The 108991-nt window shown below is 71.9% G+C and carries 115 protein-coding genes, 1 pseudogene and 1 riboswitch; of the genes and pseudogenes, 48 read left to right on the plus strand and 68 right to left on the minus strand.

Annotated elements, in window-relative coordinates; all coding sequences use genetic code 11:
- Positions 1 to 500: 500 nt before the first annotated feature.
- Positions 501 to 836, plus strand: coding sequence for a hypothetical protein (locus ABEB28_RS22275; protein ID WP_345730106.1), 336 nt, complete (start codon positions 501 to 503; stop codon positions 834 to 836).
- 254 nt (positions 837 to 1090) lie between these two features.
- Here ABEB28_RS22275 and ABEB28_RS22280 read toward each other — a convergent pair whose 3' ends face one another.
- A complete protein-coding gene (locus tag ABEB28_RS22280; RefSeq protein WP_345730107.1) occupies positions 1091 to 2203 on the minus strand; it encodes a hypothetical protein in 1113 nt (370 codons plus the stop codon).
- Between the two features lie 2 nt (positions 2204 to 2205).
- Entirely contained in the window at positions 2206 to 2730 is a 525-nt protein-coding gene (locus ABEB28_RS22285) for a SigE family RNA polymerase sigma factor (protein WP_345730108.1), read from the minus strand.
- Positions 2731 to 3045: 315 nt separating this feature from the next.
- Here ABEB28_RS22285 and ABEB28_RS22290 point away from each other — a divergent pair, with 315 nt between their 5' ends.
- Positions 3046 to 3819, plus strand: coding sequence for a hypothetical protein (locus tag ABEB28_RS22290; protein WP_345730109.1), 774 nt, complete (start codon positions 3046 to 3048; stop codon positions 3817 to 3819).
- Positions 3820 to 3850: 31 nt separating this feature from the next.
- On the opposite strand, the gene ABEB28_RS22295 is transcribed toward ABEB28_RS22290, so the two are convergent.
- The gene (locus tag ABEB28_RS22295) at positions 3851 to 4615 is read right to left on the minus strand and encodes an alpha/beta fold hydrolase (RefSeq protein ID WP_345730110.1); all 765 of its coding nucleotides are present in this window, start codon (positions 4613 to 4615) and stop codon (positions 3851 to 3853) included.
- 29 nt (positions 4616 to 4644) lie between these two features.
- On the opposite strand from ABEB28_RS22295, the gene ABEB28_RS22300 reads away from it, so the two are divergent.
- A complete protein-coding gene (locus ABEB28_RS22300; protein ID WP_345730111.1) occupies positions 4645 to 5259 on the plus strand; it encodes a TetR/AcrR family transcriptional regulator in 615 nt (204 codons plus the stop codon).
- Positions 5260 to 5368: 109 nt separating this feature from the next.
- On the opposite strand, the gene ABEB28_RS22305 is transcribed toward ABEB28_RS22300, so the two are convergent.
- Entirely contained in the window at positions 5369 to 5914 is a 546-nt protein-coding gene (locus ABEB28_RS22305; RefSeq protein WP_345730112.1) for a MazG-like family protein, read from the minus strand.
- Positions 5915 to 6027: 113 nt separating this feature from the next.
- Here ABEB28_RS22305 and ABEB28_RS22310 point away from each other — a divergent pair, with 113 nt between their 5' ends.
- On the plus strand, positions 6028 to 9783 hold the full coding sequence (locus ABEB28_RS22310; protein ID WP_345730113.1) for a protein kinase domain-containing protein: 3756 nt from the start codon (positions 6028 to 6030) through the stop codon (positions 9781 to 9783).
- Between the two features lie 63 nt (positions 9784 to 9846).
- Here ABEB28_RS22310 and ABEB28_RS22315 read toward each other — a convergent pair whose 3' ends face one another.
- From ABEB28_RS22315 to ABEB28_RS22325, 3 genes are all read right to left on the minus strand, one after another.
- Positions 9847 to 10221, minus strand: a complete 375-nt coding sequence (locus tag ABEB28_RS22315) for a group I truncated hemoglobin (RefSeq protein ID WP_345730114.1) — start codon at positions 10219 to 10221, stop codon at positions 9847 to 9849.
- Between the two features lie 118 nt (positions 10222 to 10339).
- Entirely contained in the window at positions 10340 to 10867 is a 528-nt protein-coding gene (locus ABEB28_RS22320; protein WP_345730115.1) for a GNAT family N-acetyltransferase, read from the minus strand.
- A 75-nt stretch (positions 10868 to 10942) separates the two neighbouring features.
- Positions 10943 to 11389, minus strand: coding sequence for a hypothetical protein (locus ABEB28_RS22325; RefSeq protein ID WP_345730116.1), 447 nt, complete (start codon positions 11387 to 11389; stop codon positions 10943 to 10945).
- Between the two features lie 45 nt (positions 11390 to 11434).
- Here ABEB28_RS22325 and ABEB28_RS22330 point away from each other — a divergent pair, with 45 nt between their 5' ends.
- On the plus strand, positions 11435 to 11992 hold the full coding sequence (locus ABEB28_RS22330; protein ID WP_345730117.1) for a hypothetical protein: 558 nt from the start codon (positions 11435 to 11437) through the stop codon (positions 11990 to 11992).
- A gap of 16 nt (positions 11993 to 12008) precedes the next feature.
- On the opposite strand, the gene ABEB28_RS22335 is transcribed toward ABEB28_RS22330, so the two are convergent.
- The 5 genes and pseudogenes from ABEB28_RS22335 to ABEB28_RS22355 form a co-directional block, all read right to left on the minus strand.
- Positions 12009 to 12461 (minus strand): hypothetical protein, encoded by a 453-nt coding sequence (locus ABEB28_RS22335; RefSeq protein WP_345730118.1) that lies wholly within the window; start codon positions 12459 to 12461, stop codon positions 12009 to 12011.
- A gap of 152 nt (positions 12462 to 12613) precedes the next feature.
- Positions 12614 to 13255, minus strand: a complete 642-nt coding sequence (locus ABEB28_RS22340; protein ID WP_345730119.1) for a TetR/AcrR family transcriptional regulator — start codon at positions 13253 to 13255, stop codon at positions 12614 to 12616.
- Positions 13256 to 13338: 83 nt separating this feature from the next.
- Complete coding sequence (locus ABEB28_RS22345) at positions 13339 to 13950, minus strand: TetR/AcrR family transcriptional regulator (protein WP_345730120.1); 612 nt, start codon at positions 13948 to 13950, stop codon at positions 13339 to 13341.
- A 54-nt stretch (positions 13951 to 14004) separates the two neighbouring features.
- Positions 14005 to 14829: an SDR family NAD(P)-dependent oxidoreductase gene (locus ABEB28_RS22350; RefSeq protein ID WP_345730121.1), complete on the minus strand. Its 825-nt coding sequence runs from the start codon at positions 14827 to 14829 to the stop codon at positions 14005 to 14007.
- A gap of 81 nt (positions 14830 to 14910) precedes the next feature.
- Positions 14911 to 15207 (minus strand): annotated as a pseudogene (locus ABEB28_RS22355) (response regulator transcription factor); the annotation flags it as partial.
- 428 nt (positions 15208 to 15635) lie between these two features.
- Between ABEB28_RS22355 and ABEB28_RS22360 the strand changes: the two are divergent.
- Entirely contained in the window at positions 15636 to 15851 is a 216-nt protein-coding gene (locus ABEB28_RS22360; RefSeq protein ID WP_345730122.1) for a hypothetical protein, read from the plus strand.
- A gap of 74 nt (positions 15852 to 15925) precedes the next feature.
- Positions 15926 to 16426 (plus strand): hypothetical protein, encoded by a 501-nt coding sequence (locus tag ABEB28_RS22365; RefSeq protein WP_345730123.1) that lies wholly within the window; start codon positions 15926 to 15928, stop codon positions 16424 to 16426.
- 15 nt (positions 16427 to 16441) lie between these two features.
- Here the strand turns inward: ABEB28_RS22365 and ABEB28_RS22370 are convergent, their stop codons facing one another.
- Complete coding sequence (locus ABEB28_RS22370; RefSeq protein WP_345730124.1) at positions 16442 to 17338, minus strand: DMT family transporter; 897 nt, start codon at positions 17336 to 17338, stop codon at positions 16442 to 16444.
- On the opposite strand from ABEB28_RS22370, the gene ABEB28_RS22375 reads away from it, so the two are divergent.
- The 4 genes from ABEB28_RS22375 (at position 17337) to ABEB28_RS22390 (ending at position 22421) form a co-directional block, all read left to right on the plus strand.
- On the plus strand, positions 17337 to 18755 hold the full coding sequence (locus ABEB28_RS22375) for an aminotransferase-like domain-containing protein (protein ID WP_345730125.1): 1419 nt from the start codon (positions 17337 to 17339) through the stop codon (positions 18753 to 18755). The genes ABEB28_RS22370 and ABEB28_RS22375 overlap by 2 nt on opposite strands.
- A gap of 8 nt (positions 18756 to 18763) precedes the next feature.
- On the plus strand, positions 18764 to 19402 hold the full coding sequence (locus ABEB28_RS22380; RefSeq protein ID WP_345730126.1) for a hypothetical protein: 639 nt from the start codon (positions 18764 to 18766) through the stop codon (positions 19400 to 19402).
- A 99-nt stretch (positions 19403 to 19501) separates the two neighbouring features.
- Complete coding sequence (locus ABEB28_RS22385) at positions 19502 to 21232, plus strand: PAS domain-containing sensor histidine kinase (RefSeq protein WP_345730127.1); 1731 nt, start codon at positions 19502 to 19504, stop codon at positions 21230 to 21232.
- Positions 21233 to 21275: 43 nt separating this feature from the next.
- Positions 21276 to 22421 carry a hypothetical protein gene (locus tag ABEB28_RS22390; protein WP_345730128.1) on the plus strand — a complete coding sequence of 382 codons (1146 nt, stop codon included), beginning with the start codon at positions 21276 to 21278 and terminating at the stop codon, positions 22419 to 22421.
- A 61-nt stretch (positions 22422 to 22482) separates the two neighbouring features.
- On the opposite strand, the gene ABEB28_RS22395 is transcribed toward ABEB28_RS22390, so the two are convergent.
- Entirely contained in the window at positions 22483 to 23337 is an 855-nt protein-coding gene (locus ABEB28_RS22395) for a mycofactocin-coupled SDR family oxidoreductase (RefSeq protein ID WP_345730129.1), read from the minus strand.
- An 88-nt stretch (positions 23338 to 23425) separates the two neighbouring features.
- Here ABEB28_RS22395 and ABEB28_RS22400 point away from each other — a divergent pair, with 88 nt between their 5' ends.
- Positions 23426 to 24358: a LacI family DNA-binding transcriptional regulator gene (locus tag ABEB28_RS22400; protein ID WP_345730130.1), complete on the plus strand. Its 933-nt coding sequence runs from the start codon at positions 23426 to 23428 to the stop codon at positions 24356 to 24358.
- Between the two features lie 15 nt (positions 24359 to 24373).
- Here ABEB28_RS22400 and ABEB28_RS22405 read toward each other — a convergent pair whose 3' ends face one another.
- The 3 genes from ABEB28_RS22405 to ABEB28_RS22415 all read right to left on the minus strand — a co-directional run bounded on the left by ABEB28_RS22405 (position 24374) and on the right by ABEB28_RS22415 (position 26544).
- Positions 24374 to 24748: a VOC family protein gene (locus ABEB28_RS22405; protein WP_345730131.1), complete on the minus strand. Its 375-nt coding sequence runs from the start codon at positions 24746 to 24748 to the stop codon at positions 24374 to 24376.
- A 52-nt stretch (positions 24749 to 24800) separates the two neighbouring features.
- A complete protein-coding gene (locus ABEB28_RS22410) occupies positions 24801 to 25997 on the minus strand; it encodes a cytochrome P450 (RefSeq protein ID WP_345730132.1) in 1197 nt (398 codons plus the stop codon).
- Positions 25998 to 26100: 103 nt separating this feature from the next.
- On the minus strand, positions 26101 to 26544 hold the full coding sequence (locus tag ABEB28_RS22415) for a DUF3592 domain-containing protein (RefSeq protein ID WP_345730133.1): 444 nt from the start codon (positions 26542 to 26544) through the stop codon (positions 26101 to 26103).
- Between the two features lie 108 nt (positions 26545 to 26652).
- Here ABEB28_RS22415 and ABEB28_RS22420 point away from each other — a divergent pair, with 108 nt between their 5' ends.
- From ABEB28_RS22420 to ABEB28_RS22460, 9 genes are all read left to right on the plus strand, one after another.
- Positions 26653 to 27027: a GntR family transcriptional regulator gene (locus ABEB28_RS22420; protein WP_345730134.1), complete on the plus strand. Its 375-nt coding sequence runs from the start codon at positions 26653 to 26655 to the stop codon at positions 27025 to 27027.
- Positions 27024 to 27908 (plus strand): ATP-binding cassette domain-containing protein, encoded by an 885-nt coding sequence (locus ABEB28_RS22425; RefSeq protein ID WP_345730135.1) that lies wholly within the window; start codon positions 27024 to 27026, stop codon positions 27906 to 27908. The genes ABEB28_RS22420 and ABEB28_RS22425 overlap by 4 nt, the downstream gene beginning before the upstream one ends.
- The gene (locus ABEB28_RS22430) at positions 27905 to 28624 is read left to right on the plus strand and encodes a hypothetical protein (protein ID WP_345730136.1); all 720 of its coding nucleotides are present in this window, start codon (positions 27905 to 27907) and stop codon (positions 28622 to 28624) included. Before ABEB28_RS22425 ends, ABEB28_RS22430 begins: the two co-directional genes overlap by 4 nt.
- Positions 28625 to 28695: 71 nt before the next feature.
- Positions 28696 to 29655 (plus strand): ABC transporter substrate-binding protein, encoded by a 960-nt coding sequence (locus ABEB28_RS22435; protein ID WP_345730137.1) that lies wholly within the window; start codon positions 28696 to 28698, stop codon positions 29653 to 29655.
- On the plus strand, positions 29652 to 30416 hold the full coding sequence (locus tag ABEB28_RS22440; protein WP_345730138.1) for a class I SAM-dependent methyltransferase: 765 nt from the start codon (positions 29652 to 29654) through the stop codon (positions 30414 to 30416). Before ABEB28_RS22435 ends, ABEB28_RS22440 begins: the two co-directional genes overlap by 4 nt.
- Positions 30413 to 31444: a FecCD family ABC transporter permease gene (locus tag ABEB28_RS22445; protein ID WP_345730139.1), complete on the plus strand. Its 1032-nt coding sequence runs from the start codon at positions 30413 to 30415 to the stop codon at positions 31442 to 31444. The genes ABEB28_RS22440 and ABEB28_RS22445 overlap by 4 nt, the downstream gene beginning before the upstream one ends.
- Entirely contained in the window at positions 31441 to 32223 is a 783-nt protein-coding gene (locus ABEB28_RS22450; RefSeq protein WP_345730140.1) for an ABC transporter ATP-binding protein, read from the plus strand. The genes ABEB28_RS22445 and ABEB28_RS22450 overlap by 4 nt, the downstream gene beginning before the upstream one ends.
- A 57-nt stretch (positions 32224 to 32280) precedes the next feature.
- Entirely contained in the window at positions 32281 to 33564 is a 1284-nt protein-coding gene (locus tag ABEB28_RS22455) for an alpha-hydroxy-acid oxidizing protein (protein ID WP_345730141.1), read from the plus strand.
- A 38-nt stretch (positions 33565 to 33602) separates the two neighbouring features.
- The gene (locus ABEB28_RS22460) at positions 33603 to 34502 is read left to right on the plus strand and encodes a DUF6910 family protein (protein ID WP_345730142.1); all 900 of its coding nucleotides are present in this window, start codon (positions 33603 to 33605) and stop codon (positions 34500 to 34502) included.
- Positions 34503 to 34506: 4 nt separating this feature from the next.
- On the opposite strand, the gene ABEB28_RS22465 is transcribed toward ABEB28_RS22460, so the two are convergent.
- Positions 34507 to 34857: a hypothetical protein gene (locus ABEB28_RS22465; RefSeq protein ID WP_345730143.1), complete on the minus strand. Its 351-nt coding sequence runs from the start codon at positions 34855 to 34857 to the stop codon at positions 34507 to 34509.
- Positions 34858 to 35161: 304 nt separating this feature from the next.
- Here ABEB28_RS22465 and ABEB28_RS22470 point away from each other — a divergent pair, with 304 nt between their 5' ends.
- Positions 35162 to 36040: a crotonase/enoyl-CoA hydratase family protein gene (locus ABEB28_RS22470; RefSeq protein WP_345730144.1), complete on the plus strand. Its 879-nt coding sequence runs from the start codon at positions 35162 to 35164 to the stop codon at positions 36038 to 36040.
- 39 nt (positions 36041 to 36079) lie between these two features.
- Here the strand turns inward: ABEB28_RS22470 and ABEB28_RS22475 are convergent, their stop codons facing one another.
- The 6 genes from ABEB28_RS22475 to ABEB28_RS22500 all read right to left on the minus strand — a co-directional run bounded on the left by ABEB28_RS22475 (position 36080) and on the right by ABEB28_RS22500 (position 39573).
- Positions 36080 to 36250 (minus strand): hypothetical protein, encoded by a 171-nt coding sequence (locus ABEB28_RS22475; protein ID WP_345730145.1) that lies wholly within the window; start codon positions 36248 to 36250, stop codon positions 36080 to 36082.
- Positions 36251 to 36367: 117 nt separating this feature from the next.
- On the minus strand, positions 36368 to 36586 hold the full coding sequence (locus tag ABEB28_RS22480; RefSeq protein WP_345730146.1) for a hypothetical protein: 219 nt from the start codon (positions 36584 to 36586) through the stop codon (positions 36368 to 36370).
- 136 nt (positions 36587 to 36722) lie between these two features.
- The gene (locus ABEB28_RS22485) at positions 36723 to 37178 is read right to left on the minus strand and encodes a GNAT family N-acetyltransferase (RefSeq protein ID WP_345730147.1); all 456 of its coding nucleotides are present in this window, start codon (positions 37176 to 37178) and stop codon (positions 36723 to 36725) included.
- A 27-nt stretch (positions 37179 to 37205) separates the two neighbouring features.
- A complete protein-coding gene (locus ABEB28_RS22490; RefSeq protein WP_345730148.1) occupies positions 37206 to 37979 on the minus strand; it encodes an SDR family NAD(P)-dependent oxidoreductase in 774 nt (257 codons plus the stop codon).
- Positions 37976 to 38977: a fumarylacetoacetate hydrolase family protein gene (locus ABEB28_RS22495; RefSeq protein WP_345730149.1), complete on the minus strand. Its 1002-nt coding sequence runs from the start codon at positions 38975 to 38977 to the stop codon at positions 37976 to 37978. Before ABEB28_RS22495 ends, ABEB28_RS22490 begins: the two co-directional genes overlap by 4 nt.
- A gap of 161 nt (positions 38978 to 39138) precedes the next feature.
- Positions 39139 to 39573: an ATP-binding protein gene (locus ABEB28_RS22500; protein WP_345730150.1), complete on the minus strand. Its 435-nt coding sequence runs from the start codon at positions 39571 to 39573 to the stop codon at positions 39139 to 39141.
- Between the two features lie 208 nt (positions 39574 to 39781).
- On the opposite strand from ABEB28_RS22500, the gene ABEB28_RS22505 reads away from it, so the two are divergent.
- Complete coding sequence (locus tag ABEB28_RS22505) at positions 39782 to 40738, plus strand: helix-turn-helix domain-containing protein (RefSeq protein ID WP_345730151.1); 957 nt, start codon at positions 39782 to 39784, stop codon at positions 40736 to 40738.
- On the opposite strand, the gene ABEB28_RS22510 is transcribed toward ABEB28_RS22505, so the two are convergent.
- Together ABEB28_RS22510 and ABEB28_RS22515 are read right to left on the minus strand one after the other, a co-directional pair.
- A complete protein-coding gene (locus ABEB28_RS22510) occupies positions 40710 to 41879 on the minus strand; it encodes an MFS transporter (RefSeq protein ID WP_345730152.1) in 1170 nt (389 codons plus the stop codon). The two genes, ABEB28_RS22505 and ABEB28_RS22510, sit on opposite strands and share 29 nt — an antisense overlap.
- A 159-nt stretch (positions 41880 to 42038) precedes the next feature.
- The gene (locus tag ABEB28_RS22515; RefSeq protein ID WP_345730153.1) at positions 42039 to 43304 is read right to left on the minus strand and encodes an amidohydrolase family protein; all 1266 of its coding nucleotides are present in this window, start codon (positions 43302 to 43304) and stop codon (positions 42039 to 42041) included.
- Between the two features lie 90 nt (positions 43305 to 43394).
- Here ABEB28_RS22515 and ABEB28_RS22520 point away from each other — a divergent pair, with 90 nt between their 5' ends.
- The 3 genes from ABEB28_RS22520 to ABEB28_RS22530 all read left to right on the plus strand — a co-directional run bounded on the left by ABEB28_RS22520 (position 43395) and on the right by ABEB28_RS22530 (position 45630).
- A complete protein-coding gene (locus ABEB28_RS22520) occupies positions 43395 to 44225 on the plus strand; it encodes a helix-turn-helix transcriptional regulator (protein ID WP_345730154.1) in 831 nt (276 codons plus the stop codon).
- A 4-nt stretch (positions 44226 to 44229) separates the two neighbouring features.
- The gene (locus ABEB28_RS22525) at positions 44230 to 44658 is read left to right on the plus strand and encodes an SAM-dependent methyltransferase (protein ID WP_345730155.1); all 429 of its coding nucleotides are present in this window, start codon (positions 44230 to 44232) and stop codon (positions 44656 to 44658) included.
- Between the two features lie 87 nt (positions 44659 to 44745).
- On the plus strand, positions 44746 to 45630 hold the full coding sequence (locus ABEB28_RS22530; protein ID WP_345730156.1) for an intradiol ring-cleavage dioxygenase: 885 nt from the start codon (positions 44746 to 44748) through the stop codon (positions 45628 to 45630).
- 51 nt (positions 45631 to 45681) lie between these two features.
- Here the strand turns inward: ABEB28_RS22530 and ABEB28_RS22535 are convergent, their stop codons facing one another.
- Positions 45682 to 46890: a lipase family protein gene (locus ABEB28_RS22535; protein WP_345730157.1), complete on the minus strand. Its 1209-nt coding sequence runs from the start codon at positions 46888 to 46890 to the stop codon at positions 45682 to 45684.
- A 154-nt stretch (positions 46891 to 47044) separates the two neighbouring features.
- Here ABEB28_RS22535 and ABEB28_RS22540 point away from each other — a divergent pair, with 154 nt between their 5' ends.
- A complete protein-coding gene (locus ABEB28_RS22540; RefSeq protein WP_345730158.1) occupies positions 47045 to 48553 on the plus strand; it encodes an alpha/beta hydrolase in 1509 nt (502 codons plus the stop codon).
- A 39-nt stretch (positions 48554 to 48592) separates the two neighbouring features.
- Here ABEB28_RS22540 and ABEB28_RS22545 read toward each other — a convergent pair whose 3' ends face one another.
- The 3 genes from ABEB28_RS22545 to ABEB28_RS22555 form a co-directional block, all read right to left on the minus strand.
- Positions 48593 to 49513, minus strand: coding sequence for an MBL fold metallo-hydrolase (locus tag ABEB28_RS22545; protein WP_345730159.1), 921 nt, complete (start codon positions 49511 to 49513; stop codon positions 48593 to 48595).
- A gap of 49 nt (positions 49514 to 49562) precedes the next feature.
- Positions 49563 to 49946, minus strand: coding sequence for a DUF805 domain-containing protein (locus ABEB28_RS22550; protein WP_345730160.1), 384 nt, complete (start codon positions 49944 to 49946; stop codon positions 49563 to 49565).
- 81 nt (positions 49947 to 50027) lie between these two features.
- The gene (locus tag ABEB28_RS22555) at positions 50028 to 51182 is read right to left on the minus strand and encodes a winged helix DNA-binding domain-containing protein (protein WP_345730161.1); all 1155 of its coding nucleotides are present in this window, start codon (positions 51180 to 51182) and stop codon (positions 50028 to 50030) included.
- A 106-nt stretch (positions 51183 to 51288) separates the two neighbouring features.
- Here ABEB28_RS22555 and ABEB28_RS22560 point away from each other — a divergent pair, with 106 nt between their 5' ends.
- Complete coding sequence (locus ABEB28_RS22560; RefSeq protein ID WP_345730162.1) at positions 51289 to 52152, plus strand: alpha/beta fold hydrolase; 864 nt, start codon at positions 51289 to 51291, stop codon at positions 52150 to 52152.
- Between the two features lie 499 nt (positions 52153 to 52651).
- On the opposite strand, the gene ABEB28_RS22565 is transcribed toward ABEB28_RS22560, so the two are convergent.
- The 5 genes from ABEB28_RS22565 to ABEB28_RS22585 form a co-directional block, all read right to left on the minus strand.
- Positions 52652 to 53884 (minus strand): ABC transporter substrate-binding protein, encoded by a 1233-nt coding sequence (locus ABEB28_RS22565; protein WP_345730163.1) that lies wholly within the window; start codon positions 53882 to 53884, stop codon positions 52652 to 52654.
- A 107-nt stretch (positions 53885 to 53991) separates the two neighbouring features.
- Entirely contained in the window at positions 53992 to 55176 is a 1185-nt protein-coding gene (locus tag ABEB28_RS22570; protein ID WP_376980499.1) for a branched-chain amino acid ABC transporter permease, read from the minus strand.
- Complete coding sequence (locus ABEB28_RS22575; protein ID WP_345730164.1) at positions 55169 to 56059, minus strand: branched-chain amino acid ABC transporter permease; 891 nt, start codon at positions 56057 to 56059, stop codon at positions 55169 to 55171. Before ABEB28_RS22575 ends, ABEB28_RS22570 begins: the two co-directional genes overlap by 8 nt.
- The gene (locus ABEB28_RS22580) at positions 56056 to 56916 is read right to left on the minus strand and encodes an ABC transporter ATP-binding protein (protein WP_345730165.1); all 861 of its coding nucleotides are present in this window, start codon (positions 56914 to 56916) and stop codon (positions 56056 to 56058) included. The genes ABEB28_RS22575 and ABEB28_RS22580 overlap by 4 nt, the downstream gene beginning before the upstream one ends.
- A complete protein-coding gene (locus ABEB28_RS22585) occupies positions 56913 to 57698 on the minus strand; it encodes an ABC transporter ATP-binding protein (RefSeq protein ID WP_345730166.1) in 786 nt (261 codons plus the stop codon). Before ABEB28_RS22585 ends, ABEB28_RS22580 begins: the two co-directional genes overlap by 4 nt.
- A 278-nt stretch (positions 57699 to 57976) precedes the next feature.
- Here ABEB28_RS22585 and ABEB28_RS22590 point away from each other — a divergent pair, with 278 nt between their 5' ends.
- The gene (locus ABEB28_RS22590; protein ID WP_345730167.1) at positions 57977 to 59248 is read left to right on the plus strand and encodes a PucR family transcriptional regulator; all 1272 of its coding nucleotides are present in this window, start codon (positions 57977 to 57979) and stop codon (positions 59246 to 59248) included.
- Between the two features lie 196 nt (positions 59249 to 59444).
- Positions 59445 to 60191 (plus strand): DUF7662 domain-containing protein, encoded by a 747-nt coding sequence (locus ABEB28_RS22595; RefSeq protein ID WP_345730168.1) that lies wholly within the window; start codon positions 59445 to 59447, stop codon positions 60189 to 60191.
- Positions 60192 to 60399: 208 nt separating this feature from the next.
- On the opposite strand, the gene ABEB28_RS22600 is transcribed toward ABEB28_RS22595, so the two are convergent.
- The 5 genes from ABEB28_RS22600 to ABEB28_RS22620 form a co-directional block, all read right to left on the minus strand.
- Positions 60400 to 60795, minus strand: a complete 396-nt coding sequence (locus ABEB28_RS22600) for a DoxX family protein (RefSeq protein WP_345730169.1) — start codon at positions 60793 to 60795, stop codon at positions 60400 to 60402.
- Positions 60796 to 60922: 127 nt separating this feature from the next.
- Entirely contained in the window at positions 60923 to 61858 is a 936-nt protein-coding gene (locus ABEB28_RS22605) for an aldo/keto reductase (protein ID WP_345730170.1), read from the minus strand.
- Complete coding sequence (locus tag ABEB28_RS22610) at positions 61855 to 62934, minus strand: MBL fold metallo-hydrolase (RefSeq protein WP_345730171.1); 1080 nt, start codon at positions 62932 to 62934, stop codon at positions 61855 to 61857. Before ABEB28_RS22610 ends, ABEB28_RS22605 begins: the two co-directional genes overlap by 4 nt.
- A 54-nt stretch (positions 62935 to 62988) precedes the next feature.
- Positions 62989 to 64995: a sigma-70 family RNA polymerase sigma factor gene (locus tag ABEB28_RS22615; RefSeq protein WP_345730172.1), complete on the minus strand. Its 2007-nt coding sequence runs from the start codon at positions 64993 to 64995 to the stop codon at positions 62989 to 62991.
- A 70-nt stretch (positions 64996 to 65065) separates the two neighbouring features.
- Positions 65066 to 65389, minus strand: a complete 324-nt coding sequence (locus ABEB28_RS22620; RefSeq protein ID WP_345730173.1) for a YciI family protein — start codon at positions 65387 to 65389, stop codon at positions 65066 to 65068.
- Between the two features lie 131 nt (positions 65390 to 65520).
- Between ABEB28_RS22620 and ABEB28_RS22625 the strand changes: the two genes are divergently transcribed.
- On the plus strand, positions 65521 to 66177 hold the full coding sequence (locus ABEB28_RS22625; protein ID WP_345730174.1) for a DUF998 domain-containing protein: 657 nt from the start codon (positions 65521 to 65523) through the stop codon (positions 66175 to 66177).
- A 53-nt stretch (positions 66178 to 66230) separates the two neighbouring features.
- On the opposite strand, the gene ABEB28_RS22630 is transcribed toward ABEB28_RS22625, so the two are convergent.
- The 5 genes from ABEB28_RS22630 to ABEB28_RS22650 all read right to left on the minus strand — a co-directional run bounded on the left by ABEB28_RS22630 (position 66231) and on the right by ABEB28_RS22650 (position 69851).
- Positions 66231 to 66815 carry a hypothetical protein gene (locus tag ABEB28_RS22630; protein ID WP_345730175.1) on the minus strand — a complete coding sequence of 195 codons (585 nt, stop codon included), beginning with the start codon at positions 66813 to 66815 and terminating at the stop codon, positions 66231 to 66233.
- A 95-nt stretch (positions 66816 to 66910) separates the two neighbouring features.
- Positions 66911 to 68014 (minus strand): hypothetical protein, encoded by a 1104-nt coding sequence (locus ABEB28_RS22635; protein ID WP_345730176.1) that lies wholly within the window; start codon positions 68012 to 68014, stop codon positions 66911 to 66913.
- A gap of 11 nt (positions 68015 to 68025) precedes the next feature.
- The gene (locus ABEB28_RS22640) at positions 68026 to 68529 is read right to left on the minus strand and encodes a SigE family RNA polymerase sigma factor (protein ID WP_345730177.1); all 504 of its coding nucleotides are present in this window, start codon (positions 68527 to 68529) and stop codon (positions 68026 to 68028) included.
- Between the two features lie 63 nt (positions 68530 to 68592).
- Positions 68593 to 69276, minus strand: a complete 684-nt coding sequence (locus ABEB28_RS22645) for a maleylpyruvate isomerase family mycothiol-dependent enzyme (RefSeq protein WP_345730178.1) — start codon at positions 69274 to 69276, stop codon at positions 68593 to 68595.
- The gene (locus ABEB28_RS22650) at positions 69273 to 69851 is read right to left on the minus strand and encodes a TetR/AcrR family transcriptional regulator (RefSeq protein ID WP_345730179.1); all 579 of its coding nucleotides are present in this window, start codon (positions 69849 to 69851) and stop codon (positions 69273 to 69275) included. The genes ABEB28_RS22645 and ABEB28_RS22650 overlap by 4 nt, the downstream gene beginning before the upstream one ends.
- 166 nt (positions 69852 to 70017) lie before the next feature.
- Between ABEB28_RS22650 and ABEB28_RS22655 the strand changes: the two genes are divergently transcribed.
- From ABEB28_RS22655 to ABEB28_RS22665, 3 genes are read left to right on the plus strand one after another with little or no spacing between them, the layout of a single operon-like run.
- A complete protein-coding gene (locus tag ABEB28_RS22655; protein ID WP_345730180.1) occupies positions 70018 to 71814 on the plus strand; it encodes a putative bifunctional diguanylate cyclase/phosphodiesterase in 1797 nt (598 codons plus the stop codon).
- Positions 71811 to 73412: a GGDEF domain-containing protein gene (locus tag ABEB28_RS22660; RefSeq protein WP_345730181.1), complete on the plus strand. Its 1602-nt coding sequence runs from the start codon at positions 71811 to 71813 to the stop codon at positions 73410 to 73412. Before ABEB28_RS22655 ends, ABEB28_RS22660 begins: the two co-directional genes overlap by 4 nt.
- 37 nt (positions 73413 to 73449) lie before the next feature.
- Positions 73450 to 74007: a maltokinase N-terminal cap-like domain-containing protein gene (locus ABEB28_RS22665; protein WP_345730182.1), complete on the plus strand. Its 558-nt coding sequence runs from the start codon at positions 73450 to 73452 to the stop codon at positions 74005 to 74007.
- A gap of 31 nt (positions 74008 to 74038) precedes the next feature.
- Here the strand turns inward: ABEB28_RS22665 and ABEB28_RS22670 are convergent, their stop codons facing one another.
- Complete coding sequence (locus ABEB28_RS22670; RefSeq protein WP_345730282.1) at positions 74039 to 74845, minus strand: SAM-dependent methyltransferase; 807 nt, start codon at positions 74843 to 74845, stop codon at positions 74039 to 74041.
- Between the two features lie 166 nt (positions 74846 to 75011).
- On the opposite strand from ABEB28_RS22670, the gene ABEB28_RS22675 reads away from it, so the two are divergent.
- Positions 75012 to 75866, plus strand: a complete 855-nt coding sequence (locus tag ABEB28_RS22675) for a helix-turn-helix domain-containing protein (RefSeq protein ID WP_345730183.1) — start codon at positions 75012 to 75014, stop codon at positions 75864 to 75866.
- Positions 75867 to 75871: 5 nt separating this feature from the next.
- Here the strand turns inward: ABEB28_RS22675 and ABEB28_RS22680 are convergent, their stop codons facing one another.
- The 4 genes from ABEB28_RS22680 to ABEB28_RS22695 form a co-directional block, all read right to left on the minus strand.
- Positions 75872 to 76540: a CE1759 family FMN reductase gene (locus tag ABEB28_RS22680; RefSeq protein ID WP_345730184.1), complete on the minus strand. Its 669-nt coding sequence runs from the start codon at positions 76538 to 76540 to the stop codon at positions 75872 to 75874.
- Entirely contained in the window at positions 76537 to 76959 is a 423-nt protein-coding gene (locus tag ABEB28_RS22685; protein WP_345730185.1) for a MarR family winged helix-turn-helix transcriptional regulator, read from the minus strand. Before ABEB28_RS22685 ends, ABEB28_RS22680 begins: the two co-directional genes overlap by 4 nt.
- Positions 76959 to 78131 (minus strand): LLM class flavin-dependent oxidoreductase, encoded by a 1173-nt coding sequence (locus ABEB28_RS22690; RefSeq protein WP_345730186.1) that lies wholly within the window; start codon positions 78129 to 78131, stop codon positions 76959 to 76961. Before ABEB28_RS22690 ends, ABEB28_RS22685 begins: the two co-directional genes overlap by 1 nt.
- A gap of 180 nt (positions 78132 to 78311) precedes the next feature.
- Positions 78312 to 79163: an alpha/beta hydrolase gene (locus ABEB28_RS22695; protein ID WP_345730187.1), complete on the minus strand. Its 852-nt coding sequence runs from the start codon at positions 79161 to 79163 to the stop codon at positions 78312 to 78314.
- Positions 79164 to 79400: 237 nt separating this feature from the next.
- Here ABEB28_RS22695 and ABEB28_RS22700 point away from each other — a divergent pair, with 237 nt between their 5' ends.
- Together ABEB28_RS22700 and ABEB28_RS22705 are read left to right on the plus strand one after the other, a co-directional pair.
- Positions 79401 to 79778: a hypothetical protein gene (locus tag ABEB28_RS22700; protein WP_345730188.1), complete on the plus strand. Its 378-nt coding sequence runs from the start codon at positions 79401 to 79403 to the stop codon at positions 79776 to 79778.
- 136 nt (positions 79779 to 79914) lie between these two features.
- Positions 79915 to 80529, plus strand: coding sequence for a cadmium resistance transporter (locus ABEB28_RS22705; protein ID WP_345730189.1), 615 nt, complete (start codon positions 79915 to 79917; stop codon positions 80527 to 80529).
- A 43-nt stretch (positions 80530 to 80572) separates the two neighbouring features.
- On the opposite strand, the gene ABEB28_RS22710 is transcribed toward ABEB28_RS22705, so the two are convergent.
- The 5 genes from ABEB28_RS22710 to ABEB28_RS22730 form a co-directional block, all read right to left on the minus strand.
- Positions 80573 to 80887 (minus strand): DMT family transporter, encoded by a 315-nt coding sequence (locus tag ABEB28_RS22710; RefSeq protein WP_345730190.1) that lies wholly within the window; start codon positions 80885 to 80887, stop codon positions 80573 to 80575.
- A 15-nt stretch (positions 80888 to 80902) separates the two neighbouring features.
- Positions 80903 to 80971: riboswitch (guanidine-III (ykkC-III) riboswitch) on the minus strand.
- A gap of 13 nt (positions 80972 to 80984) precedes the next feature.
- On the minus strand, positions 80985 to 81647 hold the full coding sequence (locus ABEB28_RS22715; RefSeq protein ID WP_345730191.1) for a TetR/AcrR family transcriptional regulator: 663 nt from the start codon (positions 81645 to 81647) through the stop codon (positions 80985 to 80987).
- Between the two features lie 100 nt (positions 81648 to 81747).
- Positions 81748 to 81942 (minus strand): ferredoxin, encoded by a 195-nt coding sequence (locus tag ABEB28_RS22720; protein ID WP_345730192.1) that lies wholly within the window; start codon positions 81940 to 81942, stop codon positions 81748 to 81750.
- Positions 81943 to 81953: 11 nt separating this feature from the next.
- Positions 81954 to 83150: a cytochrome P450 gene (locus ABEB28_RS22725; protein WP_345730193.1), complete on the minus strand. Its 1197-nt coding sequence runs from the start codon at positions 83148 to 83150 to the stop codon at positions 81954 to 81956.
- A gap of 199 nt (positions 83151 to 83349) precedes the next feature.
- On the minus strand, positions 83350 to 83739 hold the full coding sequence (locus tag ABEB28_RS22730; RefSeq protein ID WP_345730194.1) for a hypothetical protein: 390 nt from the start codon (positions 83737 to 83739) through the stop codon (positions 83350 to 83352).
- Positions 83740 to 83897: 158 nt separating this feature from the next.
- On the opposite strand from ABEB28_RS22730, the gene ABEB28_RS22735 reads away from it, so the two are divergent.
- The 7 genes from ABEB28_RS22735 to ABEB28_RS22765 all read left to right on the plus strand — a co-directional run bounded on the left by ABEB28_RS22735 (position 83898) and on the right by ABEB28_RS22765 (position 90546).
- Positions 83898 to 84551: a response regulator gene (locus tag ABEB28_RS22735; protein ID WP_345730195.1), complete on the plus strand. Its 654-nt coding sequence runs from the start codon at positions 83898 to 83900 to the stop codon at positions 84549 to 84551.
- Positions 84548 to 86341: a sensor histidine kinase gene (locus ABEB28_RS22740; protein ID WP_345730196.1), complete on the plus strand. Its 1794-nt coding sequence runs from the start codon at positions 84548 to 84550 to the stop codon at positions 86339 to 86341. The genes ABEB28_RS22735 and ABEB28_RS22740 overlap by 4 nt, the downstream gene beginning before the upstream one ends.
- 86 nt (positions 86342 to 86427) lie before the next feature.
- On the plus strand, positions 86428 to 87255 hold the full coding sequence (locus ABEB28_RS22745; protein WP_345730197.1) for an IclR family transcriptional regulator domain-containing protein: 828 nt from the start codon (positions 86428 to 86430) through the stop codon (positions 87253 to 87255).
- A 122-nt stretch (positions 87256 to 87377) separates the two neighbouring features.
- Entirely contained in the window at positions 87378 to 88517 is a 1140-nt protein-coding gene (locus ABEB28_RS22750) for a CaiB/BaiF CoA transferase family protein (RefSeq protein WP_345730198.1), read from the plus strand.
- Entirely contained in the window at positions 88510 to 89301 is a 792-nt protein-coding gene (locus tag ABEB28_RS22755) for a citryl-CoA lyase (protein ID WP_345730199.1), read from the plus strand. Before ABEB28_RS22750 ends, ABEB28_RS22755 begins: the two co-directional genes overlap by 8 nt.
- Before the next feature lie 25 nt (positions 89302 to 89326).
- A complete protein-coding gene (locus ABEB28_RS22760) occupies positions 89327 to 90190 on the plus strand; it encodes a DODA-type extradiol aromatic ring-opening family dioxygenase (RefSeq protein WP_345730200.1) in 864 nt (287 codons plus the stop codon).
- Positions 90187 to 90546 carry a hypothetical protein gene (locus tag ABEB28_RS22765; protein ID WP_345730201.1) on the plus strand — a complete coding sequence of 120 codons (360 nt, stop codon included), beginning with the start codon at positions 90187 to 90189 and terminating at the stop codon, positions 90544 to 90546. Before ABEB28_RS22760 ends, ABEB28_RS22765 begins: the two co-directional genes overlap by 4 nt.
- A 34-nt stretch (positions 90547 to 90580) precedes the next feature.
- On the opposite strand, the gene ABEB28_RS22770 is transcribed toward ABEB28_RS22765, so the two are convergent.
- The 3 genes from ABEB28_RS22770 to ABEB28_RS22780 form a co-directional block, all read right to left on the minus strand.
- Complete coding sequence (locus ABEB28_RS22770) at positions 90581 to 92689, minus strand: iron ABC transporter permease (protein ID WP_345730202.1); 2109 nt, start codon at positions 92687 to 92689, stop codon at positions 90581 to 90583.
- A 14-nt stretch (positions 92690 to 92703) separates the two neighbouring features.
- Positions 92704 to 93723 (minus strand): ABC transporter substrate-binding protein, encoded by a 1020-nt coding sequence (locus tag ABEB28_RS22775; RefSeq protein ID WP_345730203.1) that lies wholly within the window; start codon positions 93721 to 93723, stop codon positions 92704 to 92706.
- A 76-nt stretch (positions 93724 to 93799) separates the two neighbouring features.
- Positions 93800 to 94648, minus strand: a complete 849-nt coding sequence (locus ABEB28_RS22780) for an ABC transporter ATP-binding protein (protein WP_345730204.1) — start codon at positions 94646 to 94648, stop codon at positions 93800 to 93802.
- 202 nt (positions 94649 to 94850) lie between these two features.
- Between ABEB28_RS22780 and ABEB28_RS22785 the strand changes: the two genes are divergently transcribed.
- Positions 94851 to 96698 (plus strand): putative bifunctional diguanylate cyclase/phosphodiesterase, encoded by a 1848-nt coding sequence (locus ABEB28_RS22785; RefSeq protein ID WP_345730205.1) that lies wholly within the window; start codon positions 94851 to 94853, stop codon positions 96696 to 96698.
- A 61-nt stretch (positions 96699 to 96759) separates the two neighbouring features.
- Here ABEB28_RS22785 and pntB read toward each other — a convergent pair whose 3' ends face one another.
- The 6 genes from pntB to ABEB28_RS22815 form a co-directional block, all read right to left on the minus strand.
- Positions 96760 to 98199 carry a Re/Si-specific NAD(P)(+) transhydrogenase subunit beta gene (pntB, locus tag ABEB28_RS22790; protein ID WP_345730206.1) on the minus strand — a complete coding sequence of 480 codons (1440 nt, stop codon included), beginning with the start codon at positions 98197 to 98199 and terminating at the stop codon, positions 96760 to 96762.
- A 3-nt stretch (positions 98200 to 98202) separates the two neighbouring features.
- Entirely contained in the window at positions 98203 to 99759 is a 1557-nt protein-coding gene (locus tag ABEB28_RS22795; protein WP_345730207.1) for a Re/Si-specific NAD(P)(+) transhydrogenase subunit alpha, read from the minus strand.
- 226 nt (positions 99760 to 99985) lie between these two features.
- Entirely contained in the window at positions 99986 to 100210 is a 225-nt protein-coding gene (locus tag ABEB28_RS22800) for a hypothetical protein (protein ID WP_345730208.1), read from the minus strand.
- Between the two features lie 64 nt (positions 100211 to 100274).
- The gene (locus ABEB28_RS22805) at positions 100275 to 100937 is read right to left on the minus strand and encodes a dienelactone hydrolase family protein (RefSeq protein WP_345730209.1); all 663 of its coding nucleotides are present in this window, start codon (positions 100935 to 100937) and stop codon (positions 100275 to 100277) included.
- Positions 100938 to 101092: 155 nt separating this feature from the next.
- Complete coding sequence (locus ABEB28_RS22810; RefSeq protein WP_345730210.1) at positions 101093 to 101581, minus strand: winged helix-turn-helix domain-containing protein; 489 nt, start codon at positions 101579 to 101581, stop codon at positions 101093 to 101095.
- Positions 101582 to 101815: 234 nt separating this feature from the next.
- Positions 101816 to 103426: an alkaline phosphatase D family protein gene (locus ABEB28_RS22815; RefSeq protein ID WP_345730211.1), complete on the minus strand. Its 1611-nt coding sequence runs from the start codon at positions 103424 to 103426 to the stop codon at positions 101816 to 101818.
- 190 nt (positions 103427 to 103616) lie between these two features.
- Between ABEB28_RS22815 and ABEB28_RS22820 the strand changes: the two genes are divergently transcribed.
- Together ABEB28_RS22820 and ABEB28_RS22825 are read left to right on the plus strand one after the other, a co-directional pair.
- Positions 103617 to 104348, plus strand: coding sequence for a DUF5995 family protein (locus tag ABEB28_RS22820; RefSeq protein ID WP_345730212.1), 732 nt, complete (start codon positions 103617 to 103619; stop codon positions 104346 to 104348).
- Between the two features lie 113 nt (positions 104349 to 104461).
- Positions 104462 to 104656: a ferredoxin gene (locus ABEB28_RS22825; protein ID WP_345730213.1), complete on the plus strand. Its 195-nt coding sequence runs from the start codon at positions 104462 to 104464 to the stop codon at positions 104654 to 104656.
- 96 nt (positions 104657 to 104752) lie between these two features.
- On the opposite strand, the gene ABEB28_RS22830 is transcribed toward ABEB28_RS22825, so the two are convergent.
- The 4 genes from ABEB28_RS22830 to ABEB28_RS22845 form a co-directional block, all read right to left on the minus strand.
- Positions 104753 to 105481: a DUF3618 domain-containing protein gene (locus ABEB28_RS22830; protein ID WP_345730214.1), complete on the minus strand. Its 729-nt coding sequence runs from the start codon at positions 105479 to 105481 to the stop codon at positions 104753 to 104755.
- Complete coding sequence (locus ABEB28_RS22835) at positions 105457 to 105873, minus strand: phage holin family protein (RefSeq protein WP_345730215.1); 417 nt, start codon at positions 105871 to 105873, stop codon at positions 105457 to 105459. The genes ABEB28_RS22830 and ABEB28_RS22835 overlap by 25 nt, the downstream gene beginning before the upstream one ends.
- On the minus strand, positions 105870 to 106766 hold the full coding sequence (locus tag ABEB28_RS22840) for a hypothetical protein (RefSeq protein ID WP_345730216.1): 897 nt from the start codon (positions 106764 to 106766) through the stop codon (positions 105870 to 105872). Before ABEB28_RS22840 ends, ABEB28_RS22835 begins: the two co-directional genes overlap by 4 nt.
- Positions 106767 to 106928: 162 nt before the next feature.
- Complete coding sequence (locus ABEB28_RS22845) at positions 106929 to 107435, minus strand: TspO/MBR family protein (RefSeq protein WP_345730217.1); 507 nt, start codon at positions 107433 to 107435, stop codon at positions 106929 to 106931.
- A gap of 145 nt (positions 107436 to 107580) precedes the next feature.
- On the opposite strand from ABEB28_RS22845, the gene ABEB28_RS22850 reads away from it, so the two are divergent.
- On the plus strand, positions 107581 to 108861 hold the full coding sequence (locus tag ABEB28_RS22850; protein WP_345730218.1) for an FAD-binding protein: 1281 nt from the start codon (positions 107581 to 107583) through the stop codon (positions 108859 to 108861).
- Positions 108862 to 108991 lie beyond the last annotated feature (130 nt).

Raw genomic sequence — 108991 nt, forward strand, 5'->3', positions numbered from 1 at the left:
GCTTGCTCACTCGGCTGTCCTCCCTCATCCGGCACCGCTCCTGGAGCCCCGCAAGTCTCCGATCCAGTTGGATCGCAGACTCGAACACCTCGGTACCGGAGTGAGGCGCCCTCAACTCGCCAGCCTCCGTCGCCGCACACCGACCCGGTAGGCCGGTTCTGCTGTTGACCTCATAACGTGCGCTTATGGGCTGGTCGTCCGTTGACCTGCCGCGACTACGCGCACTGGGCCTCCCACCTGGGAGTGACCTTCAGGCAGGGACCTCTCCGGAGAGATGTCCTGATACGCGGCATCCCGCGATGCGACGTGTCCCCGAACGCCAAGCGGTCCACGGTCGGTCCCGCAACACCTCTGTCGCGGAGATGCGCGATCGCTGCGTTCAACTGCTCCTGGGATTCGGTCACGGCTCGTCGCTGGGTTGACCTCAAGAACCGGACAGCTCCGAGTCACGACCAGCGGTGGTATTGAGCTGCCGCAGCCGTGGCAGCAGCATTCGTGGCATGTCCTTCCGACTCGACGTGCGTCGCCTCGCCGCCATCGACATGTGGGGATCGGCGGGTGTCCGCTGGCGACGGTGGGTCATCCTGGCCGAGTTCCTGCTCGGTGTCGTCGGCGCCGGCGCGCTCGGCGTCGTCGCGAACTCCTCCGGCGGCCAGCGGGCGGTGTTGGGCTACTGGCTGATCGGCCTGGCCGCCAACTACGTACCGCTGTCCGCGCACGCGGTCTCGCTGATCCGTCCGGGTGCGCTCGAGTCGGAGCTCCGGGCGTGGACATTCCAAGCGAACTACACCACTACACGACCGCGCAATTGTGGGTCGTCGTGCCGCTGCTCATGATCGTGCTGGCCGTCGATCAATGGCGGCGTGACCTGCCGTAGCGGGTTGGCCGTAGGCACATCCTCCGCTCGGGTGAGCAATGTGGCCGACCGCGTCGATCGGCCCGGAGATGCGCCGACGCTCCGGTTGGGAGACCTGGGCCGTTGAACTGATGAACGTCGCTGTCACCGTCCGGCTGAGATACCGAACGACCGATCAGACAACCCTCGACCTCGTCGTCGTTCAGCCACGTCCGGGATCCCGTTGCTACAACGTCAGCGCGGATTGAACACCGGCCAGCTCGACGCGTTCTCGAAGTTGCCGACCCGCTGTGTGCTCGCGGTCGTGGACAGGCACAGCTCCTTGAACTCCTCGGCGGTGACGTCCGGATTCGGGTTGTAGTTGCACGTGCCGGTCACCTTGAGGTCGTCGGCGGCCATGACCATCGTGCTGAAGGTGCCGCCCTGGCCGTTTCCGGAGCGCTCGTGTTTGATGCGGGCCGGCCGGTCCTCGTACACGGAGTCCGCCTTGCCGATGCCGGTACCCAGAGGATTCGTGTTCACGCTGATGAATCCCGACCCAGGGCCGGCGTAGGTGGCGGTGGCGGACGGCTTGCGTCTCTTGCCGCTCAGGTCGATGGTGGCCTGGAACTCACTCAGCAGCCCGCCGGTCGGTGCTCGCAGCGTGAACGGGAGCCGGGCGTGGCCGGTCAGGTTGACCCGCACGGCCGTGGCTACCTTCGCGGCCAGCTTCTCCGGCTCCGGAAACCCTCGCACGCTAACCCTTGCCTGCGCGTCGGGCGCCCAGTTCCAGCGCAGCTCCCAGCCCCAATCCTGGCCCCAGAAGTTCAGCGTCGACGGGTAGCCGTTGATGCTCGGGCCCGCGATCGTTTTCTCGATCTTGTTTCCTAGCTCGCCCGTCAGCTTGGCACCTCGCGAGCCCACGGCGATGCTGACGTCCTTGTTGCCCGCGGAGGCGTAGAAACCCAGACTGGTGAAGCGGACCCAGGTACCGCGTTCGCTGAGTTCGTCCGGAACCTCACCGACCAAAAGCTCGCTGCGCAGCAGGTCGAACCGGGTCGGAACGGTGCCCGGCAGCGGGAGGCTACCGTGCGGTTTCTCCGCCGGGAGTTTCTCGATCTTCAACCTCTGCTCCTGACCGGGACCCGCCGGTGACGCGGCTCGATCGGTGCCGGTGCCCAGCATCAGCGACGTCACCGCCACGGTTACGACCAGCACCAACGCGGCCGCGGTGGTGATGACCCAGCGCGTACGAGCACGCTCGCGTGCCTGCGCCATCTCGATGACACGGCGGACGTCGACCGGCGCAGGTGGAGGCGCGGTGTCCACCACTCCGGTCAGCAGCGCCCGAGTCCGGGATTCGTCCATGGTCAACTCCTCGTCCGGGTCGTCGGGGCGTCGTCGTGGTCGCTATCGGGTAGCGCTCGGCGGAGTGCGGCCAGTCCTCTCGCGGTCTGGCTCTTGACCGTCCCGGCCGAGCACCCCAGCGTTTCCGCAGTTTCTTCAACCGAGAGGTCGGAGTAGTAACGGAGCGCGATCACTGCGCGCTGACGCGGTGGTATTCCCGCCAAGGCTCTGCGGACCGCGACGATGGACGCGGTGTCCGGATCGGTGGAGGCCGCCTCATCCGGTACATGGTCGACCAGCACCATCCGGCGCGCCCAGTTGGTGCGGCGTTCACTGACGAACGTCCGGACCAACGTCGTACGCGCATAGGCGTGCAGGTGGGTGGCGGCGCGTGCACGATCCCACTTCATGTACAGCTTGACCAAAGAGTCCTGAACCAGGTCGTCGGCGTGATGCCGATCCTGGCAGAGCAGATAGGCCAAGCGTTGGAGCGCGGGTAAGCGCTCTTGCACGTACTTCCGAAACTCCTCGTCCGGCTGGTCGCTCACGCCGTCCCCTCCGGTTGTCCCCGTGGTGCCACCTCTTAGAGGGCTGCTGCGCGGCCGGCGTTGCCTCGCTTCCCGAACTATTTTCGGATCCGGTGATTTTTGGTTGTGCGCAGTCAGGGCTCCCGAGCGACGGCCCCGTCGGCGGATACCGCGAGCCGGTTCTTCGACCGGGCCACCCCGCCACCCGTGGGCGCGGCCGATGTCCCGGCGGAGGCGATCGTCCCGCCGACCCGACCAGCATGGCCGTAGGTAGCGCGCATGTCCGAAGCGCCCAAACCGGACTAACTCGTTGGCCGATCATGTCACCCTCGGGGTGTGGGCGTCCGTCACTCATCCCCGTCTCAGCTGCGATGGTTCGCCTGGCCGTGGGACCGTGACGCCGCCACCCAGTACGACCGACATATCGAGGCCGGGCCTCTCGGCCGTGCGGTGCTCGCTGCGCTCGGTGTGGCGCTGGTGGCGCTCGGCATGTACTCCGCCGCCGACCTGTACGACACAACAGCGGCGTATCGGCGAGCGACGAACTGCGCCGCTGGCGGCGAAGAGTGTCTGCCGGTCGAACGCGGTCGCGTTCTCGCAGCGGACGTACGTCGTCACGAAGGCTTCGGCGACGATCCTGACAGCACCAGCTACACCGTTGACGTGCGCCGCGTGGACAACACCGTGGAGACGCACACCGTTGGCAAGTCGTTCTACCGAGCAGTGGAAGTCGGCAGCGAAGTCGAGTTGCGGGTGTGGCAGGGCCAGATCATCAGGCTGCGGGCCGGCGATGAGGTGGAGTCGTTCACACCGAAGGTCATGGGCCTCCTCGTGCCGCGCTGGTACACAGCCTGGCTGGGGCTGGGCTTAGCCCTATGGGCGACGGTCACGCCTGCCCCTACCGTTCGCTTCGCCTGGGTGTTTGGCCGCTTGTTCCTCTGGACGTGGATCGGCCTGGCGCCATTCATTGCCGCCTGGGGCACAGTCCTCAACGGCACAGTACCGAGCACCCCAATGGGGTGGATCGCCTCCGTTGCCCTGTTTGCTCTGCTCTTCGTCGTGCCGGGCATCGTGGGGCTGCGCATGCTGCATCGCCGGGCGAATGCGTGACGCCGTCGCCGCTGATCAGCATCGCCGATCCTCAGGGCTCCCGTAGGAACTCGGCCAGGACGGGCGCCAGTACGGGGGCCGCCACGGTGTGCCACTCCCCGGGAAGGCTCAGAGGCTTCGCGTTCGGAAGCAGCCGGGCCGCGGCCGCCGCCATGCCGGCGAGGTCGTCGCTGCTCCCGGCGCTGTCGAGTATCAGCGTGGGCGTCAGCACTCGGCTGAGCGTCGTCGCGTTGGTGGCCTCGCTCAACACGCTGTCGTAGACCAGTGTGTGCGCGACCGACACCATGGCCTCCCAGTCCGGCGTGCCGCGCATCTCCACCAGCACATCGGCGGGTACGCCGATGCTCGTCAGGAAGAACTCGACCGCGTCCACGCCGGACAGCTCGCGCAGTTTCGCGGTGAACGCCTGCTGCTCAGCGGAGTCGTCGGTGAGGTCGAGCGGAGGCTCCAACAGGGCCAGTCGACGGATGTCGAGCCCGGTCGCCGCGGCGTGCAGCCCGACCAGGCAGCCGGAGGAGAAGCCATAGAAGCAGATGGGCGTGCCGATCTCGGCGATCAGCGCGCTGAGGTCCTCGACCTCCCGGGCGGGGGTGTACGGCGGGGTGTCGGTGCTCTCGCCACGGCCCCGCCGGTCGTAGTGGTAGACGGCGAAGTCTTCGGCGAGCAGCTCGGCCAGCTCGCCGAACGGACTGTTCGCGCGGTAGTGCCCTGCGGCGTCCACGAGGACGAGCGGCGGTCCGGTGCCGACCTGCTCGTAGGCGATGCGCGTGCCGTCCCGCGAGGTGACCCAGCTCATGAACTGAACGGTATAGTACAGTTGTTGTCATGGGAAGGGACGAGAAGCGCCGCGCGATCGTCGACGCGGCCCTGGCCGAGTTCCTCGCCGCGGGCTACACCGGCGCAGGCATGGACCGGGTGGCGGCGGCGGCCGGGGTCTCGAAGGTCACCGTGTACGCGCACTTCCACGACAAGCGGACGCTCTTCGAAGCGGTCTTCACGTCGGCCGTCGCCGACGCGGAGACGGCGGGCGCGCCGATCGTCGAAGCGCTGGCCGAGTCCGACGATCTGCCGCGCGACCTGCGCACGTTCGCCCGTGAGCACGTTGCGACGGTGACCCAGCCGCACTTGATCCGCTTGCGTCGCATGCTCATCGGGGAGGCCGAGCGGTTTCCCGAGCTGGCCCGGGCCTGGCACCGCGCCGCCCCCGAGCGCGGCCACGCGGTGCTGGCCGCCGCCATCGAGCGGCTCACCGCCCGTGGGGTGTTGAGCGCGGCGGACCCGCTGCTCGCCGCGCAGCACTTGAACTACCTGATCTTGTCGATTCCGCTCAACGAGGCGATGTTCGCCGTCCGCGAGACCTTCGACGAGGCGGAGCTGCAGCGGTGGGCAGACGAGGCAGTCCACGTCTTCCTAGCCGCCTACGGGAGCCCGGACGCCTAGACACGACGACGCCCCCGTCCCGAAGGCAGGGGCCCGTGGTGCTGCTCGCAGCCGCCGGTGTCGCGAAGCCAGTCACGCTCGCCCTTGTAGCCGATGAACACGCGAAGGCTCACGGCGTCGCGTCCTGCTGCCCGGCGATGCGGGCGGACACCCGGTGGGCCTTTTCGGTGAGCACCTGCGCGGGGTCAAGACCGAGCGACCTGATTGCGTCGACCGAGTGGAACACCGTCTCGGCCAGCGCGCGCCTCAGGCCGGCAACCGTGCGGTCACCGCCCAACCGTCCGGCCGCCACGTTCCCCACGTCGCAGGTCAGGTGCAGCATCCGGGCTGACGTGCTCTTCGGGCTGATGTCCTGCAGCCACGCGAACGCCTTGGTGATGACCGTCCCGGCGTCCCCGTCGATCGACTGCAAGACCGTGAGGGCGGCGAGGACCACATCGGCCAGTTCGTCGGCGACGTCGCGCTTCGTGTGGGTGACGCCCTTCCGCGGGTTCTGGCCGACGACGCCGATCCACGCCGCCCACGCTTCGCCGAGTTCCTCTGCGACCTTCCCGACGCGCCAGGTGATCTCCTGCTCGTCGCGGCCATTCGCGGCGTCGAGCCACTCCACGGAGCGGGTGACGGCGTCGACGACGGGCGTGAGGTCGGTGGTCATCAGAACTGCACCTCCTGGTGCATGAGTCCGAGGTGAATCACTGCGAAGGGTTCCCTGGTCCGTAGGTCTCCGCGACGCTCACCGGAGGTGGGGGTCCTCTAAGGTTTCCGCGTATGTATTGGACGGTCGGTGACACGATCGCGGGGACCTACCGTGTCCTGCGGGTACATGGCAACGGTGGCATGGGCCTCGTGTATCAGGTCCGGCACCTGCAGTGGGACGTCGACCTCGCGGTCAAGAGTCCTCGGACCGAGATGTTCCGCACCGCCGCCGACCGGGAGCGGTTCATCGCGGAGGCGCAGGCATGGGTGTCGCTCGGTCTGCACCCGCACGTCTGCGCGTGTCACTACGTGCGGGTGCTGGACGGTGTACCGCTGGTGTTCGCGGAGTACCTCGCCGGCGGGAGCGTCCGCGAGTGGATCGACGATCGGCGGCTGTACGACGGCACCACCGATGAGGTCCTGGCCCGGATCGTGGACATCGCGATCCAGGTCGCCTGGGGCCTGGGGCACGCGCACGAGCACGGTCTGGTGCACCAGGACGTCAAGCCGGCCAACGTGCTGCTGGACGCCGACGGCACCGCGAAGGTCACCGACTTCGGGATCGCGAAGGCGCGGGCGAGCGTGTCGGAGCACCGGCAGGCACCGACCGATCCGACGCTCAGCGTGCTGGTCTCACGTGGCGGACTGACCCCGGCCTACGCGTCACCGGAGCAGGTCGACGGCGGACGGCTCGGCAGGCGCACCGACGTGTGGAGCCTCGCCGTGTCGGTCCTGGAGCTGTTCACCGGCGGAATTTCCTGGTCCATGGGCGCGGCCGCGCCGTACGCCCTCGCCGACCATCGGCAGCACGGTCCGCCGGAGCCCCATCTGCCGCCCATGCCCGCGCCCCTGCACGACCTGCTGACTCGGTGTCTGCGCATCGATCCGGCCGATCGGCCACCCACAATGATGGCGGTCGCCGAGGCGCTCGTAGAAATCTACGAGCGGATGCTCGGCCGACGCTACCCCCGGCTGGCGCCGCGGCCGGCAGAGCTTCGTGCCGACGAACTCACCAACCGCGCGCTGTCCCTGCTCGACCTCGGCCGCCCGGATGAGGCCGATCGGGCGTTGGCCGAGGCGCTACGCGTCGACCCTCGCCATCCGCATGCCGTGTACAACAACGGTCTGCTGCGCTGGCGGCGCGCCGAGATCTCCGACACCGAGGTCGTCGCGCGGATCGAGGAAGCGCGTGTGGCTGGTGCCGGCGCGGTTGTCGACGATCTGTTGACCCAGATCCACCTCGAGCGCGGTGACCCCGACCCTGTCGCTGGCGGCACGGTCGGTAGGCACGACGGCGCCGGCAGCTTCGAGCCGTCGCCCTCGGCTGCCGTCATCCGGCCCAGTGCCGGCGGTGACTACGTCATCGGCAGCAGGCCGCCGGGAGGGGGTTTGGACAGCCCGTACACGGTCTTGGTGTGGGACGTCGAGCGCAACACAGCACGGTGTGAGCTGCGCGGGCATCCCTCGCGAGTGAACGCCGCGGACATCACTGCCGACGGCCAGCTGGCGATTTCGGGCGGCGGAGGGCTCATGTTCGGCGCGAGGTCTGGGCTCGACGCCGAGCATTTCGCCGTCCGCGTCTGGGATCTCGTCCGGGGAACATGCCGACATGTCCTGACCGGACACACTGGGCCGGTACGGTCGGTGCGCGTCAGTGCCGACGGCCGCGTCGCGGTGACCGGCTCCGAAGACCGGACCGTCCGGGTGTGGGACCTCACGACCGGCTCGACCGGACGGGTCCTCGCCGGCCACACCGACCGCGTCGCCGACGTGGACGTCAGCGCGGATGGCCGCCTCGCGGTATCCGGCGGCAACGACGGCACCGTCCGGATCTGGGACCTGGTTTCCGCTAGGACGTTGCGGGCGCACCACCATGGCCACAGCGTGTCGGCCGTAGCGCTGAGTGCGGACGGTCACCGGGTCGCGTTCGGCGACCGGGAGGGCTGGCTGCACGTCGGGGATGCGAGCACCGGCTCGTACCGCCGGATCCGCGCGGACCCCACCGCGGTACTCACCCTGGATCTCAACCGGGACGGCAGCCTCGCCGTGACCGGCGGCAACGACGATTCCATCCGGATCTGGTCCACGGCCAACGGGCGCTGCCTGAGGACCTGCGCTGGCCATCGCGACCACAACTCGCCGTCGAGCTACCCCGTCGATATGAGCGCCACCTTCACCGCCGACGGCCGGTCGGTGCTCTCGGCGGGTCGGCACTCCGTGCGGCGTTGGGGACTGCCGACCGGGCACAGCGCGCCGCTCATGCCGTGCCGCCCGCGCTCGCAACCCGAACTCGTCCAGACCGAGGTGCAGGTCCGCGCGCTGCTGACCGACGCCGACCGGGCCCTGGACGAGCAGCAGTACCCCGCCGCGCTCACCGTGCTCCGCCGTGCCCGGGCCACACCCGGCCACGAACGGTCCCGTCCCGTGCTCGACGCGTGGCGACGCCTTACCGACCGATCGGTCCGGGTCGGCCTGCGCTCGGTGTGGGAGGCAGCACCGTTGACCGGCCACGCGGGAAGGGTCAACGCGATCGCGGTCAGTGAGGAGCCCGACCGGGCGATCTCCGCCGGCGCGGACGGCACGGTACGCCTCTGGGACCTCGACTCCGGGCAGTGCCTGCGGAGCGTGGCCGGACGAGACGAGACTCATCAGGTCGCCGTCAGCCGGGACGGGCGACGGGTGCTCTTCATCCGGGGCGCCGCGCTGTATCTGTGGACCGGGGTGTCCGTGGAGAAGGTGGCCGACGACGTCCTCGGGCCGATCCAAGCCGAGGAGCAGATCGGTGGCCCGCTCGCGGTCAGCGCCGACGGCCGCTACGCGATCACCAACAGCCCGCAACCGGGCATCATCCTGTGGGACGTGACCGACGGCACCCGCCGGATCGCCCTGCCCGAGCAGCAGTTCGAGTCGTTGTCACTGTTGCTCAGCGCGGACGCGCGCTTCGCCGTCGACTACACCCTCGGTGACGGAACCCGCCTGTGGGATCTGGAGCACGGCCGGCAGTTGGGTGTGCTGCGGCCCGGGCACGACTATTTCCCGGTAGCCCTCGGCCCGGACGGCCGCTTGCTGCTGAGCGACGGGTGGCGGCTCCACCTGGTGGACCCGTTCAGCGGGGTTGCCGCGGCGGTTCTGGAGGAGCGCCCCGGAGGGTTCAACCATGCCCAGCTCGGCCCGGACGGGCGCTTCGCCGTTTCCGCCGGCAACGATCACACGGTGCGGATCTGGGATCTGACGACGGCCACCTGCCTGCGGGTACTGCAGACGGATGCGCGACTCGGTTCGGTGCAGTTCAGCGCCGACGCGAGGTTCGTGCTGGCCGGCACCGACGATGGTGCGATCCTGGTATGGGAACTCGACTGGGAACTGCGTGCACCCAACGCCGCGGACTGGCACGAGGACGCCCGTCCTCTGCTGAGCAACTTTCTCGACCTGCACACGGGCGATCACTCGACGTGGCGACCGCAGGACGTCGACGGGCTGCTCGGTCGGCTGGCCCGAGCCGGGCTGGGATGGGTACGGCCCGAGGGAGTTCGGGCCGAACTGCTCCGCATGGCCGAGGTATGGCCGGGGCCACCGGTGCTGCGCATGCTGCCGGCGCCAGGTCCGGACGCCGACAGCGGCGACCCGCCGTCCGCTCGGAGCGCCCGGACCGCGGCCGAGGCCCGACGCGACGTCCAACACAGCCCTTGCCCCCGATGCGGGGCCACCCCGCAGAGGGCGGGCGAGCCCATCGAGACCACTCCGTTCGGACGGCGCTGGGTTCGTATTCCCGGGCACTGCCCTGCCTGCTCCGCACAGTTCGAACACTGGTTCGACCTTCCCCGCTGACCTTCGGTCGGCGGCGTGCCGAGCGGCGGGGAGATTGCCGGCACTGATCGGGCTGGCCACCGGTCAGGCCGTAATGATCTCCGGCGCCAGCGGGGCGAGTGCGTCCACGGCCTGGTAGATCATCTCGTCGTCGGCGCCCGCGTCGGCCAACGCAGCCCCAAGATGGCCGATGACGGCAGCGAACGCCGCGGGGGTGATACCGAGCCCGGCGTGCGCGACGTTCATGGCGCGGCCGGTGTAGGGAGGCCCAGCGCCGAGCGCCTGGCCGACGAAGAGCCGCTGGTGCTCCTTCAGCCGCTCCAGGTCGACGCCCTCGAAGTACGGCGCGAGTAACGGATCTGCGAGGACCTCCTCGTAGAACACGTCGACGACCGCGGCGACGGCCGGTGCGCCACCGATTCGGTCGAAGTTGGTGTCGGGGGCTGCCTCGGTGCCCATCCGCGTCCTCCTGGCTGCATGGTGACCCGGCAAGATAGGCCGGTGGGGCCACCACGGTCCCACCGGTCGAGCCACTCGTCGACCGATGTCCGAAGATCCCTCTGCGCTGCACTGACCGTCAGGCGTACCTGATCGAGCGGGCGAACGTCGGTAGATCCAGCCGCCAGTCGTTGCTGCGCATGAACCGGCCCGGCGGGTACTCGAAGTCGCACTCACGGACCAGTTCGAACCCGACACGACGACACACTGCATTGGACGCCGGGTTGTCGACCGACGGAAAGGCATGCAGCCATCGCAACCGACTGGTTCCGGCGGCATGGGCCGCAGCCGCTGCTGCGGCCTGGCCCGCGATGCCCCGGCCTTGGAACTCCGGCAGGACGTTCCAGCCCATCTCGAAGACGGCGTCGTCCTGCCAGGTCCGCTCCGCATAGCCGACGCTGCCGACCGGGTCGCCGGTGGCTCGCAGTCGGACGCTGAACATGCACCCTTTTCCCTCGGCAGAGAAGCCCAGGTAGCGACCGTGTCGTACCAGGATCTGCGGCTCGGTCTCCGGGCCGCCGAGATGTTCTTTCATCGCGGGGGTGTTGATGCGCCGGAGCAAGCCGAGGTCCGCCTCGGTCCACGGCTGGATCGTCACCAGCGACACAGCAGCTCCTGACGCTCGACTTCTTCGCGCGGTTGTCATCGCGAAGGCCGCCAGCCGGCGTTCAGTGCGGCCACGTCAGCGACGTAGACCTTCGCGGCGGGTCCGCGCTGACAACCGGCTGAGGGACTTCGCGACGGCACGGGTGACGGCACTGATCAGCGTCGAGCCGATGGCCATCACCACGAAGACGAGGGGTGCCCCTCCGAGCCACAGCCCGAAGCCGTAGTCGGTGGAGGCGACCCACCAGGTCCAGCCGGCCGTGAACGTCACGGTCAGCGCGATCGGCGGGATCCACGGCGGCAGCATCAGCGCACCGACGACCGTGATCGCGATCAGGCATAACACACAGCCGATCACCTGCCACGCCACGAACGGTCCGGTGACTTCTCCGGTGGGCCAGAAGACTTGAATCTCCCGATCCCAACCCAGCCAGGCGCCCCAGGTCACCGCGGTCGCCACTGCGACAGCGAGCGCGCCCAGCAGCTCGCCGCGGTACTCCCTGCTCCACTCCGGAGTCCTCATGCACCGATCCTGTCGACTCGCCGACGAGTGGGGAAGAGTGGTGTGGTGACCGATGACTCGTGGATGGAGTTGGACCAAGCAGCCGCCTGGCTGGTCGGTCAGTTTCGCCCGCTGCTGACCGAGCTGACCGGCGCTGCGGGTCAGGACGTAAGGCTGCCACCTGGACCGGCGTTCGCCCCCTGGGACGAATCACTGTGGTTCTGCGACGACGTGAGTGCCGACGATCGCGTCGCCCTGCTGCGGAACGTCGACCTGGTCGAGCGGGTGTGGAGCACGCTCGCGTCAGCGGGGTGGACCGTGCGAGTCCGGTGTCCGGAGTGCGGCGAAGCGCTGATCGCGCTGACCACCACCCGGCGGAGCGGTCGGGAGTTGTGGTGGGAATGCGGAGCGTGCGGTTGGCTCGGTGTCCAGTACCCGGAAGATCAGCAGCTCCGACGGATGCGGCGGCTGGAAGGCGCGGAGTCGGACTGCGTCTTCTGCGGCGAGGACGGGACCAACGCCGCCAGCTGCGAGACCTACGAATACCGCGGGGAACGCGCGGACTGGTTGGTGTGCCTGTACTGCGGGAGGAGCCACACCCGCCTGGCATCGCCGGAATCCTAGCTCGCGCCCCGGGATGTCATCCCACGACGAGACGGAACTCGAGATCGCCCCGCGGTGCCAGGGTGAGCCGGGCGTCGCTCAGCGTCGGGCTTCCCTCCGTTCGAATCGGGATCGTGCAGTCGGTCGGCGTCGTGCACTCCGCCGATTCCGGGTCCCCGACGGACACCACGTTCGGAATCGCCCGGAGCCATTGTCGAACTTGACCGCCGTGCAGGGAGATTGCGTCGGCACGGCAGGTGTTCGGGCAGGCCACATACGTGACTCGCACTCGATCGGAATCCAGTTTCACCTCGGCCGTACGGGTGAAGCCAGGAGGAACACCGAGGCGGCGAGCCGCATCCAGGTTGTCCTCGTACGAATTCGGCCTGGTCTGGAACAGATACCCGATCGCCGCGGAATTCGCGGCGCACGCGCAGACGACGATCACACCGAGGGAACCCAGCACAGCAAATAACAGGCGCTTGTTCACGGTCGGATTCCTCATCGCGGTAGCGCGTGGCCGCTCCGGCTGACGCGCGCGAGTCGTGATTGGACTGTTGTTTTCCCGACCACGATAGCGTCTACGAACGCCCGTGTACACAAAGCTTCGGCGTCGCGACGAACGCCACATCCGACCGTGGGTCAGTCCTGCTCCGGGCCGTCCAACAGCGCGGCGATCAGCCCCAGGAGCTGCTCGCGCAGCTCCGGCAAGTCTCCGCCCTTTCCCGCGTCCACCTCCGCGGTCACCAGCGCGCTCACCGCTCCGATCACCGCCCGGCCGATGAAACGAGGATCCAATCCGCCGCGCCAACGCTGCCCCTGCGTGACCACGTCGGCGACCGCGAGAGCGAACTGCTCCTGCACCGCCAGACGCCGCGCCACGGCAGCAGGTCCGGCACCGTAGACCTCGATCAAGAAGACGCGAGCCGACGTCGGCGCCTCCGACAGTGCGCCGAGATACGTCGAGAACACGCGGTCCAGCCGGCTGAGCACGGCCTCCTCCGGCGAACCGAGCGCGTTCACCATCGCGTCGATCAACAGATTCGACGCTTCGTCGAACGCCGCCAGGAAGCAGTCCTGCTTGTCCGCGAAGTGCTGATAGAAGGTCTCTCGGGAGATGCGCGCCCGCTTGAGCACCATCCCCACGGTCGTAGCGGCGTATCCCTCCTCCGCCACGGCGTCCACCATGGCCGCCAGAAGGCGAGCGCGTTGCGCCGCGCGGACTTCCTCGCGGCTGAGATGGTGGTGTCCGCGGGGCAGCGTAGGAACATCACCGGTACCCATCCGCGGGAATCTACCGAGGGCTGCCCCGATGCGACCAGCTTCGGCGTCCGCAGCCGCCGGGCACGCGCATCCACGACGCGTCGTCAGGGAGTCGGCGGGCCTCCGTCGCCGCTCAACAGCTTCTCGAACTCCGGTGAGAACCGCAGACTGGGCTCCCTCAGCACAGTGGTGCGCAGAGTCGTCAAGAGCACGCTCGACGCGATTTCGACGACGTCCTCAACAGAAATTTGGCGGCTCTCGATCCGGCTGAGAATCAGCTCGTCGAACAGTACGACCCAGGAACGCATCGCGGCGCTGAGCAAGGGCGACGGGTCACCGTCGAAGCCAGCTCCTTGCAGGATCTTTTTCGCCCCGTCCCATCGCAGATCGTCGATCAGCTCTTGAATGTCGGGGTCGGATCCGAGGCCGCCCCGCATCAGCGTGCGGAAGCCGTCCCGGCGGCGGTCGACGTATTCGACGTGACGGCGCAGCGCGTTTCGGAGAAGGTCCGGGAGGCTTCCCCCGTCCAGCGGAGCATCGTGTGTTTCGGCCAGCTCGGTGCGGATTTCCGCCATCACGGCGACGTACAAGCCGCGCTTGTTGCCGAAGTGGTGAGCGATCAACCCATAAGCGACGCCGGCCTCCCGCGCGATCTCCGTCGTGGTCACGGCCTCGTACGGATGGGCGCCGAAGAGTCGGCGGGCCGCCTCCAGCAACAGGCGGCGACGGTTCGGCTCGGTCGAGGGGACTGCCATGTCGGCTCGGGCCCGTCAGTCGATCGCGGGGAGCGCCGACACGGAATCGATCCGACGACCGCCGACCCGAGCCAGGAGACGGCCCAGGGCCGGCACCTCGAGGGGCGCGAGGACGTAGGACGGGTAGGCGAGCCGCTTCCTACCGCGCCGGAGCGCCCGCACGATCGCCGCGGCGACCTTCTCCGCCGAGGTAGGACGAATCATCCTGGGCGGCGATCCCTTCCACGGCAGGCTGTCCACGTCCCGCAGCGCCGTGTCCGTCCCGCCGGGGATCACTTCCAGCACGCGGACATCCGTATCGGCGAGTTCCTCCCGCAGGGATCGCGTCGCTTGGGCCAGAGCGGCCTTGGAGGACGCGTAGTAGCCGAGGAGCGGCAGCGGGACCGACTGGATCGTCGAGGTGACGTTGACGATCGTGCCGTGTCGCTGCGATCTCATGGACGGGATCACGGCGGCCCCGAGCGCCAACGGCGACCACAGATTGGTCCCGAAGATCGCCCGAGCCGCTTCGGAGTCGGAGTGCCGGCTCAGCGCCCCCGTCAGACTGGCTCCGGCGTTGTTGACGAGGATGTCGACGCCGCCGAGCTCATCCATCGCGCGGTGAGCGACCTCCACGGCGACGCCGGCCCGGGAGAGGTCCGCCGTGAGGACGAGCGGCTTCGGATGCCCGTCGGCGGTTACCTCTTTCGCGAGTTCCTCGAGGAGGTCGGTCCGTCTGGCCACGAGCGCGATCCGCGCGCCAGTGGCGGCGAGCTGCTTCGCCAGCACTCGCCCGATGCCGCTCGACGCCCCGGTCAGCACGACACGTTGCCCACGAAGGTCCAGTCCGGCAGCCACCATGCGCCTTCCTTCCGACCTCGTCACCCGAGCCCGACTCGATGGTGCACCCTTGATTGATAATCAGTCAATCCTCGCGCTGTGTCAGGTGGTGAGGCCCGCGTCGCGAGCGAGTAGGGCCGCTCGGACGCGGTTGGTGACGTCGAGGGCGGTCAGGACGCGGCTCACGTGCGCTTTGACGGTGCTCGCCCGCATGTGGAGGCCGGCGGCGATGTCGGCGTTGGTGTCGCCCCGCGCCAGCAGGGTCAGCACGTCGCGTTCACGGGCGGTGAGTCGGTCGATGCGGGCGCGGGCCGCGGCGGCCCGCGGCTGGTTGGTGCGGTGGTACAGGTCGATCAGGCGCCGGGCGGCGCTGGGGTGCAGCATCGCCGACGAGCAGGACGGACTCAGCCAGCACCGCGGTGGCGAGGATCAGGTAGGCAGTAGCGGCGGGCACGTCGGCGAGGGCGGCAGAGACGGTGTTCATCGATCGGACACCACCAGGTCCTGGCCGACGGGCCCGGGCCAGTGCTTGACCGCTGGGTGCTACCGCGCTGACGGTGCCCAGGCCGCGGAGGGCCTCGGTGCGGAACGCCCAGCCGTCGGGGCGGTGGCGGGACAGGAAGCGGGCGAACGGCGGCGTCGAGTGGTTCATGCATTCGACGCTAGGAAGCGGCCCCCCGGGGATCCGCCGATGTGCGACCGCCTACCCCCGACGAAAGTCGGTCACGCCCGCCGAGACCCACGCCACGGAATTCCAGCAGTGTGGTTCCGCCCACCCGGCCGTCTCGTCGGTTACACCGGAACCCTCACGTTCCGGGGAGACCACCATGCTGCTGCGCTCCGACGGCTGGACCGTCGAGATCTACCAACGCCAGGTCGCACCTGATTCGCTGCCCGAGCAGCGGGTGCGGGTCAAGAACCTGGGGTTCGTCGCCTACGACGGGACGGACCTCACCCGCGCCCGGCTGATGCTCGAGGACGCCGGCATCGACTGGGCCGACCTGGAGTACGTCGAGGACGGCGGGGCAGCGGCTGCCGGCTGAGGCACATCGCTCCGGCGGTGGCGCCGCGTCCCGTCTCCGGACCAGGCGCGACGCGGTCCGGGTAGCCTGCGCCGGTGGGACACAGCATCACCGCGCTCCTGGTGCCCGAGCCGTACGACGAGCGCGCGGCCCGTGCGTGGGACGTCGTGGGCGTGCCGCTCCCGGCGGGCCTCCGGCTGGTCCACCTCGACCACTACTACTCCGCTTACTGGCAGGCGCGCCGGGGCGTGACCGCACGGCTCGACGTGCCACCGGACTTCCCGGGCACGTTCCCGCGCGAGGGGGTGGTCGCCGAACTGGCCGCCGCCGTCGCCGGGACCACACCGAGCGACGAGCTGACGTTCGCGCTGCTGATGACCGACTACTTCGGCGGCATCGGTGAGCAGTGGGCCTGCGCTTTCGCGGCCGGGAACCGCGTTCCGTCGGTCCGGGACATCAACGGTGTTCTCCGCGTGCTGGGTGTGCGGGCCGTGGCCGGCTCCGACGAGTTCGACACGGTCGGCCTCGGACAGCACCGCACCTCCCCGGCCTATCTGGAGCGCTACCCGGATCTCTGCGACGAACTGGGCGTCTAGGACCCTGCTCGTCGGTCAGGTCCGGGTGCGTTGGGTCACCGCGATGCAGCCCACCACGACCAGTGCGGTGACCGGAGCGAGCGGCGAGAGGTGCTCGCCCATCAGCAGGACCGCCCACACCAGCGTGAGCAGCGGCTGGGCGAGTTGCAGTTGGCTCGCCTTGGGCACCCCGATCAGCGCCATGCCCCGGTACCAGACGACGAACCCGCCGAACTGCGACACGGCCGCGAGGTACGTCATCCCGACGATCGTCGTCGCGGTCAGGTGCACCGGCTCGGCGACGAGCGCGAGCACGGTGACGAGGGTGCTGATCGGGAGTGCGGCGATCACGCCCCAGGCGATCACTTGCCAGCCCGGCAGGTACGCCGTGAGGCGGCCGCCCTGGGCGTACCCGGCGGCGCACAGCAGGAGCGCGCCGAGCAGGTAGACGTCGCCGAGCGTCGGAAGCCCGTGGCTCTGCTGCAGTGCGAACCCGACGACGGCGAGGGCGCCGAGGCCGGCGGCGGCCCAGAACGTGCCGGAGAGCCGTCGCCCGGTCAGCGCGGACGACAGTGCCGCGGTGGCCAGGGGGAGTACCCCGATGATGACGGCCGAGTGCGCGGTGGTGGACGTCTGCAGCGCGAGCGTCGTCAGTAGCGGGAAACCGAGCACGCAGCCGACGGCCACCGTGAGCAGGGCCGGCCAATGGTCCCGGGCAGGCACCGGCACCCGGGCGCCCGCCAGGCAGGCCGCCGCGAGGAGGCCGGCGAGCAGACCGCGGACGCCGGTCGTGGTCCACGGTCCGAGGCCGTCCAGCGCCCAGACGGTGGCCGGAAAGCTGAACGAGAACGCCGCGACGGCGAGTGCGGCGAGGAGGGTGCCGCTCCGGACCGCTACCGCCGCCGGCCGGGTAGCGCTATCTTGTGCTGTCATGAAGGACGGTAGCAGTTTCGGCCAGCTGCTCGCTGGGCTGCGCACGGAGCTGAGCCGCTACTCGGAGGGCGAGAAGCTGCCGTCGAGCCGGGTGCTGGTCCGGCAGTACCAGGTCAGTCCGGTCACGGTGTCCCGAGCCATCGCGGTTCTCGCGGCCGAAGGGCTCGTCACGTCCCGGCCCGGCGCTGGCGTCTTCAAGGCCTCCGCTCGGCGCGACCGCGGCGCCCTCGGTGACGTCTCCTGGCAGGAGGTGGCGCTCAGCGCGGACGCGGGCGCCCGGGGAGCGGACGCAGCCAGCGTCCTGGCGACGCTGACCACCCCGCCGCCGGAGGTCATCGACCTCAACGGCGGGTACCTGCACGCGTCGCTCCAGCCGGAGCGTGCGCTCGCCGCCGCGCTGGCCCGCGCCGGCCGTCGACCCGGCGCCTGGTCACGGCCACCGGTCGAGGGCCTGACCGAGCTGCGGGCCTGGTTCGCCCGCGACGTGGGGGGACCGGCTGGGCCGCTCGGCGTCCCGGACGTCCTGGTCACCGCGGGAGGGCAGACCGCGCTCACCACCGCGCTCCGGGCGCTCGCGGTTCCGGGCGCACCGGTGCTGGTCGAATCCCCCACCTACCCGGGCCTGCTCTCGGTGGCCCGCGCTGCCGGGCTGCGCCCGGTACCGGTGCCGGTCGACGCCGACGGCGTGCGCACCGATCTGCTCGCGGAGGCGTTCGCCGCCAGCCGGGCCCGGGTGTTCGTCTGCCAGCCGCTGTTCTCCAACCCCAGCGGCACGGTGCTGTCCCCGACCCGGCGCACCGAGGTGCTGACCATCGCCCGGGAGGCGGGCGCTTTCGTCGTCGAGGACGACTTCGCGCGTCGCCTCGTGCACGCCGACTCCCCGCCGCTTCCCCGTCCGCTCGCCGCCGACGATCCGGACGGCGTCGTCGTCCACGTGCGGTCGCTGACCAAGGCGGCGTCACCCAGCCTGCGCATCGGGGCGTTGACCGCGCGCGGACCAGCGTTGGAGCGCCTCCGGGCGATTCAAGTCGTCGACAGCCTCTTCGTTCCCCGGCCACTGCAGGAGGTGGCACTCGAGCTCGTCGGCTCACCGGCCTGGGCGAGCCACCTCCGGACGCTCGCGGCTGCACTGCGCGACCGCCGCACGGCGCTGGTCGACGCGCTCGCCGAGCTCCGGCCGGATCGGACGCCACGCGGCGGCTACCACCTGTGGATCCGGCTGCCGGACGGCACCGACGAGCGGGCGGTCGCCGCGACCGCGCTCCGGGCCGGTGTGGCGGTCACCCCGGGCGGCCCGTACTTCGCCGCCGAAGCGCCCGCCCCGTATCTGCGGCTCAGCTACGTCAGCACACCCGGAACCGCGCAGCTGGAGGAGGGTGCCGGCCGCCTGCGCGTGGCCTTGCGGCCGTACGGTTGAGTGCTCGCATGAGGACGGTTGGACGGATAGCGGTGGCCGGATGCTCGGTCGTCGGAGTGGGTCTCGTGCTGGTCGGGCTGCAGGGGCTGCCCGGAGTACTGACCGGCGGCGATTACCTGCTCAATCCCGGCGAGTACGCGGTACTCAACCGCGTGTTCGAGCATCCGTTCCTGCTGGCGACCGGCGGCGTCGTGCTGCTGCTGGTGGCGATGGCGATCGGCGTCCGGCGTCGTTTCGTACGGTTCGGGGCGCTCGGCGTCGCGGGCCTGCTGGTGGCGTTCGGGCTCTGGCTCGGCTTCCCCCTCTCGTCGGAGCCCGGTCTGCCGACCGCCGGTCGGCAGACCGTCGAACACCGGTCGCCGGACGGGCGCTACACCGCCGCCGTCACCCGCTGGGGGAAGCTGCAGGGGCCGGCCTGGCTCGTCGTCGTCCGGTCGAACGACGGCCTGTGGAGCCGCGAGCACCTGGTCGGGTGCGTCGACGGCAACGGCGGGCTGGGCCTCGACCGTGTGGCGTGGGTGGATCCGACGACGCTCCGGCTCTACCGGAGCGACGAGGAGGAGTACGACTTCCGTCTCGACGCGACGACCGGCGCGCCCGACCACGAGCTGTACGGCGGCGACGTGGACGCCTGTTACCAGCTCTAACCTGGTCCGCCGCGCCGACGTCCTCCGGCACAAGTGAATCATTACGACATACCGCCCGATAACATCCACTGAGACGATCACGGGCGCAGGGGGGAAGTGATGGGCGGCAACGCTGGGCGGGTGGCAGCAAAGCCGGAAACCGGGAGTGTTGTCGCGCCGTCGCCGGCCGAACTCGCGCGCCGCCTCGCTCACCCGTCGATCCGGGCTCCGTTGGCGGTCGCCCTCACCAACGCGGAGGGCTACATCGAATGGGTCAATCCGGCGTTCTCTCGACAGACCGGCTACGCGGCCGGCGAGGTGATCGGACGCGATCGTCTTGATCTTTTTCGCGGTGCCGTGCTGAGAACGGGGGAGTTGGACCGAATTCGGCAGGCAATGGCGAGCGGCCAACTGATCGAGGCGGAGTTCCAAACTCTCACCCGGACCGGACAGCCGTACTGGGTTTCCTGTGTTGTCGCGCCGTCGGAGGAAGACGGTGAGGCGCGGTCCTTTGTCTTCGCCGAGGAAGACATCACCCAGCGGCGGCGGAGTGACGATGCCGCGCGCGCGGCGATCCAACGCGCGGAAGCGTTGGCCGATACGCTGAGCGCGGAACGCGAGTTGTTGGTGAGCGTGCTCTCGACGATTCCGCACGTCGTATTCTGGAAAGACGCGGAGAACCGGTATCTGGGATGCAACGAAGCATTTCTCCGATTGCGCGGAATCGCGTCGGAGAAGGCGCTCGTCGGACACACCGAAGCGGAGCTCCCGGACGGCGACGACTTCGTCGACACGATCCGCAGACTGGAGAAGAAGGTCGTATCGGCCGGGGAGCCGGTCGTCGACCACTCGATCGTGGTCACCGATCCCGACGGCAGGCAGCGCACCATGCTGCTCAGCATTCTTCCGCGCTACGGACAGCATTCCGGCATGGACGGTGTGATCGGCGTCTGCGCCGACGTGACCCAGGCGAGCGAACTCGAACGGCAGTTGGCGCAGGCGACGCGCTTGGAGGCCGTCGGTCAGCTGGCTGCCGGGTTGGCACACGAGATCAATACGCCGGTGCAGTACGTCTCGGACAACGTGCTGTTCCTCGCCGACTCGGTGGGGGACATGCTCAACCTGGTGCAGTCGGTGGCGACCGCGGTGGGCGCCGCGGACGACGGCGCCGCGGAGGCGGATTACGAGGAACGGTGTCGAACGATCCGGTCGCTGGTCGGGAGCGTCGACCTGGAATTTCTGAAAGGCGAGATACCGGGCGCGCTGGAGCAGACGCTGGAAGGCGTCGGCCGGGTCGGTGAGATCGTCCGGGCGATGAAAGAATTCTCTCATCCGGGCCAGGGGCGGTCCGACACCGATCTCAATCGCGCGGTCGAGACCACGGTCCAGGTGAGTCGGAACGAATGGAAATACATCGCGGAGCTCGACCTGGACCTCGACCCGGCGGTGGGAATGGTTCCTTGCTACGAGGGCGAGCTGAAGCAGGTGATTCTCAACCTCATCGTGAATGCCGCGCACGCGGTGGAAGCCGCCCGGCCCGGCGAGATGGGGCGCATCGAGGTGGCCACGCGACGCGCCGAGAACGAGGTCCTGGTCTCCGTGGGTGACAACGGAACCGGCATGGACGAGGCGACCCGCGCCCGGATCTTCGACCCGTTCTTCACCACCAAAGGGGTGGGGAAAGGAACCGGGCAGGGATTGTCGATGGCGCACAACTGCATCGTCGGCAAGCACGGTGGTGCGATCGAGGTGACGTCGGAGGTCGGCCGGGGATCGACGTTCACGATCCGGCTGCCCCTCGTCGCGCCGGATGCGGAGCCACCGGGGGTCGACAGCGACGACATCTTCTGAGGCCGTCCTTCCCGGCGGGTGCCGGAGCTGCGAGGCTGACCCGGTGCCGGACACCGAACCGTCGACCTCCGGCGTTCCCCCGGTAGACGCCGACGCGCTGAACACCGCCGCTGCGGAGGCACTGCGGGCACGGTTCGGGCCGCTCACGCTCACCGAACTGACGCCGTTGGCGGGCAGTACGAGGGCGCGGGTGTTCCGGGCCCGTCTCGTCGGCCGCGCGGGCGTACCCACATCGGTGATCGTCAAGGCCCCGGTCGCGGTGGCGCCGCCGCGCGAACGGGTCGCGCTCGACGTCCTCACCCGCGCCGGTGTACCGGGGGTTCCGGAGCTGCTGGCCGCCGCGGACGTGCCCGAGTTGCTCGTCCTGGCAGATGCCGGGACCGGCTCCTCGCTCGCCGATCGTCTCATCGGCTCCGATCCGGACGCCGCCGGCCGGGCCGTGCTGGTCTGGGCGGAGGCGATGGCGAGGTTCCAGGCCGCGACGGTCGCGCTCGGGCCGACGTTCACCGACGCGCTGGCGGCGCTGACGCCGCTCGGACCGCCGCCCACCGAGCTCACCCGCGAGCTGTTGTCCTCCGCCGCGGCCGGTCTCGTCGAGTATCTGCCACGCTTGGGCGTAATCCCACGCCCGGCCGCGCTGGACGCGCTCCGGCAGCTGGCCGACGGACTCGACCCGGACGCGTACACCCTCGACCCCGGGGACGCGTGCCCGGACAACAACGTCGAGACCGCCGAGGGGCTGGTCCTCATCGACTTCGAGTTCGCCGAGTACCGCCACGCCGGGTGGCAGGCGGCCTACCTGCGGGTGCCGTGGCCCAGCTGCTGGTGCAGCTGGCGGCTGCCGGCGGCGGTCGCCGACCGCGCTCTCGACACCTGGCGCCGGACGCTCGCCCCAGCGCTGCCGGCGATCGCGTCCGACCGGTTCGACCGAGAACTGGAGCTGATCGTGGCGGGCTGGATCCTGCTCTCGGTGAGCTGGTTCCTGCCGGCGGCACTGGACGGCGACGCGTCGACGACCAGCACGGGCCGTCCCCGACCGACCCGGCGCCAGCTGATCCAGCACCGTCTCGGGCAGCTCGCACGGGCGGAGGAGCCCGGTGAGCTGGTCGCGCTCGCCGCCGAGGCGCACGCGGCCACGGAACGCGCGTGGGGAAGGGTGCCGCTCCCGCTGGCTCCCGCCTGGCGCTGATCGCACGAACCGGGCCGGGACACTCCCCGCCACGGGGGAGTGTCCCGGCCTGGGTGGCGGGTCAGCGGTTGGTGCGGCCCAGGTCCACCGGTAGCTGAACGCCGGTGACGTGACGCGCTTCGTCGGACGCGATCCAGGCGACCGCCGCCGCGATGTCGTCGGCCTCGCTGATCTGCGTCGGCAGGCTGCCCATGTACAGCAGGCCGTGCTGCGGCATGGTGGGGAGCAGGGTGGAGATCTCGGTCATCTGCAGACCGGTGTTCACGCCGAACGGGTGCACGGAGTTGACCCGGATCCGGTACTCCGCGAGCTCGTTGGCGAGCGTCTTCGCCAGGCCGGTGACGCCGTGCTTCGCCGCGACGTAGTCGGCGAGCAGCGGCAGCCCCACCAGACCGGCGACCGAGCTGGTGAACGTGATCGACCCGCCGGTGCCCTGCTCGATCATGATCGGGATCGCCGCCTTGGCGGTGTGGAACGCGCCGGTGAGGTTGATGTCGATCGTCGTCTTCCAATGCTCGGCGTCGATCTCCCACGCCCGGGCGGCGCTCGTCATGCCGGCGTTGGCGATCACCACGTCGAGGCGGCCGAGCTCGGCGACCCCCGCTTCGACCGCGGCCTTGACGCCGTCGAAGTCGCGGATGTCGGTCTGGCTGGTCACGATGCGCCGGTCCAGCTTCTCGACCAGGCGGACGGTCTCGGCGAGGTCCTCCGGCGTCGACCCTGCGTAGGTCGTCGTCGGTAAGTCCGCGCAGATGTCCAGCGCGATGATGTCGGCGCCCTCGGCGGCCAGGCGGATGGCCTCGGCCCGGCCCTGTCCGCGGGCGGCGCCGGTCACGAACGCGACCTTGCCCTCGAAGCGCCGCGCGATCGGGGTGTTCGGGACCGGCGGTTCCGGAACCGGGTTCGGGGTGGTCATGGGGGTCGTCTCCTTCTGTCGCCGACCTACACTAAATCGCTTTAGCTGACGGTACGGTACGGGGGGACGCGAGAGGAAGGGGTGAGTTGTGCCGCGATCGAGGGTCACGCTGGCCGACGTGGCCCGGCGCAGCGGGGTCTCCCCGGCGACGGTGAGCTTCGTGCTGAACCGGGTGACCGGGCAGACCATCCCGGCAGCCACGCAGGAGCGGGTCCGCCGCGCCGCCGAGGAACTCGGGTACGTCCCGCACGGCATCGCGCGGGCGCTCCGGGAAGGCACCTCGCGGCTGGTGCTGCTCAACGTCGGGCAGCTGCCGCGGCGCACCAGCCTGGAGGGGTTCGTCGACGGGCTGGACGAGGAGCTCACCCGGCTCGGCCACGCGCTCCTCGTCCGCTACGGCGACCGTCCCGGCGACTCGCTGCGCCGCGTCGTCGAGGCGACCTCACCGCGCGCAGTGCTCGACCTCGCGCGGCTCTACGCGTCCGATGATCCGGACGCCCACGACGGCGGGTGGCTCACCGGGCTCGCGGCGCACACGCTGACCCAGATCGGCTACCTCGTCCGGCGCGGGCACACCGCGCTCGGGTTCGTGCTGCCGGCGGACCCACGGGTCGCGCGCCTGGCGCAGCTGCGCTGGGAGCAGGCCCGGACGGCGGCCGGCGCGCTCGGGCTGCCGGAGCCCGTCGCGTTCACCGTCGCGGCGGACCGCGCGGAGACGCGGGAACGGCTGCGGGACTTCCGGCGCGCGCATCCCGCGGTGAGCGCGGTCGCCGCCTGCGACGACGACGTCGCGATCCGGACGCTGGTCGCGCTGGCGGACCTCGGCCTCTCCGCACCCGCCGATCTGGCGGTCATCGGGTTCGACGACACGGAGTACGCGGCCCTCTGGACCCCCGCGCTGACCACCGTCCGGATCGAGGCGGTGGCGTACGGGCGATGCGCGGCGCGGCACGCGCTCGGCCTCGATCCGGGGCCGTTGCCGCCGGACCCGGCGACCGTGGTCGAGCGCGAGTCGGCGTAGCGCCCGTGTGGTGGGCTACGCCTCCGCCCACACCCCCAGCTCGTTGCCGGTCGGGTCGGTGAAGTGGAAGCGGCGCCCACCGGGGAAGTCGTAGGGGCCGTTCACGACGGTGCCACCGGCGTTGCGCACCGCCTCGACGGACCGGTCGAGGTCGGTGGAGAACAGCAGCACCAGCGGGCCGCCGCCCGCGTGGACCTCCGCCTCCGCACGCAAGCCGCCGACCTCTGCGGACCCGCCCTCGGGGCTCTGGATGCCGGCGTACCCCGGCCCGTAATCGTTGAACTGCCACCCGAACGCGTCGGCGTAGAACCGCTTCGCCGCGGCGAGGTCGGTGACCGGGAGCTCGATGTAGTCGATGGCGTGGTGCCGGTGTGCGGCCGTCTCGGACATGAACCCGATTCTGCGCGCCCGGTACGACACTTCCGCCGCGCCGCGCGTGTTCCTAACGGCCGCGGGGCGCGGTCGGCGTGAACGAGACCGGCAGCGTCTCGTACCCGCTGACGAACATCGCCGGGCGCAGGGCGGGCTCGCCCGGCCCGGTCAGGTGCAGGTCGGGGAACCGGTCGAGCAGCGCCGTGAAGACCGACTCCAGCTCCAGGCGCGCGAGCGAGGCCCCGAGGCAGAAGTGGGGACCGATGCCGAACGCCAGGTGATTGTTGGGGCTGCGAGCCGGATCGAACCGGAACGGGTCCGGGAACACCGCCTCGTCACGGTTGGCCGACGGGTAGAGCAACAGGACCTTCTGCCCCTGCCGCAGCTCGCGACCGTGGAGCGTGACGTCGCGGGTCACCGTCCGGGCCATGTTCCGGATCGGGGTGACCCAGCGGAGCATCTCCTCGATCGCCGAGGGCAGGAGGCTGCGATCGGCGCGCAGCCGTTCCCAGTGGTCGCGCTCGGCAAGCAGCTGGTAGAGGCCGCCGGAGATGACGTGCCTGGTGGTCTCGTCGCCGCCGATCAGCAGCAGTAACGAGTCGAAGTACAGCGTCTCGTCGTCCAGCCGCTCGCCGTCGACCTCGGCGTGGACCAGCACGCCGATCAGGTCGTCGCCGGGCGCGGCCCGCCGGTCGGCGAACACGCCGGTGAAGTACTCCCGGGACTCGGCCATCGCGGTCGCCATCCGGCTGATCCGCACGGGGTCCGCGCGCTGGCCCTGGACCGCCATCATGTCGTCGGACCAGCGCAGCAGGTCCTGGTAACGCTCGGGCCGGACGCCGAGCTGGTCCCCGATCACGATCAGCGGCAGCCACGCCGCGACCGCGGAGACGAACTCGCACGCACCGCGCTCGCAGATCCGGTCGAGCAGGGCGTGGGTGATCTCGTCGATGCGGGGCCGCAGGTCGGCGACGCGGCGTGGGGTGAACCCCTTGCTGATCAGCCGCCGTCGCAGGAGATGCTGCGGGTCGTCCTTGTCGATCATCATCGGGGTGGCCGGGGTCTCCGGCCGGATGCCGCCGGCGCTGGAGAACAGCTCGGGGTGCAGCGACGCGTCCTTGATGTCGGCGTAGCGGGTGAGCCCCCACACGCCTCCGTTCGCGTCCCAGTACACCGGGTCGTTGGCTCGCAACCAGGTGAGCGCCGAGTGGGGATCGCCGCCCCAGAAGTCGCCGCTGGTCAGCTGCGGGGTCTCCGTCGTGGTCATGGCCGAGCACCTCCGCGGGCGGTCGTTGCGCCGGGCGGTCGATCCGATCCATCGTGGACGTGCGATCCGCAGCTTACCGGCGGACGCCGGCCCGCGCGGCGACTCAGCGAAGCGCCCGGCGGTTGGTTCGGGCCAGCGCGATCGTCGCCACCGTCGTGCCGATCGCGCCGACGACGGCCGTCCCGGCGAGCGTGTACGCCATGCGGTAGTTCACCGGCGCCCGCGCGTCCCGCACCTCCGACTCGGGGTTCTCCGGGTCGTAGACGACCGGGATCTCGTCACCGGCGGACGGGGCCGGTCCGGGGGCTTCGTCGCCCTGCCCGACCTTGGTCCGGACGGTCCGGCCGTCGGCCGTCCGGAACTCGACCTCGATCCGTTGCTTCTTCTCGGTGACCTCGACGACGCGTGCGGTGGCCTCCTGGCCGCGGTCCTCCAGGGCGCGATCGTTGCTCCAGACGGTCCAGGCGGCGTAGGCGAATCCGAGCACGACCACGAGTCCCAGAGTCGCGAACAGCGGCGTGGGTGGCCGCTTCGTCAGCGTGCGCATGTGGATCTCGATTCCCCGGGGAAGCGCGCCCGGAAACCCTGAGTGGACAGACGCGGCGGCTCTGTGGTTCATTAGTAGGGTAATGAACCACAGAGCCGGAGAGGTGTCGTGTTCGATGACCGCAGCCCGATCTACCGGCAGATCGCCGAGCAGATCAAGGCCGACATCCTGCGCGGCGTGCTGGGCGCCGACGACCAGGTCATGTCGACCAACCAGTACGCCGCGTACCACCGGATCAACCCGGCCACGGCCGCCAAGGCGCTCCAGCAGCTGGTCGAGGAGGGCGTCGTCTACAAGCGTCGGGGCATCGGCATGTTCGTGAGCCCCACCGCGCACCAGACCCTCCGCGCGCAACGACGGGAGCGGTTCTTCGCCGACGTCGTCGCACCGATGGTGGCCGAGGCCCGGATGATCGACATCCCGCTCGCCGAGGTCGCCGACCACATCCGGCGGCTCGCCGATGACACCAGGAAGGACCGATGACACCGACGATCGACGTCGCCGACCTGTCGTACCGGTACGGGACGACGCTCGCGCTGGACGGGGTGAACTTCTCGTTACCCGGTGGGAAGATCTACGGCTTGCTGGGCCGCAACGGCGCCGGCAAGACGACGCTGCTCTCGGCGCTGGCCGGCTTCCGGAAGCCGTCCGCGGGCACCGTACGCATCGATGGGCAGCCGGTCTTCGAGAACGCCCAGGTCGTCCGGCAGGTATGCCTCATCCAGGAGAGCAGCAACGTCGGCGACCGCAGCGACACGCTCCACGACATCCTGGACTTCGCGCGACGGCTCCGGCCGGGCTGGGACGCCGCCTACGCGGCGCGGCTGGTCGAGAAGTTCGAACTGCCGAGCCGTACCAAGCTCGGTGAGCTGTCCCGCGGCCAGCGGTCGGCCTTCGGCATCGTGGTCGGCCTGGCGTCCCGCGCGCCGGTGACGATGTTCGACGAGGCGCACCTCGGTATGGACGCGCCCACCCGCCAGGCGTTCGCCGACGAGCTGCTGCAGGCCTTTCTGGAGCAGCCGCGCACGTTCGTGGTCTCCACCCACTTGATCGAGGAGCAGAGCCCGCTGTTCGAACGGGTGCTGATCCTCCACGAGGGGCGGGTCCTGCTCCACGAAGACCTCGACGATCTCCGGGCCCGCGGCGTCGCGGTGACCGGACCGGCCGCCACCGTCGACGACTTCGTCGCCGACCTCACCGTGCTCGGTGACCAGCGGCTCGGTCCGACGAAGTCGGCCATGGTCTACGGCGAGTTCGACGACGAGCGGCGCGCCGCCGCCCGCGCGGCCGGCCTGGATCTCGGGCCGATGGCCGTGCAGGACCTCTTCACCCACTTGACCCGATCCACGGGAGGTGCCCGATGACCGACCGGGACCGGCGCTGGCCGATCGCCGCCTACCTCTTCACCGCTCATCTGCCGTTCCTGATGCTCTGCGTGGCCGCCCTGGTCGGGTTGGCCGGACTGGTGCTCGCCGGGGTGGCGCTCTTCGGCACGGTCCGGATCAGCGCGCTCGACGCCGGTGGCCAGTTCCTGCGCTGGCTCGCGCTCGGCTACGGCGCGCACCTCGTCTACACCCTGCTGCCGACGTGCCTGGTGCACGGACGCACCCGCGGTGAGTTCCTCCGCCAGCTGCCGGTGTTCCAGGTCGGCGCCACCGGAGTGATCGCCGCGCTCGTCACGCTCGCGTACGCGGGGGAGGCGCTGCTCTACCGGGCAGCCGGCTGGCCGCAGGGCTTCCAGGAGGACCGCCTCTACGACCAGGGGACCGACGCCGCGTTGATCCTGCTGACCTACTGGAGCGGCTTGCTGGTGTGGATGGCGACCGGGTCGCTCCTCGGTGCCGCGTTCTACCGCCTCGAGGCCGGCGGTGTGCTGGTCCTGCCGCTGGTCGTCGTCCTGCTCGCCGTCAACGGCCTGAGCACAGGCGTCTTCGACCTGCCGCTGCTCGGATCGGTGCTCGGCTCGCACGACCTGGGGGTGCCCGCGGTCCTGGCGATCGCCGTGGCCAGTGCCGTCGCTGCGCTCGCCGCGACCTGGGCGCTCGCCCGCGACATGCCGATCCGGACGCGAGCGGCCTGACCGGGTGGGCACCTGACGGGTGGAAAGTCGCGTGCTAGCTTCTGCCCATGAAAATCATTTCCGTTAGCGCTGTGGGTTTAGCGGCGCTGCTCCTGGTCAGCGGCTGCGGGGCGGACGACCCCGCCCCGGCGCGGGCCGCCTCGGTGAACGTGACCAACTGCGGGCAGAACGTCTCGGTCGCGGCCCCGCCGCAGCGCGCGCTGAGCCTGGAGCAGAACGCGACGGAGATCCTGCTCAGCCTCGGTCTGGCCGACCGGATGATCGGAACCAGCTACCAGACCGACCCCGTCCTCCCCGAGCTGCGCGACGAGTACGAGCGGGTTCCGGTTCTCGCCGCCCGCTACCCCTCCCGGGAAGCCGTGCTCGACGCGCAGCCGGACTTCGTCTACTCCACGTTCACGTCCGCGTACGCGGGTGACGCGGCCGGCGCCCGGGCCGACCTGCGGAAACTCGGAGTCCCCGCCTACCTGTCCCGGTTCGCGTGCGAGAAGCCGGCGGACGGCCAGCCGGTCGTGAACTTCGACGGTCTGTTCGCGGAGATCACCGAGGTAGCCGACCTGTTCGGCGTCTCCGACCGCGGCGCCCGCCTGGTCGCTGCCCAGCGGGCACGGCTGGACGCCGCGGTGCGCGCCGCGGACGCGCCCGCCGACACGTCGGTGCTCTGGTACTACTCCGGCACGTCGACGCCGTACGTCGCCGGCTCCGGTGGGCTGCCCGCCGCGATCAGCACGCTGCTCGGCGTCCGCAATGCCTACGGGGACGCGAAGCAGACCTGGCCGGCGGGCAACTGGGAGCAGATCGCCGAGCGGAATCCCGACGTCATCGTCGTCGCCGACCTCACCCGCGGAGGAGACGGCGACAGCGCGCGATCCAAGATCGACTTCCTGCGCTCCAACCCGGTGACCGCGCAGCTGGACGCGGTGAAGGCGGGCCGGTTCATCACGGTCTCGGGTTCGTCGATGGATCCGTCGGTGCGCAGCGTGGCGGCGGTCGAGCAGGTCAGCGCCGGGCTTGCGGAGCTGCCCCGATGAGCGCGCTCGACCCCGACGTCGGTCGGCGGCTGCTGGAGGAGTGGGACGTCCAGCAGAGCGCGTACGTCGCGCACCGGGAGCAGCGCTTCGGTGTGCTGCTGGAGGTGGTGCGGCTGCACCTGGGCGACGAGGTGACGGTGCTGGACCTGGCGTGCGGACCCGGCGCGATCTCGGAGCGAGTACTGACCGCGCTTCCCGGTGCGTCGACGATCGCCGTCGACTACGACCCGATCCTGCTGACGGTGGCGCGCGCCGCGCTGGCGGTCCACGGGGACCGGGCGCGGGTGCTCGACGTCGACTTGGCCGCGCCCGGGTGGACGCGTGCGCTCGGCGTCGAGAAGGTGGACGCGGTGCTCAGCTCCACCGCGCTGCACTGGCTCTCCCCGGCGCAGCTGCTCGCGACCTATGAGGCCGCGGCGACGCTGCTCCGGCCGGGCGGCCTGCTGCTCAACGCCGACCACCTGCGGTTCGACGCCGCGTTCCCGACGCTCCGCACGCTGGCCGAGCAGCACGACGCGCAGACCCAGCGGGCCGGATTCGCGGCCGGCGCGCTGGAGTACGACGCCTGGTACGCCGAGGCCGCGCGGGAACCGGCGTTGGCTGCACTGGGCCCGGAGCGGCAGCGGCGGTTCGCCGATCGGCCGCCGCAGGCCCTGGCGCCGCTCGACTTCCACCTCGCCGCCCTGCGCGCGGCCGGTTTCGCCGAGGTCGGAACCGTCTGGCAGTACTTCGACGACTACGTCGTGCTCGCGCGACGATGACGGCGACGCTCTCCCGGCGGCCGATGTCCGGGTGGGTGCTCGCCGCCGCGCTGAGCGGCCTCGCGCTCAGCGTGCTCGGTGCCGTGACCGTCGGCGTGGCCGACCTCTCGCCGGTCGACGTGTCCCGGAGCCTCGCCCGGCACGTCGGCCTGCCGGTCACCCCGCTGCCGCCGCTGGCCGACAGCATCGTGTGGCAGCTCCGGCTGCCGCGCGTCCTGCTCGCCGGGCTGGTCGGTGCCGGCCTGGCCGTGTGCGGTGCGGTGCTGCAGGCGCTGACCCGCAACCCGCTCGCCGACCCGTACCTGCTCGGGATCTCCGCGGGCGCGTCCACCGGCGCGGTCTCGGTGCTGGTGTTCGGGCTGGGCGTCGGCGCGATCGCGCTCTCCACCGGCGCGCTGCTCGGCAGCCTCGCCGCGTTCGGCGCGGCGCTCCTGCTGGCCGGTCGGCGGTGGACCGAGCCGCGGCGGATCCTGCTGGCCGGCGTTGCCGTCGGCCAGCTGTTCGCCGCGGCGACCAGCCTCGTCGTCGTGTCGGACGCGACCGCCCAGCAGACCCGCAGCATCACGTTCTGGCTGCTCGGGTCGCTGACGATGGCGAGCTGGGCCACGGTGGCGCTGAGCGCGGCGGTGGGTGGGGTCGCGCTGACGATCTGCTGGGCGGCCGCACCCGCACTCGACGCGTTCTCGTTCGGAACGGACGTGGCGCAGTCCCTCGGATTCGCGCCCGCCCGGGTCCGAGCCGTCCTGTTCGTCACCACCGCACTCCTGACCGCCGTCCTCGTCGCGGCCAGCGGCGCGATCGGCTTCGTCGGCCTCGTCATCCCGCACGCGGCCCGCTTCCTGGTCGGCGCGCGGCACCGCGTGCTGCTCCCGGCCTGCGCGCTGATCGGCAGCACGTTCCTGATCTGGGCCGACACCGCCGCCCGGACCGTGTTCACCCCGCAGGAGATCCCGGTCGGGGTGGTGACCGCGCTCGTCGGCGTCCCGGCGTTCGCGGTGCTGCTCCGTCGACGTTCGGGGGAGCGATGAGGCTGCAGGCGCACGCGCTCGACCTCGCCGTCCGGACGAAACGGCTCGTCGTGAGCGCGACGCTGGACGCCCCCTCCGGCAGCTTCGTCGGCCTGGTCGGTCCGAACGGTTCGGGCAAGACGAGCCTGCTGCGGCTGCTCGCCGGTCTGTCCCGGCCCGACTCCGGCCGGATCCTGCTGGACGACGTCGACCGCGCCACCCTCAGCCGGCGGGCGCTGGCCCGGCGCGTCGCGTACGTCGGTCAGCACACCGCGCCGGACGCCGATCTGACCGTGCGGGACGTCCTGCTGCTCGCGCGCATCCCGCACCGGGCGTTGCTCGCGCCGGTCACGGCGGCGGATCACGAGGCGGTGGACGATTCGCTCGACCGGGCCGGGCTCTCCGGGTACGGGCCGCGGGACTGGGCGTCGCTCTCCGGGGGTGAGCAGCAGCGCGTCAACATCGCGCGGGCGCTGCTGCAACGCCCGGACGTGTTGCTGCTGGACGAGCCGACGAACCATCTCGACATCCGCCACCAGCTGGAACTGCTCGACGACCTCGCGCGGTCCCCGCTGACCGTCGTCGCGGCGCTGCACGGCCTGGACCTCGCCGCCCGGTTCTGCGACCGCCTCGTCCTGCTCGACGCCGGGCGGGTGGTGGCCGCGGGACCGCCGGTGGAGGTGCTCACCCCGGAGCGGATCGCCGCGGTGTTCGGGGTGGCCGCCGACGTCACGCTCGATGAGGAGGGGCGTCCGCTGCTGCGGTGGTACCGCCTGCCGTTGGCGGGGGCGACAACTTAACGTGGTAATCCGGGCCCGGATGAGGACGATGAGTTGTCGGCCCCGAGAGGAGACACCGTGTCGGAGAAGAACGTCGCAGGACCCGGGCGGCGGCGTCAGAACGACATCTACCGGGCCGGCGTCCTCGGCCGGCGGCCTGCCGTCCCGACGGACTTCCCCGAGCTGGAGCGCCGGGCGCGGAAGGCCAGCACCGCGACCGGCTGGGCCTACGTCGCCGGGGGCGCCGGTCAGGGACGGACGATGCGCAACAACCGGGCCGCGTTCGACCGCTGGGCGATCGTGCCCCGGATGCTGCGCGGCCACGCGACGCGGAACCTGTCACGGAACCTGCTGGGGACCGAGCTGACCGCGCCGATCCTGCTCGCACCGGTCGGGGCCGGCCAGCTGATCGCGCCCGACGCCGACCTGCACACCGCCCGCGCCGCCGCCGCGACCGGCGTGCCGTACGTCTTCACCAACCAGGGCGGCACTCCGATGGAGGAGGCCGCCGCGGCGATGGGGGACACGCCCCGCTGGGTGCAGCTCTACTGGAGTACCGACGAAGGGCTGGTCGACAGCCTGATCCAGCGGGCCGAGGCGATCGGTGCCGGTGCGCTGGTGATCACGCTCGACACGACGCTGCTCGGGTGGCGGCCCCAAGACCTCAACCTGGGCTCGCTGCCGTTCGCGCGCGGACTCGGCATCGCGCAGTACACCTCCGACCCCCGCTTCCGGCAGCTGGTGGCCGAGCGGATCCGGCGCGCCGCGTCCGCCCGGCCCGAGGTGACGCTCGGCGCGATCAAGTCGCTGCTCTCGATCACCCGCAACCATCCGGGCTCGTTCCTCGACAACCTCCGTTCGCCGGAGCCGCGCGCGTCGGTGGAGACGTTCCTCGACATCTACTCCAACCCCCGGCTGAGCTGGGACCACATCGCCACCCTGCGCGACCGCACCCGGCTGCCGGTCGTCCTCAAAGGCATCGTGCACCCCGACGACGCGAAGCAGGCGTTCGCTCTCGGGGTCGAGGGGATCGTGGTGTCGAACCACGGCGGGCGGCAGATCGACAGCTCGATCGCGGCCCTCGACGCGCTCGTCCGGGTGCGCGAGGCGGTCGGACCGGACGCGACCGTGCTGATGGACAGCGGGATCCGCAGCGGGGCCGACGTGTTCACCGCGCTCGCGCTCGGGGCCGACGCCGTCCTGCTCGGGCGGCCGTACATGTACGGTCTGGCGATCGCCGGGCAGCGCGGGGTCGAGGAGGTCATCGCGAACGTGATCGCCGAGCTGGAGCTGACGATGGCGCTGACCGGCGTCCAGAACCTCGCCGAGATCACCCGCGACCTGGTCGTGCGCAACCCGTGATCCGGTGTCGCGGCCGCGCAGGCGGGTAGCACCGGATCATGCGGGTAGAGCTGGAGGAGACAGCAGAGCTGCGATTCGGAGACGGGTCGCCGGTGCGTGCGGCGTCGGCGATCGCGCCGTTCGGCGACGGGTGGCTCGTCGTCCAGGACGACGCGACCCACGCGGCGTGGTGGCGGGTGGGCGCGGTGACCGCGGTGCGCGTCGTCGAGCCGGTCGACGGGCTGGACGTCTTCAGCGAGGCCGAGGGCACCAAACACCTCAAGCCGGACTTCGAGGCGGCGTGCCCGGTGGCGCCGGATCGGGTGCTGCTGCTCGGCTCCGGCTCGGCGGCCGCGCGGACCCGCGCGTCGCTGGTGACGTCGCAGGGCGCGTTCACCGTCGCGGACCTGACCCCGGTGTACCGGGCGGTCGCCGACGCGCTCGGTCTGCGGGACGGCCAGCTGAACCTGGAGGGTGCGTGCCGGGTGGGGGACCGGATGCGGTGGTTCCAGCGCGGCAACCTGCACGCGGGCGTGCCGACGATGTCGGTCGACGTCGATCTGGCGGCGCTGCTGGCGGCGGTCACCGGGGTCGGCTCCGCCGACCGGGTGGAGGTCGGTGCCGTGCGGCGGTACGACCTCGGCGCGGTCGACGGCGTCGGGCTCGCCGTCACCGACGCGGTGACGCTCCCCGATCGGCGGGTGCTGGTCAGCGCGGCGGCCGAGGACACTCCCAACGCGGTCGACGACGGGCCGGTGGTCGCCTCGGCGCTGGCCCTGATCGACGGCGACGAGGTGCGGGCCACCGTCGAGCTCCCGGAACACTCCGGCGGGGCGCACAAGGTGGAGGGCCTGGCGATTCGTGAGGAGACCACGGACGGCGTGCGGTTGTGGGCGGTCGTGGACGCCGACGACCCGGCGGCGGCGTCGCAGCAGCTGGTGCTACGCCTCCGCTGGTGACCGCTCAACCGGCAGGCGTCGCCTTGCCGGTCACGGCGAGGTAGATGAAGAGGGCCGCCACTCCGATGAAAAGGACGTGGAAGAGCCGGACGACGATCGGCTTGTCGAAACCCGGTGGCGGGCTGCCGAACCGCGGGCGGTGCGCCGCGAGCCGGTCGGCGGCGCCGCCGACGTTGAACACGACGACCAGTGCGTAGGCGACGCCGGTGCCGGCGAAAGCGATCACCGCGGCCGGTGTCCAGGAGGCATCCGTCGAGAAGGCGACGAACGCGGCGAGCAGCGCGATCGCGTAAGCGATGAAGAGGGCACGAGTGAGCGGGGTGAACGCGCTGCGGCTCCGCGTGGTTGTCTCCATGCGGGGGGCAATTCCCGGAGGCGCCGCTGTCTACACCGGACAAGCGACCGCGCCGGTCACAGCCCAGCGGCGATCGAGTTGATCAACGCCCGTGACTCGTCGGGCGGCGCTGCGAGTTCTTCCAGCCTGCGGTAGATCGCACGGTAGCGGCGGCACGTCCGTGTGGCCGCAGGCTCTCCGATCGAGTGTCCTCGCGATCGCTGGTTCTGGCGGCCCGGTCGAGGGTCGGTGCCGGGGTGGAGCTTCGGCTGTTGAAGGATGTCGGACGAGGCACCGGGGCGGGCATTCCGAGTAAGGGGCAACGATGGAGTACGAGACGATCCGCTACGAGGTCAGCGACCGCATCCTGACGTTGACGCTGGACCGGCCGGACCAGCTCAACGCGTTCACCGTGCGGATGGCCGAGGAGCTGGTCGACGCGTTCGGCCGGGCCGGCGCGGACGACGACGTCGCGGCGATCGTCGTCACGGGCAGCGGGCGGGCGTTCTGCGCCGGGATGGACCTGTCGGCGTCCGGCAACGTCTTCGGGCTCGACGAGTCGCTGCGCCCGACGCCGGACGAGCTGCGGGAGCGCCTGGACGACCCGGAGATCCTGCACGGCGTCCGGGACACCGGCGGCCGGGTCTCGCTGGCGATCTACGCGTGCACGAAGCCGGTGATCGCCGCGATCAACGGCCCCGCGGTCGGCATCGGGGCGACGATGACGCTGCCGATGGACGTCCGCCTCGCGTCCGAGAAGGCCCGGATCGGGTTCGTGTTCGGCAAGCTCGGGATCGTGCCGGAGGCCTGCAGTTCCTGGTTCCTGCCGCGGATCGTCGGGATCAGCCGGGCCCTGGAGTGGACCTACTCGGCCGACATCCTGTCCGCGGCCGAGGCCCACGAGGGCGGGCTGGTGCGGCAGGTCCTCCCGCCGGACGAGCTGCTCCCGGCCGCGTACGCGCTGGCCGCGAAGTTCACGACCGATCGGTCACCGGTGGCGACGGCGCTGACCCGGCAGCTGATGTACCGCAACAGCGCCCAGCCGCACCCGCTGGAGGCGCACCTGAGCGACTCGCTGGCGATGTTCTACACGAGCATCGGCGACGGCAAGGAGGGCGTGCAGGCGTTCCGGGAGAAGCGGAAACCCCACTTCGGTGGCCGGGCCAGCCACGATGTCCCGGACGTGTTCCCGACCGCGGACTGAGGTGCGAGGCGCCTCCGAGGTGAAGGCGCCCCGCGGCGCTCAGAAGAAGCGACCGGTTGTCACGGTGCCCTCGAACCGGCGGGTGTCGGCCGCGGACGGGCCGACGTCGAAGCTGGTCGTCTTCTTCTTGGTGATCCTTCCGACGTGCACCTTCTCGGTCTGCGACACAAAGACCGGCTGACCGTCCTTGGCCAGGTAGGCGATGTACACGGCCGCTGCCGCGAGTTGCTTGCCGTACTTGCAGATGCTGGTGATGTCGGCGACCTTGTTGGTGATCTCCGCGTCGTAGGCGGCGACGCGGGCCAGGTAGTTCGGGCTGTTCTTCAGCTATTTCAGCTTCTTCACGACCGCGCCGAGGCCGCAGGCGACCGTGCTCACCGCCGCGCCGTCGACGAGATTGCGCACGATGCGCTCGGCGTCGGCACCGCTGTAGGTGCCGGACAGAACCTTCGGCGGGGGATCCGCCGCGACGGCCGGGGCCGCGAGGACGAAAGTGGAGAAGAGGAACGCGACGGCGGTGATCGCCGTGGCGAGGGTTCGACGCATATCGGGTGTCCTTTCGCTGGGCACGTGAGCCCAACGGTCTTTACGTCCCTCACCGTCGTGGGTCGTTCACCCGGTCGTCTCCCGCCGAAATGCTCCTTCGTACTACCTGTTAGTCCGGTTGCGGAGGCGGCTCCGGTCAGAGGTCGACGACGGCGACGGTCTCGCCGTCGCTCTGTTCGCCGGTGAGGCGGAAGCCGAGCTTGAGATAGAACGGCCCCGGCCCGCCGTCCCGAGGCTCCCAGGTGACGTAGGCGCGGGTGCCGCCGCGGCGGCGGATCTCGGCGCAGACCGCGTCGACGGCGAACCGGCCATAGCCGTTGCCCTGTGCGTCGCCGGCGATGTTCAGGCGCCAGAGCCCGGAGCGCCGGTCGTCGGGGTTCCGGTCGGGCGCCCACGGCAGGTCGAGGAAGGCCATGACGAAGCCGACCAGCCGTGGGCCGTCGTAGATCAACCGGGGCCACGCGTTGTCCCGGTAGACGTACGCCTCGGCCAGCGACCGGATCACCGGCGCGACGAGGTCCTCCTGGTCGGGGCGCACGGTCAGGGCGAGCGCCGCCTCGTAGTTCGACGGGGTGATCTGCTGCAGTCGCATGCCGTCGGACCGTAGCGGTTCGCCGGCTCAGCTCCCCGGCGGACGATACGACGGGCGGAGCGCGTCGGAGACGGTCTTGGCGCCGCCGTGGGAGCCGGCGCCACCGTCCACCGGAATCTCGGCGCCGGTGACGAACGAGGCCGCGTCGCTGAGGAGGAAGGCCACTACCTCGGCCACCTCCTCGGGACGTCCGGCGCGGCCGAGCGGGGTCTCGGCGACGGCGGCGGCACGGAACGCGGTGACGGCCGACGCGGTCATCGGCGTCTCGACGAACCCGGGGTGGACGATGTTGACCCGGATGCCGCGGGGGCCGAGCTCCAGACAGGCGGCGTGCGTCAGGCCGCGCAGCGACCACTTGCTGGCGGTGTACGCGATCGGGTAGTGGCCCTGCACGGCGGCGAGCGAGCCCACGTTGACGATCGACGCGCCGGCGGGCATCAGCGGCGTCAACGCCTGGATCCCCAGCAGGGGGCCGAGGACGTTGACGTCCTGCACGTGCGTGAACGCGTCGGGCGTGACGTCGCCGAGCCGAGCGCGCCAGGTGGTTCCCGCGCAGTTCACCACCCCGTGCACCGGCTGCTGCCGGTCGCGCAGCTCGTCGGCGAGCGCCGCCCAGGCGGCTTCCTTCCGGACGTCGAAGGCCCGGACGTCGGGAGCCCGGACGTCGGGGGTCGCCTCGTCGGACCGGGTCGTGACCAGGTCGAGCCCGAGCACGTTGGCACCGGTCGCCCGGAGCTTCGCCGCTACCGCCGCACCGATGCCGGACCCGGCACCGGTCACCACGACGGTCGGTGTCGTCACCGGGCGACCCCGGCCCTCCGGGCGACCTCGGCGCTCCGCGCGGCCGCAGGGTCGCGGCGGCGGACGGCCGGGAGCGCCGGTGCGGGCGCCGCGCTGGTGACCCGGTTGGTGAGCGTGCCGATGCCCTCGACGGTCAGCGTCACCTCGTCACCGTCGCGCAGCGGCGGCGGGTCCTGCTGCCCGCGGCGACCCCACAGCTCGGCGAGGCATCCGCCGTTGCCGACGGTGCCGGAGCCGAGCACGTCCCCGGCGACGACCCGGCTGCTGCGGGACGCGTAGGCGATCATCGTCTCGAACGTCCAGCCCATGTTCGAGAGCAGGTCGCGGCCGACGACCTCACCGTTGACGGCGGCGGTGCACTGCAGGTCCAGGAATCCGTCGCCGTCGCGGTACGGCTCGAGCTCGTCCGCGGTCACGATCCACGGACCGAGGGTGCTGGCGAAGTCCTTGCCCTTGGCCGGACCGAGGTTGACCTTCATCTCCCGGCTCTGCAGGTCCCGCGCCGACCAGTCGTTGAGGACGGTGTACCCGAAGACGACGTCCCGGGCCTGCTCGACCGAGAGGTTGTGGCCGTCGGAGCCGATAACGACCGCGACCTCCAGCTCGAAGTCGCGGGCGACGGAGTCGGCCGGGAACGGCACGTCCTGGCCGGGGCCGAGGATCGTGTGCGGGTTGGTGAAGTAGAACGTCGGGGCGGCGTACCAGGCCTCCGGCACGCCGCCGGTGCCGTCGACGCTGCGCCGTACGCCCTCGACGTGCTCGGCGAACGCGACGAAGTCACGGACGCTCGCCGGGGCGAGCGGCGGGAGCAGCCGCACGTCGGCGAGTGGGACGCCGGCCGAGTGGGCGACGGTCTCGGCGCCGAGCGCCAGCGCCGCGTCGAGCCCCAGCGCGACGACCGCGCGGGCGTCGAGGTCGTCGGCGAACGGGTGGATGCGGTCGTCGCTGACGACTCCGGCGTGCTGCCCGCCGTTGTGCACGTAGGTGGCGATCCGCATGCGGCTCCTTCGCCGAGTCGTTCGTGCCGACGACGGCAGGATGACCCTGCGGTTTCCGGCCGATTACCGATGACTCGACCACTCTCGGGCAGCAGCCGGGCCATGGGGAAGACCGATTTCCTGATGCCGGCCATTCGCCCAGTCAATGGCTGCGGGCGCGGTCAGACCTCGCGGTCGTCCGCGCGGACCGCGGGCCTGTCGTCGGGCTCACCGGTGACCCGGACGGTGAACCACACCGTCTTGCCGCCGTGGTGGTCCTCGGCGCCCCAACGGTCCGCGATGTGTTCGACGAGCTGCATGCCCCGTCCGCGGGCGGCCCGGTGGTCGAGCTGGCGGACCATCGGGCGCACCGAGGAGCCGTCGGTGAGTGCTACCCGAAGCCAGTCGCCGGAGTGCGACAGCTCGAGCTGGAAGCTGGATTCGCCGCCGACGTGCTCGACGGCGTTGGAGACCACTTCGCTGACGAGCAGTACGACGTCGGTGTGGTGCTCCGTGGCGACACCCCAGGCGGTGAGCAGGCTGGTCGTGATGCGCCGGGCGGTCTCGGGGGAGCCGGGTGCGGGTGGGAGGTCGATGCGGGCGTTGGACGTGGTCATTCGGGCCTCGGTCAGGTCGTTCGTCGCCGGGACGCGCACCCGGGGCGTCGGGTCCGTCGCGCGTCGCAATCCAGTCTGTGCCCACTGCGCCCGGCGCGTATGCGGAATTCTCGGCGCGTGAGACGCGACACGCCGTCAGGTTCTCGACACTCTACGGTCACGTGACCGAGCGCGGAATGCGGAGCGCCCGCCGAGCCTTGGTCGGAGCATGGAGTCTCCGGCGTGGCGAGCACCCGTCTCCTGGCAAGCGTCGGCGTCCCCCGCCGACGCGGTGTCGAACCTGCTCGATCGATTGCGGTGGACGGCGATCGGCTACTCCCGGGACGCGATCGGGCCGGGCGCCGGCCGATCGTTCCGGGGTGCCGAGACGCGATTCCACCACGTGGTCGCCGGCACCGTGACGATCATCGGATCGGCGGGCCCGGTGCGGCTGGGGCCGAACGACGCGGCCCTCGCGCTGCGCGGCGGGGACTACGCGGTCCGGGCGGAGACGACCGCGGTGGTGCTCAGCGCGGCGCTCGAGGAGGTCGGCGGGCCGGACCTGGTCGCCGATCGACTGCCGCTGTTGCTGCTGAACTGCGGCTTCGCGACGAAGGAGCCGCTGGCCGCGATGTTGCTGGACCGGATGGAGGCCGAGGTCGCGGACGCCCGGCCGGGGGCGGCGTCGGTGGTGTCGCAGCTGGCGAACGTCGTCGCGGCCACGGCGTTGCGGGCCTGGGTGGAGAACGGCTGTGACGTCGAGGGCTGGCACCGGGCGGCGGGCGACCCGGACATCGCGCGGGTGACCGCTGCCGTCCGCGACGATCCGGGCCAGCCCTGGACCGTGGACCGGCTGGCCCGGGTCGCGCACGCCTCCCGGTCGATGTTCGCGGAGCGGTTCCGGCTGGTCGTGGGGGAGTCGCCGGGGCGGTACGTGCTGCGGATCCGGATGGAGCGCGCCAAGCAGTTGCTCCGCCGGGACGGGTGGTCGGTGGCGCGGACCGCGGTCGCGCTCGGGTACGGCTCGGAGGCGGCATTCAGCCGGGCGTTCCGTCGCTTCGTCGGCGTGCCCCCGAGCGCCTGGCGCCAGACTTCCCGCCCGGCGGCGGACGGTCCCGGCCTCCCACCCGTGGTGGGGGCCGGAGCCGGCGCCGACGTCACGAGCGGCGCAGCGCCGCGAGGCTGAGGCCGCCGAGCACCGCGGCGACACCACCCGTCACCAGGGCGGCTCGCACGCCCGCGCCGTCGACCAGCAGACCACCGGCGAACGCGCCCACCGCGATCGCGACCTGGAACGTTGCGATCATCAGCCCGCCGGCGCTCTCCAGCCGGTCCGGCTCGGTCCGCGCGATCCAGGTCTGGAACGCGGTGGGCACCGCACCGAAGCCGATGCCCCACACGGCGACCGCGACGAACACCAGCGCGGTCGTGTCCACCGCGGCGGCGAAGGCCAGCGTCGCGCCGCCGATCAGCAGCGGCGCGCCCAGGACGAGCAGCGGCAGCCGCCGGTCGGCGAGCGGGCCGGCCGCCAGGTTGCCGACGACGTTCGCGACGCCGAAGAGCAGCAGCAGCGCCGCGAGCAGCCCGGCGTTCAGCCCTTGCACCAGCGCCGTCGCGGTGCGGAGGTAGGTGAACGCGGCGAAGTGCCCGGCGGCGACCAGGCCGATCGCGATCAGCCCGGCGAACAGCACCGGCCGGCGCAGCGTCTCGGCGAGCGTGCGCAGCCCGGGGGAGCCGCTCGGCGGCACGGCAGGCAGCCACCGCGCTTGCGCCAGCACGGTCAGGAGACCCGCGCCCGCCGCGAGCGCGAACACGCCCCGCCAGCCCCAGACCTCGCCGAGGTAGGCACCGAGCGGCACCGCGGCCACGGCCGCGACCGTGCTGCCCAAGTTGACGACGGTCAACGCCCGGCCCAGCCGGTCGGCCGGGACCAGCGCGGACGTCACCGAGATCGAGAACGCCCAGAATCCGGCGAGCGCGGCGCCGAGCAGCAGCCGGGAGACCAGCAGCAGCCAGTAGCTCGGCGTCAGAGCCACCAGGACGTTGGAGACGACGGCGAGCGCCATCAGTCCGATGAGCACGACCCGACGATCCTGCCGGGGGAGCAGCACCGCGATCGTGGGGGCGACGATCGCGCCCATCAGCGCGGTCACGGTGACCGCCTGGCCGGCGGTGCCCTCGCTGACGCCGAGGTCGGCGGCGATCCGGGGCAGCATGCTCGCGGGCAGGAACTCGCTCGCCACCAGCGTGAAGATGCCCAAGCCGATCGAGGCGACCGCACGCCAATCGGCGGTAACCGGTGGTGCGGCGGTGGCGGTGTCGGTCATCGTGTGTGCTCCTCGAAGCCGTGGGAGGTGGTGGCTTCGAGGCTGCTGCGGTGGCGGCCGGGCTACTTGATCGCCCGTCTTCGGTACCTGACCGAACGTCCGCAAGAAACGACACGGCCCCCGGTACCGCGAACGGAACCGGGAGCCGCAGCCTGCGGATCAGGAGGTGGGCACCGCCTGCTTCTCGGCGAAGAGCCGCGCCCACTCGGCGCGGGACCGGATCGAGGTGTCGACGTCGGTCGCCTTGGCGCGCAGGGCGCCGACCGTCGCCTGCTCCCGGGGGATCTTCGTGAACGGGTCCCAGTTGAAGAACCGGGCCGAGTTCTCCCAGGTGATCTTGTTGATGTCGGAGTCGCTCGCCCCCGCGGCCACCAGCTCGGCGTGCACCTTCTCGGGTGCGTCCGGCCAGAAGCAGTCGGAGTGCGGGTAGTCGCACTCCCAGGCGATCGTGTCGATGCCGATCTCGTGGCGCAGCTTCAGCGCCGTCGGGTCGGTGACGTAGCACGCCAGCGAGTGCTCGCGGAACACCTCGCTGGGCAGCTTGCCGCCGAAGTCACGGCGCAGCCAGCGCTGGTTCGTGTAGTGCCGGTCCGAACGGTCCAGGTAGAACGGGATCCAGCCGATGCCACCCTCGGAGAACGCGAACTTCAAGTCCGGGTAGGTGCGCATCGCCGGGCCCCACAGCAGGTCCTGGGCGCAGAGCGAGGAGATCTGCGGGGCCAGCACCATCAGGTTGTCGATCGGCGCGTCCTTCGCCAGGTCCAGCGCGGCGAAACCGGTGCCGATGTGGCAGCACATCACCAGGTTGTTGTCGGACAGCGCCTGGAAGACCGGACCCCAGTAGTCGAGGTCGTGGTAGCTGGGCAGTCCCTCGAGGTGCGGCAGTTCGGGCATCGTGATCGCCCGGACGCCCTTCTTGGCGACCCGCTCGATCTCCTTGATCATCGCCTCGGGGTTCCACGTCGGCATCAGCGCGAGCGGGATGAAGCGGTCGGGGTAGGCGGCGGCCCACTCGTCGATGTGCCAGTCGTTGTAGGCCGACACCATCACGAGCGTGATGTCGTCCTTCAGCTGGTTCAGGTGGCGCGCGCTGAACCCGGCGAAGGTCGGAAAGCACATCGACGCGAGGATGCCGTTGCGGTCCATGTCGCGGACGCGCTCGTGGACGTCGTACACGCCCGGTCGCATCTCGGCGAAGATCGCGGGGTCGAGACCCCACTCCTCCGGCGGCCAGGAGACGACCGCGTTGAGGCCGACGACGCCGGTCTGCTTGCCGCGGTACATCCACTGGTCGATGCCGCGGTCGTCGGTGATGACGTGGGGCGCGTACTCGGCCCACTTGGCCGGGACGTGGCGGGCGAACATTTCCGGCGGTTCGACGACGTGGTCGTCGATGCTCACCAGCACCATATCGTCGATGTTCATGCGGCTCCTCGTTGAGTGCAGGGGATCCGCCGTCCGCTCCGGGGACTCAGCGGGGTGAAGGGGGGTCACTTCTTTGTACGCTGAGAAGTGATGAGCATCGGTGCACGGTCGGTCAACAATCCTGCAGAAGCGGCCACGGTCCCCCTGATCGACATCCGTCAGGGCGGCGGCGCCCTTGCGGGCAGCTACCTGTACGAAGGCGACCACCTGGTCACCGGCTGGCACCACCACGACATGCACCAGATCGAGTACGCGGTCGGCGGGGTGGTCGAGGTGGAGACCGCCGACGCCCACTACCTGCTGCCGCCGCACCAGTTCGCCTGGATCCCGGCCGGGCTCGCCCATCGCGCCACGATGAGCGCCGACCTGCGGACGGTGTCGGTGATGTTCGGTCCGGAGCTGATCGCGCGGCCCGGCGACCGGGTTCGCATCCTGGCGGCGTCGGCGCTGATCCGGGAGATGATCGTCTACTCGCTCCGGTGGCCGATCGACCGCGCGGGCGGCGATCGGGTGGCCGACGACTACTTCCGGGCGCTGGGGCACGTCGTCTCCGACGCGCTGGACCACGAGGCGCCGCTGAGCCTGCCCAACTCGTCCGACCCGATCGTGGCCGCGGCGATGGAGTACACCAGGGAGCACCTGGACGAGGTCACGATCGACCGGGTGTGCCGCGCGACCGCGGTGTCCGAGCGGACGCTGCGGCGGCAGTTCTCGGCCACGGTCGGGATGTCCTGGCGGGCCTATCTGCTGCGGGCCCGCCTGCTGCGGGCGATGGCGCTCCTCGCGACGCCCGACCGGTCGGTGGGCGAGGTGGCGGCGGCCGTGGGATTCGCCGACGTCAGCGCGTTCGCCCGGGCGTTCGGCCAGCAGTGCGGGGAGACGCCGTCCGCCTATCGGAATCGCGTCCGCGCTCTACCCTGAGCGCATGTCGTTGTCGCCCCGTCTCGCTGCGATCGTGCGAGCACTGCCACTACGTCCGGACTCGCGGGTGCTGGAGATCGGGTGCGGTCCCGGTGCGGCGGCGAGGGCGGTCGCGGCGATGCTCACCACCGGCCACATCCTCGGCATCGACCGCTCGGCTCGGGCGATCACCCAGGGGGAGACCGCCGCCGCGGCCGAGATCGCGTCCGGCCGGATGAGCCTCCGCGCGGTCGCCGCCGAGGACTTCGTGCTGCGCGCCGGCGAGCAGCCGTTCGACCTGGTGTTCGCGGTCCGGGTCGGCGCGCTCGACGGGCGTCATCCGCAGCTCGGTGAACGTGTGCTGCAGCAGATCGCGCTGGCGACGACGCCCGATGCGCGGCTGTTCGTCGACGGCGGTGACCCGCTGCGGGAGGTCCCGATACCGCGGCCGTGAATTCACAGCGTTCTCCGGGCTACCGCACGGTTCGCTGTCAGGTTTCCCAGCGATCGTGGGCTGGTCGTTGATCGATCGGAGGAACTGATGCAGCACGGTCAGCCCGGCAAGGGCGTCGCGACCTACCAGGGGCGTCCGCTACCCCGACCGGACGAGGAGGTCGTCGACCAGGGCCTCGGCTTCGACCTGGGCACGATGGGCCGACGCCGGGCGCTGAGGATGCTGGGGCTCGGCGCCACCGCGCTCGGCTTGGCGGCCTGCAGTCCCGAGACGTCCGCGTCGACGTCGGCGTCGGCGTCGGCGACTTCGGCCTCGGCGTCATCGGGGGAGATCCCGGAGGAGACGGCCGGCCCGTACCCGGGTGACGGGTCGAACGGCCCGGACGTGCTGCAGCAGAGCGGCGTCGTCCGCAGCGACATCCGGACCAGCTTCGGCGACGCGAGCGGCACGGCCGAGGGCGTGACGATGACGCTGGAGTTGACGATCACGGACCTGGCCAACGGCGGCAAGCCGTTCGCCGGCACCGCGGTCTACGTCTGGCAGTGCGACCGGGAGGAGCGTTACTCGCTCTACTCCGACGGCGCCACCGACCAGAACTACCTGCGGGGCGTCCAGATCGCCGACGCCTCCGGCGTGGTGCGGTTCACCAGCATCTTCCCCGCCTGTTACCGCGGACGGTGGCCGCACGTCCACTTCGAGGTCTACCCCGACCAGGCCTCGATCGCCGACGCCGGCAACACGATCGCGACGTCCCAGGTCGCGCTGCCGAAGGACGCCTGCGACAAGGTCTACGCGACGGCCGGCTACGAGTCGTCGGTGGCGAACCTCGCCCAGATCAGCCTGCAGAGCGACAACATCTTCGGTGACGACGCCGGCGCGTCCCAGCTGGGCACCGTGACCGGCGACGTTACCAGCGGGTACACGGTGAGGCTGGCGGTCGGCGTGGACACCAGGACCGCCCCGGCCCGCTGAGTGGCGTGTGTGCATTTACCCCACCGTGGGGTGGGGTAAATGCACCCGAGCTCAGCAGTTGTTCGGTGCCGGCCTCCCGGCGAAACGGTCGGTCAGGAACTTCAGGACGTCGGGGGCCGAGGCCACCAGCGTCGTGACGTGCTCTCCGACGAACGTGGCCCACCGGACCTTCACCCCGGCGGCGCAGTACTGCCGGCGCAGTGTCTGGGCCTGGGAGAGCGGGATGATCTCGTCGTGGGTGCCGTGGAACAGGTAGACCGGCGCCTTCGGCGGTGCGGACCCGAGCTCGTTCTCGGCCAGCCGGGCGCGCCACTGCGGCGTCGCGAGCGGATTGGTCGTCGTGTAGTCGGCGATGCGCTGGAAGGCGTAGCCGAACACCGCGTCGACGCAGGCGCCCTGCTGGGTCGCGTAGAGCTGCTTGCCCTTCTCGTTGAGGAAGGCGGGCAGGTTCAGCTCCGGGTAGGCGGCGTCCAGGCCCAGGGCGGCCAGCAGCGCGAACCCGAACCCGAGCGTGCCGTCCAGGCTGGTGGCGACGACGTCGAGGTCGGCCGGAGTTCCGCCCGCGGTGATGCCGACGACGTTCAGCTCCGGCGCGTACGTCGGGGCCAGCTCACCGGCCCAGGCCGCGCCGCCCCCACCCTGCGAGTATCCGGCGAACCCGACCGGCCCACCGGCGCGCAACCCGGTGGCCGGGAGGCGGGTGGCCGCCCGGACGACGTCGATGACACCGTGCCCCTCGGAGCGGCCGACGATGTACGGGTGCGTCCCCGGGGTGCCGAGCCCTTCGTAGTCGGTGATCGCCACCGCCCAGCCGCGCCGCAGCATCGCGTCGATGAAGAGCGGTTTCTCGTAGTCGGGCTGGAACTTCGACGGCGCGCAACTGTCGCCGATGCCGCGGGTCCCACTCGCGACCGACACGATCGGCCGGGTGCCGGGCCCTCGCCAGGCCAGCTTCGGGACCAGCACCCGGCCGGACACCGCGATCGGGGTGCCGAGCGCGGACCGGGACCCGTAGAGGACGAGGTAGCCCTTGTTGATCAGGTCGTCGGGCAGCTGCCGCCACCAGATCACGTCGCCGTCGGCCCCGGCCGGCAGCGGGCTGGGCGGGGTGTAGAACGCGTCGCCGCTCGGGCCGGTGGGCGGTGGCGCCGCCGCGGCCGGGCTCGCGCGGAAGGCCGGCGCGACCAGCGTCGCGAGGACCAGCGCCACGGTGGCCACCAGAGTCCCGGCGCCACGCCGGGTCCGGAAGATGCTCGTCATGGAACTCCTCGTCGAGTCCGTGGGGTCCGCCGTCGTGGGGGTCGCTCCGGCCGGGGTACCGGCCCACACGCTAGGGAGGGCAACCGAGAGAAAGAACCCGTTGCAGGTCTCGTTACTGGCGAGTAACCTGACGGCCCTCCCGGTACGGTCAGGCGTGCTGATCACCCGCGCGTTACGGGTCCGGGCCGCGGTTGCGGTCGCGGTGGTGGCGGCCCTGCTGGCGGCTGCGGGCGTCTGGCTGCTGGCCTCGGCCGGGGGCCCCACGACGCGCCACCACGTGGTCGTCGACGGTGTTCCGCTGGACGTCGTCCGGCCGGCCGCAGCCACGGGACGGCGTCCGGGGGTGGTCGTCGCGCACGGATTCGCCGGGTCGGCGCGGTTGATGGCCCCTCTCGGCGACACGCTCGCGGCACGCGGTTACGTCGTCGTGCTGCTGGACTTCACCGGGCACGGCGCTCACCGGAGCGCGCTCCCGTCCGGCGACGACGGCGTCGCAGCCCGGCGTTCCGATCTGGACACCGCGCTGGCCCACCTGCGCGGGTTGCCGAACGTCGACCCCACGCGGGTGGCGCTGGTCGGGCACTCGATGGGCGCGGGCGCCGTCACCCGGTACGCGGCGGAGCACCCGGAGATCACCGACACGGTCGCGATCTCGCTGCCGGACGCGTCCGAGGCGACGCCGGACCGGCCCGCGCGGCTACTGCTGCTCGTCGGTGGTCTGGAGTTCACCGGGTTCCGGGACGCGGCGAAGGAGGCGGCCGAGGGCGGAGCGGTGCGCGAGGCCGTGGTCGTGCCCGGCGTCGAGCACATCTCGATCCTGTACGCGCCGCGCACCCACCGGGAGATCGTCGACCGGCTGGACGAGAGCCTCGGCGGGCCGTTCACCGACGACGCGGCACCGTCGCCGCTGCGCCGGGCCGGTGGCGCGGGGCTGCTCCTGATCGCGCTGCTGATCGGGCTCTACCCGGTGGCGCGGCTGCTGTTCGGTCCGGCCGTGTCCGGGTGGCCGTCGTTCGCGGTGCCACGGTTCGGCCGGGTGCTGGCGGTGACGGCCGTCGCCGCGGTCGTTGCCGCGCTGGTGGCACCGTTCCTGCCGACGACGCGCCTGCCGCTCGCGGTCGGCGGGTTCGTCGTCGGGTTCACGGGCGTGGCCGCCGGGGTGATGCTCGTGGGCGCCCGAGTACGGCGGGTCGACCGCTCGTCGCGGTTGCCGGCTGGCGTTCCTTCGGAGCGCAGCGGGACCCTCCGATGGGCGCTCGCGGGCCTCGTCCTCGTTCTGTACGCGGCGGTCGCGATCGGGGTGCCGCTGCACCTGGGTGTCACCTACGCGATCCCGGGTGGGGCGCGGTGGTGGCTGCTGGCGTTCGTCTGGGCGGGATTCGGCGTGCTCGCGTACGCAGCGGAGCGCCTCACCGGCGGCAACAGCGTCGGCGTGCTGGCCACCTCGGCGGTGGTGACGGTCGCACTGACGGCAGCGGCGCTGGTCGGGCTCGCGCCCGGGTTCGTGCTGCTCGTGGTGCCGTTGCTGGCGGTCCTGCTGGTCTGGCAGGTGATCTGGAGCGCGATGCTGCACCGCTTCGCCGCGCCCTACTGGCTGATCACGCTCGTCGGATCGATGGTCGTGGCGTGGCCGGTCGCGACCGCGCTGCCGGTCGTCGGCTGAGGACGGCCCGGGCACTCGGACCGGGGCCGCTGGTGCCGCTCAGGCCCAGGCATCCTCGCGGACGCGCACGGTCGGGAACCACAGTTGGACGCCGTCGGCGTCGGCCAACTCGCCCAGCACCCGCATCGTGACGTCGAGGTCGTCGCCGGCGTACGGCAGTGCGCGCAGCGGCTGGTCCAGCGGGCGGAAGAAGTCGTCCCAGTGGATGAGTACGACCCGCTCCGCGCCGACCTGCCGGACGGTCTCGTCCCAGTACTGCCGGATCTCCGCGTCCGGCCGCAGCCCCAGCTGCCCGACGCCCAGGTAGACGACCTCGGCCCGGTAGCCGCGCAGCGCGCCGGGGACGAAGCCCGCGCTGCCCTGGACCAGCAACCGCCGCCCGGACGGACGGTGCGTGACGAACGTCGACCAGGCTTCGCCGCAGCGGTACGCCGACGCCCGGGCGGGTGGGCGGAGCGGCGCGGCGATCTCACCCGGGTACCGGTCCGGCGGGCAGTGGTGCGACTCGACCAGCGTCACCGTGTACGGCCCGAACTCGAGCGGCTCGCCGGGGGTGGCGATCCGGACGGCGTCCTCGGCCAGCCCGGCGCCGCGGCCGACGTTCGCGGTCGACCGGCCGCCGACCAGCGTCGCCCCGGTGCGCTCGGCGACCACCGCGGAGTCGAGCACGTGGTCGAAGTGGGTGTGCACGGGCGCCACCGCGGCGAGCTGGGACACTCCGGCGGCGGCCAGCTCGCGGTCGATGCGGGCGACGTCCGGCGCGATCCGGCCGAGTCCGACCTTGAGCAGGCCGGGGCGGCTGAAGTAGCCGTCGGTCAGCATCGCCGTCGTTCCGTCGTCCACGAGCAGCGTCGCCACGCCGAGGAACGTCACGGTCAGCGGGCTGGCGTCGGTGGCGCGGGGGACCGCGAACCGATCGGACCAGGCGGACAGGTCCGGACGCCCCAGCTTGAGTCGCACCCGGGCGACTATAGGGCGCCGCCGGGGCTATCCGCCCGCGAGCACCTGTCTAGGCGCCGAGATTCTTCGGGTTCGGTCCGTGCTGGTTGGCGGGGTGGCTGTTCTGCACGAAGAACACGAGGAGAATGATCCAGCCGATGATCGGAACGATGCCGATGAGCTGCCACCAGCCAGTGCGGCCGATGTCGTGCAGGCGTCGCGCGCCCACGGCGAGGCTCGGAACGACCAGGGCCAGTTGGAGGACGCCTTCGATGGGCCCCACGCCGCCGAACGATCCATCACTGAGACCGAGGATCGCGTCCAGGACAGCGCCGACGGCACCGACGATCGCGGTGAACAGGACGAAAAACCAGAACTCCGACCGGCGCGCACGACCGCTGAAGGTTGCGTACTTTTGCAGGAGGCAGACTCTGACAGCGTTCGGGAACGACATGGAGTCTCCTCAGGGAATCGATAGCGTCTCCGCAGGTGGATGAATCGTAGAGCCCAGGCGGCGGCGCGGCGGACACCGGTGTCAGGCGTGGGGGCCGACCGCCACGGGGCCGACCGTCAGGGTCGGCGTCCCCTCCAGGATCGCGCCGACCCGCGCGACCTCGCCATCGAGCTCGCCGAGTCGCTGCGCGGTCAGTGGGCGGAGCGGCTCCACCGTGATCGCCAGCCGGCGGCCCGACCGGCGCAGGTGCCAGACGCCCGCGACGACGCCGTCGATCAGCAGCACCGGGTAGTTGCCCGCCTGGCTGCCGGCGAGCGCCCGCTCCCGCGCCGGGCCAGGGAACACCTGGTCCCGCGGGTGGCATCCGACCTGGTAGGCGTCGAAGTACGGCAGCAGCCGGAGCCCGCCCGGGGGCTCGTCGGCCGGTGCGGTGTCCCCGGCCACGACCCAGCCCTCGGTGCCCTCGACGTCCACCCGCTCCACCTCGTCGCCGAGCGTGCCGAACAGCGTCGTCGCCCAGCCGCGCGGCGCGTTGATCCACTGCGCGAAGTGGTGCGGCGTCGCCGGGCCGTAGCTGGTGAGGTACCAGCGGACGAGCTGCGCCAGCGCGTCCTGGCCGTCGAGCGGTGCGACGTCCGGCAGGTACCGGCGCGGGCTGGTGTAGGTGATCTTCCGCCCCCGGTTCGGGCCGAAGCACAGGACGCCGCGGTGTGCGGCGGCGCTGATCACCTGTCGCCAGCGCGGCCACATGTCTCCGAATGCCGGCATCGTCCGCTCGCCTGCCCAGGGTCCGGTGCGGGCGACCACCTCGTCGCCGAGTTCGTCGGTGGTCAGTTCGGCGTCGGCCAGCGCGTCGCCGATCGCCGCCACCACCGCGTCGGTCTCCGCGGCCGTGAAGCGGATGCCGTCCGGGAACGGGTTCGCGGCGGGCAGCGCGGAGAGCGCGGCGATCCACACCGGAAGGTCCTCGGTCGCTAGCAGATGGACGGTGCCGCGCGGCCCGAACGTCTTGACCAGCTCGTGTTTCTCCCAGAGCGCGGCACGGACGTCCGCGCGGGTCGCACCGTCCAGGCGCAGGCCGATCGACAGCTCGGCCGCGGAGAGCACCTGCGCGTGCGCGCCACACATCGCACGCGCGGCGTCGGCCGGGCGGGCCGACGGTTGTGGGACGGTCAGCCCGTGGCGCGCGGACCGCCGCGCGTGTACCTGGGTCCAGGTCAGCTTCGGATCGCTCATGCCTCGACGCTAGGCGCCATTCCGGTCAGTTCCTGGCCGGAAGCACGCCTGTAGTTGCCGGAAATCGCCTTGTCCCGCTCCGGGGCCGCGAGTACCTTCACGCCCCGTGACGAGCGACGAATCCCGGGCCCGCGTCGGCGAGGTAGAGCTCTGCTACGACGCCGTCGGGGAGCCGGACGCTCCGGCGATGCTGCTGATCATGGGGCTCGGGTTCCAGCTGGTCCACTGGCCGGACGAGTTCTGCCAGCAGCTGGCCGCGGCCGGGTACCGGGTGATCCGGTTCGACAACCGGGACGCCGGCCGCTCGACGCACCTGCCCGGACGCCGGTACACGCTGGACGACCTGGCCGACGACGCCGTCGGTCTGCTGGACGCGCTCGGCATCGACTCCGCGCACGTGGTGGGAGCCTCGATGGGCGGCATGGTCGCGCAGCTCGTCGCGATCCGGCATCCGGACCGGGTGCGTTCGCTGGCGTCGCTGATGTCGACCACCGGCCGTCGGGGCGCCGGGCGGACCTCCCCCCGCGTACTCCGGCACCTGTTCGGCCGGCGGCCGCGGACCGAGGACGAGGCGATCGAGCGCCGGGTGCGGGTCTTCGCCGACGTCGGCTCGACCGGCTTCGACCAGGACCTCCCGGAGCTGCGGCGGGTGACCCGGCTCGCGTTTCAGCGTGATCCGGACGGCCGGGAGGGCCGACGGCGTCAGCACCGAGCGGTGCGGGCGGCGTCCGATCGGACGGAGGCGCTGGGCGGCGTCACCGTGCCGACGGTCGTCGTGCACGGCACCGCCGACCGGATGTGCCACCAGTCGGGCGGCTGGGCCACCGCTGAGGCCGTGCCCGGGGCGCGGCTGGAGCTGATCGACGGGATGGGGCACGATCTGCCGCCGGGGGCGTGGCCGCGGATCATCGGCGCGCTCGTCGACAACGCCCGCCGCGCCGACGAGCGCCACCTCACGCCCCCTTCCTGAGGCGCGGTCGCCCGGCTCGGCGCCGAAATGGGTGGGTGGTTGTCGCCGCTTCGGGGTGACCGCCGCGATGGTTGGCGCGCTTCCAGTGCCATAGCCCGGAAAGCGCGACGACGACACCGCGCGCCGCCCGGAAAGCGCGACAACCATGCCGCGCGGGCCCGGAAAGGGCGACACCCACGCCTCGCGCACCCCGGAAGCGCGACAACCATGCCCCGCGGTGCCCGGAAAGGGCGACATCCACGCTGCGGGTCGACCGGGAAGCGCGACATCCATCAGCGGGCGGCACCTCCTTGCCGCGACCGCTGGACGATGGTGGGTGGCTTTCTCGAAAAGCCGCCTCGCGGGCGCCTCGGTGACGTGGTCTTCCCGAAAATGCGCCTCACAGGACGGGTAGTGAGGTGGTCTTCCCGAAGCGGCCGGGCGGGCGCGTCGGTGACGTGGTCTTCCCGAAATCCGGCCGGCGCGCCCCGCATCGGGCGGCGCCGGCCGGATCGTCGTGTCAGCGGCCGGCTAGCTCCTCGGCGAACTCGCCCTCGAACGCGTCCTGCACGACCTTCGCGCCGCCCGGCACGTTCGCCGGCCGGGAGATGAAGCTCTGCAGGCTGGGCGACCGGTGCAGCGCGAAGCTGTCGATCGGCACCAGCAGCCCGCCGGTATCGACCTGCTTCAGGCCGTTGAACGCGTCGAGCACGCCCTGGCGGGTGAGGTCGTCCTGCTCGCAGGCGGCGTCGAGCACCTGCTTCATGATCTCGGCCATGCCGTAACCCAGCACCGCGCCCGCGCTCGGGTTCTTCGTCTCGGGATAGGCCTTCGTGTACTCGGAGTACAGGTCCGGCTGGCGGTCGAACGTCGACACCGGAGCGGCCACGTACAGGTGGGACGTCAGCCAGGACGCGGTCGGCCCCTGCAGCAGGCCCGGCGCGAACACCGGGTTGCTGCCGAGGATCGGAACGTCCAGCCCCTGCGCCTGCGCGGCGGCGGCGACCGACGCGGTCTGCGCCGGCGCGACGGTCAGCACGATCGCGTCCACCCCGCGCGCCTTGAGCTGGCTCACCTGGGCGCTCATGTCCTGGTCGGTGGCCTTGATCTGCGCCTCGACGACCGTCAGCTTCTTCTTCCCGGCGACGAACTTGGTGCCGGCCAAGCCAGTCTCGCCGTACTCGCCCTCGAAGTAGATATGGCCGACCGTGTCGCCCTCCTTGAGCAGCTTCTGTTTGAACATGTAGTCGTAACCGTTCGCCATCTCGACGTCGTAGGTCGCTCCTGGGACCCCGGTGCCGGGAATGTCGGTGAGCGTCTCGCCCCACGCCGACGGGAAGTTCACGATCTTGTCGGCCTCGTAGTCCGACGCCAGCGCCGCGTTGATCGGCGAGCCGATCGTCTGCTGCATCGCCAGCACGTCCGACTTGATCGAGCTGTAGAGCTGCACGCCCTGCTGCGGGACGTACCCGGTGTCCTGGACGTCCAGCCGGACGGTGTAGCGGTCGCAGACCTTGCGGGTCTTCCAGTACAGCGTGTTCGCGTTGGTGATGTCCTTGCCGAGTGCGGCGAAGACGCCGGTGAGGTCGGTGAGCACGCCGAGCGTGATCGTGTCGCCGTCGACGCCGACGTCGGTGGCGACCGAGCCGGAGCCCGAGCCGTTCCCGTCCTCGGCCTTGTTGCTGCAGCCGGTCAGCGCGACCGCGACCGCGGCTGCCACGGCGACCAGGCGGGTGAGGGTGGCGGTACTCATCGGTGCCCCCTTGCACTTCGGAATTGGGCGACTTCGGGATTTGGCGACTTCGGGATCGAGCTACGTCGGGATCGAGCTACGTCGGGATCGAAAGGAATCGGGGAGCGTCAGGAGTCGGCGGGGCTGGCGGAATCGGACCGGTCGGCCCGGGGCGTGCGACGGAACCGCCGGGACCGTCCGATCCGGCTGGCCAGGCCGGCGAGTCCGGACGGGTGGAACAGCACGACGAGGACGATCGCCAGGCCGTAGAGGTAGCGGGCGGCCTCACCGGCGGCCACCCCGCCGCTACCGACGTCGGTGACGAGCGGAAGCGCGTCCGCGTAGCGCTGCAGGACCAGCGGGAGCGCGGTGACGAACACCGCGCCGAGAACGGCTCCGGGTAGCGAACCGAGCCCGCCCAGAACGATCATCGCGAGGAACTGGATCGAGACGAACAGCCCGAAGGACTCGGGCGCCACGCTGCCGATCGACAGCGCGTACATCACCCCGGCCAGCCCGCCGTACGCCGAGCTGACCAGGAAGATTTTGGCCTTGTAGCGCTGGACGTCCACGCCCATCACCGACGCCGCGACCTCGCTGTCGCGTAGCGTCCGCAGCGCCAGCCCGGGGCGGCTGCGCAGCAGGTTGCGGGCGAACAGGTAGGCGGCCACCGCGAGCAGCAGGCCGAGGTACCAGAGCCGTTCGGCCTCGCGGAACGGGACACCGAGGACCGACATCGCCGGCCGGTCGGCGAACGAGAGACCGAACAGCGAGAACTCCGGCACCGAGCGGCCGTTGAACCCACCGGTGACCGACGTCCAACTGTTCAGCACGTGCTGGCCGATGAAGACCAGCGCCAGCGACGCCACCCCGAGGTAGATACCGCGCAGCCGCGCGGCGATCGGGCTGAACGCGAGCCCGGCGACGCCCGCCAGCAGGACACCGACCACCAGGCCGAGCAGCGGTGGCCAGCCCAGCCCGCTGAGCTCGTCGGCGCGCACGCCGGTGGGGTCGTCGGCCACGAACGTGTAGCTGATCGCGCCGACCGCGAGGAAGAACGAGTGCGCGAGCGAGAGCTGCCCGGCCGTCCCGACGAGCAGGTTCAGCCCGAGCGCGCCGACCACGGCACCGGCGATCGCGAAGCCGGTGCGCAGCCAGAACTCCTCGACGTAGAACGGGACGACGAGCAGCAGGACCACGGTGGCGCCGAGCACGAGCAGCCGCAGCGGACGTCGGGCGGGGCGCGTCGGCGGCCCGGCGGGGCGGTCGGGCGCTGCGGCCGGGGGCTCGGCGACGCGGGCGGACTCAGACACGGGTCAGTTCCTTCGTGCCGAACAGCCCGGATGGGCGCACCAGCAGGACGACGATCATCACGAGGTACGGCACGACCGGCCCGAAGCCCCGCCCCAGGAACAGCAGCTGATCCTGGTACCCCGCGGCCAGCGCCTCGGCGACGCCGATGAGCAGGCCACCCACGAGCGCGCCACCGGTGGAGTCCAGCCCACCGAGGATCGCGGCCGGCAGCGCACCGAGCGCAACCGTGTACACCGCCGGGCTGACCCCCGGCGTCGGCGCTCCGACCAGGAACAGCGCCGCCACGGCCGCCAGCACTCCGGCGATCAGCCACGCGATCGCCGAGACGCGCCCCTGCCGGATGCCCATCAGCGCGGCCGCCTCGCCGTCCTCGGCCGCCGCGCGCATCGCCACCCCCCAGTTGGAGTACTTGAACGCGGCGAAGAACAGGCCGATCAGGACGGCGGCGGCGCCGATCGCGAGGGCGCGGTTGGTACTGATGCCGACGTCGCCCAGCCGGAACACGTCCCCGCCCCACGGGTGCGGCACGTTGAGGATGTCCGAGCCGATCCGCCGCGTCATGTCGGTGAGCAGGATGATGTCGACGCCGATCGTGACCACGGCCAGGCTGATGTCCGGCGCGCCGCGCAGCCGGTTGATCACCAGCCGTTCGATGAGCAGCGACACCGCGGCGGTGAGCACGATGCCGGCCAGCGCTCCGAGCCAGAAGCCCCACGGTTCGGCGAACCGGACGATCGCGTACGCGCCGACCAGCAGCAGCGATCCGTGGGTGAAGCTGACGACGCCGCTGGCCTTGAAGATCACCACGAAACCGAGCGCGATGAGCGCGTACATGGCGCCCAGCGAGACACCGTTGAGCAGGAGCGAGAGGAACTGGCTCACGGGCGCTCCCGGGGGGTTGGTTCGGTGTCCGACGACGCGGCCCGCGCGGCGGCGTCGGCGGGGAGCACGTCGTTCCCCGACCCGAGGTAGGCGCGGATCACCTCGGGGTCGGACTGGATCTCCGCCGGGCTGCCGTCGGCGATCCGCCGTCCGAAGTCGAGCACCGTGACCCGGTCGGCCAGCGCCATGACCAGGCTCATGTCGTGTTCGACGAGCACGATCGAGATGCCGAGCGCGGTACGGATCGCGCCGATCGTCCCGGCCATTCGCGCGGTCTCGTCGGCGTTCATGCCGGCCACCGGCTCGTCCAGCAGCAGGATCCGCGGTTCGGCGCAGAGTGCGCGTGCCGCCTCCACCCGCTTCTGGTCGCCGTAGGAGAGCGCGCCGACCGGCAGGTGCAGCTTGTCGCCGAGTTCGAGGAAGTCGGCGATCTCGGCGACCCGGGCGGCGTGCCGCCGGTGCTCCCGGGTGGCCTGCGGCAGCCGTAGGCCCGCCGCGAGGAAACCGGCGCGGGTGAGGTGGTGGCGGCCGAGGAGGAGGTTGTCGGCGACCGACTCGCGCGCCGAGAGCGCGATGTTCTGGAACGTGCGCGCCACGCCGACGTCGGCGATCTGGAACGGACGCATGCGGTCCAGCCGCGCCGGACCGAACCGCACCTGCCCGCCCGCGGCCCGGTACACACCGGAGAGCACGTTGAACAGCGTCGACTTGCCGGCGCCGTTCGGGCCGATCACCGCGTGGATCGACCCCGGCGCGACCGTGAACGAGACGTCCGCGAGCGCCGCCAGCGCCCCGAACTGCACGCTGACGTCGTCCACTTCCAGTGCCGGGATGTCCTCCCGGACCGGGGCGCTCATCCGGTCCACCGCGACAGGGTCCGGTGCGGGGTCGTGGCCTCGGCGGCCGGACGGGTGGCGTCTTGGCCGAGGTAGAGGCGGCGCACCTCGTCGCTGCCCGCGAGCTCCGCCGCGCTGCCGGAGAGCGAGACCCGCCCGACGTCCAACACGTACGCCTGCTCGGCCACGCCCAGCGCCATCGTGGCGTTCTGCTCGATCAGCAGCACCGACGTGCCCTGGCGGTTGATCTCCCGGATCACCTCGCCGATCCGGCCGATGACGCGCGGCGCGAGGCCCAGCGACGGCTCGTCCAGGAGCAGCAGCTTCGGGTCGGCCATCAGCGCCCGGCCGATGGCCAGCATCTGCTGTTCGCCTCCGGACAACAGCGCGCCGCGCTGCGTCCGCCGCTCGGCGAGGACCGGGAACAGGTCGTGCACCCGTTCGCGCGCCCGCGCCTTCGCGGCGCGGTCGGAGTTCGCGAGGCCGCCCGCGCGGAGGTTCTCGTCCACGGTCAACCGGCCGAAGATCCGGCGTCCCTCCGGCACGTGGACGACGCCCTGGCGGACGATCGTGCCGGGATCGGTGCCGGGCAGGTCGCGGTCGTCGAGGCGGATCGTGCCCCGGTCGATCCGGCCGGACTGCAGGCGGAGAGTGCCGGAGATCGCGCGGAGTAGCGTGCTCTTGCCGGCGCCGTTGCTGCCGAGCACCGCGACGACCGCACCGTCGGGTACCGACAGCGTCACACCGCGCAGGGCCTGCACCACGCCGCCGTAGGAGACGTGGACGTCATCGACGGTCAGCACTGTTTGGTCCTCCCTGCGTGGGGGCCGGGGGAGTGGCCACAGTGTGTGCGGATGCGATCGGGTGGATCGGTGAAGACGGGGCGATCGGTGTCCAGAGCACTGTTTGTGTCGGGTCGCGGTGTGCACGCTGCACACCCCGTCGCGCGGCTCCCGCCGAGCCCGCCGCGGCCCGGAATTGTGCACGCTGCACACTCCGGAGGCCTGCTGTCCGGAACGCGTGCACCGGACCGGCGGTGGATGCTGCCGATCGCCGGCGGGAGTCTCTACGCTCCGCCGATATGTCAGCGGTACCGGTCGGGCCGAGCGTCCACGTGCTCGCCGCCCGGCTCCGTGCACACCACCTCCCGGCCCTGACCGCCGAGGTGTTCCGCCATGTCGTCCAGGTGCGCCCGGAGTCCCTGACCGACGGGTCGCTGAACCCGGGCGAACTGCGGTCGGTCTGCGCGGTCAGTCTCGACCAGATGCTCGGTGAGCTGGCCGACGGCGGTGCCACGGCGGCGCCGTCGCTCCGCGAGACCGGACGGCGGCGCGCGCAGGACGGTGCGCCGATGGAGTGGCTGCTCCACGGCTACCGGCTGTGCGCCCGGGCGATCTGGCAGGCGCTGGTCGACGAGGCGACCCGCAGCGGGGACGAGGGCGTTCGCCGTCTGCTCGCCGAAGCGGTCGTCGTGTGGGACGCGCTGGACCGCGTCTCGACCGCCGTTGCCACCGCGTACCGGGAGGAGCAGAGCCGCCTGCAGCGCACCACCCGGCTGCGCCGGGAGACCGTGCTCTCCGGGCTGCTGGAGCGACCGCCGCTGACGGCGTCGGCGGTCGCCGAGGCCAGCGACGTGCTCGGCATCCCGGTGCGCGGGCCCCGGCTGGTCGTCACGGTCGCGGTCGCCCCACCGCCGGAGGACGGGTCGCCGGGGGACGGGTCGCCGGGGGACGGGTCGCCGGGCCAGGATCCGCCCGACACCGGTCCGACGCTGGAGGGGGTGCTGCGCGGGGCCGGGTTCCCGTCGGTCTGGGTCTGCCACGGTGTGCGCGAGTCCGCGCTGGTGGCCCTGGGCGGTCCGGACGAGGAGGCGGACGTCGTCACGCTGCTGGCCGACCGCGTGCCCGGCCCGGCGGTCGTCTCCCCGCTGATCGACGGGTTCGACGACGTCGCGCCCGCTCACCGCATGACGGTGCTCACGCTGCGGACGCTGCCCACTGGCTACCGGGGCACCGTGCGGGTCACCGACCGGCTGCCGCACGCGCTGGTGGCGGCGGCGCCGGACGTCGCGGCCGTGCTCGTCCGGCACACGCTCGGCGGGTTGTCCACGTTGCGTCCGGCGGAGTGGGAGGCCTACGTCGAGACGCTGGAGGCGCTGGTGGAGGCGGACGGCTCGGTGTCGGCGGCGGCCCGGAGGCTGGGCTGCCACCGCAACACCGTCCAGAAGCGCCTGCACCGGATCGAGGTGCTGACCGGCCGTCCGCTCACGACGCTGCGGGGGATGGTCGAGCTGACCCTCGCCCTGCCCGCCGTGCGGCTGGACGGGGACCGGTCCGCCCGGCCCCCCGGATGACGCCCCGTCGTCCTCGTGGCGGGGTGGCGCTGTGGCCGGACTGTGCTCTTCTCAAGGGCTCCACAGTGGCGTGAACCGCGCATGAGAGCCGCCGAAATGGGCGGGTACGGGTTGGATCGGGCAGGTAGTGTCGGGGCGCCGGCGTCACCGCCTCCGCACCGCGGACCGCGCCGGCCGAATCCGAGGTGATCGGATCATGGGCAAATACGACCCGCTGCGCCGGCACCTGGCCGCAGTGCCCGACGACCGGCGGGAAATCGGTCTGTCGTTGCGGGAAGTGGAGAGCCTGGTCGGGACGCTTCCACCGTCGGCGCGAGGCTACCGGGCCTGGTGGGGCAATCATGGCTCGTCGCCCCAGGCGGCGGCGTGGCTGGAGGCGGGGTTCGTCGTCGAAGGGGTCGATCTGAGCGGGGAGCGAGTGTCGTTCGTCCGGCCCGGGGTCGGGTACCGGCCGCTGGCGCGCGGCGACCGGCCGTCGACCGCCACCGGGGACGTGGACCACTCGGAGGCGACCGTGCAGTCGCACCTCGTCGCCCACCTGGTCCGGACCGGCTGGCGGATCGAGCGGGTCGCCGACACCGCCGCGCGCGAGCAGGGCATCGACGTCGTCGCCCGCCGGGGCGCCTGTATCCGGGCGATCGAGGTGAAGGGTTACCCGAGCCGGTCCTACGCCGACGCTCGCCGAGCCGGCGAGCGCAAACCGACCGGCCCGAGCACCCAGGCCCGGCACTGGTACGCGGCCGCGCTACTGCAGGCCGTGCTGGTCCGCGACGCGCACCCCGGCTACCGGGTGGGCATCGCGCTCCCGGACGTCCCGACCTACCGCTCACTGTTCGCGCGCAGCCATCGGAGCCTCGACGACCTGGCGATCGCGATGTACTTCGTGAGCGCGACCGGCCACGTCACCGCGACCGAGTCCAGCCCGGGCGGCGAGTGCGGCTAGGCCGCGCCCAACCGCACCCAACCGCGCCCGGCCGCGCCCAACCGCGCCCGGCCGCGCCCAACCGCGCCCAACCGCGCCCGGCCGCGCCCACCCGTCACGGCTCGGCGCGCTCGGCCTCGACCAGCACGCGGCGCAGCAGCTTGCCGAACGGCGATCGCGGGACGCGGATGCGTCGTAGATCCCCGCGATCGGCCGACGACCCGCGCGGCTAGGACTTCGTCGCGGCGCGCGCCCAGGCGACCAGGGCGGGCTGACCGAGCAGACGCAACGCACGCTTGCGGTCGCTGTCGAGCCCGAACCCGTCCTTGCGCTCGACCAGTTGGGCGACGTTGCCCGGGAACACCGCGACGAAGAACCCCGCGACGAGCGTGCCGAGCCGTCGGCGCGCAGGCTGGCGCCAAGTGGTGAGCAGTGACGCGCCGAGCGCGATCTCGACCACGCCCGAGCCGAGGACGACCGTGTCCGGGTCGACCGGCATCCAGCTCGGCACCTGGGCCTGGAACTCCTCGCGCAGCGTGGTCAGGTGGCCGACGCCGGCGCCGACCAGGACGGCGCCGAGCGCGACCTGACCGGCAGCGCGCAGCGCGCGGGTGGGGCTGGTCACCGGGCTCTCCGTTCGTCGATCTGGGACGGACGCCCGCAACGTATCCCGTCGGCGCCCCCTCCGCCCGACGGAGCCCGACGGAGCCCGACGGAGCCCGACGGAGCCCGACGGAGCAGAGCCGGGTCCGTCAGCGCCAGGCCCGGGCCGATCGGGTCGCCCAGTACTCCGCGGGCGCCTCGGCCAGCTCCCCAAGCCGGGCCAGCACGTCCGGCGGCAGCGCCACCGCCGCGGCGCGCAGGTTCCGCGCGATCTGGTCGACCGTCACCGCGCCGGTCAACACCCGGGCAGCCCACGGCTGGGCCAGCGCCGCGGCCATCGCGAACTCGTCCAGTCCGAGGCCGAGCCGCTCCGCGATCGCGGCCGCGGGTCCGGCGCCCTCCACCTCGGAGAGTCGTCCGTTCGCGAGGCACTCCTTGACCACGACGTCGACGCCGGTCGCCGCGGCGTCGGCGAGCGCGGGCCCTACCGAGGGCTCCAGGAGGTTCCACGTCGACTGGACGACGGAGAACAGCGGCGCCCCGTCCACCACGACGCCGAGCGCGCGGCGCACGGTGTCGGCCTGTGCCGGGCCGGACGTCGACAGGCCGATTCGGACACCCCGCTCCCGCAGCTGCCCGAGCTCGTCGAGCAGCGAAGAGTCGTCGAGCGCCGGGCTGTCGGGCGTCACCGAGTGGATCTGATAGATCGCGACGGCGTCGCCGAGCAGCGCCTGGGTCTCCGCCCACTGCCGGCGGAACGCCGCGGGGGAGTGGTCCTTCACCTCGTGGACGTCGCGGTCCGTGCGCCACTCTCCGACGTACGTGTAGCCCCACTTGGAGGCGACCACCAGATCGTCGACGTCCGGCCGGGAGCTCAGCCACGCGGCGAGGAACTCCTCGGCCCGCCCGTACGAGCGGGCGGCGTCGACGTAGCGCACGCCGCCCGCGTAGGCGGCGTCCAGCACCGCGGCGGTGCGGGCGCGCATCGCGTCCACCGACCGGTCGTCGCCGAGGTCGTCGGCGCGGCCGGCGGTCAGGTAAGCGGGCCGCCCGAGGGCGGCCAATCCGAGCCCGAGGCGGGTCATCCGGCGACCCGGACGCGCGGAGCACCACCGGGGGGACCGGCCGCCCAGGACAGTTCGCCGCGGCCGACCAGGTGCTGGACGTGCGCCGCGGTCTCGCCGAGCGCGGCGAACCGCATCCGGCCGATCTCCGCCCACGGTCGCGACCAGGTCAGGGCGGACGCGACCTGCCACATCGTCGGCTCGCCGAGCGCACCGACGACCGCGACCAGCTCCCGGCACCGCTCCTCGTGGTGGGCGATCAGCTCCGCGGCCCGCACACCCAGTCCGCGGAACCGGTACTCGTGGGCGGGTAGCGCGTCGTGGTCGTCGTAGTCGGCGACCTTCTGCAGCGAGGCGAGGAAGTCCGCGAGCGGTGCGCCCTCGGCCGACGGGTTCAGCCCGATGTTGGGGCTGATCCGCGGCAGCACGTGGTCGCCGGTGAGCAACACCTTCGCCTCTTCGTCGGCCAGGCAGATGTGGCCGGGCGTGTGCCCGGGAGTCCAGACCGTCCGGATCCGCCTGCCCGGGAGCGGCACCAGGTCGCCGTCGGACAGGAATACGTCCGGCTCGGCCATCCGGAAGTCCGGCTCGCTGCGTGGGTTGCCGCGGGAGAGCAGCTCGTCGATGTCCTCGTCGCTCGCACCGGAGAGTCGCAGGATCTGCGTCATGCCCTTGCGGCGGACCTCCGGTGAGGTCGCGCCCATCCGCTGCGGCATGTTGTCGGCCTCGGCCGGGTGCATCGCGACCCAGGCGCCGGTGACCTCCCGCAGCCGGAGCGAGAGCCCGTGGTGGTCGGGGTGCACGTGCGTCGCGACCAAACCGACGATGTCGCCGAGCCCGAATCCGGCGACCTCGAGGCCGGCCAGCAGCGCCGACCAGGTCTCTTCGTCGTTCCATCCGGGGTCGACGACGACCACTCCGGAGTCCCCGGGCAGCAGGTAGCTCAGCGTGTACCGCAGCGGGTTGTCCGGGATCGGCACCGGAACCGACCAGATCGCGCCCGGCAGCTTCTCCACCGGCGGCAGCTCCCGCCGTCCCCAGGCCGCCTGCTGCTCCGTGCCCAGCACGACGATCCCGTCCGACCCGGTTGCTGTCACCGCTCCACCCTTCGATCCGCCCGTGACGACCCCGGGCCTCCTAGAAAGTAGAACCTAAGTTCTGTCCGGTGGGCGTCCGGGGTAGGGAAGCCCACATCGGCTCGGCTTGAGTTGACGCAGGGTGGATCCCGCTCCGGCCGGATCGAGGGCGGCCGTGGCCTGCTTGAACAGGTACTCGGCGCGTTCGTAGGAGAGGCGGCGACGGCCGGTGTCCGGGCACCGGCCGGCCGCCGAGGGCGTGCGAGCGGGGCCAGGTCGCCGGTCGGTGAGGAACAGCGGTCCCCGGGTGCGGCCCGCGATCAGCTCCGGGAGCAGCCGGGCGGTGCCGGATCGCCAGGTCACCCACGTGCGGCCGGCCCGTGCCCGGCGGTCGTCCAGGTCCAGGTTCTCGACGTCGAGCGCGAGCACCGTCCGTACCGGGGCGCCGGACTCGTGCAGTAACCGCCACAGCGTCCGCTCGCGCAGCGCCACGTCGGGGCGGCTCTCCAGCGCGTCGAGCAGCGACGCGTCGACCGGCGGCGTCGGCGTGCGGGTCTCGTCCCGCCGGGCGACGGCGGCCGACAGGTCCGGCAGCCCGGCCCAGGTGCCGAACGACCGGACCGCGGCGCGGTGCCGGTTCCACGTCGCCGCGGCGGTGTCGCCCCAGGCCATGGTGAGCACCGGCGCGACCGCGGCGGCGGTCAGGGCGTCCAGCGGCAGCCCGTCGCCGAGCGCGCGCCGCAGTCGGTCGAGCGTTTGGGTGTAGGAGCGCCGGGTGGTTGCGGTGAGGTCGTTGCGCTCCAGGAACTCGGTGGCGGCGGTGCCGAGCGTGGGCCCGGCCGGAGCGCTGACCGGCAGGGCGTCCGCCCGTCGGCGCAGGAACGCGGCCTCGGCGGCGTTGCGGGTCAGGGCGGCGGCTCGCTCGAACTCGCGCCGGGCTTCGTCGTGCCGCCCCAGCGTTGCCAGCAGGTCCGCCCGGACGGCGGGCAGCAGATGGTAGTCCCGCAGCCGAGCGTCGGTGACCAGGGGGTCGGCCAGGTCGAGCCCGGCCTGCGCTCCGCGGGCACGGCCCACCGCGACCGCCCGGTTGAGCTGGACGATCGGCGTCGGCAGCACGTGGACCAGCGCGTCGTACAGCGACGCGATCCGGGCCCAGTCGGTGTCGTCGGCGGACCCGGCCTGGGCGTGACAGACGGCGATCGCGGCCTGCAGGACGTATGGCCCCGGCGCCGCACCGATCTCGCGCGCCCGCAGCATCGCGGTGAACCCCCGCCGGATCAGCAGCGGATCCCACCGGCCGCGGTTCTGTTCGTGCAGCGGAACCGGCTCGCCGGACGGGCCGGTCCGGGCGGCCGCGCGGGAGGCCTGGATCTCCAGCAGCGCGACCAGCCCGTGCACCTCCGCCTCATCGGGCGCGAGTTCGGCGAGCAGGCGGCCCAGCCGCAGGGCCTCGTGGCACAGGTCGGCCCGGATCAGATCGTCGCCGGAGGTCGCCGAGTACCCCTCGTTGAACACCAGGTAGACGACTTCCAGCACCGACGCCAGCCGCTCGGACAGGTGCGCGCGGTCCGGCAGCGCGAACGGCACCCGGCGGTCGGCGAGCGTCTGCTTGGCTCCGGCCAGACGCTGAGCGATCGTCGGCTCGCTGACCAGGAACGCCCGCGCGATCTCGCCGGGCGTCAAGCCGGCCACCAGTCGCAGCGTCAGCGCGACCCGGGCCTCGGTGGACAGCACCGGGTGGCAGGTGACGAAGATCAGCCGCAGGACGTCGTCGTACTCCGGCGGTTCCGGCGGAGCCTCCGGGGCTCGCCGCAGGTCGCCCGCGATCAGCTCGTGCGCTCGGTCGGCGCGCTGCGACCGTCGCAGATGGTCGACGGCACGGCGCTTCGCCACGGTCGTGAGCCACGCGGCGGGGTTGGCCGGTGGCCCCTCGGCACTCCACTGCTCGAGCGCGGCCACCAGCGCGTCCTGGGCCAGTTCCTCGGCGAGGCCGACGTCGCCGAGCATCCGGGTGAGCGCGCCGATGATCCGGGCGGATTCCAGCCGCCAGACCGCGTCGACGGTGGCTCGGACGTCGGTCACCGGAACGGCCCTGGTCGTCGACGGTCCCGCCCCCTCCGGCCCGCGAGCCGGAGGGGGCGCGAACCGCGGATCACGGCCCGAAGACCTGGTGCATCATGCCCTCGCCGTCGCCGATGACGCGCCGGAAACGGCGGGCGATCTCGATCGCCTCCTCCTTCGTCCGCACCTCGATCAGCGCGAAGCCGGCGACCGCCTCCTTCGCCTCGGTGAACGGCCCGTCGGTGATCGTGACTTCGCCGCTGGTGGACGCGACGCGGGTGCCGACCGGGTCCAGGCCGCCGGTGGCGAGCAGGACGCCCTCCGCGGTCAGCTCCTCGACGAACCTCGCCATGTCGGCGAAGAGCTGCTCGTCCGGGGCGCGGTCGCCGGCCTTGGACAGCATCAGGTAGCGCATGAGCTTCTCCTTGCTCTGGGGTGTCCTCTGCCCCGAACGTCGCTCAGCCTAAATGACAGGGAATTGCCTCGTTCCCTGTCACATCGCGGAATCGATGAATCAGCGAGAACATCGACCAGAAGGAGCTCGCGATGACCGCCCTCGCCCCCGCTGCCGTACTCGCCCCGGCCCGCACCCGCACGCTGCTCACCGGCGCCGCCGTCGCCGGGCCGCTCTGGGCCGTGGTCTCGCTCGGCCAGGCGCTCACCCGGGACGGCTTCGAGCTGACCAGGCACCCGCTCAGCGCGTTGAGCAACGGCTCGCTCGGCTGGGTGCAGATCGTCAACTTCGTCGTCGCCGGGATCCTGCTCCTGGCCGGTGCCGCCGGGCTGCGCCGGGCGATGGCCGGGACCCCGGGCGGCCGGTGGGTGCCCCGGCTGGTCGCCGCGGCCGGCGTCGGTATGGCCGCGGCCGGGGTGTTCGTGATGGATCCCGCCGACGGATTCCCCGCCGGTACTCCGGCCGGGATGCCCGCCACGCTCTCCTGGCACAGCTACGGCCACATGGTCGCGGGCACGGTGACGTTCGTGTCGCTGATCGCGGCCTGCTACGTCCTGGTCCGCCACTTCCGGCGGACCGGCCGGCCGGGGAGCGCACTCGCGTCCGCAGTGGCCGGTACTGCGCTCCTGGTCGGTGACGGCTGGGCGATGACCGGCGGTGCGGCCGGGTCGGCGACGCTGGCGGTGGGTGCGATCACCGCCATGCTGTGGATCGCCGTGGTCGCCGCGCGCTTCCGCGTCGCGTCCTGACCCACGGTCTCGCTGCGCCGGTCCACGACGTCGCCCGGCGCTCCGCCCTGCGCTCACGTGCGCAACGGCCGACCCTGTCCGTCCACCGGGTTGCCCGCCATCAGCACGATCCCGTCGATCACGAACCACAGCCACCCGGCGGCGTACACCGCGATGAGCAGGATCGGTAGCAGCAGGAACGACAGGCAGACGCCCAGCCAGAACGACGCCCAGCCGAGCACGGTCACGCCGAGCTGGACGGCGCCGAGCCCGGTGTGCCCCGCGTAGAGCCGCCCGATGCCGCCGAGCCCGAGGAAGAACCCGGGCAGGAGCTGGAGGAGCCCGGCGACCAGCTTGCTCTTGTCCGAGTAGGGCCGGCCGGTACGGGGATCGACGCCGTGGAACGGCGGTGCGGTGTAGGGCACCGGCGGGACGAAGTGCGGCGGCTGCGGCACCGGGTACTGCGGCGCGGGATAGTGCGACGTGGGGTACTGGGGCGGCGCGGAGTACTGGGGCGGCGCGGAGTACGGCTCGACTCCGCTGGCGTACGGCGGTGCCGAGTACGGATAGCCGGCATGCGGCGGCGCGGACGCGGGATCTGCCGGGTACCAGGGGTCACGGGGCGGCTGTTCGCCGGGACCGGGGAGCGGCAGAGTCATGACCGCACGGTATCGCTCGTGCGCACCCCGAGTCACCGTCCGGTGAAGATCCGGCGCCCACCCCTCGGGGCGGGCGCCGGAGACGTGCGCGCCCGCTACCGGCCCAGGTCCTTGCCCGCCGAGATCCCGGTGACGAAGAGGGTGAACTGACGCTCGGTCATCAGCTTCCCGTCCGGAACCTCCACCGCGACGGTCCGGCCGTCGTCCACCTCGATGTAGCCAACCCAGCGCCAGTCGGAGGGCCCGTCCGGTTGCTTGGCGATCACGCCCGACCGGTCGCCGGCCCGGACCGGCTTCGAGTCCAGTCCCAGCGCTTCGATCATCGCTTGACGGGCAGGCCCGTGGGAGGAGTCCACCGATACCGACGACCGCGGGCTGGTCCATCCTTCCGTGACCCTGGGGTAGTCGGCGCTCGGGGTGGTGGCCGTGCGTGCGTCGCAGAACGCCACCTGCGCGTGCGACGCGCTGCTGAGGGTGAGGTTGGCGCAGATTCGCAGGCCGGGCGGGATCGTCTCGAACCGGTACAGGTCGACGGTCGCGCGCTCACGGTCGACCAGGCCGGCACCGATCCGGATCAGGTCGTCGTCGCGGAGCTCCATGTCGACCGCGCCGTTGCCGTTCCACGCCACGATTCGGACCCACTGCGTCGGCGTTCGCTGGAACGTCAGCTCGGCGTAGGGACCGCCCGCCTCCGGGTAACGGGTGAAGGGCGGGGAGTTGTGCGGGTGCGGCGGAACGGTGTAGAGCGTCGCCGTGATCCCGCCGACCGCGACCCGCCGGAACGCGCCCGGTGACGTCCGGGTGGGCGGCTTCGCGCTGCCGATCTCGATCGAGAGCTCCGCGTGCGGGCCGGCCTTGCTGGCCCGGATCATCCACACCCCCGGCCGGTAGAGGTGCGCCCGGGGTTCGCCGAACCCGGCCGGAAGCCAGCCGACGTCCACCGGTGACGGTGGCGCGGAGCTCTCCGCCGGCGGCGCGGTGACCTGCAGGCGGTCGTCCGCCGGGTCGTTCCGGGCGACGCCTACCGAGATACCCACGGCGGCGACCACGGCGGCGAGGGCGCCGCTGAGGACCGTGGCCCGGCGCCGCCGGGCCCGTCGGCGCCGGGTGTGCACCCTGTCGAGCAGGCCGGCGGGGGGCGGTGCGTCGTCGGCGTGTTCGTGCATCACCGAGCGCAAAGCGTGGTTCAGATCAGTCATCGGGCTCCCCCTCACACAAAATGATCGGCGCGGACGATGCCGCGAAGGCGGGCGACGCCGCGGCTCGCGTGCGATCGGACGGTCTGCGCCGAGCACCCGACGTAGGCCGCGATCTCGTTGTCGTCCAGGTCCTCGTAGAACCGGAGGACCAGTACCGCACGCTGTTTCGGCGGCAGGCCGGAGAGCGCGTCCCACAGCGCGTCCCGGTCGGCGAGGCCCTGGGCGTGATCCGGCTTCTGGGCGCTGTCCTCGGCGAGGTCCTCCGGCGTCTCGCCGGACGATCGGCGGCGCCGCCAGGACAGGTACTGCCGGAGAATCGCCTTCCGGACGTAGGTTCCCGGTTGGTCCGTGCGCTGGACCTTCGACCAGCGTCGGTGGACCCGTACCAAAGCTTCTTGGACGAGATCCTCGGCCAGGTGATGGTCCCCGCAGAGCACGTAGGCGAAGCGCAGTAAGCCGCTTCCCCGCGCGCTCACGTACGCGTCGAATTCCGCCGCGTCAGGTGGTGTCGGCACGTTGTCCCTTCCGTCGACCCTCCCTCCTTCCGACGCGGTTCACCACGGTTTCGTGGAGTGCTCTCAGGATTCTTTCGCCGGCGCGGTGCCGAGCCGGCTCAGCCTGGCGTCGGCCTCGGCGGCTCCCGGGCCGGTCACGCGCGGGAGGGCCGCCGGGCGACCGGCGGTGAGCAGCATCAGCGCGGTGACGGGTCCCTCCACGAGCGGGCCGTCCCCGATCGACCAGCCGAGGTCGGTGGCGGCGAGCCGCAAGCCGCGCAGGGCCCGGGTCGCCGGCGACGGCGGCGGCCACCGCATCGTCCAGAGCCGGGCGGCGGCGGTCGCGGCCGCCCGGGGCGGTGGCTCGTGCCGCCGCCCCAACGGCACCGTGATGTCCTGGGTGTGGACGAGGAGGTCGATCAACGTCTCCCGGTGGGTCACGCCGGCGTTGCGCCGACGGGAGCCGACCATCGCCCGGACCGTCGCGACGATCTGCCGCTCCGACCACTCGCGGGCGCGGTCGCAGGCGCCGCGGCGGATGCCCCGGTCCACGTTTCCGCCGTTGCGCACGAGCATGGCCAGGGCGGCGCCGAAACCGACCTCCTGCAAGGTCAGGTGGGCGGCGACGTCCTTCACGGTCCACCCGGCGCAGAGCGACGGTTCCCGCCACTCGTCCGGGGACAGGTCATCGAGCAGGTCCGCCAGGTGGATGCGCTCGGCGTCGATCGTGGGCCAGATTTCGGTGGGGTCGAGCAGGATCGGGTTCACGTCGGCACCTCCGCCGGACGCGGGTCGATCAGCGCCGTGACGAGCGCGGTGATCTGACCCGAGGGGTCGAAAGCAGGGTCGGGCACGGCCAGTTCGTGCAGGACGACGCCGGTCCAGTGGTTCGCCAGGATCGGCAGGTGCCGGTCGGGATCGTGCGAACCGGCGATCCGTAGCCACTGGGCGAACCAGTCGTTGACACGCGCGCCGGTCCGGAGCAGCTGCGCCCGCAGGGCCGGGTGGATGCCCGCCTCGACGAGGATCGCGTACCGGGCCAGCGTCAGTACCCGGTTCGGCCCGGTGGCCTCGTGGGCGAGCGTCGTCATGGCCTGGGCGAGTTCGGCCGGCGTGGTGGGGCAGAGCCGCGCCCGGACCTCGTCGGCGACCGCGCGCTCCCGTGCGGCGAACCGTTCGACGACGGCGTCGAGCAGGGCGTCCCGGGTGCCGAAGAGGTTCGCGGTGGACCCGGACGGCAGGCCGGCGGCCGCGTCCACCGAGCGATGCGTGAGGCCGTGGATCCCGCGCGTGCCCAGCACGGTGATCGCGGCGTCGAGGAGAACTTCACGGCGAGTAGCCATGAGTCAAACTACCATCGTTGTTCAATCGACAACAGAAGTTGTCTGCCTCCCCGGTCCCGACGGCGTGAGACTCGACACGGGACGCGGCGCTTTCCTCGGGTCGGCGCCCGACCCGCCGATCACCCCTCCAGGACGCGCACTGCGCGAGGCCGGAGTGGGAGAGACGATGCGGGAACGGGTCAGCGCCGAATCGGGGCTGCGCGGCGCCGCGGAGCGGTTCGGTCCGCATCCGTCGGTGATCGCCTCCGGTCGGGCCATGGCACGGTTCTCCGCCGTCTGTTACCTGACCGGCGGACTGGTGGGGTTCCTCACCGCCTGGCTGGTTCCGGCCTGGGAGGAGCGCGCCGCCGCGTTGATCGTCTCCGCGATCGCGCTGATCAGCGGCGTTCTGCTGGCCGGGTACGGCGCCAGGTTGTCGATCCGGGCTTTCTACTTGCTGGTGTTCGCGACGATCGGCGTACTGGCCGTGCAGCTGTCGACCCAGCGCGGCCACGCGGAGGCCACCGCGGCGGCTCTGCTGCTGCCTCTGCTCTCGATGTTCGTGCACGCGTTCTTCGACCGTCGCGCCACGCTGCTCGCCGACGCGGGCATCCTCGGGCTCATCGCGGTCGCCGAGTTCGCCTGGCAGGCGTTGCCGGTCGCGATCGCCGCGACACTGGTGTGCGTCAACACGGTCGTGGCGGCGGTCACCGGGTGGCTGGTGCGGGCCGCGGCGGAGGCCGAGACCGACCTGCTGACCGGCCTACCGAACCGGCGTGGACTGGTCCGCGCGCTACGGACCGCGCTCGCGGACTGCGACGGCGAGCCGCTCACGCTGGCGCTGCTCGACGTCGAGCAGCTCGTCGACACCGCCGCCGCGCGGCGCGGACCGGCCGCCGCCGATGAACTGCTGTACACGCTGGTCCGCGCCTGGGTGGCCGAGGCCGGACCCACGACGCTGATCGCCCGGTACGGCGACGCCTCGTTCGCCGTGCTAGTGCGTGGCGGTGTGAGCGCGACGACGGCGCTGCTCGCGCGGCTCCGTGCCGCTGCGAGCACCGCGGGCGGCTTCCCGGCAGGCACCGCGGGGCACCGGCCCGGCGACAGCCTCACGCTGCTCACCGGGCACGCCGAGTCCGCGCTGCTGGAGGCCCGCCGGGTGGGTGGCAACCGGACGGTGCACTACGAGGACACCGCAGGCGTCACCTCCCAGTTGACCGCCGCGCTGACCGCGGGTGAGTTCGCCGTCGTCTACCAGCCGATCGTCGACGCGGAGTACGGCCGCCTCACCGGCGCCGAGGCGCTCGCGCGGTGGATCCGGCCCGGCTTCGGGTCGGTCCCGCCGAGCGAGTTCATTCCGGACGCCGAGCGCAGCGGGTTCATCCGGGTGCTGGACCGCTGGGTCCTCCGGACGGCGTGCCGGACCGCGGCGTCCTGGCCCTCGGACGTGCCGTCGAAGGTGACGGTCAACGTCTCCGGCCAGGAGCTGGACCAGCCCGACTACTACGAGCAGGTCGTCACCGCGCTGGAGGACGCCGGGCTCCCCGCCGACCGGCTCGTCCTGGAGGTCACCGAAAGCACGCTGGACGCCGAGTCCGCGGCGGCGCTGGAGGTGCTGCGGCGGCTGCGCGGCCTCGGCGTCCGGATCGCGATCGACGACTTCGGCACCGGGTACTCCTCGCTGAGCCGGCTACACCGCCTCCCCGCGGACATCCTCAAGATCGACCGATCGTTCGTCGCCGAGTTGCGCCCGACCGACCAGGAGGCCCCCGTCATCGCCGCGATCACCGCGCTGGCCAGAACGCTCGGCCTGCGTACCGTCGCCGAGGGCGTCGAGGAGCCCTACCAGGCGGCCCTGCTGCGCCGGTACGGGTGCGACGAGATCCAGGGCTGGCTGTGCGGCCGCCCCGGCGACGGTGACCTGGTCGGCGCGGCGCTGGCCGGGCCGCACGTCGTCGCGCAGGTTCTGGCGGGCAACCGATGACCGGCGCGACGAGCCTAGCCGCCCGGGAGCCGGGCGGCACCGCGCCGGAAGCGATCGTGCGCCTGCTCCGCGCCGACCGGGCGCTGCAGTGGGCAGCCCTGCTCGGCGTCGCTTGGCTGGCCCTGTACGCGGTGCTCACCTGGCGCAGTCAGGACGACGCCGAGCTGGCCCGATTCACCGCGAACGTCCTGTACCTGCTGCCGGTGGTCGTCGCCGCGGTCACCGGCTGCCTGGCCGCCCGGCGTCGCGGGCGCGGCAACCGGACCGGCCGGGCCTGGGTGGTGTTCGCCGCCTCCGGCCTGCTCTGGCTCGCCGGTGAGCTGGTCTGGAGCTACCAGGCGTACGCCGCGCCGGACGCCGACACGTACCCGTCGCCCGCTGACGTCTTCTACATCCTGAGCGGCTTGCTCATCCCGGTCGGTCTGCTGGTGGCGTTCGGCCGGGCCGGTCGGCCCGGGAGCCGACGGGCGACGCTCGACGTCCTGCTGGTCGCGCTCGGCCTGGCGACGCTGGGGTGGGAGCTGCTCGTCGCACCGCAGCTCGACGACAGCAGCGGCTTCGACCGCCTGATCACGGTCGCCTACCCACTCACCGACATCGCGATCCTGGTGTGCCTGGTGTCGCTCGGCCTCTCCGGCCACGACCGCCTTCCGACCTCCGTCCGGCTCGTCGGCTGGGCCTACCTGGTGTTCGCGGCGACCGACTGCGGTTACTCGTACCAGACGATCAGCGACAGCTACGGCGACGCCAGCTGGCTGAACATCGGCTACCAGCTGAGCGCGATCACGCTGGCGATCGGCGGCATGGTCGCGCTGCGGTACCCGGAGGCGGAGGCGGTTCCGGCGGTGCTCGGCCGGGACCTCACGATCGTCCCGCTGCTGGTGGCCGCGGCCGCGGCCTGGTTCGTCGTCGCGGTGCAGATCGCCGAGGCCGGACTTCCGTTCGTCCCGGTGGTGGTCGCCGCCGTGATCGTGGCCGGGCTGCTGTTCCGGCAGCTGATGGTGACCCGCGACCGTACCCGGCTCGCCGCCGAGCTGCGGGACGCGCTGGCCGAGCAGGCCCGGTTGGCGGTGACCGATCCGCTGACCGGGCTGCACAACCGGCGCCACCTCCAGGAGGCGCTGGACCTCGAGGTCGCCAGGGCCCGCCGGTCCGGGGCGCCGCTCAGCCTGGTCGTGCTCGACATCGACCACTTCAAGCAGGTCAACGACGCCTACGGGCACGCAGCGGGCGACGCGGCACTGGTGCAGACCGCCCGCCGCCTGGGTGCGGTGGCGCGAGCCGGGGATGTGATCGCCCGGCACGGCGGGGAGGAGTTCGCCTGGCTGCTGCCGGACACGTCCGGTGAGGGCGCGGCCGAGCTCGCCGAGCGGCTCCGTGCCGCGCTCGCCGGAACCCCGGTCGACCTGCCGGAGAGCGGCCCGGTGGAGATGAGCGGGTCGCTCGGCGTCGCGACGCTGCGGGCGCCGGACGACGGTACGGCCCTGATGCGGGACGCCGACCGGGCGCTGTACCGGGCGAAGGAGCACGGCCGGAACCGGGTCGAGGTGGCGTCGGACGACCGGTTCACGGTGCCGACCGCGGTGCCCGCCGGCTGATCGAATCCGCTCACCGGGGTGTGGCACGCTGCGGCACATGGCGATCGTCCACGACACCACCCTGGTCCCGTCCAAGCTCGAACTGCTCACCGAGTGGCTGCCGCGGCAGCCGTGGTACGTCGGCAGCGGCACCCTTGACCTCGCCCGCGCCGGGGGTTTCCGGCTCGACGACCCGGCCGGGGAGGTCGGGATCGAAGTGATGGTGGTGACCGACATCGCCGGGTCCGAGGTCGTCAGCTACCTGGTGCCGCTGACGTACCGGGGTGCCCCGCTGCCCGGTGGCGAAGCCGCGTTGGTCGGCACCAGTGAGCACGGTGTCCTGGGGAAGCGGTTCTTCTACGACGCGCCGGCCGACCCGGTGTTCCGGGCGGAGCTCCGCGCGCTGGTACGCGGCCAGACACAGGCGCAGGCACAGCGCGAGAGCGACACGCCCGATCCGACGGTGCTGGTCGGCGCCGTGCCGGACGCCGCCGACGTCGAGGTGGTACGGGTGCTGGTGGCCTCGGACGCCGTGCCGGCGCCCGGCGAGGTCGCGGTGCCGTGGCAGCTTCCCGACGGCCACCGCGTCCGCGGAGTGGTGGCGCGCGCGTCCTGAGGGGGTCGCGACGGTCGGCAGCCGACCCGGATCAGCCGATGCGGCCGACGCCGCCGAAGAGGTAGACCTCGGGCTCGGCCTCGCCCGGGTCGGGCCGCCAGCGCGAGCACGAGACGACGCCCGGCTCCAGCAGCTCCAGCCCGTCGAAGAAGCGCTCGAGCTCGACCCGGGTCCTGGCCCGGATCGGGGTGCCGCCCCGTTCGGTCGTCTCGCGCATCACCCGGAGCATCGGCTCGCCGTGGATCTCCGCGGTCGAGTGGGTGAGGACCAGGTGGCTACCCGGGGGGAGAGCGGCGACCAGCCGGGCGACCGCGGGGTAGGCCTCGTCGTCGTCCATGATGTGGTTGACGACGCCGAGCAGCATCAGCGCGATCGGCCGGTCGAGGTCCAGCGTCCGCTCCGCCGCGGCCAGGATCGCGGCCTGGTCGCGCAGGTCGGCCTCCACGTAGTCGCTGGCACCCTCCGGCGAGCTGACCAGCAGCGCGCGGGCGTGCACCATGACCAGCGGGTCGTTGTCGACGTACACCACGCGGGCGGTCGGGTCGAGCGACTGGGCCACCTCGTGGGTGTTGTCGGCGGTGGGCAGACCGGTGCCGACGTCGAGGAACTGGGTGATCCCGGCCTCGCGCACCAGGTACCGGACGACCCGCTTGAGGAACGTCCGTTCGGCCCGTGCGCCGACCGGGATGTCCGGGATGTGGGCGAGGACCTCGTCGCCGGCGGCGCGGTCGACCGCGAAGTTGTCCTTGCCGCCGAGCCAGTAGTTCCAGATCCTCGCGGAGTGCGGAACGCTGATGTCGATCTTGGTGTCGGCGGGAAGGCCGGTCTCCTCGGACATGCCGGTCTCCTCGGTCACGGGGCCACTATAGACGCGGGCCGTGGAGTCGAGTGTGGAACGGCCCCGGGTGACGCTCCGTGCACGGTCTAAGCTCACGTCCGTCATCCGGACGTAAACACTGTTCAGCGGAGCGACGGCCCCGCACGACGACCAGGAGACGCCCACGGTGGACGGGCCGACCGCGCGCCGCCTGCAGGTCGGTGCACAGCTACGGCAGCTACGGGAGGGGCGCGGGCTCACCCGGGCGGAGGCCGGCTGGGCGATCCGCAGCTCCGAGTCGAAGATCAGCCGGATGGAGCTCGGCCGCGTCGGCTTCAAGGAGCGCGACGTCGTCGACCTGCTGCGCCTCTACGGGCTGGACGGCGGGGACGAAACCGCGCGGCTCCTGACGCTGGTGCGCGAGGCCAACGCGCCCGGCTGGTGGCACGCCTACCAGGACGTACTCAGCCCGTGGTTCCAGAACTACCTCGACCTGGAGCAGGCGGCCGAGCTGATCCGCACCTACGAGGTGCAGTTCGTGCCCGGCCTGCTGCAGACCGCGGCGTACGCGCGGGCGGTGATCAACCTCGGGCACGGCTCGTGCCTGCCGGCGGAGGTCGAGCGGCGGGTCGAGCTGCGGATGGCCAGGGCGACGATCCTCGGCCGACCGGATCCGCCGCTGCTCTGGGCGGTGCTGGACGAGGCGGTGCTCCGGCGGCCGATCGGCGGGGTCGACGTCCTGCGCGAACAGGTCGAGGCGCTGCTGCGCGCCACCGAGCTGCCGAACGTCCGGCTGCAGGTGATCCCGTTCGGCGCGGGTGGCCATCCGGCGGCCGGGGGCGCGTTCAGCATCCTGCGCTTTCCGCACCCGGACCTGTCCGACGTCGTCTACGTCGAGCACCTGACCACCGCGCTCTACCTGGACAAGGCCGAGGACGTCGACCTGTACGCGGCGGCGGTCGGCCAGCTGTTCATCGAGGCCGAGCCGCCCCAGCGGACCCCGGACATCCTGCGCCGCACGCTGCGCGACCTGGGCGGCTGACGGGCTCAGTTCGCGGAGCCGCCGGTGGCCAGGCGCATCAGGTCGGAGTCGAGGTCGATGGTCAGCTCGGTGCCGCCCGCGCTCCCGAACTCGTGCTGGTAGCTCTTCCACGACGCACCCCGGATCTCGTCGGCGAACCCGCTCTCCATCAGCACGACGAGCTCCAGAGCGGCCCGGTCGACGCGCTTGTTCAGCGCGGGGTCGTTCCAGTCCTCGGTCGAGGCGAACAGCGACGTCGGCACGGTGGTGGTCCGCAGGTAAGCGAAGAGCGACCGCAGCTGGTCGTCGATGACGAGCGCGTGCCTGGCCGTGCCCGCGGTCGCCGCGAGTACGACCGGCTTCGCGATCAGCAGGTCGTTGTCGAGCACCTGGAAGAACGAGGTGAACAGACCGCTGGCCCCGGCCTTGTAGACGGGCGTGCTCGCCACGATGCCGTCGGCCTCGCCGAGCGCGGTGATCGCGGCCTGCAGCTTCGCCCCGACCAGCTGGGAGACCATCGCGGTGGTGATCTCGGTGGCGAGCTGCCGGAGGTCGATCACCTGCACGGTCACCGAGTTGCCCCGCCGGGCCGCGAGCGCGCCGATCCGCTGCGCGGTGCGGTCGGCCAGCAGCCGGGTCGACGACGGGTCGCTGGTGCCGGCGGTGACGACCACGACCGAGAAGTTCTTGTTCATTTCGGGATCTCCGCGAGCTTTCTGCCGAGGGCTTCGAGTTGGTGCAGTTCGTCGGCGGTGAGCCGGGACCGCAGTGCGCGGCTCACGCCGCGGGCGTGTTGGCGTCCGATCCGGCGCTGGAGGTCCCGGCCGGCCGGAGTGAGCGAGAGCCGGACCCCGCGCCCGTCGGCGGGGTCCGCGCACCGTTCCACGAACCCCCGCTCGACGAGGCGATCGACCAGGCGCGACAGGGCCGGCTGGCTGAGCAGGACGTGCCGGTGCAGCTCGCCGATGCGCAGCGGGGCCGGGCACTTGGACAGCGTGTAGAGCACGTCGTACTCCCGCATGGAGAGGCCCTGCCAGACGTCCTCGGCTGCGAACTGCTTCATCAGCCGGGCGTGGGCTTCGAGCAGGGCCTCCCACGCTCCATTCGCGGTCATCAGCCGACCTGGACCTCTTCGGTGTCCTGGTACGGGGAGCCGCCGGTCACGTTGTCACCGCGGTTCGCGTTCGGGCGCGGCTGGCGCGGCGGCTGGTCGCCGTACTTGGCCTTCACCAGGCTCTGGTGCGTCGGCGCGTCCGGCACCTCCGGGTCACGCTTGGCGGCCAGCTCCTTGCGGAGGACCGGCACGACCTCCCCGCCGAGCAGCTCCAGCTGGTTCAGTACGGACTTCAGCGGCAGGCCGGCGTGGTCGATCAGGAACAGCTGGCGCTGGTAGTCACCGAAGTGCTCGCGGAACGTCAGCGTCTTGTCGATGACCTCCTGCGGACTACCGACGGTCAGCGGCGTCTGCTCAGCGAAGTCCTCCATCGTCGGCCCGTTGCCGTAGACCGGTGCCTCGTCGAAGTACGGCCGGAACTCCTTCACCGCGTCCTGCGACCGCTTGGCGATGTACGCCTGGCCGCCGAGGCCGACGATCGCCTGCTTCTCGGTGCCGTGGCCGTAGTGCGCGTACCGCTGGCGGTAGAACGAGATCAGCCGCATGTAGTGCTCCTTCGGCCAGAAGATGTGGTTGGCGAAGAAGCCGTCCCCGTAGTAGGCGGCCTGCTCGGCGATCTCCGGGCTGCGGATCGAGCCGTGCCAGACGAACGGCGGCACGTCGTCGAGCGGCCGCGGCGTGGACGTGAAGCCCTGCAGCGGCGTCCGGAACTTGCCCTCCCAGTCGACGACGTCCTTGCGCCACAGCCGGTGGAGCAGGTTGTAGTTCTCCAGGCCGAGCGGCAGGCTCTGCCGGATGTCCTGGCCGAACCACGGATACACCGGGGCGGTGTTGCCACGCCCGAGCATCAGGTCCATCCGGCCCTTCGACAGGTGCTGGAGCATCGCGTACTCCTCGGCGATGCGCACCGGGTCGTTGGTCGTGATCAGCGTCGTCGACGTGGTGACGACCAGCTTCTCGGTGAGGGCGGCGATGTGCGCGAGCAGCGTCGTCGGCGACGAGGAGAAGAAGGGCGGGTTGTGGTGCTCGCCGATCGCGAAGACGTCGAGCCCGACCTCCTCGGTCTTGCGGGCGATCCGGACGATCGCGTCGATCCGCTCGGCCTCGCTCGGTGTCCGACCGGACACCGGGTCGCGAGTGATGTCGCTGACCGAGAACACCCCGAACTGCATGGCCGTCTCCTTGCCTCAGGCTGTACCGGACGAGGCTTTGCGGTCCGCCACGGTCAGTCATGTTCATGCGTTTGCATGCACCAGAACCCCGCGGGGAGGCGGGCTATTCCGGTCGAGGTGAGACGCGCGCCACGGCGCTGGCGCCGCCGGGGCGCGGGGGGCCCCGGCGGCGGGATTCGGTCAGCGCAGGTTCCGCTGGCGGACCTCCCAGTCCGCGTCCTGGCAGAGTCCGCAGGCCGGGCCGACGAACTGTGCGGCCGCGGTCTGGCTGCCCTTGAGCTGCCAGTCGAGCCAGGCCGTGCCGACGACGGCGAACTCGCCCCCGTTCGGCTGCCCGAAGGTGCCGTAGTGACCGGCTCCGTTCAGCGCACCGAAGAACGCCGGGGTGGACGCGGGCAGCTTGCCGAAGTCGTCCACGGCGTTCGCGTAGGCGATGTCGGTCGGGCCGCCGTTGAGGTACGCCACCGGGCGCGTGAGGTTGCGCAGTGCGAGCTTGGTCCCGGTGCCGAACAGGCCGCTGTTCCAGACGACGGTCGTCGTGATCCGGCGGTCACCGGAGACCTCGATCGCCTCCAGGCCGCCGCAGGACTGGCCCATCACGGCGATCTTCGTGGTGTCGAGCTTGCCGCGGTACTTGCTACCCAGCCGGCTGTTCTCCCGGACCGCCCAGTCGATGCTCTGGGTCAGCCAGGACGCGCTCGTCTGACCGCTGCCGCCCGGCAAGCCGTTGGCCACGACCAGGTAGCCGCGGGACGCGATCTCCGACAGGAAGTTCTCGAACCAGGTGCCGTCGGCGCGGCAGGCTCCGTTGCCCCAGACGACGATCGGCAGCCGCGGAGCGGTCGCCAGGTCGGTCGGGCGGTAGATCGTATGGTTGCGCAGCGTCCGGTCGGTCTCGTACAGCGCGGGGTACGGGCCGGAGCCGGTGGCCGCAACGCTCGGAACCGGCGCGAGCCCGGCACCGGCGAACACGGCGACGGTCAGGGTCGCGACGGCGACGAGTAATCGCCGGGGGAGTCGGGGCGCTCTCATGGGTCCTCCTCGGGTCGGATCGTCGTCGGACAGTTCCCGTGACGATCGGGCATCGATGGCAGATGAATAGTCCGCCACAGGGCCCATAAAAGGGGGCATATGGGCACGCCGGTCGTCGAAATTGGGTGGTTTTGCCGATGCTGCTGCCCACCGCGTCCGACCGGCTGCGGCGGAGACGTTCGGCGGCGCGCGGTTTCGGTTACTCCGGTAACAGGTGCTGTCTTCCGGGGAGTCGATATGAGCGTGTATCTCCTGGCCGTGGTCCTGGTCCTGCTCGGGTACGCGGCGTGGCAGGGCGTCCGGCGGACCCGCGACGCGAAGGCCGTGCCGCACTGGACCACCGCAGCCGCGGTCGGCGTCGCGGCGTTGTTATTGGAGGCGCACGCGCTGACCGCGCTGATCGGCAGCGGGGTGGACTGGACGTACCAGGTGCTGGCGATCGTCGCGTTCGGACTGATCGCCCCGACGACGATCGCGTGGGGCATCGTCGGCTCGCTCTGGCTGCACCACCGGGCCCAGGACGCCGCGCCCCGGCGGGAGGCGGCGTCCGCGCGGCGTCACCGGGACGCCCGCGCGCTGATGAACGCGCCCACCCAGCGCATGCGCCACATCTGACGCCCAGCGCGTTCCCTTGACGCCAAGGATGATGTGGCGCTGGGCTCGCTAGGACGAGCCCTTCGCCGCATCGTTCGGCTGCGCCCGAGTGGGCCGTAGGCTGCCGGGGCGGAATCGGGCGGGGGGAAGGCGCGGCGTGGAGCTCTCCGTGCTGGGGCAGGCGGCCGGCATGTTCGCCGCGACCAACGTCGACGACCTGCTGGTCCTCGCGGTCTTCTTCGGCCAGGCCACGGCCGGCCGGGCGACGCGCGGCGGTGCCTGGCGCGTCGTGGCCGGTCAGTACCTCGGCTTCCTCGGCATTCTCGCGGTCGCCGTCATCGGGGCGCTCGGCGCCGGCCTGCTGCCCGAGGCCGTCGTCCCCTACCTCGGACTGCTGCCGCTGGCGCTGGGCGTCCGCGCCGCGATCAGCGCGTGGCGGGAGCGCCGCGACGGCGCGGCGCCGGACGACCCCGCCGAGGTCTCCGGCGGAGGCCCCGGTGCCTGGCAGGTCGCCGCGGTCACGTTCGCGAACGGCGGCGACAACCTTGGCGTGTACGTACCGGTGTTCACCGTCGCCGGGATCGGCGGGACGGCGGTCTACGCGGTGGTGTTCCTGATCGGAGTGGCGGTGTGGTGCGCGGCCGGATGGTTCCTGGCCACCCGGCCGCTGATCGCTGCCGCGCTGTCCCGCTGGGGACACGTCGTTCTGCCGGTGGTGCTCATCGGGATCGGCCTGGCGATCCTCGTCGAGGGCGGCGCGTTCGGTCTCTGACCGGGGCCCAGCCTTCGGTCTCTGACCGGGGGCCCAGCCCGGGTCAGTGGAAGATCTTCAGTCCGACGATGCCCGCGGCGACGAGCAGCAGGCAGACGATCCGGGCCGGACTCGTCGACTCGCCGAGCACGGCCATGCCGACCGCCGCGGTGCCCAACGCGCCGATGCCCACCCAGACCGCGTAGCCGGTACCGACCGGGATGGTCCGCAGCGCGTAACCGAGACCGCCCATGCTCAGCACGAGCGCGACCCCGAAGATCGCCGTCGGAACGAGACGGCTGAAGCCGGCGCTCTTCTCCAGCGCGATCGCCCAGACGGTCTCCAACACGCCGGACAGCACCAGTACGACCCAAGCCATGACGACACACCTCGGTAAGCCGTCGTCTTTGCAGAACCGGGTACGACGCGCACTCGTCCGGGACCACCGGGTGCGGTGGTGACAGGATCGAGCGTAGCTAGTTAGCGCGGTTATGCAACCGTTCGTTGCTCAGATCACCATTGTCGGTTTCGGGCACCCGCTCGGTCGCCGCGACCAGGTGCGGCCACACGCGGGCGGCCAGACGCTCCGGCGAGTCCGGGGTGTCGTGCCGCAGCCAGTCGACGACGATGCCGACGAGCGCCCCCGCGATCAGCGCGTAGATCGGGTCGTCGGGCGCCGTTCCCGGTCCACCCGCGGCGCGCGGTGCCACCTCGGCGGCGAGCCGCAGGTTGGCGCGGGTCGCGGCTCGGAGCCGGTGCACGAGGTGGTTGATGACCCGGGCGCTGCCGTCCGGCCCGAGCAGCGAGCGGTAGAGCGGCGCGTGGTTGGCGAAGTGCGTGAACACCGGAACCAGCGGATTGTCCACCGGCACGGTCTCCTCCACGAGCCCCGGATCGGCGAGCGGCAGCCCCTGGACCAGCTCGTCGAAGAGCAGCGTGCACGCGGCCGCCGCGACGTCGTGCACGTCCAGGTAGTGCTCGTAGAACGTCGACCGGCTGAGGCCGGCCTGCTTGGTGATGTCGGAGACCGAGATCTGCGCGAGGTCCTTCACCGCGACGAGGTCCAGCAGGGCTCGCTCCAGCGCCTGCCGTGAGCGGCGAGCCCGGGGATCCTTCGGCTCACCGCCGTCCTTCGACACGCCGCTCCCTGTCCCGGTCGGACCCCGATCGGCATCCAGTCCCTGCCGACCCCGTCCGACGATGGTACGTGGGCGGGGCCGACCGGCCAGGGACGGGTGGTCAGTCCTCCGCGAGCCGCAGCGCCAGGGTGGGGCATCCGGCGACGGCCGCGCGGACGGCGTCCACCTGATCGGGAGTGACGTCGTCGGCGAGAACCAGCAGGCCGCCGTCGTCATCGATCTCGAAGTGGTCCGGCGCCGCGGCCTCGCAGAGGCCGAGACCGGTGCACTTCTCGAAGTCCACGACGATCTTCATGCTCCCTGCCCTCACGGAATGCGGACCGGGAGCTTGTCCCAGCCGCGGACGGTCGAGGTCGACGAGAGCTGGGCGGACGACAGGTCGACGTCCCAGACCGGGAACCGCTTCAGCATCTCCTCCAGCGCGACCCGGCCCTCCAACCGGGCGAGGGCGTTCCCCAGGCAGAAGTGGATACCGCCGCCGAACGCCATGTGCAGGAGGTCGCGGCGGTGGATGTCGAACGCCTCGGGGTTCTCGAAGCGCTCCTCGTCGCGGTTGGCGGCGGCGATCAGCGCCATCATGATGCTGCCGGCCGGCACGGTGGTTCCGCGGACCTCGACGTCCCGGGTGACGTACCGGCTCATGAAGTGGCCGGGCGCCTCCATCCGCAGGATCTCCTCGATCGCGTTCGGGATCAGCGAGTGGTCGGCGGCCAGCTCCGCGCGCTGGTCGGGGTGTTCGGCCAGCAGCTTGGTGGTCCAGCCGATGAGCCGGCCGGTGGTCTCGTTGCCTGCGCCGGCCAGCACGGTCACGTAGAGCACGACCTCCTGCCGGGTGAGGTTCCGGACCGTGCCGGTCTCGTCCTCGAACTCGACCTGCAGGAGCTGGCTGATGATGTCGTCGGAGAGGTTGGCCGCGCGCCAGTCCACGTACTCCGCGAACGCCTGGCCGTCCAGCAGCGTCTGGTCGGTGTTCATCGGCGCGCCGGCCTCGGTGCGCAGTGATTCGTCCACCGCGTCGCGGACGGCCTCCTGTGCGGACTCCGGAATGCCGAGCAGCATGCTGATCGCCCGCATCGGCACCTGGTTGCCCAGCTCGGCGATGATGTCGAACTCGCGCGCTCCGACGAGCGGGTCGAGCGAGCGGGCGCAGAACTGGCGGATCTTCGGCTCGATCGCGATGATGCGCTTCGGCGTGAAGACCCTGGAGAGCAGCCGCCGGTGCAACGGATGGACCGGCGGGTCCTCGAAGATCAGGACGCCGGACGGCACCTCGATGTCGGCCTGGATGATCTCCAGGATGTCGCCCTTCGCGCTGCTGTACGTCTCGTGGTCCTGCAGGACGGCCGAGACGTCCGCGAAGCGGCTCACCGCGTAGAAGCCGATCTCCGCGTTGTGGTAGAGCGGCGCCTCGTTGCGCAGGCGGCGGTAGACGGGGTACGGGTCGCCCACGATCTCCTGGTCGTACGGGCTGAAATGCACCTCGTCCGTTGCGGTTGTGGTCACGGTGCGCTCCCTGGCGTGCGGCTCGGGGACCAGTTCTCCGACAACTGTCGGAGAACACCATGGCAGGTGCGGGCGATGACCGCAATGGGTCCGATTGGGACATCCCGCACGTGCCGCGACCCGGGGCGCGTTCCGGCGGCCGGCGTGCCGGCGGCCCGCGTTCCGACGCTCGGTGCGCCGGACGCGGGCCGAACCTCCGTCAGGCCGGTTCCGGACGCGAGAGGACCAGCAAGACCGCGACGAGCGTCAGGACGACGCCGACGGCCGCGACGATCACCAGCGGTGCCGGAACGTCCTCGACGAAGAACGCCGGTAACGCGCCGAGCGCCGAGAAGATCCGCGTTGCGGCGACCACGCGGGCGCCGATCCGGTTGCCGGTCCGCCAGGTGTAGACGGCCGCGGCGAGCGTGATGACGCCCATCACCGCGCCGACCGCGAGCACGGCGAGCGGCGGACCCGGCTCGTCCGTGTCGACCGGAATCAGCAAGCCGACCAGATCGCCGATGGCGAGCAGACTCGCCAGCACCAAACCGGCCTTGTTCTTCGTGCTCACCGTGGTTCTGCGATCGGTGACGGTAGCTTCGCTCATGGTTCCCCTCCGAACACTCGTGGTGGTGTGGACTCCAGGGTGTGGCCGGGCCGGTCCCGCGCACACCGGTCCGTCGCCCGGGCCGTCCGGGAATCCGCCCGGGTGATCTAGGGGTGGACTCCGCACCGGCCGGGCACCGGGGCAGCCATCATCTGAGCATGGAGCCCGTCATTCGCGTGCTGATCGCCGACGACCACCCGGTGGTGCGGCGCGGCATCCGCGCGCTGCTCGCCTCGCTGCCCGGCATCGAGGTGGTCGGCGAGGCCGCGAACGGCGCGGAGGTACTGCGGGAAGCGCAGCTGACCCGGCCGGACGTCGTCGTGATGGACGTGCAGATGCCGGAGATGGACGGGATCGTGGCCACCCGGCGGCTCGTCACCCAGCTGCCCGACGTCCCGGTCCTGGTGCTGACGATGTTCGAGGACGACGACACGGTGTTCGCCGCGATGCGGGCGGGCGCACGCGGCTACCTGCTGAAAGGCGCCGAGCAACAGGACATCCTCGCCGCGGTCCGCTCGGTCGTCGCCGGCCAGATGGTGATCGGCCCCGGCGTCGCCGGGCGGTTGATCAGCTACCTGAGCACGCCGCCGGCCCGGGGCGTCGTGTTTCCGGAGCTCACGCCGCGCGAGCGGGAGATCCTCGGCCAGATCGCGCAGGGCCGGTCGAACGGTGCGATCGCCGCCGACCTCCGGCTGGCGCCGAAGACGATCGGCAACCACGTCTCCGCGATCTTCGCGAAGTTACGGGTGGCGAGCCGGGCCGAAGCGATCGTCCGGGCGCGCGAGGAAGGGCTGGGGAGCGGGTCGGGGTGACGGGCTCGCTGATCGCGGCGATGGTGGTCGGCTCCGGCTTCGCGGCGGGCGGAGCGGTGGCGACCACGAGGCGCCCGCGCTCCGGGCCGGCCTGGGTCCTGGTCGTGGTGGCGGCGCTGCTGCTGGGTGCGCCGGCCGCAGCGGCGTTCGGCGCCGACCGGGCCGCGGGTCTGCTGGTCCTGACGGCGGCGGTCGTGCTGCCGTGCGGAGTGCTGCGGATCGTTCCCCGCCGACGCCTGCGGCGGGTCCAGCGCGGCCTCGACCTGGCCGTGCTGGCGGGCGGGGTCGTCACGGTCGGTGCGGTGGCGTTCGGCGCCGAGCCGCTCGGGTCGTGGACCGCCGGGCTCGTCGTCGTGCTCGTGTTCTGCGCCGGGTGGCTGCAGTTCGAGCTGACCAGCGGCGACGAGCGGCGTCAGGTGCTCTGGCTGGTCGCCGGCGTCGCTGCGTCGGTGCCGCCGACCGCGCTGTTCGGAGTCTGGGCCGACGACGGCTCGCTCAGCGGCGCCGCGATCTCGGTGATCATCGGGGTGCTCCTCCTGCCGGTGCCGCTCTCGGCGACGATCGCGCTGGTGGCCCCGCGCTGGACGGCCGTGCGGGCGGTGATCAGCCACGCCACGGTGGCGGCGACGATGTTCCTGGTGGCGGTCGCGGTCTACAGCGGTGGTGAGGCGCTGGCACGGATCCTGACCGGAGAGGTGCCGCCGCTCACGGTACGGGCGATGCTGGCGGCCCTGGTCGCCGCCGGATTCGCCCCGGTGCTCGCCCGGGTCCGGGCCGCCTCCGACGAGCTGCTGTTCGGCGGGCGCAGCGACCCGGTCGACACGCTGACCCGCCTGGGAACCGAGCTGACCGCGGGGTCTGCACCGACCGAGTGGCTGGAGACGCTGCGGTCGGCGCTGGGCGTCCCGGGGATCGTGCTCCGGCGGGGGAGCGAGGTCGTGGCGTCCTCCGGCCGGGTCGACCCGGCGCGGTGCGCGACGACGCCGCTGCGGGCCGGCCCGGAGCACGTCGGCGATCTCGACGTCGGTATCCCGGCCGACCAGCTGGCGCTGAGCTCCGCGACCCGCAACGTCGTGCAGCTGGTCGCCGCGCCACTGGCCCAGGCGCTGCACGCGATCCGGCTCAGCGCCCAGCTCCAGGCCTCCCGCGGCCGGGTGGTCGCGGCGCTGGAGGAGGAGCGTCGCCGGGTGCGGCGGGATCTCCACGACGGGCTGGGCCCGGCGCTCACCGGCATCGCCTACAGCGCGGACGCGGCGCGCAACCTGCTCACGGTCGACGCCGTCCAGGCCGAGCAGATCCTCCGCGAGCTGCGGACCGACGCCGGCGAGGCGATCGCGGAGGTGCGCCGGATCGTCTACGGCATGCGCCCGCGCGCGCTGGACGAACTCGGCCTCGTCGAGGCGGTCCGGCAGCGGGTCCTGCAGCTGCCGGGCGCGGAGGGCCGGGCGCTGAGCGTGACGATCGTCGCCGGCTCGCTGCCCGACCTCCCGGCCGCCGTGGAGGTGACGGCCTACCGGGTGGCGGTCGAGGCGGTGACGAACGTGGCCCGGCACGCGGGCGTCGGGGAGGCCCGGGTGGAGTTCGTCCCGGACGGTCGCTGCCTCCGCCTCACGGTGCGCGACGACGGCCGGTCGGACGGGCCGTGGTCACCCGGGGTCGGGCTGACGTCGATGCGCGAACGCGTCGAGCAGATCGGCGGCGTGCTCACCGCCGGCGCCGGGCCGGACGGCGGGGTCGTCGCGGCCGAGTTGCCGCTGGACGTGTATCCCACGGCGGATACCGTCCGTTGAACGGACGCATGTCCGCGATGCTGTGAGACGGTAGAGGCCCGCCGGGCAGCACGGTCCGGTGGACAGCTGTCCGGAGGAGCGACGACATGGCGAACCGCGGGACCGGCCCGGACTTCGTCGAGGCCCTGGCCCGGGGGTTGGACGTGCTGACCTGCTTCGACGCGCGGCGGCCGGTGATGTCGCTGAGCGAGGTGGCCGCCGCGACCGATCTCGCCCGGCCGACCGCACGCCGGTTGCTGCTCACGCTGGAGGAGCTGGGGTACGTCCGCGTGGCGGAGGGCGGCGGGTTCGCGTTGACGCCGAAGGTGCTGTCGTTGGGCATGGCGTACGTGAGCTCGCAGGGCCTCTGGGAGATCGCCCGTCCGCACTTGGAGCGACTGGTCGCGGCGACCGGGGAGTCGTCGTCGATGGCGCAGCTGGACGGGGCGGACATCGTCTACGTCGCCCGCGTCTCGGTGCCGAAGATCATCACGCTGCGGGTGGAGATCGGCACCCGGTTCCCGGCCGCGCAGACCTCGCAGGGCAAGGTGCTGCTCGCCGGGCTGGAGCCGGCGCAGGTCGAGGCGGTGCTGGCGCAGCCGAGCCGGTCCGGGCTGCCGCCGTACATCGGCCGCGATCCGGCCGAGTTCGCGGCCGAGCTGACCGAGGTGCGGGCGCGCGGCTGGGCGTTGGCGGACGAGGAGCTGGCCCCCGGCGTCCGCTCGGTCGCCGCGCCAGTCCGGGACGGCTCCGGCCGGGTGCGGGCCGCGATGAACGTGACCGTGCACGCGGCGGAGACGCCGCTGGACACGCTGCTCGACGTCCACCTGCCCCGGCTGCTGCGCACGGCGGGTGACGTCAGCGCGGAGTGGGCGCTCTGGCAGTCCCGGCCACACGCCGAAGTGGACCGCGCCTTCCACTCAGAGCCCGCCTGACCAGCGCCGGGCGCCACGCGGGCGTGGGGCGTGGGGCGGCGGGTTGGCGGGCGGCCTTGACACTTGGGATGGCTGGGCGGAGGGTAGCGGACAACTGTCCGCATAGTGGTTGGGGTGATCGAGTGGGCGCGGGACCGCTGTCCGGCGTGGTCGTCGCGGATTTCTCGCGGGTGCTCGCCGGGCCGTACGCGACGATGCTGCTCGCCGACCTCGGGGCCGAGGTGGTCAAGGTCGAGGCACCGGCCGGCGACGACACCCGCGGCTGGGTGCCACCGACGCGGGACGGCGTCGGCACGTACTACCTGGCCGTGAACCGGAACAAGCGGTCGATCGCGCTGGACCTCGGCGACCCGGCCGACCTCGAGGTCGCGCACGCGCTCTCGGCGCGGGCGGACGTGTTCATCCAGAATTTCAAGCCGGGCGGGCTGGCCCGCTTCGGGCTGGACTACGCGTCGGTGAAGAGGCGCAACGAGCGGACGATCTACTGCTCGATCAGCGGGTTCGGCAGCGCGGGCGGGGCGAAGCTGCCCGGGTACGACCTCCTGGTGCAGGGCATGTCCGGGTTGATGAGCCTCACCGGTGACCCGGACGGCCCCCCGTTCCGCGCCGGCATCTCGGTGTTCGACGTGATGACCGGGCTGCACTCGGTGATCGGCGTCCTGGCCGCACTGCACCACCGGGACCTCACCGGCGAGGGGCAGCACGTCGAGACGAACCTGCTCTCGACCGCGCTCTCGACGCTGGTGAACCAGACCTCGGCGTACGTGGCGGGCGGGGTGGTGCCCACCCGGATGGGCAACGCACACCTGAGCCTGTTCCCCTACGAGCCGTTGGCCACCGGCGACGGTGAGCTGATCGTCGTCGCGGGGAACGACGGCCAGTTCCGGAGGCTGGCCGAGGCGCTCGGGCGTCCGGAGTTGGCGGACGACGAGCGGTTCGACACGGTCGGCAAGCGCAACGATCACCGGGAAGAGCTGCGTCCGCTGCTGCTCGAGGCGCTGGCGGCGAAGAGCGCGCAGGAGTGGTTCGAGGTGCTCACCGCGGCCGGTCTGCCGTGCGGGCCGATCAACACCGTGCAGGGCGGCGTCGAACTCGCCGAGCGTCTCGGGCTGGAGCCGGTCGTCGAGGTGGACCAGGTACCGACGATCCGGAACCCGATCGGGCTCTCGGCCACCCCGCCGAGCTACCGCCTGGCGCCCCCGGCGTTGGACGAACACGGCGACGAGATCCGCCGCTGGCTCACGGAGGAGACCGATGCCTGAGTATCCGACCGCCCTGGGCGCGTCGAGCCGGGACGCGATCACGCTGCTCGGCCAGGACCTCGCCCACGACGTCATGGGCAACGTCGGCTTCGGGGAGCTGGCGTTCTGGCTCGCCACCCAGCGGCGCCCCACCCCGGGGGAGACCCGGGTCTTCGAGGCCGTGCTCGCGGCGCTGGCCGACCACGGGTTCACCCCGACCGCGATCGTCACCCGCCTGACCTACCTGTCGGCCCCGGACTCGGTGCAGGGCGCGCTCGCCGCCGGGCTGCTCGGCGGCGGCTCCCGGTTCCTCGGCGTCACCGAGGACTGTGGCCGGTTCCTGCACGACGTCCTGGAGGGCGTCGACGGCCTGCCGACGGACGACGACGGCTGGGACGCGCTGGCCCGCGAGACGGTGGCCACTCGACGGGCGGCGAGACAGTTCGTCCCCGGACTGGGCCACCACGTCCACAAGGACGGCGACCCGCGCACTCCGCGGCTGTTCGCGATCGCGGCGGAGGAAGGCCTCTACGGCCCGCACCTGAGCCTGTTCGCCGCAATCGGCCGCGTCCACCCGGAGATCCTCGGCCGGACGCTGCCGCTCAACGGCGCCGGGGTGTGCGGCGCCGCCCTCGCCGACCTCGGCCTCCCGCTGGAGCTGCTGCGCGGCTTCGCCCTCCTGGCCCGGACGGCGGGGCTGATCGGACAGCTCGCCGAGGAGCTGCGCCACCCGGTCGCGAACGACATCTTCCTCTCGGTGGACCTGAACAACACGTCGACCGATCCTGACCCCTACACTCCCTGAACCCTCTCGGCCACCGGAGGCCGCCATGGCTGAACTGGTCGCGGTGATCGCGTCCACCCACCATCCGTTCTATTACAAGACGAGCACCCTGCCCGAGGAGGAACGTCCGCCGTTCGCGGCGGAGTGGATCAGCAAGATCCAGAACTTCCGGGAGACGCTCACCAAGGCCCGTCCGGACGTGCTGGTGATGGTGGGCTCCGACCACTTCCACCAGCTGTGGCTGGACAACATGCCGCAGTTCCTGGTCGGCAAGGCACCGGTCTACGACGCCAACTGGTACAACGAGGAACGCGAGTTCGGCCTGCCTCGGATGCGGCTCGCCGGCGACGAGGCGTTCTCCGCGCACATCCTCCGCCAGGGTCTGGACGCGGGCTTCGACCTGGCGTTCAGCAACGAGCTGCGGATCGACCACAGCATCACGTGCCCGATCATCACGCTGCGGCCCGAGGCCGACCTGCCGATCGTCCCGATCTACACGAACATCTTCGCGCCGCCGCTCCCGCAGCCGAAGCGCTTCGTGCAGCTCGGCCGGACGATTCGGGAGCTGGTCGAGTCGATGCCCGGCAACCAGCGGGTGGCGGTGATCGGCACCGGCCACCTGTCGCTGGAGCTCGGCGGGCCGCGTCAGTTCGGGCCGACCGGCCCGGACCCGGAGTTCGACCGCAAGGCCGTCGAGTGGATCGCGTCCGGCGACCTCGAGGGCTGCCTGGCGGAGGTGACGCTCGACAGCCTGCACCTGCCCGGCAACGCCACCCACGGGTTCATGGACTTCATGCTGATGATGGGCGTCGCCGGTGAGGGCGCGAAGGCCGACTACGTGGAGACCGTCGACCTGTTCCACACGATGGAGGCCTACTTCACCTGGTATCCGCAGGGCGGTGCGCAGTGAGCAAGTACCTGGTGAACAAGTTCCTCTACACCGTCGACCGCGACCCGGAGCTGGTCGAGCGCTACCGCACCGACCCGCGCGGCACCGTCGCCTGGTGGGAGGCGGAGAAGGCCAACCAACTGCTCAACTGCACGACCGGTGAAGCGAGCACCTGGCTGGCGTTCACCGACGAGGAGCGGGACGCGCTGGTCGCGCACGACCACGTCCGGCTCTTCGAGATGGGCGCGCACCCGTTTCTCACGCTGACCCTGTTCATCGCGATGTTCGAGCACGACCACGAGCCGCTCGGCTACGTGAAGGCGTACGCCGCGAAGATGTCCCATCTCCAGCTGCCCTACCCCGACATCGCGACGTGAGAAGGCGGGGCGGCCGTCCGGCCGCCCCGCCGAATCACGTCCGCGCGTGGGCGCGCCAGAGCAGCCAGATGAAGTACGGCGCTCCGATCATCGCGGTGACGAGCCCGGCCGCGATCTGCGTGGGGGCGATGACGGTCCGGCCGATCGTGTCCGCCACCGTCACCAGCACCGCACCGAGTCCGACCGCGACCGGCACGGCCCGGGAGTGCCGCGAACCGACCAGCGCGCGGGCCGCGTGCGGCGCGACCAGGCCGACGAAGGCCAGCGCTCCCAGCGCACACGCCGCGGCCGCGGTGAGCACGGCGGCCAGCGTCAGGTACCCCAGCCGGGCTCGGTTGAGGGGGACGCCGAGGACCCGGGGGACGTCCTCGTCGAGCGCGACCAGGTCGAGCGTCCGGGATCCGATCAGCGTCAGCGGCAGCGCCACGAGCAGACACAGCGCGACCGGCAGGATCTGGCCGACGCTGCGTCCGTAGGTCGACCCGGCGAGCCAGGTGAGCGCGAGGTTCGTGTTCCACGGCGACACGATGATCACCACCAGCGTCGTCACCGCCAAGGCGCCCGTGCTCATCCCGATGCCGACCAGCACGATCCGGTCCGACGACAGTCCGCGGCCGGCCGCCAGCCAGTACACCAGCGCGAACGTGCCGAGCGCGGCGATCGTCGCGACCGCCATCACCGGCCAGATCCCGATTCCCGGCACCAGCAGTCCGATCGTGACCGCGCCGACGCCCGCGCCCGGCGTGACGCCGAGCAGGCTGGGCTCGGCCAGCGGGTTGCGGCAGACCGCCTGGACGATCGTCCCGGCCAGGGCCAGCGCCGCTCCGCCGAGCAGAGCCGCGAGGACCCGGGGCCAGCGCTGGTCCAGCACGAACGTGACCTCGCGCCCGGAGGCGCCGCGCGCCCAGTTCAGGACGTCGCCGAGGAGCACGAGCCGGTCGCCGAGCAGCAGCGCGGCGACGAACGCTCCGACAGCGGCGACCACCAGCACCGCCCCCACGCCCGCCACCCAACCGCGCGAACGCACGGTCCCGGAGGCACCACGCGTCGGGGTGGCCGCCGGTCCGCCGTCGCGGAGCCGCCGGGCGAGCCAGACCAGGATGATCGCTCCGGCGAGCGACGTGAGGATGCCGGTCGGCACCGCGATCCCCTTGTCCGCCGGGATCGTCAGGCGCAGCACCACGTCGGCGCCGATCACCACGAGCGCGCCGACCAGACCGGAGAACGGCAACAGCACCAGGTGGTTCCCGAGACCAGGTACCCACCGCGCGACCAGGCGCGCGATCACCGGTGCGCACAGCCCGACGAAGCCGATCGGACCGGCGACGGTCACCGCGGTCGCGGCGAGCAGAACCGCGAGCACGACCGCGATCACCCGGGTGCGGCGGACGCCGACGCCGAGCACGCGTGCCGAGTCGTCGCCCAGGCCCAGGACGTCGAGCCGGTGCGCGAGCAGCATCACGGCGAGGATGCCGAGGGCGGCCACCGGCGTCGCCATCGCCACCTGGCGGACGCCCGACTGCACGGTCGACCCGCTGCCCCAGGCGAAGAGGCCGACGGTGTTCTGTGCGAACAGCATGAGCAGGACGAGCGTCAACGCGTGCAGGGCCAGGGCGATCGCCTGCCCGGCGAGGATCAGGCGGGTGGGCCCGGCCGCGCCGCCGCGCGCCACCAGCAGCACCAGGGCCGACGCCGCGAGGCCGCCGATGAACGCGACCAGGCCGCGCAGTCCGAACGGGAGCGACAGCCCGGCGGCCGCGACGGCCACCACCGACACCCAGGCGCCGGCGTTCACCGCGAGGGTGTCCGGCGACGCCAGCGGGTTCCGCGCCACCGACTGGAGGACCGCACCGGAGATACCGACGGCGACCCCGACCAGGACGGCGGCCGCCAGCCGCGGCGCCCGGCTGGCGAGCAGCACGGCCACCGCCTCGCCGCGGTCCCCGTTCTCCGACGCCCACGGGAGCAGCGCCCGCACGAGCTCGCCGAGCCCCAGCCGCGCCGTGCCCTGCGTCAGGTGGACCGCGGACAGGACGAGCAGCAACACCAACCCGAGGGCGAACGCGGCGGTGACGCGCAGTGGCCTGCCCTCGGTCGTCGGACCGGGGGCAGGAGCCGTCTGCTGCGCGGGCGGCGCGCTCACCGTCCCGCTCCGGGTCACGACCCGGCGAGCGCGTCGACGACCGCGTCGACGTAGGCCTCGGCCGACGGCGTGCTGCCGAACATCCAGATGCCGTCCGGGAGCCGGTGGACGTTGCCGCCGGTCTTGACGAACGGCAGCTGCTTCCAGACCGCGTTGGACTCCACCGACTTGATGAACGTCGAGTTCGCCTCACCGTCGTTCGCCACGTACACGAACGAGGTCTTCGGGTCGGTGATCTTGGTCAGGCCCTCGAGGTCGGTCTGCGCGAGGCCGTAGTCCTTGTCGCCGCCCGACGTCCACTGGCTCTTCAGGCCGAGCTCCTGACCGATCGCGCCGAAGAACGAACCCGGGGTGAACATGCGGATCGACACCGTGCCGGAGTCGACCCAGCCGTCGGCCATCACGAACGGTCCGCCGGCCTTGCCGGCCTTCGCCAGGGCGGCCTTGCCGTCCTCGATCTTCTTGTCGAAGCCGGCGAGCAGCTCCTTGCCCTTGTCTTCGGTGCCGGTGATCGTGGCGAGCGTCTCCACCGTGCGGCGCATGTACCCGATCGGGTCGGTCGAGTCCGAACCGCGCAGCGCGAGCACCGGCGCGGTCTTCTCGATCTGCGCGAGTACGTTCTCCGGCACGTCGGTCACGGAGACGACCAGGTCCGGCTTCAGGGCCGCGATCGCGTCCAGGCTCGGCTCACCACGGGTACCGACGTCCGGGGTGGACGGCTCGAGCGCGATGCTCTTGTCCCACACGTTGTAACCCTTGACGTCGGCGGCGCCGACCGGCTTCACGCCGAGCGCGAGCAGCGTCTCGGTGAGGCCCCACTCGAGCGAGACGATGTTCGCCGCGGGTGCGTCCAGGCGCACGGTGCCACGCTCGTCCTTGACCTCGACCGGCCCGGAGGAGGCCTTCGCGGTGGAGCTGGCGTCGTCCGACGCGTCCTCGGTGGTGCCGCACGCGGCGAGGAGCAGCGCGGTCAGCGCGGCCGCGACCGTGGTGGTGAGCGCTCTGCGGGCGCCCCGGCGGGAGGTGGTGGGCATCGGTGTCCTTCTGGGTCGTCGGACGCGGGAACGTCCGGTTGGGACGGGCGGGGGGATGCGCCCGGGGAAAGCGAGGTCAGGGGAGCGGCGCCGGCCGCGGCCGCGTGCTGTGCCGACCGACGGGCCGGGTGCGCACGCGTCCGTCGTCGTGGACGTCCACGTCGATCCGCAGGCCGTAGACCTCGGTCAGCAGCTCGGACGTCAGCACCTCGGCGGGCAGGCCGGTGGCCCGGACGACACCGCGGTGCAGCAGGACGACGCGGTCGGCGACCGCGGCGGCCTGGTCGAGATCGTGCAGGACGACGCCGACCGCGACGCCGTGGTCGTCCGCCAGCTCCCGGACGATGTCCAGGGTCTCGACCTGGTAGCGCAGGTCGAGGAACGTGGTGGGTTCGTCGAGCAGGACGACGCCGGTGTCCTGCGCGAGGCAGGTCGCCAGCCAGACGCGCTGCAGCTCGCCGCCGGACAGCTCGTCGACCGGACGGTCCGCCATGGACTCGACGCCGGTGAGCCGCATCGCGCGCGCGACGACGTCCGGGCCCTCGGCGTCGCCGGAGCCGAACCGGCCGCGGTACGGGTGGCGCCCGTACGCGACGACGTCCCGGACGCGCACACCGCCCGGCGTCGGACGCGACTGCGTCAGCAGCGTGACGCGGCGCGCGAACTGCTTCGGGTGGAGTGCGGTGGCGTCGACGCGGTCGGCACCGTCCGGATCGCTGAGCGTCACTGCGCCCGCCTGCGGGGAGTGCAGGCGGGCGAGCGAGCGCAGCAGCGTCGACTTGCCGGATCCGTTGGGCCCGACGAGCGCGACCACCTCGCCGGCGTGGAGCTCCAGGCCGGCGTTCTCGACGACCGTGCGGCCGTCGTACGCGAGCGTGAGACCGGCACCGGTGAGCGCCGAGGATCGAGGTAAGGCGTCGTGCATGAGGTGAGGCTAACCTAAAAGCGATCCGCGCAGGTCGACTGGGGTGTGGTTGAGGCGAATGTGGCCTCGGACGCCGCCGCCTCCGCCGGGCCCGAGCGTCCCCTACGATCGGGGAGATCACTCTGCTGTCTCCGATCGCGGGAGGATACGTGCGGATCAGCAGTAGACGGTGGTCCGGCGGTGCGGTGCGCACTCACCCTCGATGGCCTCGGTGACGGCCGAACCACCCTCGCGTCCGGACGGCGACGACGTCCCGGTCACGCCGTGGTCGGTGGGGGAGCTCGCGGGCGACGTGGTCGTGGTCTCCGCCGACCTGTCCTGTGCCGAGCTGGACGAGCTGTTCCGCGCCGACGAGACGCTGCCGGTCGTCGTGGTCCGGGACAGCTCCCGGCGCACCGGGCTGGTGATGCGGTCGCGGTTCGAGCTGCTGATGTCCGGGCCGCTCGGCTACGGCCGCGCGCTCTGGGCACGGCGGCCGGTGGGCGCCGTCGCCGACTGGACACCGCTGGTGCTCTCCGCCGAGACCCCGGTCACCGACGCGTCCCACCGCGTGCGGACGCGATCCTGGCAGAACCGCTACGACGACCTGCTGGTGAGCTGGCCCGGCGGGCGGGTCGGCCGGGTCTCGGCCGCCCGCCTGTTCGACGCGCTCGCCCGGCGCCTGGTCGAACAGGCCACTCAGGACGCGCTCACCGGGCTGGCCAACCGCCGGCACTTCCTCGACGAGCTGGCCGCGGCGTGTGCCGGCAACGGGGACGGCGCCGTCGCGGTGGCGTTCGTGGACCTCGACCGGATGAAGCAGGTGAACGACACGCTCGGCCACGGCGTCGGCGACCAGCTGCTGGTCTCGATCTCCCGGCGGCTGCTGGCGGCCACCGCACCGGGGGACGTCGTCGCCCGCCTGGGTGGGGACGAGTTCGCGGTGCTGCGCCGCGCCGACGCGGAGGCGGGTGGGATCGCCGCTCCGGCGTTCGGCGAGCGCCTGCGCGCCGCAGTCGCCACCCCGGACCCGGCACTTCCGGACGCCGCGCACAGCACCGCCAGCGTCGGCGTGGCGGTGGCGACCGGGCCGATCGAGCCGGGCGCTCTGCTGCGCGACGCCGACGCGGTGATGTACGAGGCGAAGCGCGCCGGGCGGAACGCGGTGCGCGCAGTGGGCAGCGGTAGCCCGCCCCCGGGGCGGCGCGTGGGCGGGTCCGATCCGCTCGGCCGCGCGCTGGAAGACCAGGAGCTGGAGCTCTTCTACCAGCCGATCGTCGACCTCACGACCGAGCGCGTCGTCGGGGTCGAGGCGCTGGTGCGCTGGCGGCACCCCCGGCGCGGCCTGCTGGCGCCCGCCCAGTTCCCGGTCGAGACTCCGGGCGACCTGTCCAGGATCGACCAGTGGGTGCTCCGGACCGCCTGCGCCGACCTCGCGTTCTGGACGAACGTCCTGGGGGAGCGGGCGCCGGACCGGGTGAACGTCAACGTGACGGCGGAGGCACTGCGCGACGGCGGTCTGGAGGCGGCTGTGCTGCGCGCCACCGGCCAGGTGGGGCTGAGCCCGGACCGCCTGCACCTCGAGTTGCCGGAGACCGCGGACCTCTCGCTGCTCAACGACGCGGTGGGCAACCTCAACACGCTCCGCAGGCACGGCGTCGGCGTGATCCTCGACGACATGGGCGCCGGATCGTCGACGCTCCGCCACCTGTCCGTGCTGCCGGTCTCCGGCCTGAAGATCGACAAGTCCTTCGTGGCGGGCATGCTGGAGAACCCGAACGACCACGCGGTGATCAAGCTGCTCACCGGGCTCGGGACGAACCTCGGGCTCCCGGTCATCGCGGAGGGCGTCGAGGAGCCGGAGCAACTCGACGAGCTGCTGGTGCTCGGCGTCGGGTACGCGCAGGGCTACCTGCTCGGTCACCCGCGGCCGGCGATCGAGCTGACCCGCCGGTTCGACCCGGCCGGCACCGTGGTGGCGGCGCCGGTCGAGGTGCCCTCCCGGCCGGACGGGCCGGTGTTCACGCCACGCCTGCGGCCGATTCGGCGGGGCGTGCGCCGGTCGTTCTGACGCCGGGCTCAGGCACGGCCCTCGGGGCCCGGAGGAGATCCCGACCCGGAGGGCTCGTGCGCTACCGAACGGGGACGGCCTCCCGCGCGGGGGCTCCGGACGGCACCGGGGCGAGCGCGCGCAGGATGTCCTCGACGCGAGCCTTGGCGTCGCCGAAGAGCATCTGGGTGTTCTCCCGGAAGAACAGCGGGTTCTGGACACCGGCGTACCCGGCCGCCATCGAGCGCTTGAACACGATGACGTTCTCGGCCTCCCAGACGTGCAGGACCGGCATTCCCGCGATCGGGCTGCTGGGGTCCTCGGCCGCGGCCGGGTTGACGGTGTCGTTGGCGCCGATGACGAGCACCACCGACGTGTCCGAGAAGTCGTCGTTGATCTCGTCCATCTCCAGCACGATGTCGTACGGGACCTTGGCCTCGGCCAGCAGCACGTTCATGTGACCGGGCAGCCGCCCGGCGACCGGGTGGATGCCGAACCGGACCTCGACGCCGCGCTCGCGCAGCGCGCGGGTCAGCTCGGCGACCGGGTACTGGGCCTGCGCGACGGCCATGCCGTAGCCCGGCGTGATGATCACCGAGCGGGCGGCAGCGAGCAGTTCGGCGGTGGCCTCGGCGGAGACCTCGCGGTGCTCGCCGTAGTCGGTGTCGTCCGCCGGGCCCGCGGCGATTCCGAAACCGCCGGCGATCACCGAGATGAACGAGCGGTTCATCGCCTGGCACATGATGTACGACAGGTAGGCACCCGACGAGCCGACCAGCGCACCGGTGACGATCAGCAGGTCGTTGGAGAGCAGGAACCCGGACGCCGCGGCGGCCCAGCCGGAGTAGCTGTTGAGCATCGAGACGACGACGGGCATGTCGCCGCCGCCGATCGAGGCCACCAGGTGCCAGCCGAGCAGCAGCGCCAGCACGGTGAGCGCGGCCAGCAGCCCGAGGTTCGGAGCCGCGACGAACCAGACCGTGAGCGCGACGAACACCGCGAGGGCGCCGAGGTTCAGCGCGTTCTTGCCGGGCAGCATCAGCGGCGACGAGTTGATCCGCGCCGAGAGTTTGAGGTACGCCACGATCGAGCCGGTGAACGTCACCGCGCCGATGAACACGCCGATCGACACCTCGGCGTGGTGAATGCGCAGCAGGGAGCCGTGGAGCCCGTCGGCGTGCTCCAGGTAGCCGTTCCAGCCGACCAGCACCGCGGCGGCGCCGACGAAGCTGTGCAGCAGCGCGATGAGCTCCGGCATGCCGGTCATCTCGACGATCCGGGCGCGCCAGATGCCGATCACCGCACCGAGGGTCATCGCGGCGACCAGGAGGCCGATGCCGACCCCGTTCACCCCGCCGTCGATCGCGAGGACGATCGTGGCGGCGAGCGCGACGGCCATGCCGACGATGCCGGATGTCGCGCCGGCCCGGGAGGTTTCGTGTTTGGACAGCCCGGCGAGGCTGAGGATGAACAGCAGGGCAGCGAGCAGGTACGCGGCCTGGGCCGCGGAGGCGATCGTCACGGGTCAGCTCCTCGAGAACATGCCGAGCATGCGACGGGTGACGGCGAAGCCGCCGAAGATGTTGATGGAGGCGAGCAGGATCGCGATCGAGGCCAGGACGGTCACCGAGACGTCGTCGTGCCCGATCTGGAGCAGCGCGCCGACGACGATGATCCCGGAGATCGCGTTGGTCACCGACATCAGCGGCGTGTGCAGCGCGTGGTGGACGTTGCCGATCACGTAGTAGCCGATCACGATCGCCAGCACGAACACCGTGAAGTGCGCGGTGAGCGCGCTGGGCGCGAACCCGATGAGCACGAACAGCACGACCGCGGCGATCGCGGCCGGGACCAATCGCCTCGCCGGGCTCTTCGGCTTCGGCGGCGCCGGCTGTGGCGGCTTCGGGGCGGCGGCCGCTGCCGGGGCGGCGCTCACCGCGACCGGCGGTGGCGGCCAGGTCTTCTCGCCGTCGCGCACGACGGTCATCGCCCGCTGGACGACGTCGTCGAAGTCGAGGACGAGCTGCCCGTCCTTGTCCGGCGTCAGCAGCTTGAGCAGGTTGACGACGTTGGTGCCGAACAGCTGCGACGCCTGGGCGGGCAGGCGTCCGGGCAGGTCGGTGTAGCCGATGATCGTCACGCCGTTGTCGGTGACCACGGCCCGCCCGGCCACGCTCCCCACCACGTTGCCGCCCTGCGACGTGGCCATGTCCACGATCACGCTGCCCGGCTTCATCGCGGCGACGTGTTCGGCGGTCAGCAGCGTCGGGGCCTGCCTGCCGGGGATCAGCGCGGTGGTGATGACGATGTCGACGTCCGCGGACTGCGCGGCGTAGAGCGCGGCGGCGGCCCGGTCGTAATCCTCCGAGGTGGCCTTCGCGTAACCGTCGCTGCTGGCCTCCTGCTCGACCTCGACGGCGAGGAACTCCCCGCCCAGCGAGCGGACCTGCTCGGCGACCTCCGGCCGCGGGTCGGTGGCCCGCACCATCGCGCCGAGGCTGTTCGCCGCGGCGATCGCCGCGAGCCCAGCTACACCGGCGCCCGCCACCAGGACCTTCGCGGGCGGCATCTTGCCTGCGGCGGTGACCTGACCGCCGAACAGCCGGCCGAACGCGTGCGCGGCCTCGATCACCGCGCGGTACCCGGCGATGTTGGCCATCGAGCTCAAGACGTCCATCGACTGCGCGCGCGAGATCCGCGGCACGGCGTCCATGGCCAGCACGGTGATCGGGCGGTGGGTCAGCGACTCCACCAGCGCCGGGTTCGAGGCGGGGCTGATCAGCGAGACCAGCGTCGCGCCATCGGCCAGCGCGGCGATCTCCTGCGGCGACGGCGGGTTCACCTTGAGCACGACGTCCGCGTGCCACGTCGTGGCGGTGTCGGCGATCCGTGCGCCGGCGCCCGCGAAGGCCTCGTCGGCGAAGCTCGCCTTCGCGCCCGCACCGGATTCGACGACGACGTCGTAACCGAGTTTCACGAGCTGTCCCACGGTGGCCGGGGTCGCGGCCACCCGGGTTTCCCCCGGCGAGGACTCGGCCACCACCCCCAGCGTTTGCCCGGGCGACTGCGCAGTTCCATCCATCGGGTGTCCCTCCTCAGGCGCGCTGCGGCCGCCGGGTAGCAGCCGTCCGCGCGCGGCAGGGCTGATTTCCGAGGGCACCGATCAGCGCGGCAACCACGACGTGCGTGATGTTGACATGGATTCTCCGGTTGCGAATACCGATGTAACGAACGCCTCACGCCGAACGGTTCGATGAGGAACGGCTCAATCAATTCAGTTGAACGTCGATGACAAAGAACAAGAATGCTCAGGTTTCTGGATCGTGTTCCGTGCTTCGGATCCACAAGTCCTCGGCGACGAAGAATTCGATCAGCGACGCGATTTCCTCGGGCGAGTCACCCTCCACCACGATCGTGTCGTTGATCCGGATCGTGACGTCGTCGAGCAGCTCCAGCGTGCGGATTTCCGGCGCGACGCGGACTAACACGTCGATCACCTGGGACAGGGTGGCGTCGTCGAACGCGTGCTCCATGGCTTCCTCCCGGACGAGACGAGTACTCGGGAGGACAGAGCAGCGGGCGGCGGCCGGTGATACGTCAGGACGGCAACGTTGTGAGGTGGGTGCTGAACCAGTCGGCGGCGCGGTCGGCCACTTGATCCAGTGTTCCGGGCTCGCCGAAGAGGTGGGACGCGCCGGGAATCAGCAGCAGCTCGTTCGGTGCGGTCATCGCGGTCCGCGCTTCCTGGTTGAGGTCGACCACCGATTCGTCGTGGCTGCCGACGATCAGCAGCGTCGGTGCCTGGACCGCGGAGAGCGCCGTCTCGGCGAGGTCGGGCCGGCCGCCGCGGGAGACGATCGCATCGACGAGCTGAGGGCGGGCAGCGGCGGTGACCAGCGCCGCCGCCGCGCCGGTGCTGGCGCCGAACAGGCCCAGCGGGGTGTTGGCGGTGTCCGGCCGCGCGTGCAGCCAATCGAGGATGCCGGTCAGCCGGTCGGCCAGCAGGCCGATGTCGAACCGCAGCTCGTGGGTGACCGCGTCGAGCCGCTCCTCGTCGGCGGTCAGCAGGTCGACCAGCACCGTGCCGAAGCCGCGGTCGTGCAGGACGTCGGCGACCACCCGGTTCCGAGGGCTCCGCCGCGAGCTGCCGCTGCCGTGGGCGAACAGGACGACGCCACGGGCGTCGGCCGGGAGGTGGACGTCGGCTTCGAGGTCGGCGCCCGCGGTGGGTACGCGGCACGTGGTCATCTGCTGGCTCATCTCGTCCTCCGGTGGTTCCGTCGAGGGCGGCAGGCGGCCCCCGGCGGGTACCCGGACACCTTCGACCAATTCGACCCTAGGCGACGGATCGCCCTGGTGGTTGATCCGCGTCAGTCGACACCGCGTCAGTCGACCCCGCGTCAGTCGACTCCGCGTCAGTCGACTCCGGGAAGCACCGCCACGCGGTCGGCGTGGTCGAGGCGGTAGCCGACGCCCCGCACGGTGACGATCCGCGGACCGGAGTCGGCGAGCTTCACCCGGATCCGGCGGACGTGGACGTCGATCGTCCGCTCGCTGTCGCGGAACCGGTCACCCCAGACCGCGTCGATGAGCTGTCCGCGGCTGAACACCTGCCGGGGGTGCCTGGCGAGGAACGCGAGGAGGTCGAACTCCCGCCGGGTGAGCGACAGCTCGGCGCCGTCCAGCGTCGCGACCCGGCGTCCGGCCAGGATGCGCAGCGGCGGGACGTCGGGGGCACGGGTGATCGGCGGTGGCGCGGCCGCGGCGTCGCCGAAACCGAGGGAGACCGACGCGGAGACGGCCGCGTCGCCCGCGCGGGCGTGCCCCGCCAGCAGGTCGCTGATCTCCGCGCAGAGCGCGGAGGCGACGCCGGACGCCCCGCCGCCGGTCAGTTCGATGTCCACCGTGACCCGCGCGGTCCGGGCCGACCCCGATGCGGCGGCGAGCCGCCGCGGAGCGGCCGGCCCGGGCGCTCAGCGCCCGGGCGGCGAGACGCGGGGCAGCAGTGGGGCGCGCTGGTCGGCCTGCGCTGTCATCGGGTTCCGTCCTCTCCGTGCCACGGCTAGTTAGGTCACCCTAACTAGACCTGACCAGCCGTGGCACGGTGTGGGCTGTGGGATGCCTCCCACCGGGCTGGATCAGGCCGGGACGAGCCCGGGACGCCCGGCCACCGTGACCCACGACGCGCTTGTGCTCACCGGCGACGTGCGGGTCGCGATGCTCGCCACCGTGCGTGCCTCCGCGAGCCAGCGCTCCGGGGTGACCTCGCACCGCAGGTAACCGCGGAGCGTGCCGTCGAAGTAGCGGACGTGCGGGTTGAGCGAGGGATTGGCGGCGGTGACCGGGGCGATGAACGGAGCGGGAAAGTCCGAGCTCACGCTCGTGGCGGTGAACTCCACCGCCACCGGCGGTGCGGCCAGGTTGTCGCGGTCGATCCGCAGGTCGCTGAACCACGAGGAGTGGATGTCACCGGCGAGCACGACCGGGTTCGCGATCTTCCGCTCGGCCAGGAATCGCAGGATCCGGGTCCGTGCCGGGTGGTAGCCGTCCCACTGGTCGAGGTTCACGATCGGTGGCAGCGGGTTGGCCGGGTCCAGCAGATTCGGGAACCGGATCTGGCTCATCATCACCTGCTGCGCGATCACGTTCCAGCGCGCCCGGGAGCCTGCGAGCCCGGCCCGCAGCCACTGCTCCTGGGCGGAGCCGGTGAGCGTGCCCGCGGTGTTGTCCAGGCCCGGCTGGGCCGGACCGAAGTCCAGGGCGATGCCCGGGGGCTGGTCGGTGCGGTACTGCCGGGTGTCCAGGACGTTGATCCGGGCGAGTCGGCCGAAGTCGAACCGGCGGTAGAGCCGGTAGTTCGACGATCCGGGTCGAATCGGCCGCCGCAGCGGGAGGTGCTCGTAGTACGCCTGGTACGCCGCCGCGCGCTGGGCGGCCATCGCGGCCGGGGACTGGAACTTCGGCGAGTTCGCGTCCTCCGCCTCGTCGACGAGGTTCGCGTAGTTGTTCTCCACCTCGTGGTCGTCCCAGGTGACGATCCACGGGAACGCGGCGTGCGCGGCCTGGAGAGAAGGGTCGCTCTTGTAGAGCGCGTGGCGTGCCCGGTAGTCGACGAGCGTCCGTAACTGGTCGAGCCCCGCGGTCTGCGGGATCGTGTGCATGCGGTCGGGGTAGGCGCTTCGCGGGTCGTACTCGTAGATGTAGTCGCCGAGGTGCAGGACGACGTCGAGGTCCTCGGCTGCCAGCCCGTTGTAGGCCGGCCAGTAGCCGTTCTGCCAGTCCTGGCAGTTCACGATGCCGATCCGCAGTCGGGACACACCGGCTCCCGGCGCCGGGGCGGTGCGAGTCCGGCCGGTCGCGCTCAGGTGGCCGCCTGCGCGGAACCGGTACCAGTACTCCCGCCCGGGTCGCAGACCCCGGACGTCCACATGCACCGTGTGCGCCCGGCCGGGCAGCGCGGCCGCGGTGCCCCGGCGCACGACCTGGGCGAAGCGGGCGTCGGTCGCGACCTGCCACTCCACCGGGATCGGTCGTCCCGGCAGCGAGCCGGCGTTCAGCGGGTCGTTCACCAGCCGGGTCCAGAGCACGACGGCGTCCGGGAGCGGATCGCCGCTGGCCACGCCGAGGCGGAACGGGTCGGCGGGCAACGGTGCGGCGTGCGCGGAGCGGACGTCGACCGGGAGCACGCCGGCGGCCACCACCCCGGCCGCAGCACCTACCAGGAAACGTCTCCGGTTGACCACGGCCATCGGAACCTCCTCGTCAGCGACGGCGGACGTAGCTCAGCAGGCCCGGGAGGCTTCCGGGTGAACGGCGCGCGCCCCGGGAACGGCGGCCACTCGTCCATGATCCGCGTGAACGGCCGAGTGTTCACGGCTTTGGCCGTACGCTCGAAAAGACGTTTGTCTGCGGCGCGCGCGCCGACCCGCGGGGGGACGGATGGCCGGTGGCATCTCCGACGTGCTGGCGCGGATGCGGACGATCCGCGACGCGCTCGACCCGGTGGACGGCGTCCGGCAGTTCAACCAGGTCTACCTGCGGGTGACCGAGGAACTGCAGCCCCGGCTGACCGCCGGGTTCTTCCGCGATCCGGGGTTCGTCGAGCGGTTCGCGACGATCTTCGCCGGCCGGTACTTCACCGCGGTCGACGCGGGTGCGGTGGACGTCCGGCGGGTGAGCCCCGCCTGGCGCCCGCTGTTCGCCCAGCGCGAGGACCGCCGGATCCATCCGGTGCAGTTCGCGGTGGCCGGCATGAACGCGCACATCAACCACGACCTCGCGCTGGCCACGGTCGACACCTGCCTGGTCTGCGGTACCCACCCCGGCGACGAGCGGGTCGAGATCGACTACCTGCGGATCAACGCGATCTTCGAGGAGGTGGAGGCGGAGATCCGGTTGGCGCTGCTGTCCGGCCCGGAGGAGCTCGGGGAGCCGTTCGAACCGATCGTCCACTTGGTCAGCACGTGGAGCGTCGTGCAGGCACGCGACGCCGCCTGGGTGCGCACGCAGGTGCGCTGGGCTCTCCGGCAGCAGGACTGGCTGCTCGACCGCACCGAGGAGGCGTCGGCGAGGGCGGTCGGGATGACCGGCAGGCATCTGCTGACGCCGCTGCTCCCGCCGCGCCGCGGTCGCCCGTTCCCCGCGCTGCTGCCGGACCGACCGCACACGTGAACCGGTCGAGACCCGCGAGTACGCCCCGCAGTGACCCGAGATGTCCTACCGTGCTCGCGGAACGATCTTTGCTATCCGCTGTGATCGGCACGCCTCATCGGGGAGGAAACGTCGTGAAGGTACTGGTCGACAATCAGCGGTGCGAGGCACACGGGCAGTGCTGGATGGTGGACGAGGAGCTCTTCCCGCTCGACGACGACGGGTACAGCGCGATCCCGGCCGGCGGCTTCGACGTCCCGGCAGGGAAGGAAGACGTCGCCCGGCGCGGCGTCGACGCCTGTCCGCTGCAGGCGCTGCGGGGCGAGTAGCGGCACGCGGAAGGGCCGGGCCACGACGGTGGCCCGGCCCTTCGATCCGGTTACGCGGTCGATCCGGTTACGCGGTCGATCCGTCCGGTCGGCCGGTCAGGGCTTCGCGGTCTCCTGGACCGAGCCCGCGCGGTCCTTCGCCTCGCCCTTCAGGTTCTCGGCGTGGCCGCGGGCGTCGTCCTTGACGGTCTGCGCCGCATCGGTCGCGGTCTGCTTGACCTGCTGGACGGCCTCCTGCGCGGGCTCCTTCACGTTCTCGGCGACCTCCTTGGCCTTGTCGCCGAGCGCCTGACCGGCCTGCCGCACCGGCTCCTCGGCGCGCTCGCGAAGCGCCGCGCCGGCCCGCCGCTCGGCCGGTGAGGCCGGGAGCAGGCTGGATACCAGCCAGCCGACGCCGAACGCGATCAGCCCGGCCGCGAGCGGGTTGCCCTCGGTCTGGCGACGCGCGGTCTCGGCCGTACCGGTCACCGCGGAGGACGCCGAGTCCTTCGCGCTGACCACCGCGGAGGACGCGGAGTCCTTGGCGCTGACCACGGAGTCCTTGGCGCTGGACGCCTTGTCCGCGATGCCGTGTCCGGTCTCGGCGGCCCGGTCGTGCGTACCGTGCGCCGCGTCGACCGCCTTGTCCTTCACCGTGCTGGTGACGTCGGAGGCCGTCCCCATGATTCGCTCCTTCACCGTCGTCGCCGCGTGGCCGACGCGCCCGACCTGACGCCGGGCCGCCTGCCGCGGGCTGACCTTCTCGACCAGCGCGTCGACGTCATCGCCGAGCTGCATGCGCTGCCGCATGATGTCCCGCTCTAGGCGTTCCTGTTCTGCACCCATCGCACGTCCTCCTTCACCGTCTCGACCGTCCGCTTCGGAACCGGGTTGACCTCTTTGACCTTGCTTCGGCCGTAAGCGGCCAGAGCCGCGGCGCCGATCGCCCAGAGCACGCCGACGATGAGCGCGGCCCATCCGATCGGGATCAGCTCGCCGAGTCCGTACATCACCGCGAGGGAGATGAACAGCAACGCCAGCCACCCGGCCAGGCCGGCGCCGCCGAACGCGCCACCGGCCTTTCCGGCCTTGGTGACCTCTTCCTTGGTCTCTGCCTTGGCCAGCGCGATCTCCTGACGCACCAGCGTGGTCAGGTCGTTGGCGACGTTCTTGACCAGTTCGCCGACCGAGGCGTCCGCGACGCGCGGCGGCTCGCCCGGGACCCCGGTGGCGGTCACGGCCGGCCCTCCCGCGGGTCGCGGTAGGGGTCGTCGACCGGCGGAAGCGGCTCGGTCGCCGGGGCGCCGGGAGGAGCCGCCGGGTAGGCGGCGTCGCCGGGGGTGTAGGCCGGGTCGGTGCCCGGCGCGCCGGTGGAGTAGCCCGGCGCGGTCGCCGGGTACGGGTCGACCGGCGGATACGGGTCGGAAACCGGGTAGCCCGTGGGCACGGTGCCGGTCGCCGGCGGGACCTCGGCCACGCCGATCGCGGTGTCCTCGGCGTGCCGCGGCGTGACCGGAGGAACCGGCGGAACCGTCTCCGTCGTGCCGACGCCGAGGCCGGAGTAGGTGGTGTCGGAGTAGCCGGAGTAGGTGCTCCGCTCGTCCACCAGGGACGCCGAGGACGTCGATCCACCACCGGAGTCTCCACCGGAGGCCGCGGACACGCTCCGGAACACGCGTCCCGCGACCACACCGGCGGCACCGGCGAGCAGCAGGAACGTGCCCGGCCGACGACGCGCGAACGAGCGGACGTCGTCCAGGACGGCGTCCGGGCCGCGCTCGTCGAGGTAGTCGGCGAACCGCCGGGCGTAGGTGGACGCCCGCTGGCTGAGCTCCGCGGTCAGGGCGGACTGATCGCCCGTGGAGCCGAGCTCGTCACCGGTGGTGCGCAGCACGTCGACGATCCGCCGACGCTGAGCGTCCACCTGGGTGCTCACCTCGTCGCGAGTGGTGCGAAGCAGGTCGGTGGCCTGGGCCTTGGCCTCGGCCGTTACCTGCGACGCCTGGTCGCTCGCGGTCCGGGCGACATCCGCACCGGAATCCTTGGCGTGTCGCGCGAGCGCCGCGCCTTCTTGCTGGGCCGCGCCGGCGGTCTCCTGGGCGCGTGCCGTCGTACTGGGTGTGCTAGTCATCGCAACCCCTGGGGGCACTCGGGGATCGGGTCGATCCGCAGGGTGTCCCGGACACGACGGAAGAAACCTTTCCGAAGTGAAAAGGATGGTCGCGTTTAGTGATCGAATCCTCTCAGAGCGTACGTTCGGCGCGTGACGGAGCGCAATGGTGCGTTGATTCGGTCAGTTCGTGAGCCAGAGCGTCAGGTTGAGGGCCGCGGCGTAGCCCACCCAGAGCAGATACGGAACCAGCAACGCACCGGCGGGCCGGCTGAGTCGCGCGAACAGCACCGCGTTCGCCAGGATCACCGCCCACAGCACCGTGATCTCGGCGAACGCCGCGCCGGGCTGCTCGCCGACGAAGAACAGCCACGTCCAGGCGGCGTTGAGCACCAGTTGACCGGCGTAGAGGCCGAACGCGACCGGCGCGGCACGGAATCCGCCGCGTCGCCAGGCGAGCCAGCCGGCGATTCCGATCAGCGTGTAGAGCACCGTCCATACCGGCCCGAACAGCCCGCTCGGCGGCGCCCACGCCGGTCGGTCCAATCCGTTGTAGTAGCTGCCCGCGTCGACGCTCGCCAGACCGCCCACCGCGGCGGCGGCGAACGCCGCGGCGAGGAAGCCCGCCAGTGCCAGCCAGGTGACGTACCCGTGGTGGTCGCGGGTCCGGAACAACTCCTGCGATGCCATTTCCGACCTTTCCGACGAAGTCTCGGGTCCGATTTCACTGTCGGTGAGGTCGGCGCACGCGGCAACTCGGACCCGCGCGCCCGCGGCGCCCGGGACCGCTCCGGGGCACGTCGGGACCGGTCGCGCGGCATGGAAGGCTAGCGCCATGGCCACCGTGTTTCCTGCGCAACCCCTCACCAACTGGGCCGGCAACATCGAGTTCTCCACCCGGACGCTGCACCGCCCGACCAGCGTCGACGAGGTGCAGGAGCTGGTCGCAGCCGGCGACCGCCTCCGGGTCCTGGGCACCGGGCATTCGTTCAGCACGGTCGCGGACAGCACCGGAGCGCTGCTCACCGTCGCCGATCTGCCGCGCCGGATCGAGATCGACCCGGACCGTCGCGCGGTGACGGTCAGCGCCGGGACCCGGTTCGGCGAGCTCACCCAGGAGCTCGACCAGGCCGGCTGGGCGCTGCACAACTTGGGTTCGCTGCCGCACATCAGCGTCGGCGGTGCGGTGGCCACCGGCACGCACGGCTCCGGCGTCACCAACGGCACGCTGGCCTCCGCGGTCAACGCGCTCGAGCTCGTGACGCCGTCGGGCGAGCTGGTCCGCCTCGCCCGCGGCGACGAGGGCTTCGACGGGTCGGTCGTCGCGCTCGGCTCGATCGGCGTGGTGACCGCGCTCGGCCTCGACCTGCAGCCGAGCTACGAGGTCGAGCAGCGGGTCTACGACCGGATGTGGCTGTCCGCACTCCGGGTCAATCTGCGCGAGGTGCTCGCGTCCGCGTACAGCGTCAGCATCTTCCTCACCTGGCGGCGGGCCTTCGCCGACCAGGTGTGGGTCAAGCACCGCACCGACGCCGGTCCGTGGCCGCACGGCCGGGACTGGCTGGGCGCAACGCTGGCGCCGAGTCAGCGCAATCCGGTGCCCGGCCAAGATCCCGGGTACGCGACCCAGCAGGGCGGCGTCCCCGGGCCGTGGAACGCGCGGTTGCCGCACTTCCGGCTGGAGTTCACGCCGAGCGCCGGGGACGAGCTGCAGACCGAGTACCTGCTCCCGATCGAGAACGCGGTGCCCGCGCTGGACGTGCTGACCGGGCTCGCGGACCGGCTCGGGCCGGTGCTCCACGTCAGCGAGATCCGGACGGTCGCGGCCGACGAGCTGTGGCTCTCGGAGGCGTATCAGCAGGACAGCATCGCGCTGCACTTCACCTGGCACCCCGACCCGGCCGCCGTCGCCCCGGTCGTCCGCGCGCTGGAGGAGGGCCTGGCGCCGCTGGGCGCGCGTCCGCACTGGGGGAAGGTGTTCGGTATGGAGCCGGCCGCGGTGGCCGCCCGGTATCCGCGCTTCGCCGACGCCCAGCGGTTGATCCGTGGGTACGACCCGGAGGGGAAGTTCCGCAACGTGTTCACCGAGCGCTACCTGTTCGGGGTCGACGACTGACGGCTCGGCCCGTCGGCGGCCCCGCTCGTTACAGTGGGTCGTCTACCTGCAGTAGATAGCGGTTCGATACCCGGAGACGGAGCGACACGGCGTGGCGGAGAAAAAGGCGGCGAGCCCGGGGCGCGGGCGG

The organism is Cryptosporangium minutisporangium, assembly GCF_039536245.1.
GTDB lineage: Bacteria > Actinomycetota > Actinomycetes > Mycobacteriales > Cryptosporangiaceae > Cryptosporangium > Cryptosporangium minutisporangium.

Bases quoted from the DNA above. Each gene is read 5' to 3' on its own strand.
- ABEB28_RS22275 (WP_345730106.1), top strand. From the start codon at position 501: ATGTCCTTCCGACTCGACGTGCGTCGCCTCGCCGCCATCGACATGTGG.
- ABEB28_RS22280 (WP_345730107.1), bottom strand. From the start codon at position 2,203: ATGGACGAATCCCGGACTCGGGCGCTGCTGACCGGAGTGGTGGACACC.
- ABEB28_RS22295 (WP_345730110.1), bottom strand. From the start codon at position 4,615: ATGAGCTGGGTCACCTCGCGGGACGGCACGCGCATCGCCTACGAGCAG.
- ABEB28_RS22300 (WP_345730111.1), top strand. From the start codon at position 4,645: ATGGGAAGGGACGAGAAGCGCCGCGCGATCGTCGACGCGGCCCTGGCC.
- ABEB28_RS22305 (WP_345730112.1), bottom strand. From the start codon at position 5,914: ATGACCACCGACCTCACGCCCGTCGTCGACGCCGTCACCCGCTCCGTG.
- ABEB28_RS22310 (WP_345730113.1), top strand. From the start codon at position 6,028: ATGTATTGGACGGTCGGTGACACGATCGCGGGGACCTACCGTGTCCTG.
- ABEB28_RS22315 (WP_345730114.1), bottom strand. From the start codon at position 10,221: ATGGGCACCGAGGCAGCCCCCGACACCAACTTCGACCGAATCGGTGGC.
- ABEB28_RS22325 (WP_345730116.1), bottom strand. From the start codon at position 11,389: ATGAGGACTCCGGAGTGGAGCAGGGAGTACCGCGGCGAGCTGCTGGGC.
- ABEB28_RS22340 (WP_345730119.1), bottom strand. From the start codon at position 13,255: ATGGGTACCGGTGATGTTCCTACGCTGCCCCGCGGACACCACCATCTC.
- ABEB28_RS22350 (WP_345730121.1), bottom strand. From the start codon at position 14,829: ATGGTGGCTGCCGGACTGGACCTTCGTGGGCAACGTGTCGTGCTGACC.
- ABEB28_RS22360 (WP_345730122.1), top strand. From the start codon at position 15,636: ATGCTGCTGCGCTCCGACGGCTGGACCGTCGAGATCTACCAACGCCAG.
- ABEB28_RS22375 (WP_345730125.1), top strand. From the start codon at position 17,337: ATGAAGGACGGTAGCAGTTTCGGCCAGCTGCTCGCTGGGCTGCGCACG.
- ABEB28_RS22370 (WP_345730124.1), bottom strand. From the start codon at position 17,338: ATGACAGCACAAGATAGCGCTACCCGGCCGGCGGCGGTAGCGGTCCGG.
- ABEB28_RS22380 (WP_345730126.1), top strand. From the start codon at position 18,764: ATGAGGACGGTTGGACGGATAGCGGTGGCCGGATGCTCGGTCGTCGGA.
- ABEB28_RS22385 (WP_345730127.1), top strand. From the start codon at position 19,502: ATGGGCGGCAACGCTGGGCGGGTGGCAGCAAAGCCGGAAACCGGGAGT.
- ABEB28_RS22395 (WP_345730129.1), bottom strand. From the start codon at position 23,337: ATGACCACCCCGAACCCGGTTCCGGAACCGCCGGTCCCGAACACCCCG.
- ABEB28_RS22405 (WP_345730131.1), bottom strand. From the start codon at position 24,748: ATGTCCGAGACGGCCGCACACCGGCACCACGCCATCGACTACATCGAG.
- ABEB28_RS22410 (WP_345730132.1), bottom strand. From the start codon at position 25,997: ATGACCACGACGGAGACCCCGCAGCTGACCAGCGGCGACTTCTGGGGC.
- ABEB28_RS22415 (WP_345730133.1), bottom strand. From the start codon at position 26,544: ATGCGCACGCTGACGAAGCGGCCACCCACGCCGCTGTTCGCGACTCTG.
- ABEB28_RS22425 (WP_345730135.1), top strand. From the start codon at position 27,024: ATGACACCGACGATCGACGTCGCCGACCTGTCGTACCGGTACGGGACG.
- ABEB28_RS22430 (WP_345730136.1), top strand. From the start codon at position 27,905: ATGACCGACCGGGACCGGCGCTGGCCGATCGCCGCCTACCTCTTCACC.
- ABEB28_RS22440 (WP_345730138.1), top strand. From the start codon at position 29,652: ATGAGCGCGCTCGACCCCGACGTCGGTCGGCGGCTGCTGGAGGAGTGG.
- ABEB28_RS22445 (WP_345730139.1), top strand. From the start codon at position 30,413: ATGACGGCGACGCTCTCCCGGCGGCCGATGTCCGGGTGGGTGCTCGCC.
- ABEB28_RS22450 (WP_345730140.1), top strand. From the start codon at position 31,441: ATGAGGCTGCAGGCGCACGCGCTCGACCTCGCCGTCCGGACGAAACGG.
- ABEB28_RS22460 (WP_345730142.1), top strand. From the start codon at position 33,603: ATGCGGGTAGAGCTGGAGGAGACAGCAGAGCTGCGATTCGGAGACGGG.
- ABEB28_RS22465 (WP_345730143.1), bottom strand. From the start codon at position 34,857: ATGGAGACAACCACGCGGAGCCGCAGCGCGTTCACCCCGCTCACTCGT.
- ABEB28_RS22470 (WP_345730144.1), top strand. From the start codon at position 35,162: ATGGAGTACGAGACGATCCGCTACGAGGTCAGCGACCGCATCCTGACG.
- ABEB28_RS22480 (WP_345730146.1), bottom strand. From the start codon at position 36,586: ATGCGTCGAACCCTCGCCACGGCGATCACCGCCGTCGCGTTCCTCTTC.
- ABEB28_RS22485 (WP_345730147.1), bottom strand. From the start codon at position 37,178: ATGCGACTGCAGCAGATCACCCCGTCGAACTACGAGGCGGCGCTCGCC.
- ABEB28_RS22495 (WP_345730149.1), bottom strand. From the start codon at position 38,977: ATGCGGATCGCCACCTACGTGCACAACGGCGGGCAGCACGCCGGAGTC.
- ABEB28_RS22500 (WP_345730150.1), bottom strand. From the start codon at position 39,573: ATGACCACGTCCAACGCCCGCATCGACCTCCCACCCGCACCCGGCTCC.
- ABEB28_RS22505 (WP_345730151.1), top strand. From the start codon at position 39,782: ATGGAGTCTCCGGCGTGGCGAGCACCCGTCTCCTGGCAAGCGTCGGCG.
- ABEB28_RS22510 (WP_345730152.1), bottom strand. From the start codon at position 41,879: ATGACCGACACCGCCACCGCCGCACCACCGGTTACCGCCGATTGGCGT.
- ABEB28_RS22515 (WP_345730153.1), bottom strand. From the start codon at position 43,304: ATGAACATCGACGATATGGTGCTGGTGAGCATCGACGACCACGTCGTC.
- ABEB28_RS22520 (WP_345730154.1), top strand. From the start codon at position 43,395: ATGAGCATCGGTGCACGGTCGGTCAACAATCCTGCAGAAGCGGCCACG.
- ABEB28_RS22525 (WP_345730155.1), top strand. From the start codon at position 44,230: ATGTCGTTGTCGCCCCGTCTCGCTGCGATCGTGCGAGCACTGCCACTA.
- ABEB28_RS22530 (WP_345730156.1), top strand. From the start codon at position 44,746: ATGCAGCACGGTCAGCCCGGCAAGGGCGTCGCGACCTACCAGGGGCGT.
- ABEB28_RS22535 (WP_345730157.1), bottom strand. From the start codon at position 46,890: ATGACGAGCATCTTCCGGACCCGGCGTGGCGCCGGGACTCTGGTGGCC.
- ABEB28_RS22550 (WP_345730160.1), bottom strand. From the start codon at position 49,946: ATGTCGTTCCCGAACGCTGTCAGAGTCTGCCTCCTGCAAAAGTACGCA.
- ABEB28_RS22555 (WP_345730161.1), bottom strand. From the start codon at position 51,182: ATGAGCGATCCGAAGCTGACCTGGACCCAGGTACACGCGCGGCGGTCC.
- ABEB28_RS22565 (WP_345730163.1), bottom strand. From the start codon at position 53,884: ATGAGTACCGCCACCCTCACCCGCCTGGTCGCCGTGGCAGCCGCGGTC.
- ABEB28_RS22580 (WP_345730165.1), bottom strand. From the start codon at position 56,916: ATGAGCGCCCCGGTCCGGGAGGACATCCCGGCACTGGAAGTGGACGAC.
- ABEB28_RS22590 (WP_345730167.1), top strand. From the start codon at position 57,977: ATGTCAGCGGTACCGGTCGGGCCGAGCGTCCACGTGCTCGCCGCCCGG.
- ABEB28_RS22595 (WP_345730168.1), top strand. From the start codon at position 59,445: ATGGGCAAATACGACCCGCTGCGCCGGCACCTGGCCGCAGTGCCCGAC.
- ABEB28_RS22605 (WP_345730170.1), bottom strand. From the start codon at position 61,858: ATGACCCGCCTCGGGCTCGGATTGGCCGCCCTCGGGCGGCCCGCTTAC.
- ABEB28_RS22620 (WP_345730173.1), bottom strand. From the start codon at position 65,389: ATGCGCTACCTGATGCTGTCCAAGGCCGGCGACCGCGCCCCGGACGAG.
- ABEB28_RS22625 (WP_345730174.1), top strand. From the start codon at position 65,521: ATGACCGCCCTCGCCCCCGCTGCCGTACTCGCCCCGGCCCGCACCCGC.
- ABEB28_RS22630 (WP_345730175.1), bottom strand. From the start codon at position 66,815: ATGACTCTGCCGCTCCCCGGTCCCGGCGAACAGCCGCCCCGTGACCCC.
- ABEB28_RS22635 (WP_345730176.1), bottom strand. From the start codon at position 68,014: ATGACTGATCTGAACCACGCTTTGCGCTCGGTGATGCACGAACACGCC.
- ABEB28_RS22650 (WP_345730179.1), bottom strand. From the start codon at position 69,851: ATGGCTACTCGCCGTGAAGTTCTCCTCGACGCCGCGATCACCGTGCTG.
- ABEB28_RS22655 (WP_345730180.1), top strand. From the start codon at position 70,018: ATGCGGGAACGGGTCAGCGCCGAATCGGGGCTGCGCGGCGCCGCGGAG.
- ABEB28_RS22660 (WP_345730181.1), top strand. From the start codon at position 71,811: ATGACCGGCGCGACGAGCCTAGCCGCCCGGGAGCCGGGCGGCACCGCG.
- ABEB28_RS22665 (WP_345730182.1), top strand. From the start codon at position 73,450: ATGGCGATCGTCCACGACACCACCCTGGTCCCGTCCAAGCTCGAACTG.
- ABEB28_RS22670 (WP_345730282.1), bottom strand. From the start codon at position 74,845: ATGTCCGAGGAGACCGGCCTTCCCGCCGACACCAAGATCGACATCAGC.
- ABEB28_RS22680 (WP_345730184.1), bottom strand. From the start codon at position 76,540: ATGAACAAGAACTTCTCGGTCGTGGTCGTCACCGCCGGCACCAGCGAC.
- ABEB28_RS22685 (WP_345730185.1), bottom strand. From the start codon at position 76,959: ATGACCGCGAATGGAGCGTGGGAGGCCCTGCTCGAAGCCCACGCCCGG.
- ABEB28_RS22690 (WP_345730186.1), bottom strand. From the start codon at position 78,131: ATGCAGTTCGGGGTGTTCTCGGTCAGCGACATCACTCGCGACCCGGTG.
- ABEB28_RS22695 (WP_345730187.1), bottom strand. From the start codon at position 79,163: ATGAGAGCGCCCCGACTCCCCCGGCGATTACTCGTCGCCGTCGCGACC.
- ABEB28_RS22700 (WP_345730188.1), top strand. From the start codon at position 79,401: ATGAGCGTGTATCTCCTGGCCGTGGTCCTGGTCCTGCTCGGGTACGCG.
- ABEB28_RS22710 (WP_345730190.1), bottom strand. From the start codon at position 80,887: ATGGCTTGGGTCGTACTGGTGCTGTCCGGCGTGTTGGAGACCGTCTGG.
- ABEB28_RS22720 (WP_345730192.1), bottom strand. From the start codon at position 81,942: ATGAAGATCGTCGTGGACTTCGAGAAGTGCACCGGTCTCGGCCTCTGC.
- ABEB28_RS22730 (WP_345730194.1), bottom strand. From the start codon at position 83,739: ATGAGCGAAGCTACCGTCACCGATCGCAGAACCACGGTGAGCACGAAG.
- ABEB28_RS22735 (WP_345730195.1), top strand. From the start codon at position 83,898: ATGGAGCCCGTCATTCGCGTGCTGATCGCCGACGACCACCCGGTGGTG.
- ABEB28_RS22745 (WP_345730197.1), top strand. From the start codon at position 86,428: ATGGCGAACCGCGGGACCGGCCCGGACTTCGTCGAGGCCCTGGCCCGG.
- ABEB28_RS22755 (WP_345730199.1), top strand. From the start codon at position 88,510: ATGCCTGAGTATCCGACCGCCCTGGGCGCGTCGAGCCGGGACGCGATC.
- ABEB28_RS22760 (WP_345730200.1), top strand. From the start codon at position 89,327: ATGGCTGAACTGGTCGCGGTGATCGCGTCCACCCACCATCCGTTCTAT.
- ABEB28_RS22775 (WP_345730203.1), bottom strand. From the start codon at position 93,723: ATGCCCACCACCTCCCGCCGGGGCGCCCGCAGAGCGCTCACCACCACG.
- ABEB28_RS22780 (WP_345730204.1), bottom strand. From the start codon at position 94,648: ATGCACGACGCCTTACCTCGATCCTCGGCGCTCACCGGTGCCGGTCTC.
- ABEB28_RS22785 (WP_345730205.1), top strand. From the start codon at position 94,851: ATGGCCTCGGTGACGGCCGAACCACCCTCGCGTCCGGACGGCGACGAC.
- ABEB28_RS22795 (WP_345730207.1), bottom strand. From the start codon at position 99,759: ATGGATGGAACTGCGCAGTCGCCCGGGCAAACGCTGGGGGTGGTGGCC.
- ABEB28_RS22800 (WP_345730208.1), bottom strand. From the start codon at position 100,210: ATGGAGCACGCGTTCGACGACGCCACCCTGTCCCAGGTGATCGACGTG.
- ABEB28_RS22805 (WP_345730209.1), bottom strand. From the start codon at position 100,937: ATGAGCCAGCAGATGACCACGTGCCGCGTACCCACCGCGGGCGCCGAC.
- ABEB28_RS22815 (WP_345730211.1), bottom strand. From the start codon at position 103,426: ATGGCCGTGGTCAACCGGAGACGTTTCCTGGTAGGTGCTGCGGCCGGG.
- ABEB28_RS22820 (WP_345730212.1), top strand. From the start codon at position 103,617: ATGGCCGGTGGCATCTCCGACGTGCTGGCGCGGATGCGGACGATCCGC.
- ABEB28_RS22830 (WP_345730214.1), bottom strand. From the start codon at position 105,481: ATGGGTGCAGAACAGGAACGCCTAGAGCGGGACATCATGCGGCAGCGC.
- ABEB28_RS22840 (WP_345730216.1), bottom strand. From the start codon at position 106,766: ATGACTAGCACACCCAGTACGACGGCACGCGCCCAGGAGACCGCCGGC.
- ABEB28_RS22845 (WP_345730217.1), bottom strand. From the start codon at position 107,435: ATGGCATCGCAGGAGTTGTTCCGGACCCGCGACCACCACGGGTACGTC.
- ABEB28_RS22850 (WP_345730218.1), top strand. From the start codon at position 107,581: ATGGCCACCGTGTTTCCTGCGCAACCCCTCACCAACTGGGCCGGCAAC.